Below are 112845 nucleotides of genomic sequence, written 5' to 3'. Positions count from 1 at the left end.
CCATTCCAGCCTGGTGAACCGACCCTGTCCGCCACCGGCAGTGGCTTGCCATGCCCTTGAATCCGGCACACCCCGTGCCATCCCCTTTCCTGTCTTTGCCGAGTACGCCCATGCATCGCCTGTTCACTTTGTGGTTATGGATCAACGCCGTCCTCAGCGGAATCGCCGTGGCGGCCCCGCTGTCCGTGATGGTGTTTACCGACCTGCAACTGATCGTCCCCCGGGACGTCAGCGGCACCCTGTTCGGCGGGGCCATGGGCTTTCAGCTGTACCTCGGCATCTGGCTCCTCTGCGCCCTCGGCCTGGGCCTGGCCCTGCTCACGCGCATGCCCGGCGCCCGCCTGGCCTGGATCGTCGCCGGCCTGGTGCCGCTGCTGCTGGGCGCCTGGTGGCGGATCAATTACCCGGACGATGCCGACGGCAACCTGATCTTCAGCCCGCAAGCCTGGGAGCTGGACTACGCCATGGCGATCGGCTGCGGCCTGGTCTTCAGCGGTCTGTACTGGTATCGACGCGGGCGCCTCAAGCCCCGCCCGGTCGCCACTAGTGCGGATGTGCTGCTGCCCCGGACCGTCGGCGCGCTGATCCTCGCCGGCGTGTTCCTCCTCCCGCCGCTGAACTTCATCAAGCAGCAGGCCCTGCCCAACTGTGCGTTCAACAAGGCCGGGCAACAGCTGACGGTGTGCCTGGGCGATGACCCGAACGAACAGGTGATTGTCGACTGAAAGAGGGCTGTGGCCCCGGCTCGAACAGCCCGGCGAGCAGCGCATGTCGCTGCGCCGGAAACCGGGCCCGGGCCGCCGGCAAATTGCATTGCATCGCCTACCGTCGCAGGATGTCTGCCCTGACCCACAACCGCTCAAAGGACGTGCTCATGACAATTCGTGCTGTGGTTTTCGATTTTGGTGGCGTGCTGTTCGACTGGAATCCGCACCATCTGTACCGCCAACTGATCCCTGACGATACCCGCCGCCAATGGTTCCTCGACACCATTTGCACCCAGGCCTGGAATACCCGGCAGGACGCCGGGCGAACGCTGGCCGAAGCGACCCGCAGCCTGGTGGCCGAACACCCGGAACATGCGCCCCTGATCGAGGCCTATTACGGGCGCTGGCCGGAAATGCTCCGCGGCCAGCTGGATGACGGCGTGGCCTTGCTGGAAGACCTGCACCTGGCGCAGATGCCGCTGTTCGGGCTGACCAACTGGTCCCGGGAAACCTTCCCCTATGCCTGGGACAACTATCCGTTCCTGCAGCGTTTTCGCGACATCGTGGTGTCCGGGCAGGAGCGGCAGATCAAGCCTGACGCAGAGATCTACCACACCACCCTGCAACGCATCCGCGCGCACCTGCCGGAGGTGGCGCCCCAGGAGCTGGTGTTCATCGACGATCACGCGCCGAATATCGTCGCCGCCAAGGCCCTGGGCTGGAATGCGATTCACCATCAGTCCGCGGCTGAGACCCGGCGGCAGTTGCAGGCGTTGGGGTTGGGGCTGTCGGTTTGAACTGAGGCGGGCGCGCCAGCCCGTCAGGTTGTCGGCTGGTACCGCGCGCGATAGCGCCCCGGGCTTTCGCCGGTCCATTTCTTGAACGCGCGGTGGAAGGCGCTGGGCTCCTGGAAGCCGGTGCGCTCGGCGATTTCGCCGATGCTCGCGCGGCTCTGGCGCAGCAGTTCGACGGCCATGCCACGGCGCACTTCGTCCTTGATTTCCTGGTACGACACACCCTCGCGCTCCAGGCGCCGCCGCAGGGTGCTGGGGCTGACCTGCACCTCGCCGGCGAAGGCTTCCAGGGTCGGCCACTGGCTGTAATGACTGCGGCGCAAGCGTTGATAGACCTGGGTCGCCAGGCCGTGCTGGTTGCGAAAACGGATCACCAGCCACTGCGGCGCGCTGCGCAGAAAGACCTTGAGCGAGGCCAGGTCCTGGACCACCGGCAGGCGCAGGAAACGGCTGGCGAACTCGATTTCGGTGCGCTCGGCGCCGAAGGTCAGGTTCGGCCCCCAGAGCAAGGCATCGTCGCTCAGGGACAGGCGCGGATAACGGAAGTCGGCGCGGTCGATGGCAATGCGCCGCCCGCCGAGCCAGCACAGCAGGCTGATCATCAGCACCAGGAACGTCTCTTCGCCAAAACGCCCGGTGGCCTCATCGCGAGGCTGGCTGTCGAGGCTCAGCACCGCGCGCTTGCCGCGCACACTGAGGCTGCCGCGAAAGTCGCGCAGGAACAGGCCGAAGTTGGCCAGGCATTGGCGCAGGGCTTTTTCCAGGGTCGGCTCCTGGATCAGCCCCCGGCAGATCAGGGCGAAAGCGCCCGGCGGCAGGCCGTGGGAATCGAGCCGGAAAAACTCGTCCTGCAGCTCGCGGATCTGGATCAGCCACAGGGCCGCGAACGCGCTGGCCGGCACCCGCGCCTCGGGCTGGCCGAGCAAGGCCGGATCGATGCCCGCCTCGGCCAGCACTGCGGCCAGGCGCTCGGGTCGCTCACGCAAGGCGTGGACCATGACCTGCACGAAGTAGACCGCGACCGAATCCTTTTCCCGCATGGAATGACTGCTCTCTGTGGCTGTGAACATGGCAAAAAACGCCAGCGCGGCTGAGCGCTTTTGGCATAGGCCGGGGTCGGCGCGGGCACTAGACTCGCGCCTCGAAGGTTGCATTGCAAGACGCGTTCGCGCTGCTCTGCGACACGCCCGGACGAAGAAAGAGAAGCCAAGATGAATCTGCAGAATATCGGCGTGATCGGCGCCGGCACCATGGGTAACGGAATCGCTCAGGTCTGTGCCCAGGCCGGGTTCGAAGTGACCTTGCTGGACATCAGCGACAGCGCCCTGCAAAAGGCCCTGGCCACGGTGAGCAAGAACCTCGACCGGCTGATCGCCAAGGGCAGCCTGGACGAAGTACAGAAACAGGCGACGCTGGGGCGCATCCGCACCAGCACCGACTACGCCAGCCTGGTCGACGCGCACCTGGTGATCGAGGCGGCAACGGAAAACCTCGAGCTGAAACTGCGGGTGCTGCAACAGATCGCCGCCCAGGTGGCCAGCACCTGTGTGATCGCCTCCAACACCTCGTCGCTGTCGATCACCCAGCTCGCCGCCAGCGTCAGCGCGCCCGAGCGCTTTATCGGCCTGCACTTCTTCAACCCGGTGCCGGTGATGGGCCTGATCGAAGTGATTCGCGGCCTGCAGACCAGCGACGCGACCCACACCCTGGCCCTGGACATGGCCACGCGCCTGGGCAAGGTCGCGATCACCGCCGGCAACCGCCCGGGCTTCGTGGTCAACCGGATCCTGGTGCCGATGATCAACGAGGCGATCCTGGTGTTGCAGGAAGGCCTGGCCAGCGCCGAGGACATCGACGCCGGCATGCGCCTGGGCTGTAACCAGCCGATCGGCCCGCTGGCCCTGGCCGACCTGATCGGCCTGGACACCCTGCTGGCGATCCTTCAAGCCCTCTACGATGGCTTCAACGACAGCAAATACCGGCCCGCGCCGCTGCTCAAGGAAATGGTTGCCGCCGGTTACCTGGGGCGCAAGACCGAACGCGGCTTCCACCGCTATGGCTGAGCGTTGCTCGCGTTTTGCCGAAAGCCGCGACAAGGCCCTGGAGCTGTTCGCCAGCAAGGGCTTCGGCCAGGTCGGCATGCGCGAGCTGGCGAGCCATCTGGGGCTGACCCCGGGCTCGCTGTATCACCATTACCCGAGCAAGCAGCACCTGCTGCTGGACCTGATCGAAGAGTTCTACGACGAACTGCTCGATACCCTGGGGCGCATCGAACGGCGGCGCAAGGCGCCGGACGATCGCCTGCGCACCCTGATCCGCGCCCACCTGAAACTGCACCGGGAACTGCCCCGGCATTTCCGCCTGGTGGAGCGCGACAGCGGTTGCCTGAACCCGGACCAGCAGGAGCGCGTGCGCCAGCTGCGCGAGCAATATGAACGCCGCCTGCTGATGCTCCTCGGCCCGCTGCCGCGGCTCGGCGACGCGGTGCTGCTGGCCACCGGGCATGCCATCGCCAGCCTGCTCAACAATGCGCCCGGCTGGCTGGCCGAACAGCCGTTGGCCGAACACGAGCGCGAAACCCTGCTGGAACACCTGCTCAGCGGCGCCCTGGAACGGCTGTTGAACAGCTCGCCGCAGAGTGCCGTGGCCTGACGCCGGGCCGGGGGCGATCCTGCCCTTTTCCGCCCACTTCCGGGAGTCGAAGTGCGCAGCGCCGCTTGTATCTATTCTTCGTAAGCCGCGCCCTGCTGATTGCCAAACGCGCTATATCGCCGCGCCAGTTGCTTGTCCCGCCTGAATATATTTTTTCCCGATAACGGCTATTCAAAGTTATTCAGTGGCCCTTGCGTTTGCCCCGAGCCCGGCCTGCTTAACTGCAAAAGCTGCCGGATAGCGCAGTCTCTACAACCTCCCACGGAAGGCAACGCCATGAGTTCATCCTCGCAACATGTCATTCCGCCCTATGGAGTGGCGATTCAGAAAGCAATCTCCCTCGGCAACCTGCCGCAGATGAAGTCCCTGCTCAAACAGCGCGATAAATCCCAGAAAGAATCCAAGGATCTGAGCAGCGCTTACGAGCAGTTGGCACAGGAAGTCGCCCGTCTGGAACGGCGCTAAGGCCGTTTCCATTTTCTAATGCAATGGAGGCAATCATGTCCGGTTCCACTACGTCCCCTGTTGGCCTGTTTCCGCTCAGCTACCGGATCGGCAATCCGACCCCGGGCGCGCCGAGCCTTACCCTCGACCTTCTGGTCTACACCCCCGAGCAGACCGTGCGCGGTACCTCGGTGGTGACCCAGGCCACCAACCCGCCGCTGGACCTGCAGTCCGATGTGTGGGGGCAATACACCTACCTCACCGTCATGCCACCCAGCTCGAGCAAGATCCTGGTCACCGCCCAGGGTAACCAGGGCGGGCCGGGCTCGAACTCGATCGTCACCTTCAAGATTCAGCTGGTGGTGGACCACGACTGGAAGAACGGCATCGCCAACTACCAGTACTACAACGGCCAGCGCTGGGTATCGGTGGAGAACGCACCGGCCCACCTCGTCGAGTCGGTACCCTCCTACGCCTTGTCAGCCCTGCCAATACCACTGGAACCCGGCCCGGTCCTGCTGCCGTATCCACCGATCACCCCGCTGTATGCCGCGCCGATCCATGGCGCCATCGCCAGCGGCGACTTGACCCAGATGAAGAGCCTGGCCAGCCTGGCCCAGCAGCAACTGGACCAGTTGCCCCAGCTGCGCAGCGCGCTGGATGCGGCCAAGGACGAGATCGGCCGGCTCGAGCGGCGCTGACCACGGCGTGCCAACCCACCGACTTCCCTGAACAAGAACAAGGAGTTGCACCATGCAAACTGGACTGTTCCATACCCGTATCCAAGCCACCACGGGGCTGTTGGGTGCCCCGGTTCTGACCCTCGACCTGTTGGTCAACACCGTGCAGAAAAAAGTCAGCGGCGTGGCCCGCGTGTTCAAGAGCACTTACCCGCCGGTGAACTTCTTCGCCGACGTGTGGGGCGACTATTCCAAGGCACAGCTGCACCCGTCGACCGAAGGCCACATCATCCTGAGCCTGACCGGCAACCCCAGCGGCCCGACCAGCCAGATCGCCGCGACCTTCCACCTGCACGGGATTCTCGGGCTCGACTGGGCCAGCGGTTTCGCCAGCTACAAATACTGCTACCAGGGCAACTGGCAGGACGTGCAGCACGCCACGGTCAGCCAGGCGTCGATCCCGCACCCCGAGCCTGTGCCCCATCACCCCGTGCCGCTGTATGCGGTGGCGGTGCAGCAGGCGCAAAGCAGCGGTGACCTGGCGCAGCTCAAGGCGGTCGTCCGCCAGGGCGAGCAGCAACTGGCCAGCAGCGATGCGCTGCGCAGCGCCTTGCAGCAGCTGAACGCCGAGATCGCCCGCCTCGAAGCTCGCTGAGCAGTGGCGTCCGGGCCTGGCCTTCCTTCCTCGGAGCCAGGCCCGGTCTTCCATTGCAAACCATGTGTCCGCTCGGGCCGGCACCGCCAGGGACGGCGCGGACATCCACCAGGTTCGTGCCGCGCGCCTGTGTGCGCCCAAAGGACTGTCCATGTCAGCCAATCGCCCCGCCCGCTACCTCAGCGAAACCGACCTCAAGCGTTACGTACCGGTGCATGTGGTCTGGGAAATCACCCTCGCCTGCGACCTCAAGTGCCTGCATTGCGGCTCGCGCGCCGGCCATCGACGCCCCAACGAACTGAACACCCAGGAATGCCTCGACGTGATTGACGCCCTCGCCGCCCTCGGCACGCGGGAGGTCACCCTGATCGGCGGCGAAGCCTATTTGCGCAAGGACTGGACCCGCCTGATCCGGGCCATCCACGACCATGGCATCTACTGCGCGATCCAGACCGGCGGGCGCAACCTCACCCCGGCGAAAATGCAGGCCGCGGTGGAGGCCGGGCTCAACGGCGTGGGGGTTTCGCTGGACGGCCTGGCGCCCTTGCATGACGCCGTGCGCAACGTCCCGGGCTCCTTCGACAAGGCCGTGGACACCCTGCGCCGGGCCAAGCAGGCCGGGCTCGCGGTCAGCGTCAACACGCAGATCGGCGCGGCCACCCTGCCCGACTTGCCGGAGCTGATGAACCTGATCATCGAGCTGGGCGCCACCCATTGGCAGATCCAGCTGACGGTGGCCATGGGCAACGCGGTGGATCACCCGGAACTCTTGCTGCAACCCTATCAACTGCTGGAAGTCATGCCGCTGCTCGCGCGCCTCTACCGCGAAGGCCAGGAACGCGGCCTGCTGATGAACGTGGGCAACAACATCGGTTACTACGGCCCATACGAGCATATGTGGCGCGGTTTCGGTGACGAGCGCGTGCACTGGAGCGGCTGCGCCGCCGGGCAAACGGTGCTGGCCCTGGAAGCCGACGGCACGGTGAAGGGTTGCCCGTCACTGGCGACGGTGGGGTTCTCCGGCGGCAATGTGCGCGACATGAACCTGCACGACATCTGGCACTACAGCGAAGGCATGCATTTTGGCCGCCTGCGCTCGGTCGACGACCTCTGGGGCTATTGCCGCACCTGCTACTACAACGACGTGTGCCGCGGCGGCTGCACCTGGACCTCGCACTCGCTGCTGGGCAAGCCGGGCAACAATCCGTACTGCCACTACCGCGCCCTGGACCTGCAGAAAAAGGGCCTGCGCGAACGCATCGTCAAACTCGAGGACGCCGCCAAGGCCTCGTTCGCGGTCGGGCGCTTCGACCTGATCACCGAACGCATCGACACCGGCGAGACGGTCAGCAGCGTCAGCGACAGCGGCCAGGTGATCAAGCTGGCGTGGATCAACCAGGGGCAGAAATCCCCCGAGGAAGGACGCCTGCCCACCCGGTTGGCCCTGTGCCGCAGCTGTTGGCAATACATCCATAGCCACGAAACCACCTGCCCGCACTGCTCGGCCGATGTGGCCAGCGCCGAGGCCGACTACCTGGCCGACCGTGCCCGGCAGCAGGCGATCATGGATCGCCTGACCGGCCTGCTGGGGATGCCCCAGACCCGACTGGTATAGCGCCACCCCAGGCTCGCCGCCGACTCGGCGGCGGGCCTGACAGGGAGTGCACCAAGGGTGATAACCCGTCACCGCCCCAATGAGAAAACCGTCTAAGAACAAGCCCACTGCCACCCAGGTTTAGGCTTTGCTAGTGGAGGTCTCAATCCATCGGTTTTTTTGCCAGCGGGCCGGCTTATCCGACGCGCCCGCTGCCCTGCCATCCGGGAGTCACCAGCATGAAAATCAATCCCTACCTGATCTTCAACGGCGATTGCGCAGCCGCCTTCAAGTTCTACGCCCAGAGCCTGCAAGGCACCCTCGAAGTGATGATGACCTTCGGTGAAAGCCCCGCCCGCGAGCATGTTCCCGCCGAGTATCACAACCTGATCATCCACACCCGCCTGCTGGTGGGCGACCAGGCCATCATGGGCTCGGACAGCACGCCCGATCGGCCTTACGCGGGGATCCACGGCTGCTCGATATCGCTGAATGTCGACAGCATCGCCGAGGCCGAGCGGGTGTTCGCCGCGCTGGCGGACCAGGGCACTGTGCAGATGCCGTTGGAGGCCACCTTCTGGGCGGTGCGTTTCGGCATGCTGGTCGACCGCTTCGGCGCCTCGTGGATGATCAACTGCGAAAAGGACCAGTGACAGGCGCTGGTGGTTAAGCCCAAGGTGCCGTGGCGATCCGCGGCACTTCAGGCTTCGCCCTTGGCCTCCATCACCTGCAGCGCCCCCAGGCGCTGACGTATGCCTTCGCTGGCCATCGGCCCGGCCTGGACCGTGCAGTGCTCCAGCGGCACCGGGCGGCCATCGACCAGGTCAGCCATCATCGGCCGCACCGGCCGGCCGGTGGCGCGCTCGACGATCTGCACGCTTTCCCCTTCCGGCGCGTAATGGCGATTGCCCCAGGCAACGAACGCCATCAGCACCACACGGAAGTCCTCGCCCCGGGCCGTCGGCACATACTGGTAGCGCAGCGGCCGCTGGCTGTAGGCCTGGCGCTCGAGCAAGCCGGCCTCGACCAGCGAATTCAAGCGCCGGGTGAGCATGTTGGGGGCGATCTCCAGGCTGCGGGAAAACTCCTCGAAACGCCGCAGGCCATGCAGGGCGTCGCGCATGATCAGGATGCTCCACCACTCGCCCACCCGCTCCAGACTGCGGGCAATCGGGCATTCGTCGTGAAGGAGGGTCTTGCGTTGCATGGCGGTTCCTCGGAGTTCGCAGTTGCGTATTTGTGGTTCGGGCATGTTACTTTCATGATGATAGTGACGTCCATAGAGCGACACACCCCACTCGAGATGAAGGAGCTGAAGGTCATGAATAAACGCATTGTCGTCACTGGCATGGGCGCATTGACCCCGCTGGGCTGCGGCGTCGAACAGGTCTGGCAACGCCTGCTGGCCGGGCAATCGGGTATCCGCCGGCTACCGGAAGAACTGATCGGCGACCTGCCGATCAGCATCGGCGGCCAGGTTCCGGACCGCATCCAGGACCCGCAGGCCGGCTTCGATCCGGACGCGCTGCTGGCGCCCAAGGAACAGCGCAAGATGGACCGCTTCATCCTGTTCGCCCTCGCCGCCGCCCAGGAGGCGCTGACCCAGGCCGGCTGGGCACCGCAGACCGCCGAAGCCCAGGAACGTACCGCCACCATCATCGCTTCGGGCGTGGGCGGTTTCCCGGCCATCGCCGACGCCGTGCGCACCACCGACAGCAAGGGGCCGCGGCGTCTTTCGCCGTTCACCATTCCGTCCTTCCTCAGCAATATGGCCGCCGGCCATGTGTCGATCCAGCATGGCCTGAAGGGGCCGCTGGGCACGCCGGTGACGGCCTGCGCCGCGGGTGTCCAGGCCATCGGCGACGCCGCGCGGATGATTCGTGCCGGGGAGATCGACATCGCGGTCTGCGGGGGCACGGAAGCCACGATTCACCGGGTCAGCCTGGCCGGTTTCGCTGCCGCGCGCGCCCTGTCGAGCGATTTCAACGACACTCCGGAACGTGCTTCGCGGCCCTTCGACCAGGCCCGTGACGGCTTTGTGATGGGCGAAGGCGCCGGCCTGCTGGTGATCGAGGAGCTGGAACACGCCCTGGCCCGCGGCGCCACGCCGATCGCCGAACTGGTGGGCTACGGCACCAGCGCCGACGCCTATCACATGACCGCCGGGCCAGAAGATGGCGACGGCGCCCGCCGCGCGATGCAACAGGCGTTGCGTCAGGCCGGCGTCGAGCCATCCCAGGTCCAGCACCTGAACGCCCACGCCACCTCGACCCCGGTGGGCGACAAAGGCGAACTGGCGGCGATCAAGAGTGTGTTTGGCAACAGCAGCGAGCTGGCCATCGCCTCGACCAAATCGGCCACCGGCCACCTGCTGGGCGCTGCCGGCGGGATCGAAGCGATCTTCACCATCCTGGCGCTGCGCGACCAGATCGCCCCCGCCACCCTCAACCTGGAAAACCCGGATGCCGGCGCGCAAGGCCTCAACCTGATTCGTGGCCAGGCGCAGCCGCTGGCGATGGAATACGCCTTGTCCAATGGCTTCGGCTTTGGCGGGGTGAATGCCAGCGTGCTGTTCCGGCGCTGGGGGTAAGGCCGGGATTGTTCGCCGGGCATAACGTGGTTTCAGTGTGGCTTCGCTGGAACCTCGATGTGCCCGGCCAGCCTTGTGCAACGGGGTATTTTCAGTCGGCTGTCGACACGTCCGGCACCTTCGCCAGGTTGCCGTGCATGTCGTCCGATCTCAAAGGTAGGGAGGATGGGCGGCTGCGAGCCACCCTCGAACTGACCAAACTGTAATGACGCTGAATTTATAGCGGCTGGATCGGGCTTTCCCTAGGACGATCGTGCCAACACCCCCCTTGCCTGGCCCACACCCTCCACATGAATGAGTAGCTTGGGCGCAGATTCCGGGGCACGCAGTCACCAGGCTCCGCAATCCGAGCGAAGAAGAACAAGAAGACTTCAGCTCTTGTTTTTTTTCATGACTTTTTAGTTTGTGAGGGAAAACGAACCATGGCGATATTCGACTACAAGGGCCAAGACGGCCGCGTGCTCATTTCAGATGCCTGGAACCTTGCCACCTACACCAGCGGTGTAGCGACGGTAGGGGCGCTCTACAACCTGCCCGGGGCAGTCCTGGGCGAAGGCAACACCTTTGTCCTGCCCAAGGGCTGGCGCGAGATCAGCGCCAGCGACCTGGGCATCGACGGCAGCCACCTCGACCTGACCGGCAGCTTCAAGGGCGAGAACGTATCCGGCTCCCAGGCCAAGGTATTCGGCCAATACGACGAGAGCGGCAAGCTGGTCAAAATGGGCTTTTCGATTGCCGGCACCAACTCGCCGATGGACCTGCTGGGCTACCCGGCGATGATCGACAACTCCTATATCCACGGCTACGACTATCTGCTCGACTCGATCAAGAACTACGCCACTCACCATAACCTGACAGGCAAGGATGTACTGGTCACCGGCTACAGCCAGGGCGGCTCCGTGACCAACAGCATGTACCTGGGCAGGGACACCCTGGCCGACGGCTTTTTCAAGGATTCGGACTACTTCGGCATGGCCTCACCAAAGGCCAGCAACAGTGACGGCATCTTCAACTTCGGCTTCGAAAACGACATCGTGCATCGGCTGATCGGCGAACAGACCGACCTGAGCGGCGCCATTCTCGCGGCCCTCAAAGGCAGTGACGCCAGCTACACCTCGACCACCGACAACATCGTGCTGTTCGACACGGTCTACGCCCTGCCCACTTGGCCCAACGGCCCCTTCTCCGTGGTCAATCCCAACGGCTGGGTGGCGCACCTCGAAGGCATCTTCATCAACCCTATCCAGCGCATCGGCCAGTCGACGTTCTACGACTACATCGAGCGCGACAGCACCATCATCATCAGCAACCTCGACCCGGTCAGCCGCAGCTTTACCTGGGTCAGCGACAAATACTCCGCCACCTCCAACCACTTCGGCACTCCGGCCTTTCTCCTCGGCACGGACAGCGCGGACAAGTTGCAGGACGGCCGCAACGACGACTTCCTGGACGGCTTCGCCGGTAACGACAGCTTCAAGGTCAGCACCGGCACCGACATCGTCGCGGGCGGGGTGGGCGACGACAAAGTCTTCCTGCAGGGTACGGTCTCCAGCTACGAAGCCGTGCGCCTGAGCGATGGCAGCCTGTTTCTCAACGACACCGGCGGGCGTTACGGCCTCAAGGAGCTGCACGACGTCGAACATGTCGAGTTCGAAGGCCTCCTTGGCCAGGCCTTGACCCCGGCCTATACCGTGACCAGCAGCAAGCTCAACTTCGAAGGCCTGTTCGGATCGGACAAGAGCTACGCCAAGGCCACCGAAGGCACGCAGTTGGCCGACCTCCTGAAGGGGACCGCCGGCCGCGACCTGATCTTCGGCCAGGGCGGTGACGATCTTATTGAAGGCGGCGCGGGCCATGATCTGCTGCACGGTGGCAGTGGCAACGACACCCTGCTCGGCGGCAGTGGCAACGACGCCCTCTATGGTGGCGCCCACAATGACATCCTGGTCGGCGGCCTGGGCAACGACACCCTCAGTGGTGGCGTGGGCAGCGATCTGTTTGTCTTCGACCAGGGCGGGTTCGGCCATGACCTGATCAGCGATTTCAACGTTCACCAGAACGGCTTCGATCAGTTGGTGTTCTCCAAATCCCTGTTCGCCTCCGCGGCTGCGGTCATCAGCGCCACCAGCCAGCAAGGCAGCGACAGCCTGATCGTGGCGGGAGACAGCAGCATCACCCTGGTAGGGTTCAACGCCGCGCAACTCAGTGCGGATATGATCAGCCTGGTCTGATGCTCGATGGGCACACCCTCCATTCGTGTGAGGGTGTTGCTCCAGCCGGCTTTGGCCACTTCAGAAACACAAAGGGTCCACCTTGGGGTGGGCCCTTTTTTTGATCGTCCATTCTTCATTGAGGGCACTTGAGCCATTGGCAAGCTCACCCCACACACATCTAACGAAGGCTCTGCTCTTGAGCCTGTATCGATCTGTTCCACCAGGCCGCTCCGGATACTCTGGATGGTTTGTTGCGGGCAGAAAAAACCCGGCTCGATGGCCGGGTTTCTGTTCAGTCAATCCTGCACTCGCAATACCGATCAGCAACCGCGAGCACTATGTCCTCAGGCGCATCACGAGCTCGCCATCAAGCACCTCGCCCGTCTCTAGAAACCCCTCGGAGGCATAAAGATTGCGCGCCCCAATATTCTCCGGCGCGACGCCCAGGGTGATGTCAGGACCTCCCGACAAGCCTCTCAGGTATGCCACCAGCGCACGCAGAGCTGCGCGTCCATACCCTAAACCTTGGTGGTGACGGTCAATCATCAGGCGATAGAGCCAGCGACCGTTATCGTCCGGGGCGAGGGCATGCATAAGGAAGCCGACCATTTCTCCAGAATGAACGGCGCGCACCGCCAAGGGTTCACACCAAGGACATTCGGCAGCTTCTTCCAATGATTCGGCGTTGCTGGCAATAAAGTCGATCTGTTCGTCACGCACTTGCAGAGCGCAACATTCTGCTTCTTCATCGCGAGTGGATATCGGAGCAAGAAGCACAGCGGGGTAAAGCGTACGCATTGGGTTTTCTCCGCGGGGCAGTGATCGCCCCTCCAGCATTTCGTGGATGGTTCAGTAGCGAAAACATCGTTGGAATCTGGGTCATAGGGCACCTCCTTTTTTCTCGCGGATGGAAACCGATTGGCTGATCCGGCCAAGCGGCGGCGAAATTCTAGAAAACCTCACTTTAACGACGCAAGCGATAGCCATGTTTTGAAAAGAGGTCCTGGTCACCTGAAGCACAAACCCATGCAAACCCAGGATCCCTGGACGAAAGTTGATGAGCGCTCCGAGCAGAGCGAGCCGGCCGCTGCTTTCGCATGATTAAGGGTTAGTATCTCCGCTGGAAACTTCAGCAACGAAGGTTCGGCCCGATTCAGCCGATCAGCGTTCAACCTGTCATGGAAAACGGGAAGTGCTATGAACCAACATAAATTGCCCCTGCTTCTACTAGCAGTACTCGCGGCGGGCACGGGCGGCTGCAAACAAGAGGTGGCGGCTGCCTATAACGGGCCGTTCGGCCTACAGATGGGCATGACCGCCGAGCAGGCCCGGGCAGTCACCGAGGTTCTGGGCAGCAACGATCGGCGCAACCTCATGCTGGTCGAGCACCCGCCGAGGCCGATTGCCGGGTTTGATCAGTTATCACTCAAGTTTGGTAAAGAAGCCGGGCTGTGCGAAATCTACACAGCGGTCGAGATGCCGGAGAATGCGCAGGACTCGGCCATTCGCGCCCGCTTCGAAGAATTGACTCGTCTACTCACCCAGCGCTATGGCGCGCCCTCGGTAGCCATCGACCAGGCAGTGGATGACGAGCGAGAGCAAGTCCTGGTGTCCCAGTGGCTGGCCTCCCAAGGGGCGAGTCTGGAAGGTGCGCAGGAAGCCGTGCTGACCGTCGGCAGACGCGATGTCGACCCCATCAGTATCAGCCTGTCCATTTCCGGCCCCGGTTCCGAACAGTGCCAGCAGGAGCAACGTCAGGGGCCGACCGACGCTTCTTGAATGGCGTCCAGGTATCACCAGGCACGCTGGCTTTTAAAGCGCTGATTGGTCTCAGTTTAAGGCAACGAGGTGTCTACGAAACCCGGGGCGATTCAATCATGTCCCCTCGCTGCGGCTGGTCGACCCGCACAAATCCCGCCGCTTCATAGGTCTGTTCATAGAGGCTCGGCCCGGCCGGGTCTTCCCACCATCGGCTTGCCTGGAGAAAAGCATGCCTACAACCACGACCCCTTCTCAACGGAATGAGTTCGCCAACCTTGGCGCTCGTCTGATTCGCTTCGGCCAGGCGCTACAGGAAGGCTCGACAACCGTAGGTAAGCTCACCTCCCTGGCAGCAGCATGCGGTATCAGCTTCAAGCTGAAAGCTACTGCGGAACAGGGAGAGCCCCAGAATGGCTAGAACACTCCTTCGGGTCCGAAGTAAGGGTGTGGCCTTCTACCTGAACTCTGAAACCTCCCCCCCCATACCGGGCATCGAAATCGCTACCGCCTATTCAAGACGGAAAATTACGGCCGCGAAAAATCGGGCTGGATTCAAGTGGGTTCGATTGCTGGTAGGGAGTTGATGGCGATTCAGGGAGAGATAGCCTTGCTCGAAGCTTGTGAGGCGCTATTCAGCAGCAAGAAACCTCACCGCTATGGTGCGATACGCGGCAAGCCGGGCAAGTGGGAGGGAGAGGCATTCCCTTATCGGATGGACATGGCTATCAGCGGCTCAGAAGGAGTTCGCCACAGCCCGCCGGAAAGTCGACGGATAGCCAGGACAACGGACTGGGCGAACGACTCAACGATATCCGTGCGCAATGCCGGCAACCATCAGAGCTTTCCAAAATGCCCACGCCCGAAATCTGAATTGGCGCTCGTCCCGGCCAGCACATTCGCCCCTTTACAAGTGCGCTGGGCCGGTCGAGCGGCGCAACTCTACAAACTGTCGAGACATCTGTCTCGAACACAATTCTGAATAAACCTGAAAGCCTGCCGCCACCTGCGACACGCTAGCCCTATCCGGTCAGAGGCAATAAATAAATCGAGAACTGATCAAGATCAGCGAATTTCAACGCCGCCGTTGGGGAGATAACGGAACCCCACCCTGCCCCCAGGCGATCCGCAACTACATCCGGAACGGACAACTCCCAGGCGAGCAGATAGGCAAGCTCTGGTACGTTGACTGGGCTGCATTCACCAAGTCAGCCGGTAACGATCTCGTCGCGATGGTATTGAAAGGAGCTGCATGATGGCACCAAGGCCCCGCAAAACTGCGAACAAGAGCCTTCCGCAGAATCTGTACTTCGATGCGCGGCGCGGGACATATCGCTACCGGCGGCCGACCGACGGGAAACTCTTCCCGTTCGGCTCCGATCGCCTGAAAGCAATCGACGCAGCGAAGCAGCTGAACCTAGAGTTCATGCGTGGTGCAGATCTGATCGGCGCCGTGATGGGTAACTCATCCGAGTCTTTCGCCGGGTTCCTCGACACCTATGAACGTGATGTCCTGCCTCCGCGGGAACTGGCCAAAGGCACATTGGGCCTGTACGCCGTCCACTTCCGCCGCTTTCGGAAGCACTTCGAAGGCAAGGCCGTGGACCAGATCACGATCCGCATGATCGCAGAAATGCTGGATGCCCTTACCCCGCGCACCGCCAACCAATGCCGGGCGCTGCTGATCGACATATTCAACCATGCGGCGGCCAAGGGCCTATGCCCGGATAACCCGGCGGCCAGCACCATCAGCCGCATCGAGAAGAAGCAGCGCAAGCGACATACCATCGAAGGCCTTAAGACGATCCGGGAGAAGTCGCCAACCTGGCTGCAGAACGCGATCGACCTCGCCCTGATCACGGCTCAGCGCCGGACGGACATCCTCAATATGCGGTTCGACGGGGTTCGGGAGGGGTTTCTGTACGTAGTGCAGCAGAAGACGGCCAAGGCCAGTGACGCGGCATGGATCCGGTTTAAGGTGACCGGTGAGCTCCAGGCTGTGATCAGCCGGTGCCGGGATGATATCGCTTCCCCCTACTTGGTTCACCGCCGGCCGGATCGCCTGAAACAGAAGCAGGCGCAGATGAAAGAGCATTGGACGCAGGTGGAGGAGCGATATTTGACGCGAGCCTTCAAAGAGGCCCGGGAACTGGCGGGTTGCTACAAAGGTTGGAAAGAAGAGGAGATGCCAGGCTTCCACGAAGTGCGAGCGCTATCACTGCACCTGTACCAGAAGGCCGGGAAAGATGGGCAGAAGATCGCGGGTCACGCGAGTGAGGCAATGACCAAAAACTACCAGCGCGACCACGCCGAGATCATCTGGTCCGAGGCGATTCCCGACCTGAATATCAGCGAAATCACCGGGTAGTTTTGCGCTAGTTTTGCGCGGGTATTGCGCAGGCACAAAAAAGCCGATCATATGATCGGCTTAAGTGTCTGATTTTACTCAGGAATATGGTCGGGACGGAGTGATTCGAACACTCGACCCCTAGCACCCCATGCTAGTGCGCTACCGGACTGCGCTACGCCCCGACTAGGCGTGTTACTGGGTTTGCTTCTTAACGAAGCGCTCAAGAATATATCGCAAGCTTTTGAAATTTGGAAGTATTTTAAAAGCTGAAAATCACTTCTTGAGTACCACCAGAACGTCCTCCAGTTCGGAGATCATCTGACGGATCAATTGCTTGTACTGTGTGGTGTCGTCTTTGGCTTCATCACCGGAAAGGCGCAGGCGTGCTCCACCGATGGTGAACCCCTGATCATAAAGCAACGCGCGGATCTGCCGGATCATCAGCACATCCTGGCGCTGATAATACCGGCGATTTCCGCGGCGCTTGACGGGGTTGAGTTGAGGAAACTCCTGCTCCCAATAACGCAGCACATGCGGTTTGACCGCACAGAGCTCACTGACTTCTCCAATGGTGAAGTAGCGCTTGCCCGGAATGACCGGGAGCTCGTCGTTATGACTTGGTTCCAGCATAAGCCTCAACTCGGGCCTTCAACTTCTGCCCTGGACGAAAGGTGACCACACGGCGTGCCGTGATCGGGATTTCTTCACCCGTCTTCGGGTTGCGGCCAGGTCGCTGGCGTTTATCCCGAAGGTCGAAGTTACCGAAACCGGACAATTTGACCTGTTCGTTATCTTCGAGAGCGTGCCTGATTTCCTCAAAAAACAGCTCGACCAATTCCTTGGCCTCACGTTTATTCAGGCCCAGCTCTTCGTAGAGACGTTCGGCCATTTCAGCTTTCGTCAGAGCCCCCATACGTCACTTCCTTAACGTGGCGTTCAACCTGTGTTCGAGCGAGGTGAGGATATTTTGCGTCGTGGAGTTCACCTCATCGTCATTAAGAGTGCGCGATGGATGCTGCCAGGTCAAGCCAACTGCAAGGCTTTTTCTATGAGGATCAATGCCTTTACCTTGGTACACGTCAAACAACCTGAGGTCTGTCAGCCATTCGCCTGCATTCTCACGGATTACATCCAACACCGCACTGGCGGCAACATCGCGATCAGCCAGCAGGGCCAAGTCACGACGTACTTCAGGAAAACGCGACAACTCACGGAATTCCGGCATTTTTCCCGAGGCTACTTCGGCCAGAACCAGCTCGAAAACGAAGACCGGACGGTCGAGACCGAGGGTTTTCGACAATTCAGGATGGATAGCGCCGATATAGCCAACCAGACGACCTTCACGTTCGATGCGCGCGGTTTGCCCCGGGTGTAGCGCAGGATGCTTGCCAGGCACGAAAGCGAACGCATCAAGTGCGCCGGCAAAGCCCAGCACTGCTTCCACGTCGGCCTTGACGTCAAAGAAGTCCACGACATCGCGACCTTGTGCCCAGCCTTCCGGCAGACGAGTGCCGCACACCACACCGGCCAGCATCGGCTCTTGCTTCAAGCCTTCCAGTTGACCGACGAAACGCAGGCCACTCTCGAACAGACGGACACGGTCCTGCTGACGGTTCAGGTTGTGCTGAAGCGCCTTGACCAGTCCCGGCCACAGCGACGAACGCATGGCAGCCATGTCGTTGGAAATCGGATTGGCCAGCAACAGCGGCTCGACACCTGGATTAAACAACTCGAACTGTTTCGGATCGATGAAGCTGTAAGTAATAGCTTCCTGATAACCGCGGGCCACCAGCAAACGACGCAGCTCAGGCAGATCGCTACGAGCTTCGGCCTTGGCTTGTGGAGCCAGACGCGCTTGTGGGTAGCGAACTGGCAGGCGGTTGTAGCCGTATAGACGAGCCAGCTCTTCGATCAGATCGACTTCCAGGCTGATGTCGAAGCGATGGCTTGGCACTTCAACGCGCCACTGCCCTGCTCCATCAGCGGAAATCTTCAGGCTCAGGGCACCGAGCAGACGCTCGACCTCCGGCGCCTCGATTTCCATGCCCAGCATCTGGGTGATGCGCTCGGCACGCAGGGTGATCGGAGCGATCGACGGCAGGTGCTGCTCGCTGACCGCTTCGATAATCGGGCCGGCTTCGCCACCGGTGATCTCCAGCAGCAGGCCAGTGGCACGCTCCATGGCTTCACGGGCCAGTTGCCAGTCCACACCACGCTCGTAGCGATGCGAGGCGTCGGTGTGCAAGCCATAGGAACGAGCTTTACCAGCGACAGCGATCTGGTCGAAGAAAGCACTTTCCAGGAAAACATCGCGGGTGGTAGCAGCTACGCCACTGTGTTCGCCACCCATGACGCCGGCAATCGCCAGAGCCCGGGTATGGTCAGCGATAACCAGGGTATCGCTGCGCAAGGTCACTTCCTGGCCGTCGAGCAAGACCAGCTTCTCACCCTCTTCTGCCATCCGTACACGGATGCCACCGTTGATTTCGGCAAGATCGAAAGCATGCAGCGGCTGCCCCAATTCGAGCATTACGTAGTTGGTGATGTCCACAGCCGCATCGATGCTGCGTACGTCAGCGCGACGCAGACGCTCGACCATCCACAGTGGGGTCGGCCTGGACAGGTCGACATTGCGGACGACCCGGCCCAGATAACGCGGGCAAGCCGCGGGCGCCAGCACTTCAACCGGACGCACTTCGTCGTGCGCAGGCGCGACGGATAGCACCACTGGACGGGTCACTGGTGCGGCATAAAGCGCGCCAACTTCACGGGCAAGCCCCGCCAGCGACAGGCAGTCACCGCGGTTAGGAGTCAGGTCGACTTCAATGCTGGCATCATCCAGCTCCAGGTACTCACGAAAATCCTTGCCTACCGGCGCATCGGCCGGCAATTCCATCAGACCGTCATTGCCCTCTCCCACCTGCAGTTCTGTCTGGGAGCACAGCATGCCGTTCGACTCGACACCGCGCAGCTTGGCCTTCTTGATCTTGAAGTCGCCAGGCAGCTCTGCGCCGATCATGGCGAAAGGGATCTTCAGGCCCGGACGCACGTTTGGCGCACCACACACGACCTGGAAGGTTTCCGCGCCATTGCTGACCTGGCAAACACGCAGCTTGTCGGCATCAGGGTGTTGTTCGGTGCTCAGCACCTCGCCCACCACCACGCCACTGAAAACACCGGCGGCCGGCGTCACGCTATCGACCTCAAGACCGGCCATCGACAGACGAGCAACCAGCTCGTCGCGACTTACCTGCGGGCTTACCCAGCCGCGCAGCCATTGTTCACTGAATTTCATCCTGCTCTCCTGAAAGATTCGTTACGGGCGTGCGACCTAGCGAAATTGCGCGAGGAACCGCAAGTCGTTGTCGAAGAACAGGCGCAAGTCATTCACGCCGTAACGCAGCATGGCCAGACGCTCGGCGCCCATACCGAAGGCAAAGCCCTGGAACTCTTCCGGATCGATCCCGGACATGCGCAGCACGTTCGGGTGAACCATGCCACAGCCCATGACTTCCAGCCAACCGGTCTGCTTGCAGACACGGCAACCTTTACCGCTGCACATCACACATTCCATGTCGACTTCGGCGGACGGCTCGGTGAACGGGAAGTACGAAGGACGGAAACGCACCGCCAGTTCTTTTTCGAAGAACACCCGCAGGAACTCTTCGATGGTCCCCTTGAGGTCAGCGAAATTGATGTCGCGATCGATCAGCAGGCCTTCGACCTGGTGGAACATCGGCGAGTGGGTGATATCGGAGTCGCTACGGTACACACGGCCTGGGCAGACGATGCGGATCGGCGGCTGCTGCGATTCCATGGTGCGGACCTGTACCGGCGAGGTATGGGTGCGCAACAGCATGTTCGCATTGAAATAGAAGGTGTCATGCATCGAACGGGCCGGGTGGTGGCCTGGGATGTTGAGCGCCTCGAAGTTGTGATAGTCGTCTTCGACCTCAGGGCCTTCGGCGATGCCGTAGCCGATATGGGTGAAGAACTGTTCAATACGTTCCAGAGTCCGGGTCACAGGATGCAGACCGCCGGAGACCTGGCCACGGCCAGGCAGGGTCACATCGATGGACTCGGCGGACAGTTTGGCAGCCAGTTCGGCTTCTTCAAACAAAGCCTTACGCGTATTGAGAGCCTCTGTAACACGCTCCTTGGCAACGTTGATCAGGGCGCCGACCTGCGGACGCTCCTCTGCCGGCAAATTCCCCAGGGTCTTCATCACCTGAGTCAATTCACCCTTCTTGCCAAGGTACTGAACCCGGATTTGCTCCAGGGCATTGATATCTTCAGCGCTTTGCACAGCCTCTAGTGCTTGAGAGACCAGCGCATCCAGGTTTTCCATGTACAGACTCCAGATACAAAATAGGGGAAGAGCTTGTAGGCTCTTCCCCTATTTATGACGTTTAACACCTGGGCCCACAGAGGTGAGCCCGGGTGACTGTCGGGGGTACTTAAGCCAGAGTGGCTTTAGCTTTCTCGACAATCGCAGCAAACGCCGCTTTTTCGTTCACTGCCAGATCAGCCAGAACCTTACGGTCGATCTCGATGGACGCTTTTTTCAGGCCGGCGATGAAACGGCTGTAGGACAGACCGTTGATACGAGCACCAGCGTTGATACGAGCGATCCACAGAGCGCGGAACTGACGTTTTTTCTGACGACGGTCACGGTAGGCGTATTGGCCTGCCTTGATTACCGCTTGCTTGGCAACACGGAATACGCGGGAGCGCGCGCCGTAGTAGCCTTTAGCAAGTTTCAGAATTTTTTTGTGACGTTTACGGGCAATGACGCCACGCTTTACACGAGCCATGAGTTACTTCCTCTATTCTTGATCCAAAAATTAACGAAGGCGCAGCATGCGCTCGACTTTTGCCACGTCAGACGGATGCAGCAAGCTGCTACCGCGCAGTTGACGCTTACGCTTGGTCGACATTTTGGTCAGGATGTGGCTCTTGAAAGCGTGCTTGTGCTTGATACCGTTAGCAGTTTTCAGAAACCGCTTAGCAGCACCACTTTTGGTTTTCATCTTTGGCATGTTCGGATACTCCGCATTCAGTTGATAAACATAATCAGAAGGCCTGCCGTGCCCTGTTGATTACTTCTTCTTTTTCGGGGCGATGACCATGATCAGCTGGCGTCCTTCCATCTTAGGATGCTGTTCGACCGAACCGTACTCTTGCAGGTCAGCTTCAACCCGCTTGAGGAGTTCCATCCCCAGCTCCTGGTGGGCCATCTCACGGCCGCGGAATCGCAAGGATACCTTGGCCCTGTCCCCGTCACTCAGGAAACGTACCAGGTTGCGCAGTTTTACCTGGTAATCCCCTTCCTCCGTCCCTGGACGAAACTTGATTTCTTTTACCTGAATCTGCTTCTGGTTCTTCTTCGCCGCAGCAATCTGCTTCTTCTTCTCGAAGATCGACTTGCCGTAGTCCATCACACGGCAAACCGGTGGGACTGCGTCGGCGGAGATTTCCACCAGATCAAGCTTGGCTTCTTCAGCAATACGAAGCGCTTCATCAATCGAGACGATGCCAATCTGCTCGCCGTCAGCGCCAATTAACCGAACCTCGCGTGCCGAGATATTCTCGTTGATCGGGGCTTTCGGTGCAGCTCGTTTATCTTGTCTCATTTCACGCTTAATAATAATTACTCCGAATCTGGGCGACCACGCCGGGAAACCGCTTGTGCAAGGAACTCCGAGAATTGAGCGACGGGCATCGAGCCCAGGTCAGCACCTTCACGGGTACGCACAGCGACAGTCTGCGTCTCGACTTCCCGATCTCCAATAACCAAGAGATAGGGAACCTTGAGCAAAGTATGCTCGCGGATTTTAAAGCCGATCTTTTCATTTCTCAAGTCGGACTTGGCACGAAATCCGCTTTGGTTGAGGGTTTTTTCCACTTCGAGGGCAAAATCTGCCTGTTTATCAGTGATATTCATCACCACGGCCTGGGTCGGAGCCAGCCACGCAGGGAATGCGCCTTCGTAATGTTCGATCAGAATCCCGACGAAACGCTCGAAGGAACCGAGGATCGCCCGGTGCAACATCACCGGATGTCTACGGCTGTTATCTTCGGAAACGTATTCAGCGCCCAGACGGATCGGCAGGTTGAAATCGAGCTGCAAGGTACCACACTGCCAGACACGCCCCAGGCAGTCTTTCAGCGAGAATTCGATTTTCGGGCCGTAGAATGCACCTTCCCCTGGCTGCAGGTCGTATGGCAAGCCGGCGCTATCAAGCGCAGCGGCCAAGGCATTTTCAGCGCGATCCCACAGCTCGTCGGAGCCCACACGCTTTTCAGGGCGGGTGGAAAGCTTCATTTCGATGTCCTTGAAGCCGAAGTCGGCATAGACATCCATGGTCAGCTTGATGAATGCCGCGGATTCGGCCTGCATCTGCTCTTCGGTACAGAAGATGTGCGCGTCGTCCTGAGTGAAGGCACGCACACGCATGATGCCGTGCAACGCACCGGACGGCTCGTTACGGTGGCAGGCACCAAACTCAGCCAGACGCATCGGCAGCTCGCGGTAGCTCTTCAGGCCCTGGTTGAACACCTGCACGTGGCACGGGCAGTTCATCGGCTTGATGGCGTAGTCGCGGCTTTCCGACTCGGTAGTGAACATGTTTTCGGCGTAGTTGGCCCAGTGTCCGGATTTCTCCCACAGGCTGCGATCGACCACCTGCGGAGTCTTGATCTCCAGGTAGCCATTGTCGCGCTGAACCTTGCGCATGTACTGCTCGAGCACCTGGTACAGGGTCCAGCCGTTCGGATGCCAGAACACCATGCCCGGCGCTTCTTCCTGGGTATGGAACAGGCCCAGGCGCTTGCCGATCTTGCGATGGTCGCGCTTCTCGGCTTCCTCGATACGCTGGATGTAGGCCGCCAGTTGCTTCTTGTCCGCCCAGGCAGTGCCGTAGACACGCTGCAACTGCTCGTTCTTGGCATCGCCACGCCAGTAGGCGCCGGACAGCTTGGTCAGCTTGAAGGACTTGAGGAAGCGAGTATTCGGCACGTGCGGACCGCGGCACATGTCGACGTATTCTTCGTGGTAGTACAGGCCCATGGCCTGTTCGTTCGGCATGTCCTCGACCAGGCGCAGCTTGTAGTCTTCACCGCGAGCCTTGAACACTTCGATCACTTCGGCGCGCGGAGTGACTTTCTTGATGACGTCGTAATCTTTCTCGATCAGCTGCTGCATGCGCTGTTCGATTGCCGCCAGGTCGTCCGGGGTGAAAGGACGCTCGTAGGCGATATCGTAATAGAAGCCTTCATCGATCACCGGACCGATAACCATCTTCGCGGTCGGATACAGCTGCTTGACCGCGTGGCCAACCAGGTGAGCGCAAGAGTGGCGAATGATCTCCAGCCCCTCTTCATCCTTTGGCGTGATGATTTGCAGGGTCGCGTCGCTGTCGATCAGATCGCAGGCGTCGACCAGTTTGCCATTGACCTTGCCGGCCACGGTGGCCTTGGCCAGACCTGCACCAATGGATGCGGCGACCTCGGCTACGGAAACCGGATGATCGAATGAACGTTGACTGCCGTCGGGAAGAGTAATAGTGGGCATGGCGCCTCCTCTCCTAGTGGTGACCCCTACCAAAGGTCACGTGGGTTGGGATGAGCCAGTACGCGGTTCGATCCAGGCCGTTCGTGACGAACGCCTGCCTCACAGTGGCAGGAGCCTTGCGGCCAACCGGTAAAACGAACCAGAGTGACTGGAGTTCAAATCAGAAAAATAGAGGCATAGACCGCGGTGGGATTGAAACTCGCCCAGAGCCTGAAAACACCCAAGCCGGGCATGCTAGCACAGATGAACGGTCATCGCGCCGTACTTCCCACCGGGACAGCGTAGCAGCGCTTTCTAAGCTACAAAGTGAACTTGATGTGTACCCAAGGTCTCAAATACACCGAGAATCGCCATTCTTGTACCAACCCCAGGAGAGCTCGACTCATGCGCCTCACCCAACTATTCGCCCTTGCCGCCCCTTTCGCCCTGCTGCTGCCACTGAGCGCGCAAGCCGCCTGGCCAGCCGGGGTACGCGCCGAATACATGAAGGATTGCACGGCTGCCGCCAGCCAGAGCGTTGATGTGAAAAGTGCGGAAAAGCACTGCGCCTGTGGTGCGGACAAGCTCAATGAGAAATTCACTACCGACGAAATCAAACAACTCATGAGCAAGCAGACTCAACCGGATCCGGCGCTGAGAACCAAGGCACTGGAGGCTATTGCCGCTTGCCGGGTGGTGAAATAAGTCTTTAAAGCGCGAGAGAGGGCCTTGAATCAGGTTCGATGCGATCTGAAAACCGACCTTTTTTCACAATTTACGCAGCTTTTACGGCTTTTTTTATCACCGAATATTTTCGCTGAAAGCCCCTTAAACCGGGGCCTTCAGCCGATCGGAGCAACAAAACGGACTCAAGCACCTGGGAATCGGCACGTCCAGGGGGCTCCCAAGTCGAACATTTCGACTATGATAGCCCGGTGTGCCCAGTTGGCCTGAGCAGCACAGTACTACTGAAAATATATGTTTCTTGGAGATACACCATGTCTAATCGCCAAACCGGCACCGTAAAATGGTTCAACGATGAAAAAGGCTTCGGCTTCATCACTCCTCAAGGTGGCGGTGACGACCTGTTCGTACACTTCAAAGCTATTGAAAGCGACGGTTTCAAAAGCCTGAAAGAAGGCCAGACCGTTTCCTTCGTGGCTGAGAAAGGCCAAAAGGGTATGCAAGCTGCACAAGTTCGTCCTGAGTAATTTCTCAGCGAGCTAAAAAAACCCCGTCCATGTGACGGGGTTTTTTATGCACGGTGCAAAAGCGCCGACAAGATCAGCCGCAGTTGACCCGAGTGATCACCAGGTTGTTATCGGTGTTGAGGTTCAGCCGATCGGAACGGTATTCCAGGGTGATCATGTCATTCGGCTTGAGAATACGGGCGTTCTGCGCACCTGCGCGAGTGCGTGCCTGCTCCAGCAGCTCAGGCGAAGCTTTTTTGCCGATGGCGAATTCGGCCGCCTTAGCCTCACAGCGGCTATGGCCGCTCTCGGTCGCTACCGGATCCTTATCCGGCGAAGAAGTGCTGCACCCTGTCAAAACGACTGCAGCCAACAAGGTACCGAATGACGCGAGCTTCCAAGGCATGAAGCCTCCTTTTCAAAAATAAGCAGAGATAGTGCGACAACCACTCTGACTATTGGTTTCACAAACGGACTGGCCAATGGCCTCTTGGCCAAGACAGCGGGCAAGTCTGCATCAGGTACGACCACGTTTTCATGCAGCAATCGTGACCGGATATGAACAGACTCAGTAAATATCGATGTAATCGAACGGTGGCTTCGGCCAGTTCTGTTTCAATGCGTTAAGAATCTGCGTCACCCAGACCTCATCGCTAGCCGCTACAAGGCCGACATAACCGGAGCCGGCGGCCCAGGTTTCCAGCCTGAACAGCAGGCCGTCGATTTCCGCACCACCGACCACGCCCGACGAGATATAGGCAATCCCCGTCTTGGTCACTCGCAGCTGGGTATGCACATCGTCACTGGCCGACGCCAGCAACTGGCGCACCGCCTCGAAGGTCAAGGCATCAGGGTTGTTCAAATCGATCTGCACACGGGCACCCTTTGAAAACAGACAATGACCAAGTGTCGCACAGCCCTCCCCTCATGCCTAAGTCGGAGTGCGAAAAGCCCGCCAAGGTGTTTAACTCTACAAGACCGGAAGCCCTCGACAAGCGCCTGTCCGGCCCGCCCATTTCCGAGCTTGCGAGACATCCATGGCCACCGTGACGATCGACGCCGACATCAAAGCCAAATGGCCCGAAGGCCATTGTTCCTACAGCCCCGGCAGCCCCGAAGAGCTGGCAATCATCGGCATCGACCTACTGATCAGGGAGCTGGGCACTGAAGCGGCCCAGACGTTCATCGAGCAGATATTCGAGAAGTATCCCGGCGAGCACTCGGGCACGCCGGATACAGGGAAGGCGTAACGCCCGACAGGCTGGCACCTGCCGGAAATATCACTTACTTCAGGCGAGCCAGGCGCTCGGTCAGCAGATCGAAGAAGCCCTGGGCATCGCCATTCTCCACCCAGAACACGTTCTTCTCCTGCTTCAGGCCGTCGTACCAATCAACGATGGTCTGGCCGAAGGTTGGGCCCTCACGGCTGTCGATCACCATGTTGGCCTGGCGCCCGCTGAACAGCTCGGGCTTGAGCAGGTAGGCAACGACGGTCGCGTCATGCACCGGGCCACCCGGAATGCCGTAGTGCTCCATGTCACCCTTGACGTATTCGTTGAGGATATCGCCCACCACCTTACTGGCATTGTTGTTCAAGGCCGCGATCTTCTGCAGGCGCGCATCGCTGGTCAGTACCTTGTGGGTGACGTCCAGCGGCAGGTAAGTCAGCTTCACACCGCTCTTGAGCACCACCTCGGCAGCCTGCGGATCGGCGAACAGGTTGAACTCGGCCACCGGGGTGATGTTGCCGCCATTGAAATGCGCCCCGCCCATGACCACCACTTCCTTGATGCCTTGAGTGATATCCGGTGCCTGGATCAGCGCCAGCGCCAGGTTGGTCTGCGGCCCCAGCATGGCAATGGTGATGCTGTGGGGCTTGGCGGCGCGCAGGGTGTCGATCAGGTAATTGATCGCACTGCCCTCAGCCAGGCCTTTTTTCGGCTCATGCACCGCGACCCCGGAAATGCCTTCCTTGCCATGAATGTTCTCGGCATAGATCGGCGTGCGCAGCAGCGGCTTCGGCGCACCAGCGTACACCGGCACCTCTTCGCGCCCCGCCCACTCACGGGCCAGGCGCGCATTACGCGAAGTCTTGTCCAGGCGCACGTTGCCGGCCACCGTGGTCAGCGCGCGGATCTGCAGCTCTTCCGGCGACGCCAGGGCGAACAGCAACGCAACCACATCATCGGCACCCGGATCGGTATCGATGATCAGATCGATTTTTTCTGCCGCATGGGCGCTGGTAGCAGTGAACAGGGACACGAGCAGAACACTCCGGATCAGGTGCTTCAGTAGCTGAGCATAGCGGTGCATGGCGCACTCCTTTGCGTGGTTGAACAGAGAGAGGCAACGCTCAGAACGTCACCCCGGCAATCAAAGCAATGTTGCAATAAGGCTGACACTCGCCCGTCCGGACGATGGCCCGCGCCTGGCGGCTGAGCACCTTGAACTCATCGTGGCCCAACAGCTTGCGCGCGCCCAGCGCCCCTTCGGTGCTCAGCGCCTCAAGCGCCTGCAAGACCGGGGACTGTCGATCCAGAATCTCCTGCGCCAGTACATGGCCCTCCACCTGCATCTCGCAAAGCACTACCTGCAAGGTGCTGAGGAAGTCCGGAATGCCCTGGGTCAGGGCCAGGTCGATCAATTCGACGCCCGGTGGCACAGGCAGGCCGGCATCGCCGATGACCACGATATCGCCGTGCCCCAGGGAGGCGATCAGTCGCGACAGGGCGACATTGAGCAAGGGTGTCTTTTTCATGCGGGAGAGAACGCCTGTACGTCGGACAACGTGGGAATGGAAGGTTGCGCACCTGGACGAGTCACCGACAGCGCCGCCGCGACCTGGCCGAAACGAATCGCCTCGGCCTCGCTCTTGCCGGCAGCCAGGGCTGCGGCAAAACCACCGACGAAGGTGTCGCCGGCAGCCGTGGTATCGACCGCCTTGACCTTGGGTGCAGGGAAATGCTCGAAACTCGTGCCATTGGCGAACAGCGAACCCTGGGACCCGAGCGTGATGATGACCTTGCCGGCCCCGGCAGCGATCAGGCGGGCGGCCGCGGCTTCGGCGCTCGCCAGGGAATCCACTGGCAAGCCGCTGAGGGCCGCGGCCTCGCTTTCGTTGGGAATCAGATAGTCGATGGACGCGTACCAGTCCGCCGGCAACGGGCCACTGGCCGGTGCGGGGTTGAGGATCACTGTCTTGCCCATTTCACGGCCGCGCTTGAGGCTATGCCCCACCGTGGGCAGCGGCACTTCGAGCTGACAGATGATCACGTCGGCCGCCTGCAGAACCTTGTCGAAGCCGCTGACGACCTCTGGCGTGAGCTGACCGTTGCCACCGGCCACGATCACAATTGCGTTCTGGCTGCTGTCGTCCACCACGATCAAGGCGACGCCACTGGAGCCGGGGACAGCGGTGACGGCCTGGCAATCGATCTGTTCGGCGAGCAACGCCGAACGCAATTGCTCGCCGTAGGCATCATCACCGACGCAACCGATCATCGACACCTGGGCGCCCAGACGGGACGCCGCCACTGCCTGGTTCGCCCCCTTGCCACCGGAAACCGTGGCGAACGACTGGCCGATCAGGGTTTCACCGGCACGCGGCAGCCGCTCGGCCCGGGTGACCAGGTCCATGTTGAGGCTACCTACTACCACTACTTTTGCTGGCATACATCGATACTCACAATTCGATTCAACGGTACTCGGCGAATGCGCCGACCACGGGCGCCGTCGACTCGCGCAGGACAATGCTTGGCGTGACGATCCGCTGGTCGGTCGGCAATCCAGGCGCAGCGATACGACGCAGCAACAGCTCCGCCGCCTGCTCGCCCAGTTGCAGGATCGACTGGCCGACCGTGGTCAGCGCCGGATACACATAACGGCTCATCTGGATGTCGTCGAAGCCAATCACCGACAGCTCGCTCGGCACCCGGATATTGCGCTCCGCCGCCGCGCGCAGCACACCGATGCCCATCATGTCGTTGCCGGCGAAGATCGCGCTGGGCGGGTTGCGCTCCAGCAACTGGGCCGCCGCGTGATAACCGCCGGTGCTGGTGAAGTCGCTCTGCAGGATACGCTCCGCAGGCACCTCCACGCCGGCTTCGCGCAACGCCCGCTGGAACCCCGCCAGACGCAGCTGCGCCACGCTGGTGTAGTCCGGACCGCCGATGCAGGCGATATCACGATGGCCCAACTCGAGCAGATGACGGGTCGCCAGGTACGCGCCGTATTCGTGGTCGATCCGCACCAGGTCCGCATCCACCCCTTCCAGCCCCCGGTCGACGATCACCATCGGTGTGCGCACAGCCGCCAGCCCCTTGGCCAGCCCACCGTCGCCACCTGCCGAGGTCACAATCAGGCCGTCGATGCGTTTTTCCAACAGCACCCGCAGGTAGCTGCGCTGTTTTTCCGGGTCATCGTCGGAGTTGCAGAGAATCACGCAGTAGCCGTTGCGCTCGCAATAATCCTCGATCCCCCGGGCCAGTTCGGCGAAATACGGGTTGAGGCTGTTAGGCACCAACAGGCCGATGGTCGCCGTGGTCTTGGCCTTCAGCGAGCGCGCCACGGCGCTGGGCACGTAGTCGAGCTGCTGGATCGCCGCCTCGACCTTGATCCGCACCTCCTCGCTGACCGGGCGTGTCTTGTTCAACACGTGGGAAACCGTGGTGTAGGAGATCCCCGCGAGGGCCGCCACATCTTTGATCGTTGCCATGACTCAGCTCCGCCGGCTTGCGCGCTGGCTGCGATAAGTATCCAGCACCACCGCAATCACGATGACCGCGCCGGTGATGATACGTTTGGTCGGCTCGGTCGCGCCGATCTGCGCCAGCCCCGCGGCCAGCACCGAGATAATCAACACCCCGAAAAAGGTGCTGATCACCGATCCGCGTCCGCCCATCAGGCTGGTACCGCCGATCACCACGGCCGCGATCACTTGCAGCTCCAGACCGGAGCCGGCATTCGGGTCCGCCGCCTCCAGGCGGGAAATCTGGAACAGCGCGGCGATGCCCGCCAGCAGTCCCATCAGGCTGAACACCAGGATCTTGTAGGGCTTGGGATTGATGCCGGCCAGGCGCACCGCTTCCTCGTTGGTGCCGATGCCGATCAGGTAACGGCCGAACACCGTGCGCGTCAACACCGCCTGGGCGATGAAGATGATCAGCAAGGCGATGATGAAGGACGGCGAGATGCCAAAGGCGATCGGGTTCGACAACCAGGCGAAGGCATCACCGATATAGGCAGTGCGCGAGCCGGTCATCTGGTAAGCCACGCCGCGGGCCATTTCCAGCACGCCGAGGGAGACGATGAACGAAGGAATACGCCAGGCCACGGTGATCGAGCCGGTGATAGTCCCGGCCAATGCCGCGCAGCCCATGCCCAGCAGTGCCGCCGGGATGACACTCCAGCCCCAGCCGAGAATCGCCACGCTGACGGTGGAGGCCGCCAGGGCCAGCACCGAGCCCACGGACAGGTCGATACCGCCGATGATCAGGACAAAGGTCATGCCCACCGCCAGCACCATCAGGTCCGGGATCTGGTTGGCCAGGGTGCTGAAAGTGTCGTAGGAAAGAAAGTGGCTGCTCAGCGTCGAGAACAGCGCAATCATGGCCAGCAAGGCACCGGCCAGCCCCAGGTAGGTACCCAGGCCGTAGTAGTTGCCGCCACGTTTGCCGGCCGAAGATGCAGTTTTCATGGGAGGTCCCTAGGCGCCGCTTCGTTGAGCAACGCATCACGTTTTTGATAGCCGGCGAAAGCGGCGGCAAGCAGTTCATCCTGGGTCCAGCTGTCGCGCTCGAAGGTATCGATCAGGCGCCCGGCGGACAGCACGCCAATGCGATCGCAGATCAGCATCAGCTCCCGCAAGTCACTGGAAACCACCACCAGCGCCTTGCCCTGGCGAGTCAGTTCGCCGAGCAGGCCGTAGATGTCGAACTTGGCGCCGACATCGATGCCGCGGGTCGGCTCGTCGAACAGCAGCACCGCGCAATCGCGCTCCAGCCAGCGACCGATGACCACCTTCTGCTGATTGCCGCCGGACAGTTCGGACACCCGTTGCGCCGGCCCCGAACTGCGGATGCGCATGGCATCGATCTGCCGCTGCGCCAGCGCCGATTCGTCACGGCCATTGACCAGGCCGCCACGGGAGATTTCCGGCATGTTGCCCAGGGCGATATTGGCGCTGATGGATTGCGTCAGCAGCAGGCCTTCACCCTTGCGATCCTCGGTGATCAGGGCAATGCCGTGGGCCACCGCGTCGACCGGCGAACGGATATTCGCCACCTGCGCCGGAGAACCCAGGGCAACCGTGCCGCTGTCAGCCTTGTCAGCACCGAAGATCAGGCGCAACAGCTCGGTGCGCCCGGCCCCGATCAACCCGGAGATACCGAAGATCTCGCCGCTGCGCACCTCGAAAGACACGTCCAGCACCTTGTCGGAACGACTCAGGCCGCTGACCGTCAGGGCCGGCGCACCAATCTTGCGCGGACCGAGATCGATGTGCTCGCCCAGCTCGCGCCCCACCATCAGGTTGACCAGTTGCTCGCTGTTGTAATTGGCCATCGGCTCGACGCAAACCAGGCAACCGTCACGCAGCACCGCAATGCGCTGGGCGACCCGGGCCAGTTCTTCCAGGCGATGGGAGATGTAGATGATGGCTACGCCACGGGCCTGTAGACGGGTGATCTGCTCGAAGAGCAACTCGACTTCGCGGGCCGTGAGCATCGCGGTCGGCTCGTCGAGGATCAGCACATGGCAGTCGCCGATCAGGTTGCGCGCGATCTCCACCATCTGCTGGTGGCCGATCCCCAGTTCGCCGACCAGGGTATCGGGATCGATCGCTTCCAGGCCGACCTGAGCCATGGCTTCGATCGCCGCCTTGCGCAACTGTTTGCGATTGATCCAGCCGCCAAGGCTGGGCAGGTTATCGAGGAACAGGTTCTCGGCCACCGACAGCGTCGGCAACAGGTTGAGCTCCTGCATGACCATGCGGATGCCCAGCTCCTCGGCCTGGGTGCGACTGCCGGGACGGTAAGCCTGACCGTTGAAGCGCATCTCACCGGTGGTCGGGGTCACCAGGCCACCGATGATTTTCGACAGGGTGCTTTTGCCTGCGCCGTTTTCCCCGGTCAGCGCCAGCACCTCCCCGCGCATCAGCGTCAGGTCGATGCCGGTCAATACCGGTTGCGCGTAGGTCTTGCCGATACCGCTGACCGAAAGGACAGCGTTCACAGCGGAAACTGACATAAGAAACTCTCCATGCGCCCGCCTGTTCAGGCGGGCGCCGTTGCGCCGCCAGAACGATTACTGGGTGACCAGCTCAACCGGAGTTTCGATCACGCCATTGGCGCCGCCGTCCACCTTCTCGCCCTTGAGAATCTTCAGGGCTGTCTCGATACCGAAGACTGCCTGCTTGGCGGCGAATTGGTCGGCGGTCGCCAGCACGCGACCGTCCTTGAGCATCGGCTTGATGGCATTGATGTTGTCGTAGCCGACCACCTTGACCTTGCCGGCCTTGCCCGCCGCACGCACCGCCGAAACAGCACCGACGGCCATGCTGTCGTTACCGGCCAGCAGCGCCTTGAGGTTCGGGTATTCGCTGAGCATGGCGGCGGCGACACGGTTGCCGGCGTCGATTTCCCAGTCACCGGATTGCAGCGAGACCACCTTGATCTGCGCGGCCTCCATTGCATCCTTGAAGCCTGCGGTGCGCTGCTGGGCGTTGGTGGTGGTCGACACGCCTTCGATGATGCCGACTTCGTCACCGGCCTTCAGGTCCTTGGCCAGGTACTCGCCCACCAGGCGCGCGCCCTTGCGGTTGTCGGGGCCGACAAAAGGCACGCTGATGTTTTTGCTCTTGAGTACCGCCGGGTCCAGCTGGTTGTCGATGTTGATCACGGTGATACCGGCGTCCACCGCCTTCTTGATCACCGGCACCATGGCCTTGGAATCCGCCGGGGCGATCACCAGCGCGTTGACCTTGGAAACGATCATCTGCTCGACGATACGGATCTGGTTGGCGGTGTCGGTTTCATCCTTGATGCCGTTGGAGACCAGGTCGAAATCGGCGGCATGGTCTTTTTGATACGCCTTGGCGCCGTCTTCCATAGTGAGGAAGAATTCGTTGGCCAGGGATTTCATGACCAGGGCGACCTTGGGTTTTTCCGGGGTCTCGGCGAATGCCGAAGAGAGAGGAAGCGTAGCGGATGCGGCAGCCAGAACAGCGACAGCGAGAAGACGTCCAGCGAATGGCAGCTTCATGGGTTCACTCCGATCTTATGATTATTGTGAGCAACGCTTGCGCTGGAGTACGCTCGACGACCTTCAGGCCCCGATGAACGCGGCTTGAAGCGAACCTGAGGCGGGTGTGACTCTTATTCGCCCAGGGCCTGCGCAAACGTTTGCGTAGAACGAACTATGCGAACCCTGCCGGGATTTGTCAACGGGAAAGCCAGCGCCCATGAGTACCGCGGAACGCCAGGACAGGCGCCCCGCCAAAACAACACGCAATCATGCGGTGGTGCTGACCAGCCCGCCCGCGCCCGACGAAGAGTCCTTGCTCAACTCCTTGACCAGGTTCCCCACCACTTCCTGCAACGCACCGCTGGTATCGGCGAGCTGGCCTTGAATCGCCATCACCACAGTCGCCTTGGCTTCCGGGGTCGGGTAGCTCGCCGCCTGGGCGGCGGCCAACTGCTGCTGTTGCTCCTGCAATTGCGCCTGCAGTTCTTTCATGCGCTTGAGCAGCATTTTTACCACCAGACTCTGATTGTCCCCTTCGGACTCTTGAGTCTCGGCCTTCTCGGCTTCGGCACCGGACGCCACCCGCAGCTTGCCGTCTTCGTCCAGCCCCAGGGCTTGTGCAGCGTTATCGGCGGCGCCCTGGCTCAGAGCATCGATAGTGGCCGGCGATTTACCGTTGATGGTGATGGCCCCGGCAGCAGGGAAACCGACAGAAATAGACATGTGAGCTCCATAAAGAAACGATCCTTGAAGGGCATCGGCTGCAAGGACCAGCTCTTTAATTCAGGGTTTTCCTCATGCCAATCAGAACTGTCGGACAACCGAACGCGAATCTTCCGACTATTCGGAAAACCGGACAGCAAAACGTCCCGTGCATCCGGTAAATAAAAATAAATTGATATAAATCATTAAGTTAAAAGAGTTTTGCGACCACAGTCCGGCTGGTACAGATCCTGCTCTTCCTTTTCGCCCGCGGCATTCAGATCTGTCTCGGGTGTATCTAGATGAACCTGCACCAGCACCGTCTCACTACTAGAGAGAAAATAATGAAATCTGCTTTCAACACCCTTGTTCCGGGCGCCTTGGCCCTCCTCTTGCTCCTTCCGACTGCATTGCAGGCCAAGGAAGTCGAAACCCAACAGAAGCTGGCCAACGTGGTCGTGCTCGCTACCGGCGGCACCATTGCCGGCGCCGGCGCCAGTGCCGCCAACAGCGCCACCTATCAGGCCGCCAAAGTCGGCATCGAGCAGTTGATCGCCGGGATCCCCGAGCTGAGCCAGGTCGCCAATGTGCGCGGCGAACAGGTCATGCAGATCGCCTCTGAAAGCATCACCAACGAAAACCTGCTGCAACTGGGCCGTCGTGTCGCCGAGCTGGCCGACAGCAAGGACGTCGATGGCATCGTCATCACCCACGGCACCGACACCCTGGAAGAAACCGCTTACTTCCTGAACCTGGTGGAAAAGACCGACAAGCCCATCGTAGTGGTCGGCTCCATGCGTCCAGGCACCGCCATGTCCGCCGACGGCATGCTCAACCTGTACAACGCCGTCGCCGTGGCCGGTAGCAAGGAAGCCCATGGCAAGGGCGTGCTGGTCACCATGAACGACGAGATCCAGTCGGGTCGCGACGTCAGTAAAATGATCAATATCAAGACCGAAGCCTTCAAGAGCCCATGGGGCCCGCTGGGCATGGTGGTGGAAGGCAAGTCCTACTGGTTCCGCCTGCCGGCCAAGCGTCACACCTCGGGTTCGGAATTCGATATCAAGACCATCAAGAGCCTGCCTGACGTAGAAATCGCCTATGGCTATGGCAACGTCAGTGACACCGCCTACAAGGCCCTGGCCCAGTCCGGCGCCAAAGCCATCATCCACGCCGGTACCGGCAATGGCTCGGTGTCTTCCCGCGTAGTGCCTGCCCTGCAAGAGCTGCGCAAGAATGGCGTGCAAATCATTCGTTCGTCCCACGTCAATGCCGGCGGCTTCGTACTGCGCAACGCGGAACAGCCTGACGACAAATACGACTGGGTCGTGGCCAACGACCTGAACCCGCAGAAAGCCCGCATCCTGGCCATGGTCGCCCTGACCAAGACCCAGGACAGCAAGGAACTGCAGCGGATGTTCTGGGAATACTGATTGACCCGCCCGACCTGCTCAGGTCGGGCACTGCCCTACCCCACACTCGCCCGCCCCGGGCGAGTGCTCCGCCCCAGCTGGCCGGCTCTCTTCCTTTCCCGCCGATAAAAAACTCAATCGTTTTGCAGTAATCCGCGAATATCGCTGTCAGAAGAACTTCTTGAATTTTAAGCGGTTGCGAAATTTCCTACAGTAAAATACTGTACGCGCATACAGCTTAATAAGGAATGTTCCGTGCCCGCCGCAGCAACTACCCCACCAAGCTCTTATGAACGCCTCGGTTTGCGCGTTCAGAAAATCATCAATTCGCCCAACGCGCAAAAAGCCAAAGCCGCCCTGATCTTCCGTCAGCCCGACGAGGTGGTCGACGAGTGGGAGCGCCTGCTCGAAGAAATCGCCGAAAACGACAACGTCACCCTCGCCTATCGCGATGACGGCGGTGTGCAGATTTTCTGGGTCGTGCCGAAGGAAGACTGAGTCGATGAGTGTCCGCTGTTTTGCTGTACTGCTGTTTTGTGTTGCCCTGAATGCCCACGCCGATGCACCCCGCACCTTCAACGAAGCGAAGAAAATCGCCTGGAAGCTGTACGCCCCGCAATCCACCGAGTTCTACTGCGGCTGCAAGTACAGCGGCAATCGGGTCAACCTCGCCGCCTGCGGTTACGTACCACGCAAGAATGCCAACCGCGCCGCGCGCATCGAGTGGGAACACATAGTTCCTGCCTGGCAGATCGGCCATCAACGCCAATGCTGGCAGCAAGGCGGGCGCAAGAACTGCACCCGCCACGACCCGATCTATCAACGCGCCGAAGCCGACCTGCACAACCTGGTGCCGAGCATCGGCGAGGTCAACGGCGACCGTAACAACTTCAGCTTCGGGTGGCTGCCGGCGCAGTCCGGCCAGTACGGCTCATGCCTGACCCAGGTCGACTTCAAGGCCAAGAAGGTCATGCCGCGCCCGTCCATTCGCGGCATGATCGCCCGGACCTACTTTTATATGAGCAAGCAGTACAACCTGCGCCTGTCGAAACAGGATCGCCAGTTGTACGAAGCCTGGAACAAGACCTATCCGGTACAACCCTGGGAGCGCCAGCGCAATCAGAGCGTGGCCTGTGTGATGGGGCGCGGCAACGAGTTCGTCGGCCCGGTCAACCTGAAGGCCTGCGGCTGATTCCGTCCGGATTACCGATAAACACCTGGGGCATGGACAGCCCCTTCAAGATGACTGAGCGCCGACCAGGCCGGTCGCTCAACGTCGCTGCGACGACCTGACCTGGCACTCAGAAGAACGGCTTACTGCGCGACGCGGTGCTCAATCACTTGCGGTTCGATATTGCGCTTCTTGGCCTTGGTCAGCTTTTCGACCAGCTCGGTTTTCTTGGCTTCGGCTTCGGCCTGGGAATCGAACGGGCCGATCAGCACCCGATCCTTGCCCTCTTCGACGACGACATAGGAAACGATCCCGTGCTCGATCAGCCAGCCAGCCAGATCGCTCGTCGCCTGAGGCAGGGTGCCGGCGACCAGCACATCCCATTGCGGTTTCGTGGCGGCCTGCGGCGGCTGTGCCTGGACGACCGGCGCCACCTTCTTGTCGACCTCGACCTTCTTGCCCTCACCGCATCCCGCCAATGCCAGGACCGCCATCATCATCGCTACTGTGCGCACAACCTACCCCTTGAAAGTCTGAGGCGGCGATTTTAGCACCCCAATCCCCTGCGCAAACGCCACAAAATCAGCGCAAAACAAGGAGAATGATATTTATCGCCTCTGTATAGTTGCAGCTCGGGAATTAATACCGCGTCTGCGCGTCAGAAAGAGGCACCCACACAGTGGTACTTCGCAGTAATCTATACGCACTACTACCGACATCTGCACTGTCTGAATCAGGTGCCCTACAAAGCAATCAAGGAGAAGATCATGCTGATACTCACCCGCAAAGTCGGTGAAAGCATAAATATCGGTGACGACATCACGATCACCATTCTGGGCGTGAGCGGCCAGCAAGTCCGGATTGGCATCAATGCCCCGAAAGACGTCGCAGTCCATCGCGAAGAAATCTACCAACGGATCCAAGCCGGCCTCACCGCCCCGGACAAACGCGAAACACCTTGAGCGTCATGAGCGGCCAGCCCTTTGTCTCATCACAATGGCTGGCGCAGCGTCGTCGTTGATTGATTCCCCCGCAGCACACTCCCCTCTTCAAATGGCAGCGGCGCAGTTCAGGCCGCCAGCGCCAGCCCTGGCAAAGTGCGTTACCCAAGCCCTCCACCGATAGCGCTCCATCCCGGCAATCTGTCGATACGACTCGGCCGGGAGAAAGCCCTCCCTCGTTTTTGTATAAATACTCAGTAGCGTGGCAACGAGCAGGAGGAGTAATTTCAAGACCTACCGCCTCCGCGAGCCTGCCGAGGCTCCCCCTTGCCACCGGCAGACGCTTTACGAACAAGGAGCGGTCAATGCAAGAGTTCGCTTACCTTCTGATCACCAACGACCTGAATGCAATGCGCACCATTGCCGCCTGCTCGACGGAGGGGCTCTACGAAGTCAAACGCGGAATATTCACCTTCCGCTCCCAGGCCAACGTCGACTACCTGCACCGTGCGCTGGCCATCGTCAGCGACGAGTTCGGCATCATTCCTGTGCAGCAGGCCGAGTTCAAAACCAACCGGGCCACCATCAGCAAGGCTTTCAGCCAACTCTGCTAGCGCGCGGCGCTCGGTGATGCACAACAACCCACATCGAGCCAAAGCACACTCGACTCGCTGCTCCTTCCTCACCTCATGGCTGGCTGAACATGACCCCACGCGCCATGCCGCTGGCCGCCACCACCAGCAGCACGATCAACAGCGCCTGCAGATGGCTGATGCGCGCAAACAGCGTGGCGCGGCCGGTATCGATCGAGGTGCCGCGCCCCAGGGCGATTCGCCATTTGATCAACGTCACCATCGGCAATATTTCGAGCAACAGGATGATGATGAACAAGGTCATCTTGATGTGAAACAGCGGCTGGTGCAGGTAGTAATCCGTACCTTTTTCGTAGCCGGCAAAAGCCCGCAGTAAACCGGTGATCAACAACACCGCGGCAGCCAGCCCCCAGCCGTTATCGGCCAGCAGAGCCCGGCGCACGTCCGCCCCCTCGGTGACCACGCGACGCAACGCCGTACCACGATTGAGCACCGCCGCAAAGGCGACAGCAAAGGCCAACAGGTGTACAGCCGCGAGAAACCAGTGCATGAGCATCGCTCCACTCTCCATTGACGGATGACAAAAAACAGCCTGTGAGTATTAGTTCATAACCCGCAGCTTTGCCCTGCTCTACGTACAACAAAAAGGCGCCCGTCATGGGGCGCCTTTGTACCGCTTCCTCCACCGTTCACGCACGCCGCTGAATCGCCACCTTGGCCCAAAGGGTAAAGGCGACATCCGGGGTCCAGCCGGCATTCGAGGTGTGCTCCTGGAAGCACAGATACAGATTGCCCTGGTAGGTCACACCGTCATCTTTGCGATAGTGATGATTCAGTTGCCATTCCGGATATTGCGGGTCAGGTACCCCGCCGGCAGTCTTGATACTCAGGTTAGTGCTCGGCAGCGACTGATTACCCTGGGTATCCGTGGCGCTGACAAAGTAGCTGTACAGCGTATCGGTTTTCAGACCTTCGTCCTTCAGGGTCAGCGAGGCCGTCTGGGCCACCGGCTTGCCATCGCGGAACAGGGTGTAGAACTCGATCGGACGAACACCGTGGGCAGCACTCCAGCTCAAGGTCACGCTGTTCTCCGTCTGTGCAGGAGAAACCAGGTTGCCCGGCGCCGAAGGTCGCTCCTCGCCGCTGCCGCCATGGATCAGCGGCGCATAACGATCACGGAACTCCCAGTTGTAACGGACGCCGTACCTGTTGATGCCGTTATCCCAGTTGACCGACCAGGTCATCAGCCCCTTGATCGACAAGCCGGCACGATCCAGACGCTTGAAGGCGTTGCTCACCGCCGCGGGGTCAATGACATACCCGCTCGCCGCTGCGTCGACGTTGGCCGGCAGACCGATCACGAACTTGTCGGCAGGGATGGCGATATAGCCACGCGTACCGGTGACCAGGCTCTCGGTCAGATAAAACAGAAAGTCTTCCTTCAGCGCGTCGTCATTCTGGGCTATCCAGACTCCCTTCCCGCCGTTGGCTTCCTGGACCCACAGACCGTCGCCGCCCTGGTTGTAGTACTGCGGCGCGATGAAATCGTAGTAGCCATCCAGCGCCTGGATGTAACCGACATACTTGCCGCCGGTGACGAGGTAGGGAAACTCTGGCGCCATGCTGATGATGAAATGCTTGCCCTCACCTGCGTAGTGATCCTTCACCAGCTTGAGCGCCGCCGGCAGCACAGTCTTGTTGTCGGCAAAATCGATGGCGCTCTGTTCCAGGTCGATGTCCAGCCCGTCGAAACCATAGACTTCCACCAGACGGATGATTTCGTTGGCCAGCGCTTGCTCATTGCCCTTGTGCAACTCGATATGAGCATCCGCACCGCCAAGGGAAATCAACACCGCCCGCCCCTGGCTGTTGAGCACGCCAACCTGGCGCCGGAACTCCTCATCCGACAGGTTGTAGGGCTTGAAGGTGGGAATGCCGTTGCCTTTCATGAAGGCCACGGCCACCACGTTGTATTCCTTGGGTACATCCACCAGGTCGAGATTGGCGAACTGCCCCTGCTGGTAACCGTCACTGGGGCCTGCCGGCCAGTTGTGCCAGAAACCCATGAGAATCTTCTTGCCAGCGATCGACGGCATCAACGATGCCGAATCATTCAGCTGAGTCTTTACCGATGCAAAGTTGATCTTGTTCACGTTCTAATCCTTCAGAACCATTTAAAGAGAGTGACAACTTCTGCTGTTATTTGAAGTCGACGTCGAATGCCTGATAGAACGCATTGCCGGTGTTGGCGACAATCCACGCCAGCACAATCACGTGATGGCCTCTCTTGCTCCTGGGCAGGGTCACTTGATGTTCGACCTTGGCTTTCATTTCATCGCCATGCTGGTCATACGGAACTTGTGTGTAGAAGTCCTTGAAGAAAGCCTGCGGCTCCAGTTGTGCACGGCTGATACGCTGTTTCGGATCCCAGCCATCCTTGGTGATGAACCAGCTGTAACCGCGGGTCACATGAGGAGCGGTGTACTCCCACTTGACCTGGAACACCTGCCCCGGGTCGACGTTGAGCAACGGCCAGGAGAACGCACGGCCAAGCTTCTTCGACATTTCTTCATTGGTGAAGTTGAGGCAGTCACGCTCGTCGGTCTTGCCGCCGCTGAGGATATGCCCATCAGCCGGTGGCACAACGCTGGCGACATCGCTCTCGTATGGTTTCTGGAAGGGTCCACCCACCAGGTCCGGGAAGTTTTTGCCACCTTCCATCTCGTTGACCTGCCAGGTGCCGAGCAGCCCCAGCTCGACGGCGACAGCGCCACGACTGGAGGGGGACACGACACGCCCGTGTTTCAGTTGAACTAATGGTTTATTCATGATGCTTCACTCCATTGATCAAATAAAACTCCTTCTTGAGGAGAACTTTTAAGCTAGTCCAAATCAGTGTTTTGTCTACTGACTCCCACACACAGAGCTCCGAGCCAATTGTCGCACCTCAACAAAGGCGGGACATCAGAAAATAATTACAGCGCAAACCTACAGAGAGAAAGGCAAATAACTTACACAATTAAATAAGAGAACAACTAGCTTTGTGTTAACTAACCGTTCAGGACAAGCAATGAATATCCCCAAGAAAGCATAAACCCGACAAAAGCCGGGTTCATGATCTGCTTACTGGATAATGCTCAGAAAGGAATTACAGGCAGGTCGCCAATGCTGCCAGTCTACGCTTGGCAACCCAATTGTCCTGGGTCGCGTAATAACTGACAGTGGTACCCGAAGCCTGCCCCCGAATATCGGCAAAGGACTCCGCCGAACGGGTATAGACCGTGTATCCACCCACCTTGGCAGACTCCAGATAGGCCGACGCATCCACACCGAACACAGCTTCGTCCTGCCAGGCAAACTGCACACACTGCGCCACGACCTGCTCCGCCTTGGCCGACGAGAGCACCTTGTAGGGGCTCTTCGAACGCGCCTCATTCATCACCGAGCCGGCACACCCCGCCAGCAACGCCGCGATCATTACCGCCATCAACACCCGCATCATGCTACCTCGCCGTGAAAACGCGACTGTACCACTCACATGGCAAGCGATTGGCACTCGGCCGCGAGAAAACTGCTCGCCAATCATTTCGCCCACTGGCTGCAAAAGCAAAAGCCCGCACAAGGCGGGCTTCTTCATGAATCGATAACACCTCGGTTAAAGGCGGCGTAAAAACGAACTCACAATACTTTTGGTGGCGGCCGTTGCATCCAGCTCGCTGGCAGCCCCATAGGCATGCCAGGCGACGGCCGCAATTTCATTCAAGGGACGGGCATCCCCGGCATTGGTCACGGCCACCTCGAACACGTGATGCCGCACATTGCCGGCTTCGAACTCCAGGATGTAAAGAGGCTCACTGGCATCCAACCCTGTCTCTTCCCGCAACTCACGTAGCGCGGCAGCGGCGAGAGACTCCCCAGGCTCGACCTTGCCACCCGGTAAAGACCATTTGGAGCGATCCTTGCGAACAAAAAGAATGTGCCCTCCGTGTGCACAAATAACCGTCGCTCTGCTCTTCATACCTGCACCCTACCCGACCACGCCCTGCCCGCATTGCACAGGGAACGTACATACAGACCGCAATCGACTTAAAAGTGTCACAAAAATGTCATGAAATACGTAAGCATTAAGGATGCCAAGAAGACAACGGCATTGCCTGGAGGGAGCAAGCATGTCGGCGACTCGAAGAACGGCAAAGCCTACCCATACAAACAGAGATATTTACCTCAAGTAAAAACTGCATGCATCTCTATAGGTATCAGTGCATTCCAGGATCGTGGATGAGGAGAAGTCTCGGGACTCTTTCCATGACAACGAGTTCCCAATCCACATGACCTGTTTGTAATTGCTGCCGAGATCAAGATGCATATTCAAATATCTACCCCCGGAGGTCACGTAGATACAGTTATTTATAAAGCCAACTTTATCGACATCTTGGTGAGTCAGTACAAAATAGCTTTTCTCGAAGTTGGTAACGGCTTCCATGACACCATCCACCAACACACCTACCCATTCAGCGCCCTCACTTTTAGCTGGCGCGCTAAAAACCCCCATCTTGCCCTTGATATCTCGTGGCGAAGGACATGATTCCTGGTCACCTGACCAGTCAGGGATATTGAAGTAATTGCTACCGGGCGCGGCATGCACGAATGTAAACAGCTGTGAACACAGCAACATCCAACCCAACAATCTCAACACGTTCCATTCCCTCATAAATATCAGAGGGAAAGTTCTATCAGCTAGGACAATTTTAGAATGTAGGACGATTCCTAAAGTATTAGATTCTTCTCTTAAGACCAGCGGTCTCCACGCCGACGCACTTGACCGTGGTGGTCAGCAGAACAGGGATGCCGCACATACGTATGACCACATTCCAGCCGGTGAGCACCCTGCTCTTCATGAGATTCATGCCTGAGGAGCATTGCTGTACGAACAGCAGAAATTCCCACAGGAATATATCCAGCCCCTGATGGCCATGCCGACGAGAAGATGACAGGACACTATCAGGAGAGGCGCACCAAAAAAGAGATCGCGTACCTGGAGACGGGTGCCGATTTGGCCTTTTGAGTGGGAGGGTTTTGCAAAGGCTTTGAAAACCGCAGGCAACAAAAAAGGGCCCACCTTTCGGTGAGCCCTTTCAGACCGCCCAGCAGAGCGGATTTTGTTTGGTAGGCGCGATTGGACTCGAACCAACGACCCCCACCATGTCAAGGTGACCACGAAATTAACGCAACATACTGATATATAAAGAAAAATAACTGATTTAGGCAAAGCAAAAAGTCCGCATATTAGCCTATAAGAATCAATAACTTAGAGTTGTATATTCCTACAGTACTCCCCCTCCCCCGGCGTCCTGCCGACCGAACACAATCCCCTCATTCAACACGACACCACCACGACTGAGCATAAAAGGGCGGATTCAACCGGTCGTAGCAACACCTTTGATCGAGGTGTTTATGGGGCGACCTGCAGGTTGGATGCAAAAGTTGACGGGACGAGGAGCGATGCGTTCGCCAGGTGCGCCGTCGCTTCGTAACGAAATCGAGCGGCTGTTTTGGGGGCAGATCGCAACCGGGATCACAAGCGAAAAGGCAGCGCAGGCCGTTGGCGTTTCATCAGCAGTAGGCACACGCTGGTTTCGTCATCGGGGCGGGATGCCGTTGTTTATGTCTAACCACATATCTGGAAGGTATTTATCATTCGCAGAGCGAGAAGAGATTGGGCTACTTCGGGCGCAAAGTGTTGGCGTACGCGAGATTGCCCGTCGCCTTGGGCGAAGCCCGTCGACAGTTTCACGGGAGCTGACACGCAACGCTGCAACTCGCTGCGGTCGGCTTGAGTATCGAGCTTCAGTCGCGCAATGGAAGGCAGAACTGGTGGCCAAGAGGCCGAAGCCAGCGAAACTGGTGACGAACCCGCTACTGCATCACTACGTGCAAGATCGTCTGGAGGGTAAGGTTCATGACGCTGATGGCCGTGAGATTGCTGGGCCTCGACAAGCTCCCTTCAAAGGCCGAAATAAGCCACATCGCAGTGACCGTAGATGGGTTAATGGCTGGTCGCCCGAACAGATTGCCAACCGGCTCCAGATCGATTTTCCGGACGATGAATCCATGCGTATCTCTCATGAAGCCATATACCAGGCGCTCTACATTCAGGGTCGAGGGGCTCTCAAGCGCGAATTGGTGAGCTGCCTGCGCACAGGACGAGCATTGCGCGTGCCGAGAGCCAGGGCACGGGCCAAAGCGTGGGCACACGTCAGCGAGGATGTCATGATCTCCAGTCGCCCTGCTGAGGTGGAAGACCGGGCTGTGCCGGGGCATTGGGAAGGCGACCTGATCATCGGTCTGAATCGTTCTGCGATTGGAACGCTGGTCGAACGTTCAACTCGATTCACCATGCTCGTCCATTTGCCTCGCGAAGAAGGTTATGGGCTAATTCCCCGAACGAAGAACGGCCCAGCACTGGCTGGTTACGGAGCAGTTAGTATGGCCAACGCGCTGAAGAAGACGTTGGCTGATCTTCCCGTCGAACTGTGGCGATCTTTGACTTGGGATCGTGGAAAAGAGCTATCGGATCACGCTCGATTTACAATCGAATCGGGAGTAAAGGTCTTCTTCGCTGACCCTCATAGCCCATGGCAGCGCGGCACGAACGAGAATACGAACGGTCTTCTGCGTCAATACTTCCCGAAAGGTACCGACCTGTCTCGCTGGAGTGCTCAAGAGATGCAAGCCGTAGCTCATGCGCTAAACACAAGACCCCGAAAAACACTCGGCTGGAAAACACCCGCTGAAGCTCTGAATGAGTATCTAAAATCTGTTCAACAATCCGGTGTTGCTACGACCGGTTGAATCCGCCAAGGCATCGCCGATCTGCTCGATCCCATTCAAGTTCATCCCTCTCTGGGCCATCCCGGTGATTTTCACATCATGAAGCCGCGGGAGAATGTCAGGCCCAGGGCCTGGATTGAAAACCCAAGCACTGAAAGCCGCTCGGCCCAGTTCCTCGTTCTGACATTCATAGATGTGGATGTCGCCACGGATCGGTGGCGTTCGCCTCAGCTCTTCCTTGGTAAGCGCCACTCCCAAGAACCGGCGCGGGGTAATCAGGAAGTACATAGCAGCCTCTACACTGTATAAAACCACAGCATATTATCCGCGGCGCCACGACCATCAATCGGGTGCTGACGAGTGGCCTGCCCGTTGGTCTACGTTGAAAGAAGTGGGCCATCACTTCGGAGGCGAGCATGTGCGGACGTATCGCTCAGTACCACGGCATCCACGACTTTGTTGCGGTGCTCAGCATGCCCGGGGCCCTGGTCAACACCGTCGGCAATCAACCGCTGGGGAGGTACAACGTGCCACCGACGACAAATGTCGCCCTGCTCCACATGGAAAACGGCGCGCTGCATGCTGACCTGCTCAGGTGGTCTTGGAAGCCGCATTGGGCAACCAATCGGGCCGAACCCAACGCCCGCTCCGAAAAGGTCGCGCACAACCCCTATTACCGGGCTGCCTGGCCAAATAGAGCGATCACGCCGATAGACGGATGGTTTGAATGGCTGGCAGATGAAGGCGGAAAACAGCCCTACTACATCCGGCGCCGTGATGGTTTGCCCAGCCTATGCGCGTCGATTGGCCATTGGCCGCATTCTGACGAGCTACCCCGGGAGCACGACGGCTTTGTGATCATCACCGCCGACTCCGCCGGTGGCATGGTCGATATTCACGACCGGCGGCCAGTGGTCCTGGCAACTGAGCTGGCCCGGGAATGGCTGGATCCGGCGACACCCAAGGAGCGGGCCGAGCTGATGCTGATGCACCAGGGCGAACCGTCCGAAGCGTTAGAGTGGTTCAAGGTCGACCGCGCCGCGGGCAACACGAAGAACCAAGGGGCTCACTTGATCGACACTATCGGCGAGATTCATGGCGGGGCGTTCGTGAATAACGGCTGAGCCTCAGCGAGTAAGCGCTCTCACATACGCCAGGCACGCCTGCAGGGCGATCAGCCCCCGGTCGCCGTCGTCGGTGATGCCGACAATTCGTTGAGCATGCGCCGGGTCAAGTCGGGCTCGCGAGGCTCCATGAACCAGGCCGCCGGTGGCGGCGGTGGCAGGCACTGCGCAGCCGGAGGCATTGTCCTGGGCATCGAGGAGGACTGACAGGCGCAGGTCAGCAGTAGCAAGGCGGTCACGCAAGCGAGCTTGGTCTTTCTGAGCATTTGTCAGCTCCTGGTAGTGGGATTTGTCGGCGATGGCCAGGCGCTGCTCGAGCGCAAGGCGTTTACCTTGCTCTGCCTGCTGCTGGGCTGTAGCTGCGCCGCTGATCGCGGTCAGGTCGTCTTGATGCAGCCTCGCCTGTTCCTCCAGCTGCTTACCATAGCGCCAGTCCTGGATTCTCCAGACCCCGCCCGCGCTGGCGGAGATCAGCAGGACGACCAGCACCAACAAGCCGATCAGTTTTTGCACCGCCGTCATCACGGCACGTCCCTGAAGAAGACGTGTTGCCCGATGCGTACCGTCTGCTTGGCCTTCGCCACCCAGACCGGGGCCTTGGGCATAGTGGTCGCGTAGTAGTGCGTGGCGCCGCCGGTGGGATCAGGCACCGCGCCGTCGATCACCTTGCCAGCGGCGATCCGCGCCTGAGCCAGTTCACGGAACGGGATCTCTTTCACCCCGATCAGGAACTGATAGTTCGGATCGGTCTTGTTCCAGCAGCTGAACTGGTACGGCTTCTGGCATACACCGGCGTAGCCCTCCCCCCACCACGAATTGGGCTTTCCGTCATTCACACGGTTGCGGATCGCCCAGGTCACGGCGATCTGGCCGGCCGTTCCTTCGCCGCGGCCCCCCCCCACAACGTGCGGGCGAGGATGTCGCGGTCTTTATCGGTTGCAGTCATCACTTTTCTCCAGACGAAAAAAAGCCCGCTTTTTAGCGGGCTGAATAAAGAACAATATTTACAAATCTTCTTCCACATTATGAAGCTTAGTGAAATTAACTAACCACTTGGATTTGCGATGAGCGAACTGAGGTTTTTTTATGCGCATAATTTATGATTGGCTTCTCCACTAAATACCAAGAAATAGAAGTTATCAAAAGGGTACCTAAAAATATTGTACCGACCAAAAATGGAATAGGGTAGGCTAGCCCCCCATAAAAACCTAAGATCGGATCATGACCTCCATACATAACCGTTTGAATCAACGGATAGTGCCAAAGATAAAAACCATATGAAACAGTCCCAAGCCATACTAATGGCTTAAAGCTCAAAACCCTTACAAGCATGGAGTTCTGATCCGACACAACTTTTGCGATAACCATTGCGGACGCTACTGCAACGATACCGAAGCCATACCTACTAAGCGAGAAGTCGGTAATCTCCTGACTGAATAGAACAACCAGAAGAAACGCCAGCGCAGGAACCCACAAGAGACCTACTCGACGCAGCGCATCGGTAGACACTAGAGCCAACAAAGCCCCTACCAACAAGGCGTCAGCATGCGTATCAAACCCATTATATATTCTAGATAAGTGCGCATTACCGAGAAAGAGGTACGTTCTCCAAGCTACAATACTCAAGATCAATGAGAAAATGAAGAGTGGAAGCTTTCGAGGTGAGCACCATATAAGCAAGGATAGCAGCAACGGCCATAACAGATAGAACTGCTCTTCGATTGCTAGCGACCAAGTGTGACCTGTCAGAACGGCGTCGTACCACTCAAACGCCCGATACCAATTCATCACATACAACAGCGACGGAATAGTCTCAAGCGTCAAATTATATTTATTGTAAACAGCACAATAAGCCGCAACAGCAATCAACAAGAGAATCAAGGCAGGATACAAACGTCTAGCACGGCGAATATAAAATCCTACAAAATCGATAGCGCCAGATTTATTTTTTTCTCTACATAAAATACTTGTAATCAAGTAGCCACTTAATACAAAGAAAACCTCAACACCGATGTATCCCCCCTTCATTAAGGTGCCACCGGTATGGTGAAAAAATACCGCAATGACAGATAACGCCCTAAGCCCATCCAACCCTAAAATTCTTTTTGCTTCACTTTCACTTTTTTGGCCAGCAAGCATATCCCATACGCCTGAAATCATTGATTAGTAGCAAATTGTATATAATGTACTTCAAGAAGGACACACGAAACCGTCTAACGATACGGGCCTTTCGGCAGAGCAAGGGTGTCGGCAGCAGAATTTTTCCCTCAATCAACCAAGACCTTGGGCATTTTACGAATGGCTGTAGCGGCTTAACATCAGATGGTTTCGACGGAGCTGAAAACGGGTGCAGCCACAATTTCTGGGATGGGAGACTCAACCGGCCAGGCCGGCGAGTCATACCAGCCTTCCCTGGTCGTGACTTTGCCCAGGGCGAACTTATAGGCCTTCCACGCTTTCAAGCTGAGCGTCAACGCCGCGTGCTCAGCCTCGTCTTCCGGCGTAGCCTCGCCGGCCTCGATGCCATAACCCAGCGTTTCAACCCGGTCGGCGATGCGGTCGATCTGCGCCGCGGCCGTTGAGTTGCGGCTGGCAAGCTCTGTCTTGGCCAGTAGCAGCCGTTCAGCTGCGGCCTGAGCCTCCTTTTCCGCCCGGGTGATCAGTCTCGTCCAGTCGATAACTCCAGCCCGCGACGGCCATGGCTCTTGCTCGACCGGCGAATCGTTACCGGCCAAAGGTTGGGGTAAGGCCACTGCACCATCGGGCACATTGACGAGCGGAACCGGAAAAGCCTGGGCCTGGCTGTAGTTAATGGGTAGCGGCAAAAATATGGTCAGGTCCAGCTCGCCGTTGAGCCTTTCGACCTGCCCTGCAAACCATGCAGAGCTGATCGCTGCCGCTGGTAACGTGTCGCCCTCTGCGAGTGGCGAAAAATCGAAGACCTCACCATTCAACACCAGGGAATCACCGTTCCGCACGACACTCAGCGTGTTGTCGCTCCGGATTGGGCGCAATTCAATTCACATAAGAACCATCTCCCAATTGCAAAAATGTTAAACGACAAACCAGAAGTGATCGTTGATGCGGCTGGAGATGCAAGGTACAGGCTGAACGTATTGCCATTGGTAGCCTCTGCAAGCGGGCACCAAGCGGCCCTCCCCGCTACGGATGCATCGCGCATTTGAACAAAGAGCAAAGGGATTCCGGCGAACATAGCCGGCATGTTGCCGACAATGGGGCCTGCATATCGATTCGCAGCTACTGCGCTCCAGCCAAAGGTACCGCTCACATTTTGCATTGTGATCATGTGCCCAGAGGCGAACTTTACCCATGACCCGGCACTGCTTGATCCGGCCTCGAAAATTGCGCCGGTCGGAAGGCCGCCGGATTGAGAGACCGTGCCTAGAATCGCTGAGGCCACAAGTTTTTGAGCAGTACCAGTGTTATTTCCAGTACCCCCACTGGCTATCGGCAAAATCTCATAGTTACCGGTCGTACCGAGCACTGCCGTTTTCGCGCCATAGGTGTTCAAGGGTTACGCGGCACGCACCCTGGAAGAGATCAAGTTCAAGCTTGAACGGTACCGGCAGGATCTCGGCGAGCGACTGATCGGGCAGATGGATGTGCTGGCCATGACCGAATACCTGGACCAGTTCAGCAACAACGCCTACACGAAGCACCGCGGTCTGTGGGTGCAGATCTTCGCCTTCGCCGTGGCCAAGGGCCTGGCCGAACGCAACTGCGCCGAGCTGACGCTGGTGAAGAAGGAAGCGGAGAAGAAGCGCCAGCGGCACACGCCTGAAGGCCTGAAGATGATCATCGACGCGGTGACCACGCCGCCGTGGCTCAAGCGCGCGATTCGTCTGGCACTGGCTAGCCTTCAGCGCCGCGAGGATATCGTGACCTGGCTGAAGTCGGCGGCCGACATGGAGAAGAACACGCTGACAGTATCGCCCGGGAAAACCCAGGGCTACGACAACCCGGTGCACCTGAAGATCACCATGGGTGCATCGCTGCGTGAGGTTGTCGGGGAATGCCTGCGCTCGCCGCTGGTGTCGCCGTATCTGATCCACTACCAGCCGAAAGCTAGGCGCCGGGAACAGATCGATGCCAAGGACCACTGGACGTCGGTGACACCGGACTACCTGACCAAGGAGTTCAGCAAGGCCCGGGATGCAGCGCATGCCTATGACAACGTGCCGTCCGGTGAGCGCCCCACTTTTCACGAGATCCGCGCTTTAGGGGCGTGGCTGTACGAGCAGCAGAATTTCCCGCAGGAGTACATCCAGGCACTGCTGGGGCATGCGGACGAGAAGATGACGAAGCACTACCAGGAGGGGCACGGCGACAAGACGATCGAGTATGTTGAGGTGAGCGCCGAATTGACGTTCTGAGGTGGGAGTTTTGCAAACCGCAGGCAACAAAAAAGGGCCCACCTTTCAGTGAGCCCTTTCAGACCGCCCAGCAGAGCGGATTTTGTTTGGTAGGCGCGATTGGACTCGAACCAACGACCCCCACCATGTCAAGGTGGTGCTCTAACCAACTGAGCTACGTGCCTGCTGTGAGGCGGCATTCTACGGAATTCCGGAGGGGTGTCAATACCTTTTTTGCAGCTAACCCTCTGAATATGCGAATTTTTATTTTTTGAGTCTGCCAAGAAGATTTTTCGATGGCTGGTAGGCGTTTTTCAACTCAGGTAGGATCCACGCAATCGTCAAGAATATTAAACAGAGGTTGCAGGATGGCGAACACTCCTTACCCACAGTCGTATTACGCGGCGTCAGCCAACGCTGCTCCAGCCCGCCCGCTGCTGCAAGACGATGTGGAAACCGATGTCTGCGTGATCGGTGCCGGCTACACCGGCCTCTCCAGCGCCCTGTTCCTGCTTGAGAACGGTTTTAAAGTCACCGCCCTGGAAGCGGCCAGGGTTGGCTTCGGCGCTTCCGGGCGTAACGGTGGGCAGATCGTCAACAGCTATAGCCGCGACATTGATGTGATTGAACGCAGTGTCGGCCCCAAGCAGGCTCAATTGCTTGGCCAGATGGCCTTCGAAGGCGGCAGGATCATTCGTGAGCGGGTCGCCAAGTATCAAATCCAGTGCGACTTGAAGGATGGCGGAGTGTTCGCCGCCATCACCAGCAAGCAGATGGGCCACCTGGAGTCGCAAAAGCGCCTGTGGGAGCGCTACGGCCACCCCCAGTTGGAATTGCTGGATCAGCGTCGCATTCGCGAAGTCGTCGCCTGTGACCTGTATCAGGGCGGCATGCTCGACATGAGCGGCGGGCATATCCATCCACTCAATCTTGCACTGGGTGAAGCAGCAGCCGTGGAGTCCCTGGGCGGTGTTATCTACGAGCAATCCCCTGCAGTGCGCATCGAACGCGGCGCCAATCCGGTGATACATACCCCACAAGGCAAAGTCAGGGCCAAGTTCGTCATAGTCGCGGGCAACGCCTACCTGGGCAACCTGGTGCCGGAACTGGCCTCCAAATCGATGCCATGCGGCACCCAGGTCATCACCACCGAACCATTGGGCGATGAGCTGGCAAAAAGTCTTCTCCCTCAGGACTACTGCGTCGAGGACTGCAACTATCTGCTGGATTACTACCGCCTTTCTGCCGACAAGCGCCTTATCTTTGGCGGCGGCGTGGTGTACGGCGCTCGCGACCCGGCAAATATCGAAGCCATCATCCGACCGAAGATGCTCAAGGCCTTCCCGCAACTCAAGGATGTGAAGATCGACTACGCCTGGACCGGCAACTTCCTGCTGACCCTGTCGCGCCTGCCGCAAGTCGGACGCCTGGGCGACAACATCTACTACTCCCAGGGCTGCAGCGGCCATGGCGTCACCTACACCCACTTGGCGGGCAAGGTACTGGCAGAGGCCCTGCGCGGCCAGGCAGAGCGTTTTGACGCCTTTGCCGAGCTGCCGCACTACCCCTTCCCTGGCGGCCAGCTGTTGCGCACTCCATTCACTGCAATGGGCGCCTGGTATTACAGCCTGCGGGACAAGCTGGGATTCTGATAACCCTGCCCCTCTCCCCAAAAAAACCGCCCATAAGGCGGTTTTTTTTTGAGCTTTGCAGAGGGGAAATATCGACTGCCTGAGCGGCACAGAAAAAGCGGATTCCGAAAACAAAAAACCCCGGTCTTTCGACCAGGGTCTTTGCTATCGATCCGAAGAGCCTGTGGCTTCTTCGTCACCTGAGGGGGTTCAGTGTTCCCTCAAGTAGATATGGCGCAGCGGACGGGACTCGAACCCGCGACCCCCGGCGTGACAGGCCGGTATTCTAACCGACTGAACTACCGCTGCGTATCGCTTGGACTTGCGTCCATGTGAACCGTTTAAATCATCTGACTGGAAAGCTTCGAGGCTTTTCAATCTCAGAGCAGGAATCCCTGATCTGGAAAATATGGCGCAGCGGACGGGACTCGAACCCGCGACCCCCGGCGTGACAGGCCGGTATTCTAACCGACTGAACTACCGCTGCGCGTCGGTTGGATGCTTCCGTGGAAGCCTCCGCCTTTCTTTCGAAAGACACTCAAGAAGTGGTGGGTGATGACGGGATCGAACCGCCGACCCTCTGCTTGTAAGGCAGATGCTCTCCCGGCTGAGCTAATCACCCTTTGCTTCGTTGAGGCCGCGAAATTTACGCAGATACCGATGCTAAGTCAATACCCTGCTTGAAGTTTTTCTGAAAAAGACAAAATCACGACAATGCCTGCAAAAGGGATCAACAACGCCAGCGACCTCAAGCCGCGCTCGCTACGCCCTTCACATGCCATCAATCGCGATAAATCATTTTCTTGCTCATGCCGCCGTCGACCACGAACTCCTGGCCAGTGACAAAACCGGAGTTCTTCGACAACAGCCACGCCACCATCGCCGCCACATCTTCGACCGTCCCTACCCTGCCTGCCGGATGCTGGGCATGATCGGCATCGCTCAAAGGTTCGGCCCGACGCGCCGCCGGATCCCGCGCATCGATCCAGCCAGGACTGACCGCATTGACCCGAATCTCCGGCCCCAGACTCATGGCTAATGCATGGGTCAAGGCCAGCAGGCCGCCCTTGCTCGCTGCATAGGCCTCAGTGTCGGGTTCCGATTGCCGGGCACGGGTAGATGCCAGGTTGACGATGGCTCCGCCATGAGCGCGCAAATACGGCGCACAATGCTTGGCCAGGAGCATCGGACCGCTGAGGTTCACCGCCAGCACCCGATTCCAGTAAGCCAGGTCGAGGCTTTCCAGGGTGATGTTGCGTGGATCGGCGACCGCCGCATTGCACACCAGCGCATCGAGGCGCCCGAACTGCCCCAGCACTTCGGCGACCCCCAGGGCGACCTGCGCTTCATCCGCCACATCCATGCCGATGAACCAGGCGCTGTCACCCAGGACCTTGGCCACCTGGGAGCCGCGCACGCGGTCCAGATCGGTCAACACCACCTGCCAGCCCTCGCTGATCAGCCAGGCGGCGATGCCCAGGCCGATACCGCGTGCCGCGCCAGTCACCAGCGCGACGCGGCCGTTGGCAATGCTCTGCTGTTCGGACAACTCGATCACAAGGCTGCCAAGCCGCGCGCCAGATCGGCTTGCAGGTCCACCACATCCTCAAGGCCGACAGCGATACGAATCAGGCTGTCACGAATGCCCGCCGCTTCACGCTCTTGCGGCGCCAGACGACCGTGAGAGGTGGTGCTCGGGTGAGTGATGGTGGTCTTGCTATCGCCCAGGTTGGCGGTAATGGAGATCAGGCGAGTGGCGTCGATAAAACGCCAGGCCCCTTCCTTGCCACCCTTGACCTCGAAGCTCACCACCGCACCGAAACCACGCTGCTGACGCTTGGCCAGCTCGTATTGCGGATGACTTGGCAGACCGGCGTAGTGCACTTTCTCGATGCCGTCCTGCTGCTCCAGCCATTCGGCCAGGGCCTGGGCGTTGGCACAATGGGCGCGCATACGCAGGTTGAGGGTTTCGAGGCCCTTGAGGAAGATCCAGGCGTTGAACGGACTCAGGGTCGGCCCCGCGGTACGCAGGAAACCCACCACTTCTTTCATTTGTTCGCTGCGGCCAGCCACCACACCGCCCATGCAACGACCCTGGCCGTCGATGAACTTGGTTGCCGAGTGCACCACCACGTCCGCGCCCAGCTTCAGCGGCTGCTGCAGTGCCGGGGTGCAGAAACAGTTGTCGACCACCAGCATCGCGCCCTTGGCGTGAGCCACTTCGGACAGCGCAGCGATATCCACCAGCTCGGCGAGCGGGTTGGACGGCGACTCAACGAACAGCAACTTGGTATTGGCCTTGATTGCCGCATCCCAGCCGGACAAGTCCGCCAGGGGCACGTAATCGACCTCGATACCGAAGCGTTTGAAATACTTTTCGAACAGGCTGATGGTCGAACCAAACACACTGCGCGAAACCAATACATGATCGCCCGCGCTGCACAAACTCATGACCACCGAGAGAATGGCCGCCATGCCGGTGGCCGTGGCCACGGCCTGCTCGGCGCCCTCCAGGGCGGCGATGCGCTCTTCGAACGCTCGCACGGTCGGGTTGGTGTAGCGGGAATAGACATTGCCCGGCACCTCGCCGGCAAACCGCGCGGCCGCATCGGCGGCCGTACGGAACACGTAGCTGGAGGTGAAGAACATCGGATCACCGTGCTCCCCTTCCGGGGTACGGTGTTGGCCGGCGCGCACGGCCAGGGTATCGAAAGCTACGCCATCAAGGTCGCTGTCCAGCCGACCGGCATCCCAATCCTGACTCATGCCGCCTACTCCTTATGTCTTTAGTGCTCTAAATCAGTTGTTGTACAGATCGATGATCGCACTGACCGCCTGGGTCTTGGCCTTGGAGGCATCGTTACGTGCGTTTTCGATCTTGTTCAGGTAGGCCTCGTCGACGTCGCCGGTGACATACTTGCCATCGAACACCGCGCAGTCGAAGCTCTCGATCTTGATCTTGCCGCCACCGACCGCTTCGATCAGGTCAGGCAGATCCTGATAGATCAGCCAGTCGGCGCCGATCAGATCGGCCACATCCTGAGTCGAACGATTGTGTGCGATCAGCTCGTGAGCACTCGGCATGTCGATGCCGTATACGTTCGGGAAACGCACGGCAGGCGCCGCGGAGCAGAAGTAGACGTTCTTCGCACCGGCTTCACGGGCCATCTGGATGATCTGCTTGCAGGTGGTGCCGCGCACGATCGAGTCATCCACCAGCATCACGTTCTTGCCACGGAATTCCAGCTCGATGGCATTGAGTTTCTGGCGCACGGATTTTTTCCGCGCGGCCTGGCCCGGCATGATGAAGGTCCGGCCGATGTAGCGGTTCTTCACGAAGCCTTCGCGAAACTTGACGCCCAGGTGGTTCGCCAGCTCCAGCGCTGCGGTGCGGCTGGTATCCGGAATCGGGATGACCACGTCGATATCGTGATCCGGACGCTCGCGCAGGATCTTCTCGGCCAGCTTCTCACCCATGCGCAGGCGTGCCTTGTACACCGACACACCGTCGATGATCGAGTCCGGACGCGCCAGGTAGACGTGCTCGAAGATGCATGGAGTCAGTTTCGGATTGGTCGCGCACTGGCGGGTGTGCAGCTTGCCGTCTTCAGTGATGTAGACCGCTTCGCCCGGCGCCAGGTCGCGGATCAGGGTGAAACCCAGCACATCCAGGGACACGCTTTCGGAGGCGATCATGTACTCGACGCCTTCGTCGGTGTGACGCTGACCGAAAACGATCGGGCGAATACCGTGAGGGTCGCGGAAACCGACGATGCCATAACCGGTGACCATGGCCACTACCGCATAACCGCCAACACAACGGTTGTGCACGTCGGTCACGGCGGCGAACACGTCTTCTTCGGTCGGTTGCAGCTTGCCGCGCTGGGCCAGCTCGTGAGCGAAGACGTTGAGCAGGACTTCCGAATCGGAATTGGTGTTGACGTGGCGCAAGTCAGATTCGTAGATCTCCTTGGCCAGCTGTTCAACGTTGGTCAGGTTACCGTTATGCGCCAAAGTAATGCCGTAAGGCGAGTTGACGTAAAACGGTTGAGCTTCGGCCGAAGTCGAGCTGCCAGCGGTCGGATAACGCACATGGCCAATACCCATGTGACCGACCAGGCGCTGCATGTGCCGTTGATGGAAAACGTCACGGACCAGGCCGTTGTCCTTGCGCAGGAATAACCGGCCATCATGGCTGGTCACGATACCGGCAGCGTCCTGGCCGCGGTGCTGGAGGACGGTTAGCGCGTCATACAGCGCCTGATTGACGTTCGACTTACCGACGATACCGACGATGCCACACATGCGACGCAACCCCTACTTAATGAAACTGAACTGAACACATCTTACTGAGGCGTTTTGGCCGGTAAGAGTTGTTCCTTGAACGGTATTTCAGCGGGTACGCTGATACCGCTGGCCAGCCACTGACTGCTCCACCCCAATATGAGGTTTTTTGACCAGTCTGCAACCAATAGAAATTGTGGCACCAGTCGCGACTGCTGCCACCAGGAATCCTGTTGTACCGGCCCCAGGCTCAATAGCCCGACTGCCACGACCACCAGCAACGCGCCACGCGCCGCGCCGAAGGCCATGCCCAGGAATCGATCGGTCCCGGATAGCCCGGTGACGCGAACCAATTCGCCGATAAGATAATTGATCATTGCGCCCACGATTAAAGTGGCGACAAACATGATGGCACAGCCCGCGATCACGCGAGCAGAGGGAGTCTCGATGTATCCGCCGAGGTATTCGGACAGAGAGCCACCAAACATCCAGGCAACGACTCCTGCGACGATCCAGGTAAGCAGCGACAGCGCTTCTTTGACGAAGCCGCGGCTCAAACTGATCAAAGCGGAGATGGCGATGATTGCAACGATCGCCCAGTCAACCCAGGTAAATGGCACAGTGCAGCCTACAGACGGATAAGGCGGCGCATTTTAACAGAGCGCATGGCCGTCGGTAAGCTGCGATTCACTGTGCTTTGCAAATCAAGGCGATAGCCTTAACCGCGTTCAGGCTGGAAGCGCACGACAAAACCCTTGAGGTTCTGCTGACGGCTCAGCAAATCGCGCAGGCGGTCTGCCTCGGCCCGCTCGATCAACGGACCGACGAATACCCGGTTCTTGCCATCGGCGGAACGGATATAGGCGTTGTAACCCTGGCTGCGCAAGGTTTTCTGGAGGTTTTCAGCACTTTCCCGACTGGACAGGCTGGCCAGTTGCACCGACCAACTGACCGACAGGCCATTCGCATCGACACGGCTTGGGGTCGCATCGGGCTTGGCTGGCGCCGCGGCAATCGGCTGGGCCGGAGCCGGCTTGGGCGCGGGTGCAGGCGGCGGAGCCACTGGCTTGCTCGCAGCGACTGGTGGCGCCACCGGAATCGGGGCTGGAGCTGCAACAGGGGCACTTGGAGCAATCGGCATCGAAGGCGCGGCCTGCTGGGCCACCTCTTCATCGGTGGGTACCGGCTCTTGTGGCAACGCCTGTGGCTCGGGCACCGCCACAGGCTCGACCTGGATCTGGGTTACCGCGGGGGCCTGAGGTACTGCCGGCGCTTCGACATTGACATGCCGCTGCTCATCTTCGCGGGAAAACAGCATCGGCAGGAAAATCACCGCCAACGCCACCAGAACCAGAGCCCCAACCATTCGCTGCTTGTAGACGTTATCCAGCATAGCCATGTGCAGCTTCCTCCGTGGAGCGCCGGGCGAGCCACTCGAGCGCCTCGGCAACACAATAAAAAGATCCGAACAGCAGAATCTCGTCTTCGGCCGTAGCCTGCGCACACTGCCCTTCCAAAGCAGCGGCGACACTCTCGTAAGACGTTACCGAAGCCCCAAGGTTCTCCAGTGCCGCCTGCAAGTCCGCAACGGGACGCGCGCGGGCAGAATCCAGCGGCGCCACCGCCCAATGCTCGACACAGGCATCCAGACGGGCAACCACGCCTTCCAGATCCTTGTCCGCCAACAGGCCGAATACCGCCAGGCGCTTGCCCGCCACGGGGCGGCGCATCAGGCGTTCAGCCAGATATTCCGCGGCATGGGGGTTGTGCCCGACATCCAGCAACAGGTTCAGGCGCTTGCCCTGCCATTCGAGCTGACGGCGATCCAGGCGCCCGACCACTCGCGCCTGCCGCAAGGCTTCGGCGATGCGCCCGGCCTGCCAAGGCAGCCCCAGCAGCAAATAGGCCTGCAAGGCCAGCGCAGCGTTCTCCATGGGCAGATCGAGCAGCGGCAGATCCCGCAACTCGACGGCATTGCCCTGCGCATCGAGACCACGCCACTGCCAGTTCGCCTCGGTAATCCCCAGGTCGAAATCACGACCGCGCAGGAAGAACGGGCAGCTCAGCTCACGCGCCTTATCCAGCAGGGGTTGAGGGGGATTCAGGTCACCACAGAGCGCAGGCGCGCCCTGGCGGAAAATGCCGGCCTTCTCGAAGGCCACGGATTCACGGGTGTCGCCCAGGTAATCGGCATGGTCGACGCCGATACTGGTGACCAGCGCCAGATCGGCATCCACCAGGTTGACCGCATCCAGGCGCCCGCCCAGGCCGACTTCCAGCACCACCGCATCGAGACCGGCGCGCTGGAACAGCCAGAAGGCCGCCAAAGTGCCCATCTCGAAATAGGTCAGGGAAATTTCACCGCGCCCGGCCTCGACCGCGACAAAGGCCTCGCACAGCGAGGCATCGCTGGCTTCGACGCCATCGATCTGCACGCGCTCGTTGTAGCGCAACAGATGGGGAGAATTGTAGACACCGACCTTCAGCCCCTGGGCTCGCAGCAAGGACGCCACGAACGCACAGGTAGAACCCTTGCCGTTGGTACCGGTCACCGTGATGACCCGAGGCGCCAGCCTGCCCAATCCCATGCGGGACGCTACTTCTTGCGAGCGCTCCAGCCCCATATCGATGGCTGACGGATGCAACTGCTCAAGGTAGGCAAGCCAGTCGCCAAGGGTACGTTCGGTCATATGTTTGCAGGCACCGGTGGCACCACGATCGCTTCGACGGGCGCAGCCACGAACTCAGGCGTCGGCAAGCCCATCAGCTGAGCCAGCAGGTTGCCCAGGCGCGGACGCAGTTCCTGGCGCGGGATGATCATGTCGATGGCGCCATGCTCCAACAGGAACTCGCTGCGCTGGAAACCTTCCGGCAGTTTTTCCCGCACGGTCTGCTCGATCACGCGTGGACCGGCGAAACCGACCAGGGCCTTGGGCTCGGCGACAATCACGTCGCCCAGCATCGCCAGACTGGCGGAAACGCCACCGTAGACCGGGTCGGTCAGCACGGAAATGAATGGCAACCCTTCTTCACGCAGACGCGCCAGCACCGCGGAGGTCTTGGCCATTTGCATCAGGGAGATCAGCGCTTCCTGCATCCGAGCACCGCCGGAAGCGGAGAAGCAGACCATCGGGCAACGCTTTTCCAGCGCGTAGTTGGCAGCACGCACAAAACGCTCGCCGACGATGGCGCCCATGGAACCGCCCATGAAGGAGAATTCGAACGCCGATACCACCACCGGCATCCCCAGCAGGGTACCGCTCATGGAAATCAGCGCGTCCTTTTCACCGGTCTGCTTCTGGGCCGCGGTCAGGCGATCCTTGTACTTCTTGCCGTCGCGGAATTTCAGACGGTCTACCGGCTCCAGGTCGGCACCCAGTTCGGCACGGCCTTCAGCGTCGAGGAAAATGTCGATGCGGGCGCGAGCGCCGATGCGCATGTGATGGTTGCACTTGGGGCAAACGTCCAGGGTCTTTTCCAGCTCCGGACGATACAGCACCGCCTCGCAGGATGGGCACTTGTGCCACAGACCTTCAGGCACCGAGCTTTTCTTCACCTCGGAACGCATGATCGAAGGGATCAGTTTGTCTACTAACCAGTTGCTCATGCTTTCTTTCTCCAGTACCGGCGACCCGAACGCTCTGGTTCGCGGCCCCGCGTATGCCCTTGAGCTAAATTCATGTGTGCGGCGATGATCTGTTCGCTACCGCGGTCAGCGCGAGCTTGACCTGCCTGTACCGAACGGCTCCTCAGCCATCCCGGCAACCCCCGGATAGAGCGGTTGCCACTTCGATTTCGGCCCGCCCAGCGACGGTGCCGGCCTGTTTTGTACAGTGGTGTTATGGACGGCGGCAGACTGCCAGCCGTCACATCGACTAACAGCTGCCGCGAACGGCCTGCATAAATGCGCGAATTTTTGCGTGATCCTTGATGCCCTTGCTCTGCTCCACCCCACCGCTGACATCCACCGCGTAGGGGCGAACCTGTGCTATCGCCTGGCCGACATTCTCGGCAGTCAAGCCACCGGCCAGGATGATCGGCTTGCTCAAGCCTTGCGGCACCAGTGACCAGTCGAAGGCTTCGCCGGTTCCACCGGGCACGCCCTCGACATAGGTATCGAGCAGAATGCCGCTGGCCCGCGCATATGCTGCGCAACTGCCAGCAATATCGTCGCCGGCCTTGACTCGCAGCGCCTTGATGTAGGGCCGGTGATAGCCCTCGCAGTCCGCCGGCGCTTCATCGCCATGAAACTGCAACAGGTCCAGCGGTACTGCATCGAGGATCTCGCCCAGCTCGCAGCGGCTGGCATTGACGAACAGGCCCACGGTGGTCACGAACGGCGGCAGCGCGGCAATGATTGCCCGCGCCTGCTGGACGCTTACCGCCCGCGGGCTCTTGGCGTAGAACACCAGCCCGATGGCATCGGCCCCGGCCTCGACCGCCGCCAGCGCATCCTCAATGCGGGTAATCCCACAAATTTTGCTGCGAACGGCTGACATGTCGTTTAAACCTCAGGGCAAATCCGGGGAAAGTCCCGGATGGTAGCAAATGCTTTTCCGGGCGTCAGCCGTCAAGTTCCGAGAAGCCGGTGAGGAAATGTGGCCCGATGTATCGCTCGGGCAACTCGAACTCATCGTGGTACTCGACCTGCACCAGATACAGCCCGAAAGGATGCGCCGTCACCCCGCCCGTGCGGCGAATCCGGCTCTCCAGCACTTCCCTGGCCCACTCGACCGGACGCTCGCCCGCGCCGATGGTCATCAGCACCCCGGCGATATTGCGCACCATGTGATGCAGGAACGCGCTGGCGCGGATATCCAGGACAATCATCTTGCCGTGCCGGGTGACCCGCAGATGGTGGATTTCCTTGATCGGCGACTTGGCCTGGCACTGCCCGGCGCGGAATGCGCTGAAATCATGGGTGCCCACCAGATGCTGGGCAGCCTCGGCCATCCGCTCGACATCCAGCGGGCGGTGGTTCCAGGTGATCTCCTCGTTCAGGTGCGCCGGACGGATCTGGTCGTTGTAGATCACGTAGCGATAGCGGCGGGCAATCGCCTTGAACCGCGCATGAAAATGCGCCGGCATGACCTTGGCCCAGCTCACACTGATGTCGTGGGGCAGGTTGATATTGGCCCCCATCACCCACGCCTTCATCGAACGCTCGGCCTGGGTATCGAAGTGCACCACTTGCCCGCAGGCGTGCACGCCGGCGTCGGTACGCCCGGCGCAAGACAGCAGCACCGGCGAATCCGCCACCCGGGACAGCGCCTTTTCGAGGGTTTCCTGGACACTCGGGACACCGGAAGCCTGACGCTGCCAGCCGCGATAACGCGAGCCCTTGTATTCGACACCCAACGCGATTCTGAAAAAGCCTGCGGCCGCCATTTCGGCGGCCGCGTTATCTATATTTGCCAAGAACTTACAGCCTGCTGATATGCGCAAAGGCGGCCATTATAAGGCGCGCGCAGACAGACGCCATGCGCGGCCCGCTTTTAGTTGAGGTTTGCCGATTATGCGCCGGCGGGCGTAAACAGGATTGCGTGAAAACCGGGACCAACGCTATATAGACAAATATATAGCGATAAGCATAAATCCACTCGACCGGGACCTGACCAATGACCGCCATCAACAAGGAGGCCGTGGGCCTCGCCTATACCCTGCAGGGCATGCTTCACGCCAAGCACAAGACCTGGGAAGCCATCACCCAGATAGCCGCACGCATCCGGCCAGGCATGCTCGAGTCCCAGGCTCGCGCGCTGGGGCTGGAGGTGCTTGCAGAGCTGGGCATGGACAGGATCTGGCATCCGGCGCTGGTGCGTTTTGGCGCAAACACCCTGAAGACCTTCAAGCAACGCTCCGAAGGCGATCCGGTACTGGGTGACAATGACATCTTCTTTATCGACCTGGGGGTGGTCTGGGACCGCCACGAAGGCGATTGCGGCGCGACCTTCGTCACCGGCAACGATCCCGAGATGCAAGCCTGCGCCGCGGCAGCCCAAACCCTGTTCGAACAGGTCCGCGATCACTGGAGCGAGCACAAGGTGGCCGGCCCCGCCCTGTATCGCTATGCCGAAGAACAGGCGAGCGCCATGGGCTGGGTGCTGAATCTGGAGATCAAGGGCCACCGGGTCAGCGACTTCCCCCATGCCATTTATCGAGCGGGCGACCTGGGCAACTTCGAGGCATGCCCCAATGTCGGCCTGTGGATTCTGGAAATCCAGATCGCCCACCCTGCCCGGCCGTTCGGCGCCTTCTACGAAGACCTGTTGGCCTGACAGCACAAGCACTGTCATTGACCCGGAAACAAAAACGGCAGCATCGATGGCTGCCGTTTTTTTGCTGCTACCGCTGACTCAGACCAGACGCGCGAGCATTTCCTTGGCTTCGCTTTTCTGACCGTCGTTACCTTCGCTGATGACTTCGCCGAGAATGTCCCGCGCGCCATCGTTATCGCCCATGTCGATGTAGGCCTGGGCCAGATCGAGCTTGGTCGCCACTTCGTCGGCGCCGGAAAGGAAATCGAAATCCCCTTCGTCAGCACTGCCCGCGGCGTCTTCCGCGGTAAAGGTCGGCTCGGCCAATTCCGGCTGCTCAAGGCTTTGCGACAAGCGATCCAGCTCGGCGTTGACATCGTCCAGCTCGGACGCGAAAGCATCCTTGGCAGCGGGCTGGGCATCCATCTCGTCCGCCAGGGACAAGTCGAAGTCCGCAGGCAGTTCAAGATCGTCGAGCGCAGCTTCAGTCACCGTCGGCACTTCGGCAGCCGGCAGATCCTTCAGGTCGTCATCCAGGCTGAGAAGGAAATCCTCATCGGCTTGCGCCGCAGCAGGCAGGTCCTCACCCAGATCCAGGTCGAAATCCGACAGGTCGTCCAGGCTTTCCTTGGCTTCGGTTTGCTGCTGCAGCACCGACTCGAAACTCAGGTCGTCATCCAGCGGGAAGTCGTCCAGCTCGGGCTCAGCTTGAGTCGAAGCAGCAGGAGCAGCCGGTGCCGCTGGAGAGGCCGCCTCCAGATCGTCCAGGCTCAGATCGAAATCGGTATCCAGGTCGTCGACAGCTGCTGCCGGCGCAGGCTCCTGTGGCTCGTCGAGCAACAGTTCCTTGACGTATTGAGCATCCAGCGCCGCCGCTGCAGCAGCCGCGCCGAGACCTGCAGCCGCCACCGCAGCCATTGCCGGGAAACGGCTTTTCAGTTGCTCGACTTCAGCGTGGTTCTTGCCATTGGCCACCAGCTGACGTTCCTGGGCCACAAAAGCGCTGCGATCGCCCTGATGGCCATAGACTTCCATCAGCTTCAAACGCAACTCGCTACGCTGTGGCTCCAGCTTGACGGCCTCCTCCAGGATCGCCGCCGCCTGGTTCAGGCGACCGCCATCGATATGGGACTGGGCCTGATCCAGCACATCGACCGGATGCTCGACCGCAGCAGCCACCGGCGCCGCGGTCACCATAGGCGCCACGACTGGAGCTGGAGCTGGAGCTGGAGCTGGAGCCAGCTTGACGCTCGGCGGTGGAACTTCAAGGCCTTCGAAGCTGCTTTCCGGCAGATCCAGGTCCTTGGACAGCTCAGCCTCTTCGGACAGGGCACGCGCCATGCGCAGGTGTTTTTCTGCTTCCAGCTGAGCCTTGCGGCGACGAGCCAGCAACAGCAGCAACAACAGCACCAATATTGCCCCGCCACCCGCCAGCCCCAAGAGGATCGGGTTGGTCAGCAAGTCATTGAATTTGCCTTCATCGGACGCCGGCGCTTGCGCCTGGGCCGGTACCGCTTCAGCCGGGGCCTCGCCCGCTGCTGCCGCAGGATCGGTCACTGGCGCTGCCGGGGTCGCAGGCTGCTCGGCCAGTTGCGCCGGCATGGCCGCGGTCGGTTGTGCTGGCGCCACGGCACCCGCCCCTTCCGCCTGCAATTTGGCCAACTGGTCGTTCTTCAGTTCGATCAGGCGTTGCAGCTTGTCCAGCTGGCTCTGCAGATCCGTCATGCGGCTTTTCAGCTCGGCGTTATCGCGACGGGCCGCATCGAGGCTTTCCTGAGTCACCGCCAGCTTGTTGCTCAGCGCCTGGCTATCGCCAGCCGCACCCTTGCCCCGCGCCTTGCCCGACTCGGCAGACACCAGGCTCAGATTATCCTTGACCGCGCCTTGTGCAGGCGCCTTGTCCGCACCGGCGCGCCGGGTGCCGTCCAGTTGCTGCTGAGCGCCGCGTGGTGCCAGGCGACGCCCCTGACGCCACGCCGTATTCTGCGCGGCGACCTCGGCGATCGCTTGTGGCTGCGGCAGGCTGGTGCTCTGCACGGCATCGGGCAGGCGCAATACCTGCCCGGTTTTCAGCCGGTTGATGTTGCCGTCGATAAAGGCATCCGGATTCAGCGCCTGGATGGCCAGCATGGTTTGCTGGACCGAACCGCCATTACGGGCCTTGGCTGCGATTTCCCAGAGGGTGTCGCGGGCCGAGGTGGTGTATTGGGCAGGCTTGTTGGCACCGGTGACCGGCGCGGCAACCGCTGGAGCCTGCGCCGCGGATTGCGCGGCCGCCTCAGCGGTTTGCGGGGAAAACTTGGACGGATCGAGCAGGACGCTGTAGTCGCGCAGCAGACGGCCATTGGGCCACATCACCTGCACCAGGAACTTGACCATCGGCTCGGAGAGCGGCTGGCTCGAAGTGACCCGCAGCACGCTCTTGCCGTTGGCATTGAGCACCGGGGTAAAGCTCAGGTCATTGAGAAAGGCCTGGCGATCGACGCCCGCCTTGGCAAAATCTTCAGGCGAGGCCAGGCTCGGCACCACCTCGGCGGCGGTGAGATCCTTGACGTCCAGCAACTCGATTTCTGCGACCAGTGGCTGGTTCAGAGTCGACTTCAGGGTCAGCTCCCCGAGCCCAAGCGCCTGCGCCATACCGGAGGACAGCGCCGACGCGGCCGCTATTGCTAACACCAGTTTGCGAACTTGAACCATAGCCTCATCCTTTGTTTGAACATTCCTCGGCCAGCGAGAAGGTGTTGTAGCGCTGCCGTAAGGCATTGCGTGCGGCCTGAAGGGCCGCTTCGCGCGATTATGTCTGCATGCCTTGGAAGAGCGCGACGACAGCTCACCTCCAGCAACCAGCCAAGCATAGCGCCCAGCTAGAATCATTCTGCAAATTGTTGCCAAGTATCTTTTACAGAAGGTCTTTTATCAACAACTCAGCCAGCTGCACCGCGTTGAGCGCAGCCCCTTTGCGTACGTTATCTGACGTCAGCCAGAGATTAAGTTCCGCCGGGTCGTCGATCCCCCCGCGCACCCGACCAACGTAGACCACATCCTGCCCGACCGCATCGCCCACCGCGGTCGGGTAGTCGCCCGCCTCGACCAGCTCGATGCCGGGCGCCGCTTCAAGCACGGCATTGACCGCTTCCAGGTCGATCGCCGTGGCTGACTGCAGAGTCACGCTATAGCTATCGCCAAAAAACACCGGGGCTTGAACACAAGTGACAGAAATCTTTAATAAAGGCTGCGCCAGCACCTCGCGCAACTCTCGGACCAGACGTTTTTCCAACAAGGTGTGACCGTGCTCGTCGGGCGTGCCGACCTGCGCCAACAGGTTGAACGCCATCTGCCGGTCGAAGAATCGCGGCTCCAATGGACGGGCATTGAGCAATTCGGCCGTCTGCCGCGCCAGCTCGGTTACCGCTTCACGGCCCTGGGTGGACACCGCCAGGCTGGCGGTCAGGTTGACCCGCTGGATCTCGAACAATGCCTGCAAGGGCGCCAGGACTACCGCCAGCGACGTGGCCGCGGCGCTGGGGCTGCTCAGTTGAACGGGCTTCTTCAGGCCAGCCAGCACGCGCTCGTTGGCTTCCGGCACCAGATTCGGCGCCTGGGCCGAAGGCAATGCGCCCGACAGGTCGATCACCGCGCAATTGGCCGCCGTGGCCCGCGGGGCGAAGCTCAGGGTCACCGCCGGGCCGGCAGCGAAAAACGCCAGCTGTACCTTGCTGAAATCGAACTCGTCGACCTCGCGCACCCGCACATTTTTTCCACGAAACGGCACCGAATGCCCCGCCGACTCACTGCTGGCCAGCAGGTGCAGGTTGGCGATCGGAAAATCGCGCTCTTCGAGAATCTGGACGAGGGTTTCGCCGACAGTACCGGTGGCACCGATCACGGCGATATCAAAGGACTGGTTCATGGTGCTACCTCTGGCGAAACGGGGGGAGCGGCACTTTACCCGGCGCTTGGGGGCGAGGCAATTTATCAGACCTGACACATCAGACTTTTCGCAAACATGCTCATAGCCAGTAATCAGCAGCGGCTCCGACATAAAAAAGCCCGCGCCTCTTGCAAGGAGCGGGCTCTTTCAACGCATCAGAGGATCAACGCTCGAGCAGGATCCGCAGCATGCGGCGCAGCGGTTCGGCGGCACCCCACAGCAGCTGGTCGCCGACGGTGAACGCGCCGAGGAACTGCGAGCCCATGTTCAGCTTGCGCAGACGGCCCACCGGGATGTTCAGGGTGCCGGTGACCTTGGTCGGGCTCAGCTCCTGCATACTGATATCGCGCTGGTTCGGTACCAGCTTGACCCAAGGATTGTGCTGGCTGATCAACCCTTCGATATCGGCGATCGGCACGTCCTTGTTCAGCTTGATGGTCAGCGCCTGGCTGTGGCAGCGCATGGCGCCGATGCGCACGCAGATGCCGTCGACCGGGATCGGGCTCTTGAAGCGACCGAGGATCTTGTTGGTCTCGGCCTGGGCCTTCCACTCTTCGCGGCTCTGGCCGTTCGGCAGTTCCTTGTCGATCCACGGGATCAGGCTGCCGGCCAGCGGTACGCCGAAGTTCTCGGTCGGGTAGGCATCGCTGCGCATGGCTTCGGCGACCTTGCGGTCGATGTCGAGGATGGCGCTGGCCGGGTTGGCCAGGTCATCCGCCACGGCGGCGTGGGTCGCGCCCATCTGCTTGATCAATTCACGCATGTTCTGCGCGCCGGCACCGGACGCCGCCTGGTAGGTCATGGCGCTCATCCACTCCACCAGACCGGCTTCGAACAGGCCGCCCAGGCCCATCAGCATCAGGCTGACGGTGCAGTTGCCGCCGATATAGTTCTTGGTACCGGAGTCCAGCTGCTGGTCGATGACCTTGCGGTTCACCGGGTCGAGGATGATCACCGCGTCATCCTGCATGCGCAGGCTGGAAGCAGCATCGATCCAGTAGCCCTGCCAGCCGGCTTCGCGCAGCTTGGGGAAGACTTCGCTGGTGTAGTCGCCGCCCTGGCAGGTCAGAATCACGTCGAGGGTCTTCAGCTCTTCAATGCTGTAAGCGTCCTTGAGCGGAGCAATGTCCTTGCCCACGGACGGGCCTTGGCCACCGACATTGGAAGTGGTGAAAAACACCGGCTCGATAAGATCGAAGTCCTGCTCTTCCAGCATCCGCTGCATGAGCACGGAACCGACCATACCGCGCCAACCGATCAGACCTACACGTTTCATCGCAACTACACCTATACAAAAGTGGGCCACCGTCTGAGCGGTGGGCCCGAAAGATTACAGATTCCGCAGCGCGGCGACTACTGCATCGCCCATTTCCTGCGTACCTACCTTGGTGCAACCGGCCGACCAGATGTCGCCAGTGCGCAATCCCTGGTCCAGTACCAGGCTCACGGCCTGCTCGATGGCATCCGCCGCATCGTTCAGGTTGAAGCTGTAACGCAGCATCATCGACACCGACAGAATGGTCGCCAGCGGGTTGGCGATGCCCTGCCCGGCGATGTCCGGCGCCGAACCGTGGCATGGCTCGTACATGCCCTTGTTGTTGGCATCCAGCGACGCCGACGGCAGCATGCCGATGGAACCGGTGAGCATCGACGCTTCGTCGGAAAGAATGTCGCCGAACATGTTGTCGGTGACGATCACGTCGAACTGCTTCGGTGCACGCACCAGTTGCATGGCGGCGTTGTCGACGTACATGTGGCTCAGCTCGACATCCGGGTAATCCTTGGCCACCTGCTCGACCACTTCGCGCCACAGCTGGCTGGACGCCAGGACGTTGGCCTTGTCCACCGAGCAGAGCTTCTTGCCGCGCACACGGGCCATGTCGAAGCCGACACGGGCGATGCGGCGGATTTCACTCTCGCTGTACGGCAGGGTGTCGTAGGACTGACGCTCGCCGTTGTCCAGTTCGCGGGTGCCGCGTGGCGCGCCGAAGTAGATACCGCCGGTCAGCTCGCGGACGATAAGGATGTCCAGGCCGGAGACGATTTCCGGCTTGAGGCTGGAAGCGTCGGCCAGTTGCGGATAAAGGATTGCCGGACGCAGGTTGCCGAACAGGCCCAACTGCGCGCGAATCTTCAGCAGGCCGCGCTCAGGGCGGATATCACGCTCGATCTTGTCCCATTTCGGACCGCCCACGGCGCCCAGCAGGACCGCGTCGGCTGCCCGCGCACGATCCAGGGTCTCGTCGGCCAGCGGCACGCCGTGCTTGTCGATGGCCGCGCCACCGATCACGTCGTGGCTCAGCTCGAAGCCCAGGCTGTACTTGGCGTTGGCCAGCTCCAGCACCTTGACCGCCTCGGCCATGATTTCCGGGCCGATACCGTCACCTGGGAGAATCAGAATCTGCTTGCTCATGCTTTCCTCATTTGCTCTGTCGGTGTGCTGGTCGGCACGCCCGGAAAAATACTGTTGCCTGGCCCGCGGCGTCCGCTCACTCGTAGAGAACGAAGCGCTGGCCCGAATATCAAACCCGCCATGGCTTTTTTGGCGGTTCCGGCGAGTAAAAAGCTCGCTCCTACAGGTTGTGTGTCCTTTCCTGCCGGAGCGAGCTTGCTCGCGATCACTGCGTCACTTTAACGCCGATCAGGCGTCGCGAAACAACCACGGCTGGCTGGCCCGATGCTTGGCCTCGAAAGCGGCAATCGCGTCGCCATCCTGCAAGGTCAGGCCGATATCGTCCAGGCCGTTGAGCAGGCAATGCTTGCGGAACGCATCGATCTCGAATTTCAACACCTTGCCATCGGGACGGGTCACGGTCTGGGCCTGCAGATCGATCTGCAGCTGGTAGCCCGGCTCGGCCTCGACCTGCTGGAACAGTTCATCGACTTCAGCGTCGCTGAGGATGATCGGCAGCAAGCCGTTCTTGAAGCTGTTGTTGAAGAAGATGTCGGCGTAGCTCGGCGCGATGATGCTGCGAAAACCATATTCTTCCAACGCCCAAGGGGCGTGCTCACGGCTGGAGCCGCAACCGAAGTTTTCCCGGGCCAGCAACACGCTGGCGCCCTGGTAACGCTCGGCGTTGAGCACGAAATCCTTGTTCAGCGGACGCTTGGAGTTGTCCTGGTACGGCTGGCCGACATCCAGGTAACGCCACTCGTCGAACAGGTTCGGGCCGAAACCGGTGCGCTTGATCGACTTGAGGAACTGCTTGGGAATGATCTGATCGGTGTCGACGTTGGCACGATCCAAAGGCGCGACAAGACCGGTGTGCTGGGTGAAAGCTTTCATGCTGCGCTCCTTAGATCAATTCACGGACGTCGACGAAACGACCGTTGACGGCGGCGGCCGCGGCCATGGCTGGGCTGACCAGGTGAGTACGCCCACCGGCGCCCTGCCGACCTTCGAAGTTGCGGTTCGAGGTCGAGGCGCAATGCTCGCCGGACTCCAAACGGTCCGGGTTCATCGCCAGGCACATCGAGCAGCCCGGCTCGCGCCATTCGAAGCCAGCTTCGAGGAAGATCTTGTCCAGGCCTTCCGACTCCGCCTGGGCCTTCACCAGACCCGAACCCGGGACCACGATGGCCTGCTTGATGGTCGAGGCCACCTTGCGGCCCTTGGCGATGACGGCCGCGGCACGCAGGTCTTCGATCCGCGAGTTGGTGCAGGAACCGATGAATACCCGGTCCAGCTGAATGTCAGTAATCGCCTGGTTGGCGGTCAAGCCCATGTATTTCAAGGCACGGACGATGGAGTCGCGCTTGACCAGGTCCATTTCCTTGGCCGGGTCCGGCACGTTCTGATCGACGGCCAGCACCATCTCGGGCGAAGTGCCCCAGCTGACTTGCGGCTTGATCTGCGCGGCATCCAGCTCGACCACGGTGTCGAACTTGGCGTCGGCGTCGGACACCAGGTCTTTCCAGGCCTCGACGGCGAGGTCCCATTCCGCGCCCTTGGGGGCGAACGGACGACCCTTGACGTATTCCACGGTCTTTTCGTCCGCCGCCACCAGGCCCACGCGGGCGCCGGCTTCGATGGACATGTTGCAGATGGTCATGCGGCCTTCGACGGACAGGTCGCGAATCGCGCTGCCGGCGAACTCGATGGCATGGCCGTTACCGCCGGCCGTGCCGATCTTGCCGATCACGGCCAGGACGATGTCCTTGGCGGTCACGCCAAATGGCAACTTGCCCTCGACCCGCACCAGCATGTTTTTCATTTTCTTGGCGACCAGGCACTGGGTGGCGAGCACGTGCTCGACCTCGGAGGTGCCGATACCGTGGGCCAGGGCGCCAAAGGCACCGTGGGTCGAGGTGTGGGAGTCGCCGCAGACCACGGTCATGCCGGGCAAGGTCGCGCCCTGCTCCGGGCCGATGACGTGAACGATGCCCTGGCGCACGTCGTTCATCTTGAATTCGACGATGCCGTATTCGTCACAGTTGTCGTCGAGGGTCTGAACCTGCAAACGCGAGACCTGGTCGGCGATGGCGCTGATGCCGCCCTTGCGCTCCGGCGTGGTCGGTACGTTGTGGTCCGGGGTCGCGATGTTGGCATCGATGCGCCAAGGCTTGCGCCCGGCCAGACGCAGGCCTTCGAAGGCTTGCGGCGAAGTCACTTCGTGGATGATGTGACGATCGATATAGATCAGCGCCGAGCCATCGTCGCGCTGCTTGACCAAATGCGAATCCCAGAGCTTGTCGTAGAGCGTTTTGCCGGCCATCAGACGGTTCCTCATCATTTTCTATGCCGCGGGTCTCTGACACCGGTCAATAACCCCTTGGCTTGTGAGGCTGATGCTATGGCGTTACATTAAATAACTCAAATTCATATTTTTTATACTTTGGATAACCAACTGGAATGCGACCATGGACCTGGCCAACCTCAATGCCTTTATCGCGATTGCCGAAACCGGCAGCTTCTCCGGAGCCGGCGAACGCCTGCACCTGACCCAGCCAGCCATCAGCAAGCGCATCGCCGGCCTTGAGCAACAACTCAATGTGCGGCTGTTCGATCGCCTGGGCCGCGAAGTGGGCCTGACCGAGGCCGGACGCGCCCTGCTGCCGCGGGCCTATCAGATCCTCAACGTACTGGACGACACCCGCCGGGCGCTGACTAACCTGACCGGCGAAGTCACCGGTCGCCTGACCCTGGCGACCAGCCACCATATCGGCCTGCACCGCCTGCCGCCCCTGCTGCGCGCCTTTACCCGGCGTTACCCGGAAGTGGCCCTGGACATCCAGTTTCTCGACTCGGAAGTGGCCTACGAAGAGATCCTCCACGGTCGCGCCGAACTGGCGGTGATCACCCTGGCCCCCGAGCCCCATGCGCTGGTCAAGGCCACGCCGGTGTGGAACGACCCGCTGGACTTCGTCGCCGCCCCCGAGCATCCGCTGGTGAGCAACGGCACGGTCAGCCTGGCCGATGTTGCCCTGCATCCGGCGGTATTTCCCGGTGGCAACACCTTTACCCACCATATTGTCCAGCGCCTGTTCGAGGCCCAGGGCCTGACCCCGAACATCGCCATGAGCACTAACTACCTGGAAACCATCAAGATGATGGTGTCCATCGGCCTGGCCTGGAGCGTCTTGCCCCGCACCATGCTCGATGAGCAGGTGGCGCGCATTCCTTTACCGGGCATACAGCTCACTCGCCAGCTAGGCTATATCCTGCATACCGAACGGACGCTGTCGAATGCTGCGCGGGCTTTCATGGCCTTACTGGATGCACAAGTCGATTGGCCAGGGACCAAGGCGTAAGCGTCCCGGCATGACTTATGCCACCTCCTTGATTGCCTGAACCCGCGCCTAACGCTCTTATCAGCCCAAGGCCCGCTGCTCATGCCCAAACCCGCTGACCGTCTACCGCCCATGCCGCGCATTCACGCGCTCGACCCCAAGCAGTCGGAGCAAAGCTGGGAGAGCGCCCCGCAACTGCTCGCCGCACTCAATGGCGCACGACTGGGCGCCTGGTACTGGGACATCGAAAGCGGGCAAATCAGCTGGTCGCGGGGCACCCAGGCGCTGTTTGGCTTCGATCCGCGCCAGCCGCTGCCCAAAGACCTGGAATACCTCGACCTGCTGCCCGAGGAAGATCGCGCCAAAACCATTCGCGCCTTCCATTCGGTACTGGCCGGCGCGCCGCTGGAGCAGGCGATGCATCACCGCATCCGCTGGCCCGACGGCAGCCTGCACTGGCTGGAAATCAATGGCAGCGTGCTGCCGGACAAGCACGGCAAGCCGCGGATGATCGGGGTGATTCGCGAAATCACCCACCAACGCCAGCGGGAACAGGCCCTCAGCAGCTCGGAAAAACGCTTTGCCACGCTGTTTCACCTGTGCCCGAACATGGTGCTGCTGACCCGCCTGGAAGATGGCCTGATCAGCGAGGCCAACCAGTACTTCGAAATCCTCTTCGGCTGGCCGCTGCAGCACGTCATCGGCCGCACCACCCTCGAACTGGGCCTGTGGGTCGACCCGGAACAACGCGCGCAAATGGTCAAGGCGGTGCAGAAGCGCGGCCAGGCCGCCACCCTCGAGGTGCAACTGCGCGCCAGCAACGGGCAGATTCACGATGGCATCCTCAGCGCCCAGAAAGTCGAGCTGGAAGGCCAGGCCTACCTGCTCAGCACCTTCCTCGACACCAGCGAACGCAAGCGCGCCGAACAGGCCCTCAAGGACAGCCAGGAGCGCCTCGACCTGGCGCTGGACTCGGCCCAGCTCGGCACCTGGGACTGGCACATTCCCAGCGGCATGCTCTACGGCTCGGCCCGCGCCGCACAGCTGCATGGCCTGGAACCGATGCCGTTCCACGAGTCGTTCGATGCGTTTTTCGAGGGCGTGCCCGACGAAGAGCGCAACAGCATGCGCGATGCCTACCGCAGCCTGCGCGAAGGCCCGGCCGGCAATTATCAGTTGACCTACCGCGTACAGCTGGCCGATGGCTCGTCACGCTTTCTGGAAAGCCGTGCCCGCCTCTACCGCGATGAGCAAGGCAACCCGCTGCGCATGGCCGGGACCTTGCTGGACATCACCGAACAGGTCGAGCGCGAGCAACGCCTGGTGACATCCGAGGAGAAGTTCGCCAGCCTGTTCCAGGTCAGCCCAGACCCGATCTGCGTCACGCTCCAGGAAACCGGGCAGTTCATCGAAATCAACTCCAGCTTCACCCAGACCTTCGGCTGGACCGTCGACGAAGTGCTCAACCGCAGCGCCGACGAAATCGGTCTCTGGGACGATTCCGCGCAGCGCCTGCAACGGGTCGAGCAGGTGATCCGCGAACAGGCGCTGAACAACGTCGCGGTGCTGGTCCGGCACAAGGACGGGCAACCCCTGACCTGCATCATTTCCAGCCGGCAGATCACCGTCGACAAACAACCCTGCATTGTCACCACGCTGCGCGACATCACCCAGCAACAACGCTCCGAGGCCGCGCTCAAGGCCAGCGAAGAGAAGTTCGCCAAGGCGTTCCACTCCAGCCCCGACGCCATCACCATCACCGAGCGCGACACCGGGCGCTACCTGGAGGTCAACGACGGCTTCTGCCGGCTGACCGGTTACCGCGCCGAGGAAGTGATCGGCCGCACCGTGTATCAGGTCGGCATCTGGGCCGAGGAAAAACAGCGTTCGATCCTGCTTGCCGAGCTACAGCTCAAAGGTCGGGTCAATCACCTGGAAATGCTCGGCCGCAACAAGCGCGGAGAGATCCTGACGGTCGAGGTCTCGGTCGAGCCCATCACCCTCAACGAAACCGCCTGCCTGCTGCTCACCGCGCGGGATGTCAGCCTGCTGAAAAATGCCCAGGCGCAGATTCGCCACCTGGCCTACCACGACCCGCTGACCAACCTGCCCAACCGCGCGCTACTGATGGATCGCCTGAGCCAGCAGATCGCCCTGCTCAAGCGCCACAACCTGCGCGGCGCCCTGCTGTTTCTCGACCTGGACCATTTCAAGCACATCAACGACTCCCTCGGCCATCCGGTGGGCGACACCGTGCTGAAGATCGTCACCGCTCGGCTCGAGGCCAGCGTGCGCATGGAAGACACGGTGGCGCGCCTGGGCGGCGACGAGTTCGTGGTCCTGCTCAGCGGCCTGGAGGGCAGCCGCAGCGAAGTCAGCGAGCAGGTACGGGAGCTGGCCGATACCCTGCGCGAACTGCTGTCCGAGCCGATGTTCCTCGACGGCCAGCGCCTGCAGGTGACCCCGAGCATAGGCGTGGCCCTGATTCCCGACCACGGCTCGACCCCCACCGACCTGCTCAAGCGCGCCGATATCGCGCTGTACCGGGCCAAGGACTCCGGGCGCAACACCACCCAGATGTTCCACAACACCATGCAGAAAGCCGCCAGCGAGCGCCTGCGCATGGAAACCGACCTGCGCCTGGCGCTGTCCCGGGGCGAGTTCAGCCTGCACTTCCAGCCCCAGGTCGACGCCCGCGACAACCGCATCGTCGGCGCCGAAGCCCTGGTGCGCTGGCACCACCCCGAACTGGGGGCGCAATCGCCCGCCGAGTTCATCAAGGTCCTGGAAGACAGCGGCCTGATCCTCGAGGTCGGCACCTGGATTCTCGACGAAGCCTGCCAGGCCTTCAGCCAGCTGATCGCCGAAGGCCTGGTGGACCCGCTCGATTTCAGCCTGTGCGTGAACATCAGCCCGCGGCAGTTCCGCCAGAACGACTTCGTCGAGCGCATAGAGCGCAGCCTGAGCCAATACCAACTGCCGTCTTCGCTGCTGAAGCTGGAAATCACCGAAGGCATCGTGATCCAGAACCTGGAAGACACCATCAGCAAGATGCGGCGCCTGAAAAAACTCGGCGTGAGTTTCGCCATGGACGACTTCGGCACCGGTTATTCGTCGCTGACCTACCTCAAGCGCTTGCCGGTGGATGCGCTGAAGATCGACCAGTCCTTCGTCCGCGATGCGACCCACGACCCCAACGACGCGGAGATCGTTCGCGCCATCGTCGCCATGGCCCGCAGCCTGGACTTGAATGTGATCGCCGAAGGCGTGGAAACCGCGGAGCAGCTCGAGTTCCTGCAAGGCCTGGGCTGCCATCTGTATCAGGGTTACCTGCACAGCCGACCGCTGCCGCTGGAGGGCTTGAAAGCCCTGCTGGCCTGAACGGACGACGACACAATCACCAGCCTGACAGATCAACGGGACAGCAATTGCCAGTGTCTGGCGCAACCTGTAGGGTCGCGTTTTTTGTGACGCCCCACGAGATCGATCATGCAGGATGCAACCCTCCCCCGCCCGGCTTTGCTGGGCATTGACCTTGGCACCACCAACAGCCTGATCGCCGTATGGCAGGACGGCCGCGCCCAGCTGATCCCCAACGCCCTCGGCGATGTCCTCACCCCGTCGGTGGTCAGCCTCGATGAAGACGACAGCATCCTGGTGGGCAAAGCCGCGCGAGCCCGCCTGACGACCCACCCGGAACGCACGGTGGCCGCCTTCAAGCGCTTCATGGGCAGCGACAAGCGCCTCGAACTGGGTGGCCGGCCGTTCAGCCCGGAAGAACTCTCGGCGCTGGTGATCGGCTCGCTCAAACAGGATGCCGAAGCCTTTCTCGGCCATCCGGTGCAGGAAGCGGTGATTTCGGTGCCGGCCTACTTCAGCGACGAACAACGCAAGCGCACTCTATTCGCCGCCGAACTGGCGGGCCTGACGGTGTCGCGGCTGATCAACGAACCGACCGCGGCCGCCATGGCCTACGGGCTGCATGAACAGAAGTTCGAACGCACGCTGATCTTCGACCTGGGCGGCGGCACCTTCGATGTCACGGTGCTGGAATACGCACTGCCGCTGATTGAAGTGCACGCCTCCACGGGCGACAACTTCCTGGGCGGCGAAGACTTTACCGAGGCCTTGTTGCAGGCCTGCCTCAAGGACTGGCAACTCACCCCGGCGCAGATCGACGCGCAGGGCATGGCCAGCCTGGGTGACGCCCTGGAGCAGCTCAAGTGCAAACTCGCCGACGGCACTCAGTCACTCAGTTGGCGTCATGGGGACCGGTCATATGAATGGACCCTGGACGAAGCGCTGGCGCTGAAGATCTGGGAGCCGCTGCTGGCCCGCTTGCGAGCACCCATCGAGCAGGCCCTGCGCGACGCCCGCCTCAAGCCCCGCGACCTCGACAGCCTGGTGCTGGTGGGCGGCGCCACCCGGATGCCGACGGTGCAGCAAATGGTCGCCACACTCTTTGGGCGCCTGCCTTACCGCCACCTCGATCCGGATACGATTGTCGCGCTGGGCGCCGCCACCCAGGCCGCCTGCAAGGCCCGGGACGGGGCCATCGAAGAACTGATCCTGACCGACGTCTGCCCCTACACCCTGGGGATTTCGACCAGTCGCGGCGAACAGGTCAGTGGAGCCTTTTCGCCGATCATCGAACGCAATACGGTGATCCCGACGTCACGGGTGCAGCAGTTCTACACCACGCACCCGCACCAGGCGTTTATCCGCATTGCGGTGTATCAGGGCGAGCGGCCCTGGGTGCGGGACAATATTTTCATTGATTCCTTCGACGTGCCCCTGACGCCCAGCGAACAGATCCAGTCCCTGGACGTACGTTTCAGCTATGACATCAATGGCCTGCTCGAAGTCGACGTCACCCTGCTGGCCAGCGGCGAACGCCATAGCCACAGCATCGACCGCAGCCCCACCGGGCTCGATGCGCAATCCCGGCAGGCCAGCCATGAGCGACTGACCGCGCTGAAAATCCACCCTCGCGACGCCCTGCCCAACCGTACCCTGCTGGCCCGCCTGGAGCGGGCGTGGATGCAAAGCCTGGGCGACGAGCGCGAGCGCATCGCCGACTGGCTGGACACCTTCACCGCCGTGCTCGGTGGCCAGCAACCGGCGGAGATTGCCAGCCATCGAACCCAGCTGAACAAGGCGCTGGATCAACTACGTCTCTAGCCGTCGAGCCGCCGCAAGCAGGCCTGCAAACCGCCAGGCAGTGCGTCTTCACCAGCGCTGTCCGGCGGTACGCCATAGCGGTTGGGCAGTTTGTCGCCAGGGAAGGCAAACAGGGTCAGCGCCAGGAATGGAAAGAACACCGACAGACCGCCCAGCACCAGCAAGGTCGGGATGCCACGGCCTATGTCATGCAGACGACGCAGAATCGCCCCGAGCAAAAACACAGTGCCCAGCAACGACACAACGATCGCGGACAGCGATGTGCCGCTGAATAACGCGGCCAGCGGCGTGACCAGCAAGGCGCCCAGTACCTGCCAGAAGAACGCTCCACGCCCCAGCCGTGTGCCCAGACGCCAGAAAGCCGTGGCCGGCGTCGGACGGCTGTCGCCCTTGGCCAGCAACAGACGCTCGCTCCAGGACAGCAGCGCGCTGAAGGTAAACCGCAGGCCAAGCCCGTGCTCCGGGTTGTCTTTGGCCCGCTGCATGCGCAGCAGCACTTTCTGCCGAGGTACACCGGCACTGCCATAACGCACCAGCCCCTTGAGCACATCGAGCGCCAGGTAAAAGGCCTCGCTGTCGATCCCTTCGTCTTCGGCCAGCGTCTGATGCGGCGGCCGTGGCGGCTCGCCCTTGATCAAGCCGTGGCGAAAGCCGTCGAACCAGTCCTGGGGGTTGGTGATTTCGGTAATCCGGTCGAGCAGGTATCGACGCTGCTGCGCATCGATCACCGGGTCGTGATACAGCACGCCACTCAAGAGCATGCGCCCGAGCAAATCGTCCGCGAAGGCCGGCAGGTCACCGCGCAGGCATGCAAACAGGCGCTCATTGCTCAACAACCGCGCACTGTCGAGCGCTTCCTGGACGCCAAGCAACTGCCGGTCGAGCAAGGCATGCAGCGGATCGTCCAATTGCAGCCAGCCGAGCAAAGCGCTCAGGTCGCCCTGTTCGCGCTGCAACTGGGCAAGCTGCGGCTGCAGCCGGCTGAGCGGATGGGACGGATTGAGCGCCAGACGCGCCAGACACTGCGAGTCGATCAATTGCCACCAGCGTTCCGGCTGCTCCAGCAATGCCATCAGGAACAGCGTATGGGCGTACCAGTGCCAGAGCGCCTCGCCCGTCCCTGGTGGCGGCAACACGACGCCGCGCTGGCTCAGTTGCAGCAGCAGGTTCAGTTCCGACAGATCGCTTGCCGCATCGGTATCGCTCAATTCGAAAGACTCGGCGATACGCTCCAGGGCGGCATGACCGTAAGGGCGCAATCGGCGCAGCCACAAACGGCAGATCTGGTGCGGCTCACCGGTTGTCAGCGCATCGGCCAGTTGCACCGAAGCAGCCCCCTCATCGATGAAGGTCTTCATCGCCAACGGAATCGGCGCCTGGTTCAACCAGCGCAAGTGCTGCCCGGCCTGGTCCTTGAACCCGCTCAGCACCAGGGCTTCGAGGGCATCCAGCGGCTGCGGCTCATCCAGCACCTGTTGCAACAGCTCTGCTGCGCCACGGTGCAAGGCCCAGGCATGCCGGTACAGGCGCAACAACCGGGTATCGGCATTCTGGCCAAGCAACTGCGCCAGCAAGGGCAACTCGTCACCGCTCATCCGCCAATCGATAAAGGCCTGCGCCAACCCCTGCAGCTCGAGCCGGCCAACACCGAGCCAGCGGATCAGCGTCTCGGGACGTTGTGAAGGGCTGCCATATTCCTGGGTGACGTGGGCGAGATCGGTGGACCAGTCGCTGAAGTTCTCCAGACGATCAAAGGCCTGAATCAGCAGCGGCAAAAAGTCCGGCTGACGTTTGGCGCACAGCGCCAGCAATTGGCTCTCGGCCTTGGGATGACGATGCTCCTGCCAAAGCCGGACCCAGCAAGGCAATGCCTGATCGTCCAGCCCCAGCAGGCTGTTCTGGCACGCCAACAGGTAAAGCCAGTCCACATCATCCGGCGCTTCGCGCTGCTGCTCGATGCACAACTGCAGCAGCCCCTGGCCACCGATGCCAGCCTGGGTGAATTGCACCAGCAGGCGCTTGATGAACACTGCATCGTTCGGTAACGGCAGGCAGGTGTGTTGGCTGGCGAAGCCTTCGTACTCGTGGAGCGGTCGCCGGTCGAAGATGAAGTCGAGGCTGCGCGCGAACCACAGGCTTTCGGTCTGCGCCGGTTCCGACCAGTTCCCCATCAGCGCCGTATCGAATGGGTCCGGGGCCTTGATCCGGTTCAGATAGTCCTCGACATGGCGGGCCTGATCGAAACCCAGTTCCAGCAACTGATGCTCCCAGCCCATGCGCCGGGCCAGCAGGCCCGCGCAACGGTAGGAAAGCGGCCCGGCGTTGGCCGTCCGCTGGAACAACTCCCAGCGCAAGTCATCGAGCAGGCCGAGCGGCAGTTGATCCAGCGCCTTGATAAAAGCCTGCCAGGCATCGGGATCGAAGCGGCGAGCCGGATCATTCAGCAGCGCATCAAAATCGAGGATGGCTTGCGCAGGCGCAGGCTCGCTCTCCTGCGACGCCTCAAGCTCCTGCTCGTTGTCACGCACCAGCCGCAGAGCACTTTCGTAGGCCTGGCGCAGCGCCTGGAACCCTTCCGGATCGGTCTCCGGGTGATGCTCCGGCAGACGGGCCCGATAGGCATTGCGAATCAGCGTTTCATCGGTGGTAGGGTCGATGCCCAGCTTTATCCAGCAACTCATGACCAGTCGAACTCCTCTAGCGACGCCGGACGCTGCGGCAAGTCGAGATCCAGGTGCCAAGGCAAGTCCGCCAGACAATCCGCCATGTTTTCAGCGAGCCCGCGGGCAATCATCTGGCTGAGGGGGTTCTCCCCCTGTCGATCCAGCTCGTAAGCCAGTTCGTCATCGCTATTGCCCTGGCAACCCCAGAACGCGCGGCCAACGAGGAATCCATTGAAATAAGCGAACCAACTGCCGTAGTGGTATTGCGCCCTGACCGCCAGCCGGCCGTGCAACCACAGGCTCTCGGCCAGATCGATCCACTGGTTGCGCACACCGCAACGCAAGAGAAACCCCATGCGCCCGTAATCCCAGGCCAGGATCCCACCCGGGCCACAAGCACCAAAGGTACGGCTGGCGAACTGGTGCAGGATGCGTTCACGGGGTTCGAGCGTCTCGAGCAAGGCCTGCCATTCGCTCGGCAGACAACGCTGCCAGGCGCGATACGCGTCGTCGAGGTGGGTGGCATGACCGTTGTCAGTCATCCTTTCCAGCATGCCCAGCAACTGCCGTCGGTCACTGATGCCCCAACTGCCTTGCAGGTCGATGGAGTCCGAGCCGGGGTAGAACGCGGGGTTGTCGTATCCGGCGCGAGGGTTGAGCGCAACCATCGGCGCAGAGAGGCTCCACAGCCAGCGCTGCTGTATCTCGTCCATGAAAAAGGCTCCAGGCCGACCGGTGAGGAATGGGGGTCGGCAAAACTGCGGCGGATTGTAGAGAAAGCGCCACTACGCGGCAAAGGCGAACGACGATTTTCCCGGGCATAAAAAAGGCCCCGACTGGTCGGGGCCTTTTTCAGCGACTCAGCGCTTGATCACACGCCGGTGTGGCGGCGCAGGGATCAATGCTGCAGGGCTGGCTTCTGCGTCCCGTTGATCGGGATGCGCTTGGCTTTCGCTTCTTCCGGGATCACCCGCAACAGGTCGATGCTCAACAGACCGTTGCTCAGGCCGGCGGCCTTGATCTCGATGTGATCGGCCAGGCGGAAGGACAGCTTGAACGCACGCTGGGCGATGCCCTGGTGCAGGAAGGTGACGCCTTCGTTCGCGTCACGCTTGCCGCCACTGATGGTCAGCACGCCCTTCTCGACTTGCAGCTCCAGGTCTTCTTCCTGGAAACCGGCGGCGGCCACGACGATGCGGTACTGGTCGTCACCGTGCTTTTCGACGTTGTAGGGCGGATAGGTGCTGCCTGGCTCATTGCGCAGGGCGGTTTCGAACAGGTCGTTGAAACGGTCGAAACCCACCGAGGAACGGAACAGTGGCGCGAGGGAAAATGCAGTACTCATGGTTCAAATCTCCTGAAAACAATCAGCAAGTTTTTTTGTCTCCGCGACCCGAATTCGGCATCGCGTAACCCTTAGATAGGGACCGCCGATTGCATTTCAAGAGACTTTTTGCAGATTTTTTTCAGGCCGCCTCGGCCACTGGCAAGCCGAGCAAACGCGAGACTTGATCCGGCTCGGTTTCACGGCGCAGGACGGTAAACAGCTCCACCGCCTCGGGATAATTGCGGGTCAGCATCGCCAGCCATTGCTTCAGGCGACCCGGCGATTGGCGAGCGGTCATCTGTGCCTTGGCTTGCAACCAGAAGTCCTGGATCAGCGGCATCAGCTCGGCCCAGGTCATCTCAACGACTTCCTCGCCGGCACGTGCGGCGGCGATCTGTTTGGCCAGGTCCGGACGCGACACCAGGCCACGACCGAGCATGATGTCTTCGACGCCGCTGATTTCCCGGCAGCGGCGCCAGTCTTCGACGCTCCAGATATCGCCGTTGGCGAACACCGGCACCTTGACCACGTCCTGCACCCGTGGAATCCACTCCCAGTGCGCCGGCGGCTTGTAGCCGTCGACCTTGGTCCGCGCATGCACCACGATATGTTCCGCGCCACCTTCGGCCAACGCCGTGGCGCATACCAGCGAGCCATCCGGGCTGTCGAAGCCGAGGCGCATCTTGGCGGTCACCGGGATATGCGCCGGCACGGCACGCCGCACATGCTCGACGATCTGGTTGAGCAGCTCCGGCTCCTTGAGCAGCACCGCCCCGCCCCGGGATTTGTTGACGGTCTTGGCCGGGCAGCCGAAGTTCAGGTCGATGACTTCGGAACCGAGCTCACAGGCCAGGGCGGCGTTTTCCGCCAGGCACACCGGATCGGAACCCAGCAGTTGCACCCGCAGCGGCACGCCGGACGCGGTCCGCGCGCCATTCAACAACTCGGGGCCGAACTTGTGGAAATAGGCCGGCGTAAGCAACTGGTCGTTGACCCGGATGAACTCGGTCACGCACCAGTCGATACCACCGACCCGGGTCAGCACATCCCGCAGGATGTCATCGACCAACCCCTCCATGGGCGCCAAAGCAATTTGCATGAATCACACTCAACGTAAAACGCGATAAAAAACGTGCGGCAGTTTACTGGGTTTCGCCGGGGAGCAGGTATTTCAACGGGTGGATGGTCACCGGCGGCGATGAAGCCATGCCGAAAGCTCAGCTCGCGCCTTGCAACGCCGGCCCATAACCTTCAAGAAATTCCGCCGGCATGCGCTTGGGCTTGCCGCTGGACAGCTCGATGCAGACAAAGGTGGTCTGGGCCCGCAGCAAGGTGGTGCCGTCGCTCGGACGCACCAGCTGGAAGCGCCGCGACATCTTCAGGCGCTGGTCCCAATCGACGATCCAGGTCGCCAGTTGCAGCTCGTCGCCTTCATAGGCCGCCGCCAGGTAGTCGATCTCGTGGCGTACCACCGCCATGGCCCGATCCAGGCGGCGGTACTCGCTCAGGTCCAGGCCCAGGCGCTGGGAATGACGCCAGGCGCAACGCTCGAGCCAGGCGACATACACCGCGTTGTTGGCATGCCCCAAGCCGTCGATGTCTTCGGCACCCACCTGCAGATCGATGATAAATGGCGTTGCCAGATCCCAGCCCATTCCCCACTCCCGGTCAGATTATTCGACCGGGGCAGTGTAACGGATTGCTCAGGCGGATTGGCGCGCTTGCAGGCTGCGGCCGGCCAACAGCGTCAGCACGCCCTCGATCACACGTGGGTCGGCCAATACGCGCTGATGCCCGCCCTCCTTCAGACGCAACAAGCGGCTGTCGAACCAGGCCTCGTGGATCAGATCGGATTCCTTGACCGGGACAAAGTTGTCGTCTTCGGCATGCACGATCAACCCGGGCATATCCAACTGGTAGTGCGCGACATCCATGGCCGCGGCGCGCATGCCGACATCCTGCTCCACCTGGCGGATAAAGGCCGAGCGCGCCTTGGGCGGCAGGCGCACATAACGGGCGAAGCCGCGCAACACACCGAGTATCCGCGCCGGGGCGGCGATACTGACCAGGGTCTCGGTACGCAAGCCCAGTTGCACCGCCAGCATAGCGCTGGCGCCCCCCATGGAATGGCCGATGACCGCGCGCAGCGGCGGCAACTCCGCGGCGGCTTCGAGCATGGCCCGGGCAAACAGCATCACATTGGCCTCGTGACCGGGAGAACGTCCGTGAGCGGGACCATCCAGCGCCACGACGCTGTAACCGGCGCCCACCAGTGCATCGATCAGGCTGGCGAACTGCGTCGGGCGCCCTTCCCAGCCATGCATCAGCAGCACCGCCGGCCCCTGACCCCAACGCAATGCCGAGAGCCCGAACCGCAGGGTGATGCGCTCCGAACGCGTCAGCAGCGGCAGCTCCCAGTCGCGCGGCAGCCGCTCGCGCGGCGTCATGAATGCCAGCCGCATCTTGCTGGCGACCAGCTTTGGTGCAACCCAGCCCAAGGTGCCATTAACGCCACGAACCCAACTTAACGTGCTCATCGCTCCTCTCCTCAGGCCAGCGCCTCAGGTCATAGCACCGCCGACTTGGCAGCGCGCAGTAAACGGTCCGACAGCTCACCGGCTCCCAGCGCCCGGGCCAGGGACAAGCCACCCACCATCAGGGCCAGGTCGGCCAGGGCCTTGTCGATGTCTTCAGGCGTGGTCGCCAACTGAGCCAGCATCAGCTCGATGTGTTCATTCAGGACTCTGCGGAAATCATCCGGCAGGCGCCCCATCTCACCGACCGATGCGGGGATCGGGCAAGCCTGCTCGGTGGAATCGCGGTGTTTGCGCGACAGGTAGAACGCCGCCACCAGCGCTCGCCGCTCTTCGCCGGTCAACGACGCATCCATATCGGCGATCAGGCCCCGGCGCTGGGCCAGCAATTGACTGAACGCTTCCAGCATCAGCGCGTCCTTGCTTTCGAAATGCGCGTAGAAGCCACCGACCGTCAGGCCCGCGGCGCCCATCACTTCGCCCACGCTCGGCTCGGCCGGGCCACGTTGCACCAGCGCGGAGCTGGCGGCCTGGAGAATGCGTTCGCGGGTTTGAGCTTTTTTATCGTTCATCGTTGCCTCCGAATATTACGATCAAAATATTATTCTCATAATAAATTTTCGCAAGTCGTTAGTGTGACCGCCGGTCAGAAGAACAGTGTGGGGAGAAAGGGAGAATTGGCCAAACGCCAGACAAACAAAAGGGCCATTCAATAATTGAATGACCCTTATAAATCCCGCAGAGCGGGTAATCGTGGCGTCCCCTAGGGGACTCGAACCCCTGTTACCGCCGTGAAAGGGCGGTGTCCTAGGCCACTAGACGAAGGGGACACAAACCCTTCTATACAACTGATCAGTGCTGAGATCTGATCGATTCAAGGCCGGTGTGGCCAAACCTTGAACTGTAAATTGGTGGAGCTAGACGGGATCGAACCGTCGACCTCTTGCATGCCATGCAAGCGCTCTCCCAGCTGAGCTATAGCCCCGGATTTTTCGCCTCGCGGCGGAGCGACATCTTGCAACATCGCTTCTGTAAAACTGGCGTCCCCTAGGGGACTCGAACCCCTGTTACCGCCGTGAAAGGGCGGTGTCCTAGGCCACTAGACGAAGGGGACGCAAACCCTTCTAACAACTGATCAGTGCTGAGAACTGATCGATTCAAGGCCGGTGTGGCCAAACCTTGAACTGTAAATTGGTGGAGCTAGACGGGATCGAACCGTCGACCTCTTGCATGCCATGCAAGCGCTCTCCCAGCTGAGCTATAGCCCCTCATCGTTGATGTCATCGCTGAGGACGGGGCGAATCTTAAGGGCGTATCGGAAGGCTGTCAAATTTTTTTTCAGCTTTTTTTAAAAAAATTTGCCGGCATAACAATCACTTACCGCCCTCCCCCGTAAATCCGGGGCTTTTGCGGACCGTTGTGCCCTCCACCAACGACCGCAATTTCACTTCTTGCACAGTTTCGCGGGAGCCAGCGTGCCGGCTCCCGCGAATCAGAGTGCTGAATCAGGCGATCGCGCCCAGCAGTTTTTCCCACTCTTTGTTTTCTTTCTTCGACACGCCACCCAGCAGGTCGATGGCCTGGCGCAGGCGGAAACGGGTCAGGTCCGGCCCCAGGATTTCCATGGCATCGAGCACCGAGACCGAGCTGGCCTGACCGGTGATCGCGGCGAACATCAGCGGCATGGCATCACGCAGCTTCAGCTCCAGGGATTCGACCACGGCCTGGATGGTCGCGGTGATGCTGTCCTTTTCCCACTGACGCAGGCTTTCCAGCTTCCACAGGATCAGTTGCATCAGCTGCCGTACCTGGTCGCCCGACAGTTTCTTCGACTCGAACAGCTTGGCATCCGGGGTCACGCCACCGGCGAAGAAGAACCCGGCCAGCGGTGCGATCTGGCTGAAGGTTTCCACCCGGCCTTGCACGTGCGGCGCGATCTTCATCAGGTATTCAGGGTTCAGCGCCCAGGTCTGCACGCGGCTGGCGAACTCTTCCACCGGCAGGTCGCGCAGCCACTGGCCATTGAGCCACGACAGCTTCTCGATATCGAAGATCGGCCCGCCCAGGGAGACGCGCGACAGGTCGAAGTTGTCGACCATTTCCTGCAGCGAGAACTTCTCGCGCTCGTCCGGCATCGACCAGCCCATGCGGCCCAGGTAGTTGAGCATGGCTTCCGGCATGAAGCCCATGCGCTCGTAGAAGGTCACCGAGGTCGGGTTCTTGCGCTTGGACAGCTTGCTCTTGTCCGGGTTGCGCAGCAGCGGCATGTAGCACAGCTGCGGCTGTTCCCAGCCGAAATACTCGTAGAGCAGAATCAGCTTCGGCGCCGAAGGCAGCCATTCTTCGCCACGCAACACGTGGGTGATGCCCATCAGGTGGTCGTCGACCACGTTGGCCAGGAAGTAGGTTGGCAGGCCATCGGTCTTCATCAGCACCTGCATGTCCATGCGATCCCACGGGATCTCGACATCGCCACGCAGCATGTCCGGCACCACGCAGACGCCTTCGCTCGGCACCTTCATGCGGATCACGTGCGGTTCGCCGGCGGCCAGGCGGCGGGCGACCTCTTCCTTGGACAGCAGCAGCGCGCGGCCGTCGTAGCGTGGCGTCTCGCCACGGGCCATCTGCTCGGCGCGCATCTGGTCCAGCTCTTCGGCGGTGCAGAAGCACGGGAAGGCATGGCCCATGTCGACCAGCTGCTGGGTGTACTTCTGGTAGATCTCGCTACGCTCGCTCTGCCGGTAAGGGCCGTGCGGGCCGCCCACGTCCGGGCCTTCGCTCCAGTTGATGCCCAACCAGCGCAAGGCGTCGAAAATCTGCTGCTCGGACTCGCGGGTCGAACGCAGTTGATCGGTGTCTTCGATGCGCAGGATGAACTCACCGCCGTGCTGCTTGGCGAAGCAGTAGTTGAACAAGGCGATGTAAGCGGTACCTACGTGGGGATCCCCGGTAGGCGATGGCGCGATGCGCGTGCGGACGGTGGTCATGGCATGTCTCGGAAAGAATATGAAAAGCGAAGATCAAACAAGAGGCGAATGGTAACAGGCGATGCCGGCCCCGCTCCAGTGAGCAGGGCATTTAAGCCAGGGTCGGGGCTAATCGAAACGAATCTGTAGCCGCTGCCGCAGGCTGCGATAGGTCCGCAGGACCTCCAGCGATTTCAAGAACGCCACGGCCGTAAGGGCCGATCGCAGCCTGCGGCAGCGGCTACAGGCAGCAATTGCAGATCAGACCGTCAGCAAACGCTCGCGCAGCTTGCCGATTTCGTCGCGCATCTGCGCCGCGGCTTCGAATTCCAGGTCGCGGGCCAGTTGGTACATCTTCTCTTCGAGCTGGCGAATGCGCTTGGTGATCTCGCTGGGCGAACGCAGTTCGTTTTCGTAGCGGGCATTTTCCTCGGCGGCCTTGGCCATGCCCTTGCGCTTCTTGCTGCGCGAACCGGGCACGGTGGCGCCTTCCATGATGTCGGCGACGTCCTTGAACACGCCTTTGGGGGTGATGCCATTGGCCAGGTTGAAGGCGATCTGCTTGTCGCGACGGCGCTCGGTCTCGCCGATCGCCCGCTCCATGGAGCCGGTGATGCGGTCGGCGTAGAGAATCGCCCGGCCGTTGAGGTTACGCGCGGCACGACCGATGGTCTGGATCAACGAGCGCTCGGAACGCAGGAAACCTTCCTTGTCCGCATCGAGAATCGCCACCAGCGACACTTCCGGCATGTCCAGGCCTTCGCGCAGCAGGTTGATCCCCACCAGCACATCGAAGGTGCCCAGGCGCAGGTCGCGAATGATCTCGACCCGCTCCACGGTGTCGATGTCCGAGTGCAGATAACGCACCCGCACACCGTGATCGGCGAGGTAATCGGTCAGGTCCTCGGCCATGCGCTTGGTCAGGGTGGTCACCAGGACCCGCTCTTCCACGGCCACGCGCTTGGTGATTTCCGACAGCAGGTCATCGACCTGGGTCAGCGCCGGACGCACTTCCACCTGCGGGTCGACCAGGCCGGTGGGGCGAACCACCTGCTCGACCACCCGGCCGGCATGTTCGGCTTCATAGTTGCCCGGCGTGGCCGAGACGAAAATGGTCTGCGGGCTGACCCCCTCCCATTCGTCGAAGCGCATCGGCCGGTTGTCCAGCGCCGAGGGCAGGCGGAAGCCGTACTCCACCAGGGTTTCCTTGCGCGAACGGTCGCCTTTGTACATGGCGCCGACCTGCGGCACGCTGACGTGGGACTCGTCGATCACCAGCAAGGCGTCCGCCGGCAGGTAGTCGTACAGGGTCGGTGGCGCCGCCCCGGCCGGCCGTCCGGACAGGTAGCGCGAGTAGTTTTCGATACCGTTGCAGTAACCCAGCTCGAGGATCATCTCCAGGTCGAAACGGGTGCGCTGCTCCAGGCGCTGGGCTTCCACCAGCTTGTTGTTGCTGCGCAGGTATTCCAGGCGCTCCTGCAACTCGACCTTGATCCCCTCGATGGCATCCAGCAGGGTTTCCCGCGGCGTCACGTAGTGGCTCTTGGGATAGAAGGTGAAACGCGGCAGCTTGCGGATCACCTCGCCGGTCAGCGGGTCGAAGGCGGAGATGCTTTCCACCTCGTCATCGAACAGCTCGATGCGGATCGCTTCCAGGTCGGATTCCGCCGGGTAGATATCGATCACATCACCACGCACGCGGAAGGTGGCGCGGGCAAAATCCATGTCGTTGCGGGTGTATTGCAGGTCGGCCAGGCGGCGCAGCAAGGCGCGCTGGTCGAGCTTGTCGCCGCGATCGACGTGCAACACCATCTTCAGATAGGTTTCCGGGCTGCCCAGGCCATAGATGCAGGACACCGTGGTGACGATGATCGCGTCCTTGCGCTCCAGCAGCGCCTTGGTCGCCGACAGACGCATCTGCTCGATATGGTCGTTGATCGAGGCGTCCTTCTCGATAAAGGTGTCGGAGGACGGCACATAGGCTTCCGGCTGGTAGTAGTCGTAGTAGGAAACGAAGTACTCCACCGCGTTGTTCGGGAAGAATGCCTTGAACTCGCCGTACAGCTGCGCGGCCAGGGTCTTGTTCGGCGCCAGCACCAGGGTCGGGCGCTGCACCTGGGCGATCACGTTGGCGATGCTGAAGGTCTTGCCCGAGCCGGTCACACCGAGCAGCGTCTGGTGCGCCAACCCGGCCTCGATGCCCTCGACCATCAGGCGGATGGCTTCCGGCTGATCGCCGGCGGGCTGGAAGCGGGTGACTAGCTGGAATTCAGACATAACGTACCTCTGGGTTCACTCCAGCACGACGCCGCCGCACAGGAACGAGAAAAAGACCGCAAACGACGAGTGTCGCAGGGAAAATACTGGATTGTGCTGGATGTGGAGGCAAATTCCACAGCTTTCAAGGTAAAGCTCCCAAGCCCCTCTACGACTTTGACGTTGCAATAAGACTAACGGTCGAAAAATAAACCGAAAAACTTGCCGGAAAAGCCCTTTCAGCTGTCGCCGCGCACAGTGATGGCCTCTATACTAGCTCCCCGTTTGTGCACCGCTCTAGTGCATTCGGCTGGAGCGCGACACGTCCCTCCACACTCCATTCAGAGCCGCCGTAATAATGAGCCTGTTCTCCGCTGTCGAAATGGCACCACGCGATCCTATCCTGGGCCTCAACGAAGCATTCAACGCCGATACCCGTACCAACAAGGTCAACCTGGGGGTCGGTGTTTACTGCAACGAGGAGGGGCGAATTCCACTCCTGCGCGCCGTTGTCGAAGCCGAGACGATCCGCGCCGCTCAACATGCTTCCCGTGGCTACCTGCCGATCGACGGTATCGCCGCCTACGACCAGGCCGTGCAGAAACTGCTGTTCGGCAACGATTCGCCACTGCTGGCCGCCGGTCGCGTGGTTACCACCCAGGCCGTCGGCGGTACCGGCGCACTGAAGATCGGTGCCGACTTCCTCAAGCAGCTGCTGCCTGACGCAGTCGTGGCCATCAGCGATCCAAGCTGGGAAAACCACCGCGCGCTGTTCGAAACCGCCGGCTTCCCGGTGCAGAACTACCGCTACTACGACGCCGCCACCCACGACGTGAACCGCGTCGGCCTGCTGGAAGACCTGAATGCCCTGCCAGCCCAGTCGATCGTGGTCCTGCACGCCTGCTGCCACAACCCGACCGGCGTCGACCTGAGCCCGGAAGACTGGAAAAACGTGCTGCAGGTGATCAAGACGAAAAACCTCGTGCCGTTCCTCGACATGGCCTACCAGGGCTTCGGTGACGGCATCGCCGAAGACGCCGCCGCCGTGCGCCTGTTCGCCGAATCGGGCCTGACCTTCTTCGTCTCCAGCTCGTTCTCCAAGTCGTTCTCGCTGTATGGCGAGCGCGTTGGCGCCCTGTCGATCGTCAGTGAGTCGAAAGAAGAAAGCGCGCGCGTGCTGTCGCAAGTCAAACGCGTAATCCGCACCAACTACTCCAACCCGCCGACCCACGGTGCAAGCATCGTCGCCGCGGTGCTCAACAGCCCGGAACTGCGCGCCCAGTGGGAAGCCGAACTGGCCGAAATGCGCCTGCGCATCCGCGGCATGCGCCTGCAGATGGTCGACCTGCTGGCCAAGGGCGCGCCACAGCGCGACTTCAGCTTCGTCGCCCGTCAGCGCGGCATGTTCTCCTACTCCGGCCTGACCGTCGATCAAGTGACGCGCCTGCGCAACGAGTTCGGCATCTATGCCCTGGACACCGGCCGCATCTGTGTGGCCGCGCTGAACCAGAGCAACATCGACGTCGTGACCAAGGCCATCATCCAGGTGATCTGAGCCACGTGCGGTGAATGAAAAGGGGGAAGCTTTCAGGCTTCCCCCTTTTTTGTGAGCCGCCCTCGCCGGCCCGATGCCCACTAGACTGAATCCAGCTTTCCTTCTTCCCCATCGCTTCCCTATCGAGAATCCCCATGAGACACGACGACCTGCGAGCCGACCGCGACGAACTGGACCACTTCCCCCGCCCGCAGAAACGCGAAAAGAACCTGGTCCTGCAAATTGCCCTGGGGGTATTTCTAGGCGGCCTGGCGCTGTGGCTGGTGCAACTGGCCGCCACATCGCTGGCCGCGAAGTTCATGCTGGGCACCTTTACCTTCGGCGGTTAAGAGCGCTCAACCGGCCAGTTCAACGCTGCGCTGGCTGGCGGCATCATCGAACGCCACATACAGCGACTCGGCGACCTGGCCCTTGATGGCCTTGGCGCTTTCCAGCCCCAGGACAAAACCCTCGGCCTTGCCACCTGCACGGCTCAATTCAGCGGCCGATCCGGCCTGGGTAATGGCGTCCCACAGTTTCATGGCCTGGGGACCGACGCCTTTGGGCAGGCTGATTTGCTCGATGCTCATAGGGCCTCCTCAGACAGAGGCGACAGGGTAAGCACTACGGCGGGTAAAAACTTGAACAGGGTCATGAGCGTTACCTTTTCGGCGAGAAGCCGGGAGCGCGTGAAACCACTGCCGGGGCGCCATGGTAGACCTGCGCCGCGGTTCCGGTAACCGTCAATGGGCAAATAGCCGCGGATTGGCGTCGTGACCAGGACCAAACAAGCCCACCCAAGCCAAATTTTGTTTTTGGATGCTTGACTTCTCCTTTTTAATCAGTAAGATACGCCGCATTCCGCGATAGCTCAGTTGGTAGAGCAAGTGACTGTTAATCACTGGGTCCCTGGTTCGAGTCCAGGTCGTGGAGCCATATTCCTACACTGATTAGCCAGCAATACTTCCAGGAGCGCCCTGCTCCTACGGCGAATCAGCTCAGCGTCCCCCTCCCCCAAGATCGATTCACCGCATGCCAGATCGGCATGCGGATAGGCGTTTGCGCTGCGCCCGATTCCGGCCTGTCTCCGATTGCCTGACGCCAGCGCCTGAAGTAGGCTGTGCCCCTTCTCACGCCAGCCGTCACGACTCATGTTTTTTCCCGCACAGTCCCATCACAGTTTTCTCTCGATGAGCCCATCGCAGACCTTCGCGATGTCGCAATCCGACTGCGCGATCAATCGACGCCGCCGCAGCGTGCTGTTCGCCTTCACCTTCTCCCCTCACGCCTGACGCCACCGTTGCGTCCGAACCCGGCGCGGAGCTGATGCCGCAGCGGCCCTTGCCCGCCGCGTACCGATCCATCCGCCGCTTTGCACCGCAGACTCCCGGCCCGGCCTACGCCTGCGTAAGTCGAACCGGAACCCTGCCCGAACCAAAGCGCCGCGCCACCGCAAACCGTCTTTGAGCGCCCGACTCGTCGGGCGCAGGTGTCTTCCATGAACAAAACCCTGTTGGCCGCGCTGATCCTCGGCATCTCGATTGTCGGCCTGAGCATCGGCTCCACCGTGCCGGTCATTGCCTTGCGCCTGTACCAGGCCGGCGCCTCGAACACCCAGATCGGCATCATGTCGGCCCTTCCCGCCGCCGGCATGATGCTGTCGGCGTTCCTGGTGAACGGCCTGTGCCAGAGACTCAGCCGCCGGCAGATCTACCTGCTGTGTTTCAGCCTGTGCGCCCTCAGCATCGGCGCCCTGGAAATCCCCGGGATCAGCCTCACCGGCCTGGGGCTGGCGCGGATCGTCATGGGCTTCGGCGCCGGGCTGATCATCATCCTGGGGGAAACCTGGGTCAACGAGATGGCCACGGACACCGTGCGCGGGCGGGTGATCGCGGTCTACACCACCTGCTTCACGGTGTTCCAAATGATTGGCCCGGGCCTGGTGGCCCTGCTCGGCACCGAAGGTCCAGCAGTGATCGCCAGCGTCAGCGCGGGTTACCTGCTGGCCATTGCGGTGATCTGGCTGACCCTGCCACGCCAGCGCCCTGTCGCCGCCCACGCCGAGAACAAGAGTTTCTCGGTACTGGGCTTTATCCGAGTGGCGCCGGCGCTGTGCGTGGGCATCCTGTTCTTCGCCTTCTTCGATACGGTGGTTCTCTCGCTGTTTCCGGTCTACGCCGCGACTCACGGCTACGCCATCAAACTCGCGGCGCTGATGGTCAGCATCATTCTGCTGGGGGATGCGGCGTTCCAGTTTCCCCTGGGCTGGCTGTCGGACAAGGCCGGACGCGCTGCCATCTACCTGGGCTGCGGCGTGGTGTCGCTGGTGATCGGCCTGGGGCTGCCATTGCTGATGAACTACCCGGCGCTGCTCTGGCCGAGCCTGGTGATACTCGGCGCGGCGGCCGGCGGGGTGTATACCCTGGCGATCATCCTGATCGGCCAGGAATTCAGCGGCCCCGACCTGGTCACGGCCAACGCCAGCGCGGGGTTGTTGTGGGGTATCGGCAGCCTGCTGGGGCCGCTGCTCAGCGGCGCCGCCATGAGCGGCAGCGCCCACGGCCTGCCCTTGGCGCTATCAGCGGCCGCCGCCGTGGTGGTGCTGTTCGCCTTGTCGCTGGTCCGGCAAGGGCTGCCGGACCGGGTCGCGGAGTAACCGGCCACCAGGCCTGGACTGATTGCGTCCAGCCTGGCGACTCGATCAACCGGCCCTAGACCTTGCTGGCTTGGGCCGCGCCCGAGGCATGGGCCGAGGACTGATGAGCAGCCGCAGAGTGCTCGCCATGGGAGGTATCCAGCACCGGGATCTCATTACCCTCGGCATCGTGCAGCTTGCCGCCGCTGAAATAATCGCCTTCACGCAGCGCCGCCAGGTCCTGGTAACGCAGGGTGCGCTCGGACGCCACGGCGAACACCGACTGCTGATCCGAGTTGCCCAGGGTGAAGTGGTTGAACGTCAGGTTCAGCGCGATGGCCATGATCGCCGACGAGCTGATGCCGGAATGGAAGATGGTGGCGAACCAGCTTGGGAAATGATCGTAGAAATTCGGCGCAGCGATGGGAATCATGCCGAAGCCAATCGAGGTGGCGACGATGATCAGGTTGACGTTGTTGCGGTAGTCGACCTTGGACAGGGTCCGGATACCGCTGGCCGCCACGGTGCCGAACAGCACGATACCGGCACCGCCAAGCACCGAGGTCGGCACCGCGGCGATCACCCGCCCCATGAACGGCAGCAGGCCGAGGATCACCAGGAACACCCCGCCGGTGGCCACCACATAACGGCTCTTGATCCCGGTCACCGCCACCAGCCCGACATTCTGGGCGAAGGCGCTCTGGGTAAAGGAACCGAAGATCGGCGCGATCATGCTCGACAGCATATCGGCGCGCAGGCCATTGCCCAGACGCTTGGAGTCAACCTTGGTGTCGATGATCTCACCCACCGCGAGGATGTCGGCCGAGGTCTCCACCAGGGTCACCATGACCACGATGCACATCGACAGGATGGCGGCGAAATGGAAGGTCGGCATGCCGAAATGAAACGGCGTCGGGAAGCCGAACATCGGCCCCTGGGTGACCATGGAGAAATCGGCCATGCCCAGGAACACCGCGATGATCGTCCCCACCACCATGGCCAGCAGGATCGACAGCCGCGAGATGGTCGCGCTGCCGATCTTGCTCAGCAGCAACACCAACACCAGGGTGATCGCCGCCAGGCCGATATTGGCCATGCTGCCGAAGTTTTCCGCATGGCTGTTGCCACCCATGGCCCAGCGCGCGGCCACCGGCATCAGGGTCAGGCCGATGGTGGTGATCACGATGCCCGTGACCAGCGGCGGAAAGAACTTGGTGATGCGTGAAAACACCGGAGTGATCAGCAGACCGATCAGCGAGGCGGCGATCACCGCCCCGAGAATCGACTGGAAGCCCCCTTCGCCACCGCTGCTGACAATCGCCACCATGGTCGCCACGCCCGAGAAGGACACGCCCTGGACCAGCGGCAACTGACAACCGAAAAACGGCAGGCCGAGGGTCTGCAGGAGTGTCGCCAGGCCGCCGGCAAACAACGACGCCGCGATCAGCAGACCGATGTCCGCCGGGGCCAGGCCAGCAGCCTGGCCGACGATCAAAGGCACCGCAACGATACCGCCGTACATGGTCAGAACATGTTGCAGGCCGTAAGCCATATTCGCGCCAAGACCGAGGTTTTCATCTTCAGGCCGTTGCGGTGAAACAGAGGGCGTTTTCATGGTTGGGGGGTTCCCTGGTTTTTGTTATGGGGCACACTGTATTCAACAGTAGAGACAAATGTCTATAGAGTTGTATACACTTTATTCGACACAGCCCAACCTCATAAAACCGCGATACCCGATAACCCGCCCCCGCCTTTCACCTGCCGAACACTGCGCCAGACACCCTGATAGAATCCCCCGCCTCCAAAGGGCGCCTACCCAGGCAACGCCCTTCGTCTACGCATGGAAGCGCTTGAATGAATCATCTCCGCAATAGCTTCAGCCTCGCCTATGGCAGCTTCCGCACGGTCGTGGCCTTACAGGGTTTTGTCCTGGCCATGTACAGCGCCAGCTTCACCGACAGCCTATGGCAAGGGTTCTGGGCTGGCCTGGGGACCTTTGCCCTGTTCGTCGCCGGCGGCGCGATATTCGGCTTTCTGCCCATGGCGCTGGTGTTTACCCCGCTGTACGCCCTGCTCTGCGCCAAGGGCCTGGCCAATTGGCTCAGCAGCCTGCTGCTGGGATTGACGATTGCCGGAGTGCTCTGCCTTCACCCAGCCTTGCGTTTGCTGATGCCGCTCTGGCTGCTGGACAGTGCATTGATTGCGCTGCTGACTCACTGGACGTATCGCCGGCAGCTGAAGGATGGTGATGAGCAGATGCCTTTATGGCGCTGACCCTGAGCTGCCCGGGGGCCTTGCTCAGCAAAAGACTGCTCAGCCTGGAAGGAATCGCCACATGAACAGATGCCTCTCGATCCTGATCAGCCCTGCATTGTTGATACTGGCGTCCAGCGCCCAGGCCGCGCCGGTCTGCGGCGATTTCCTGGTACAAATCGGCAACAAACCCACCTATATCGAGTTCCTCGAATGTCACGCCGAACCCGAGTTGCAAACCAAGCCGCTGCGCGCCACCTATCGCCTGGCAGGGCGTGATGCCCAGGCTGCCGAACGCTACCTGGGCGAGCAGTTCCGGATGCCGCCCCTGCGGCGCTCCTGTTGTGTCTGGGATGCGCCGCCTGGCTTCTACCGCGACCCGCGCAACCAGTTGGGCTACAGCGTATTCATGGGGTCGGCGGAAACCTTCGTCGATCGCCGCGAAGCCTGGGGGGATATCGACTATTTCTATCTGACTATCGACCTCGACACCGAGGAACCCTGAAGCCCGGACCGATCAGGCCGGTTGCGGCAGCGCGAGCAATTCGCCAAGGACCTCTCGCAGCCGCGGATGTTGCGGAACCCGAATGGCGAACTCGTTCTGCAACAGGGCAATCAACTCGTCGGGGTCGGTGATCTGCCGCCGCTCGCTGTCCTGGCCCAGGCGATGCACGGCGTAGCTGCCGTTATTCAGGGTCCGGCGCAGGCCTTCACCCATCAGCGCGACTTTCAGCTGACCGAGAAACGGCGAGTTCTTGTGGGTCGAGACGAACCAGTTACCCATTTCGTAATCCACGGCTTCCTGCCGCTGCAGATCGAATACATACATCGCCCGCCACTCGCCGGCGACCTTGGCGCGCAGGGTGTAGCTGCCATCACGCTGGGTGATGCGATAGGGCTCGTGGGGCGTGGCCTGCTCGTCCTCGGTATCGAGCAGCAGCGGCGCGGTGGGCACCATGCCGCCAAAGCCGACATCCGAAACATAACGCACGCCGTCCAGGGTCAGCAGCACCAGGCGGTGAGCGCGCGCGGACCAGGCATCTTCCGGCCCGCCCATCACCACCCGCCCGGTAATGCCGCGCGCCTCGTAGCCCAGGTGCTGCAACAGCACCTGGTACATCTGGTTGAGTTCGTAGCAGTAACCGCCACGGCCCTCATGCAGGACCTTGTGCTCCACCGAAGCCAGGTCGATCGGCACCGGCACGCGCAACAGGGTCGACAGGCTTTCAAAAGCGAAGGTGCTGGTGTGGCGCAACTGCAGCTCGCGCAAGGTCGCCAGGGTCGGTGGCGGTGCACTGTCATAGCCGAGCCGTTGCAGGTAAAGCGCGAAGTTCATCAGGTGGGGCTGACTCATGGGGTTGTCCTTATGCATGAGGTGTCGCATATCGGCGCTATGTATAAGCCATTAATGCCCCGAACCGACAATTGATTTGGCCAATATCCCTGCTCGAAACAGCCCATTAATGGACCTTGCCAAGGCTTGGGCGTGTGCCTGTAATAGGCGGCCGAAGCCCCCTGCATCACTGCCGGAAAAACCTGTCATGGAAACACTGGAAGGCCCGCGAATCCTCCTGCGACCGCTGCAACTCTCCGACGCCGACGCCCTGGTCAAGGCCGCCGAGGATGGCCAGTTGTGGAACCTGCCGTTCACCGTGGTGCCGTCCAGCGAGACTGTGAACGATTACTTGCAGATTGCCCTCGGCGGCCGCGATGCTGGCACAGTCCAGCCCTTCGCCACCGTCCTCAAGGCCAGCAACGAGGTGATCGGCTGCACCCGCTTCTGGAAGATCGACCGCAAGAACCGCAAGCTGGAAATCGGCAGCACCTGGATCGCCACGCGCTGGCAGAAAACCTTCGTCAACACCGAAGCCAAGTACCTGATGCTGCGCCATGCCTTCGAGGTGCTCGGCTGTGTGCGAGTGCAATTCACCACCGACGAAATCAATGAGAAATCGCGCAACGCCATCCTGCGCCTGGGAGCCAAGCAGGAAGGCATCGTGCGTCATGAACGGATCATGCCCGATGGCCGCAAGCGCAACTCGGTGCGCTTCAGCATCATCGACGATGAGTGGCCACAAGTGAGGAAACAGCTCGAACGCAAGCTGGGCTACCCGGATCAGGACCAAGCCTGACTGTCAGCGTTCCGAGCGCGCCAACGGCTGGTTGACGCTCTCGATCGCCACCTGATTGCGCCCGGATTTCTTGGCCTGATACAGCGCGGCATCGGCGTGTTCGAGGAACGCCTCGATGCTGTCGCGCCCGCTCGGCACGAAGCAGTAGCACCCCAGGCTGAGAGTGACCCGGCCAAAGGGCGAGCCGGTGTGCGGGATGTGTTTTTCCATGACGCTGCGACGAATCTGCTCGGCCATGGCGAGGGCGCCCGGCATCTCGGTGTCAGGCAACAGCACCACGAATTCCTCCCCGCCATAACGCACCACCAGGTCGGCCTTGCGCTGACAGCAATCCCTCAGCACCTGAGCCACCTCGGCCAGGCACTGGTCTCCGGCGACATGGCCGTAGGTGTCGTTGTAGCGCTTGAAAAAATCGATATCGAGCATGATCAGGCTCAGCGGGCTCGCCTGCCGCCCTCCACGCCCGAACTCGGTCTCCAGCGCCCGCTCGAGCAGCCGGCGATTGGCCAGGCCGGTCAGGCTGTCATGGGTCGCGATCACCTCCAGCGCCGCCTGCGCGGCCCGCAGGTCCGCCTCGATGCGTTCGCCGTTGCGCAGCTGATGCACGAACACCCAGCCGAACAGGCCGATGCCCAGCACCACCAGGGCGACAATGGCGCTGGACTGGTAGGCGCTGGCATACCAGTCCTTGAGGACCGCATCCTTCGAGCTGGCCGCGCCTACCACCAGCGGGTAGGCCTCCAGCTGCCGATAGCCATAGAGCCGCATCTTTTTGTCGACCAGCGAACGAATCATCGCAGTGCCCGAGGGCGCCTCGGGCAAGTACTTGCTGAAAATCTCCCCGCGCGCCAGGGACGCACCGATCTGCCGCTCCTCCAGCGGGCGCCGCGCCAGCAAGGTGCCATCGGACAGGGCGAGGAACATGGTGCCGCTGTCATCGATATCGAAGCTTTTGAAGAACTGGTCGAAATAGGCCAGCCTGATGCCGGCCAGCAATACGCCCTCGAAATTGCCCTGCCTGTCGTTCAGCCGCCGTGTCAGCGGAATGATCCACTCACCGTTTTCCCGGCTGCGGATCGCCGGCCCGACATGAGCCAGCAAGGAAGTGTTCTGCTGATGAAAGCGGAAGTAGTCCCGATTGGCCACGCCTTCGCCGCGGGGCAAGCGATCGAACGAGGTGACCACCCATTGCCCCGTCCGGTCGAACAGGAACAGCCCATGCATCTGTTTGAGCGCCTGCGCCCTCTGCGCAAAGATCTTCTGCAGGAAAGGCTTCTGCGCCGGGCCATAACCGTCCTTCTGAATCCAGTCGGCCAGGCTGGCCAGCACCAGGTCGGCCTCGATGAAGGTGTCCTCGGCCTGTTGCGCCATGGCCCGGGTCAGGTTCGACGAGGCGACCTGCGCCCGCGCCATATCGTAGTGATAGGACTGCGCCAGCTGCAGATAAAGCAGGCCGCACAGGCACAGGCAAACCATCGAAATGAATACCACCGCGGCCTTGAGCAGCGGCAGCCGCTTCAAGGTTCGATCGGAAGAATGGTGAGGATCGTGAATCGGGATAGGCAAAGCATCATCCTGGCAAGGTAAGGCATGCGATGCAGCCGGGCTGGCCAATCCTAAGAGGTAATAGCGGACAATTCAGGGTGGCACCGTCTGAAAATGTAGAGCATTTTTCTGATGCCCATCAGGGATATATAAAAAACACCTCGTCACAATACAAGCATCGTCATCCAGCAGAGGGTCATGAATCGCTGGTCACCGTCCGCCAAGGTAAAGTACCTTCAGAGACTACACTTACCCTCACATCACGATAGGAAATCGGAATGAGTAAGGTCGATGAACTCGCCGCAAGGCTGAAACAAAAACAGGACAGCTGGGCCAAGGAAGACATCTCGGCAGACAAGGCTATCGAGCTGTGGCCTGCACAGGTCTATGAGATGTACCACCAGGTCGAGACCTGGCTGACACCCTTGTCAGAGGTCGGCCTGAATATCCGGCGCGTCCCCACTCGTGTGTTCGAGAGCCACTCCTCTGGCGCCACCTTCAACTATGCCATCGATCAACTGCTGATCGAGGGCAACCATAAAAGCATCCTCCTCGACCCCATCGCCCGCTTCACCACCGGTGGCGCCGGGCGTGTCGAAATCCATGGCAAAGGCCCGGAGCGCTACATGCTGCGCAGCGGTAGCGAGCATGGCGAGGGGCACTGGCTGATCCAGACGGTTCCAGGTCCCGGTAAAACCAGGCCGGACCCGCTCGAACTCAATGAAGACACCCTGCTGTCGGTGATCCAGGAAGGTCTGGATCTCTGACCTTCGCTCAAGCGACTGCCCCTTCGGGCAGTCGCGCCGCTGAGGCCGACGGCTAGACCCGCCGCGCCGCACAATAGGCCACGATCACCCGGGACAACGCAGCCACTATGCCCTGATCGGCATCTTTGGCCGTGAACAACCGAAACTCCGCATCGGGCAATGCCGGCAAGCCATGCTCGGCCCCTAACACCGCAAGCCCCTGCCCCACCTGACTCGTCGCTATCGGCGCCACCGCAAACCCGGACAGGGCGGCCGTGCGCAACGCCGCGTTGCTGGGGCAAAGCATTGCCGTACGCTGGGCGATTCCCGCTTGCGCCAGACGCTGCAGGGCCACCGCCCGATAAGGGCATGGCTCGGGAAACAGCGCCAGCGGCAAGGGTGTCGGCAAGCGCCCGACCAGGTACGCGGAACTGGCCCATACCAGCGGTTCCTGCCACAGCAGCAGGCCCGACTCACGGGTTTCACACAGCGAACCGATGACCACCTCAAGACCGCCCTGCTGCATGCGCTCCAGCAGCGTGCCGGGAATATTCACTTGTACATCGATTTCCATGCCCGGGTACTGCGCCGCGAACTCCTGCAAAAGGCGCAGCAGGCGGGGCTCGACAAAGTCCTCGGACATGCCTATCCGCACCCGGCCGTGAAACGGCGAACGCGTCAGCTCGGCCCAGGCATCGCGGTTCAAGGCGAGGATGGCGCGGGCATAGGCCATCAGGCGCTCGCCATCGGCGGTCAAATGCTGGGAACGCGTGGTACGGGTCAGCAACGGCTTGCCAACCTGCTCTTCCAGGCGCCGCAGATGCCCGCTGACCGCCGACTGCGTCAGGTGCAGCCGCTCAGCGGCACGGCTGAAGCCTTCCTCGTCCACCACCGTCACAAAAGTCTTGAGCAACAGAACATCGAACATATAGAGATACGTGATCAATCAGCCATTTATTTACGATTTATATTCCGCCAAGCGCTATGTTGCAATGCCGGCATTCCTCCTCCGAGATGCCGTCATGACCCGCCTGTTGCATATCCAATGCTCCCCCCGCAAAGAGCGCTCCGCCTCGCAACAAATCGCCCGCGGTTTTATCGACCGCTACCAGACCCACCATCCCCACACCGAAGTCAGCACCCTGGACCTGTGGAGCCTGGACCTGCCGGAATTCGACCAGCACGCCATGGACGCCAAATACGCCGGCCTGCAAGGCATAGCCCTGTCCCCCGACCAGCAAGACGCCTGGAGTACCCTCGAAACCCTCGCCGCCCACCTGCACAACGCCGACCTGCTGGTACTTTCCGTACCCCTGTGGAACTACAGCATTCCCTACAAGCTCAAGCACTTCATCGACCTGGTCACGCAGAAAGACATCCTCTTCAGCTTCACCGCCGAACACGGCCTGCGCGGCCTGCTGCACAACAAAACCGCGGTCGTCGCCTACGCCCGCGGCCTCGACTTCTCGCCGCAATCCGACACACCAGCAGAGCGCTTCGACTTCCAGAAGCCCTACGTCGAGGCCTGGCTGAAGTTCGTCGGAGTCACCCAGGTGCACGCGTTGATCGTGGAAAAGACCATCCTGGGATATGAGGTGGATCAGGCGGCGCGGCAAGAGGCTGGGAATCGCGCCAGGGAGTTGGCAGATTGCTTCAAGTGATTCAAATGCAGCGAAAATTCGCCTAACCAAGCAGCTATCGGACCAAACAAAAAAGCGGGCGATCTTAAGGCTGCCCGCTTTTTATTACCCTGCTGCTATTCATACAACCGACCGGAACATAAGAAACGAAGACCATTCATCCTCCTGATACACGCGCCCTCCCAACCCCGGAACGCCATTCCTGATAAACTTCCCCTCCTTCGCCTCACCCATCCAGATTGCCCAATGCTCTTATCTCCTGCTCCAACTGCTTCGCCAGTCCTTTCTCGCCGCTTCTCTGTGGCGCCGATGATGGATTGGACTGACCGCCATTGCCGCTTCTTCCTGCGCCTGCTGTCCAAGCACGCCCTGCTCTACACCGAGATGGTCACCACCGGTGCGTTGCTCAATGGCGATCATGAGCGTTTTCTGCGTCATGACGAGTCCGAGCATCCCCTGGCGTTGCAGTTGGGTGGCAGTACGCCGGCGGATCTGGCGGCTTGTGCGCGGATGGCGCAGGAGCATGGTTACGACGAGGTGAACCTCAACGTCGGCTGCCCGAGCGATCGGGTGCAGAACAATATGATCGGTGCCTGTCTGATGGGGCATCCGGGGTTGGTGGCCGATTGCGTGAAGGCGATGCGCGATGCGGTGAGCATTCCGGTGACGGTCAAGCATCGGATCGGCATCAATGGCCGCGACAGTTATGAAGAGTTGTGCGACTTCGTCGGCCAGGTGCGCGAGGCCGGCTGCACCAGCTTTACCGTGCATGCGCGGATCGCGATTCTTGAAGGACTATCGCCGAAGGAAAACCGTGACATTCCTCCGCTGCGTTATGACGTGGCGGCACGACTGAAGGCGGACTTCCCCGAGCTGGAGATCATCCTCAACGGCGGCATCAAGACCCTGGAAGCCTGCCATGAGCACTTGCAGACTTTCGACGGGGTGATGCTGGGCCGCGAGGCTTATCACAATCCTTACCTGCTGGCGGAGGTGGATCAACAGTTGTTCGCCAGCACGGCGCCGGTGATTTCCCGGGCCGAAGCGCTGGCACAGTTGCGGCCCTATATCGCCAGGCACCTGGCCACAGGTGGCGCCATGCACCACATCACTCGCCATGTACTGGGGCTGGGCACCGGTTTTCCGGGGGCGCGCAAGTTCCGCCAACTGCTCTCGGTGGACATCCACAAGGCCAAGGATCCGCTGGCGCTGCTGGATCAGGCGGGGCAGTTGCTCGAAGGTCGCTAACGGTCGCGCGGGTTGAACCTGACGGGTGTTTTGGCATCGTAGTAAACGGATAGCGCCCCAGCATTCAAACACCTGTTTTTCAGGTTGTTGCCCTTGGGGCTTGTTTAGGCCTCCGCTTACCTCTTCACGCCCTTGAGCGGCTGTCAGCGCTCGGGTAATGTCAACAGACCCACAGGACAGAGCACACTCATGACTTCCAAGCTGGAACAACTCAAGCAGTTCACCACCGTGGTTGCCGACACCGGCGACTTCGACGCTATCGCCCGGGTCAAACCGGTAGACGCCACCACCAACCCTTCCCTGTTGCTCAAGGCCGCGGCCATTCCGGGTTACGCCGAGCTGCTGAATGCCTGCGTCAGCGACGTCAAGGGCGATGTCGGCCTGGCCAGCGACCGCTTTGGCGTCGCGGTGGGTAAAGAAATCCTCAAACTGATCCCGGGCCGTATTTCCACCGAAGTGGATGCACGCCTGTCGTTCGACACCGACGCCATGCTCAAGCGTGCCCATCGCCTGATCGAGCTGTACGACAAGGCTGGCATCGGCCGTGATCGTGTACTGATCAAGATCGCCTCCACCTGGGAAGGCATCCGCGCTGCCGAGCAACTGGAACGCGAAGGCATCCAGACTAACCTGACCCTGCTGTTCTCCTTCGCCCAGGCGATTGCCTGCGCCGAGGCCGGCGTGTTCCTGATCTCGCCGTTCGTGGGCCGTATCTACGACTGGTACAAAAAGGCCAGCGGCAACGACTACACCGGCGCCGACGATCCGGGCGTGCAATCGGTGACCCGCATCTACAACTACTACAAGGCCAATGACTACAAGACCGTGGTCATGGGTGCAAGCTTCCGTAACCTGAACCAGATCGAGCAACTGGCCGGCTGCGACCGACTGACCATCAGCCCCGACCTGATCGAGAAGCTGGCCGCCGATACCGGCAAGCTGGAGCGCAAACTGATGCCGGGCCATGCTGGCGAAGCCCGCCAGAGCCTGAACGAAGCGCAGTTCCGCTGGGCCTCCAATGAAGACGCGATGGCTACCGAGAAACTGGCCGAAGGTATTCGTCAGTTCGCCCGCGACCAGGAAAAACTCGAGGCACTGCTGGCCGCCAAGCTCTGATCGAGCGAGCGCCAACGCAAAAGGGCGAACCCTCGTGGGTTCGCCCTTTTTTATGCGCTGCCGCTTTTATCGGATCAGTTACGTTCCAGGGCATTCACCAGATCGTGGAACGCCTCGCGGTTGGAGTCGTTCAAGCCCATGAGGATCTTGTGCGCTTCCAGCACCTTGAGCCGCACCACCTCTTCCGACTGGTCCTGGGATGGCAGGTCGGTCAGGCATTCCGGGCATGGGATCGGACGGTCAACGATGTTGAACACCTGATCGAAGCCCATGGACTGCAGCAGCCGAGTGATGTCTTCGTGGGTGGTGACGACGGTCGGCAACAGGCCGACCTTTTGCCGCGACAGGATCGACAGCTTGGCCAGCAGGCCCAGGGTGGTGCTGTCGATGCTACGGGTTTCGGTCAGGTCGATCACGATCGCCGAGAAATTCAGCGCCGTGAAGATCCGCTCAATAGTCGCATCCAGCGCCGAACACAGGGTCAGGCGCACTTCACCGATAAACTTCAGGACAAAGGTGCCGTCCTGCTCGGCGAACTGGATTCTACCGGTACTCATTAAAGATTCCTGCTCAACACCAACAGGGCGATATCATCCGGCATCTCCCCTAGCGTGGCCAATCCAAAAACTTGCCGCAGACCATCCAGGCTGCCGCCTGCCGTTCTCACCCGTTCAGGTAAGGCGGCCTCTTTCTCTTTGAGTGTGGGTTCCGGCAAAAGGTCCAGAATGCCATCAGACATCAGCGTCAAGCTGAAGCTCGGAGGCAGTTCCAGAATGTGATCTTCATAGGTGGCTTCATTGAACAAGCCTACCGGCAGACCGCGCCCTTCCAGGTAACGCACACTGTCTGGCGTGTACAACACAGGCAATGGCAGGTGTCCGCCAATGCTATAGGTCAACAAGCCCGTCTCCTCGTCGATGACGCCACCGACCATTGTCACGTGTTTGCCCAGCTTACAGCTGATCAGACCACGGTTGATATGGCCAAGAACTTCCGACGGCTTGAATTCCGGCAAAGTGCCATTGCGCTTGGACTCGAACAGCAAGCGCGTGGTCATGAACTTGAGCAGCACCGTGACAAAGGCCGATGACGCGCCATGTCCGGAAACATCCGCCAGGTAAAAGGCTACGCGGCGCTCGTCGACACGAAAGTAATCGACGAAATCACCGGACAGGTACAACGACGGGATGATCTGGTGCGCGAACTTGAACTCATCGATGGTCCAGGGGCTCACCGGCAGCATGTTCATCTGCACCTGGCGCCCGGCGTTCTGATCTTCCTGCAACAGGCTCAGGCTGGCTTCGAGCTCACGGTTGGCGGCTTCCAGCTTCTCCCGGTAGCGCTGGTTTTCCAGCAGCAGGCGCGCACGATCCAGTGCCCGGCGCACCGAGTGCTCCAGCACCGCGAGGTCTTCCAGCGGCTTGATCAGATAGTCCGCTGCGCCCAGGCGCAGGGCCTCGACGGCATCGTTCATCACACCGGCACCGGAAACCACGATGACCGGGGTTTGCGGCTCGATGTCGGTTACCTGACGGATTAGTTCGAGGCCGCCCATCTGCGGCATGCGCAGATCGCAGATCACCAAGTCGGGCTTTTCCTGCTCGAACACCTGAAGTCCCTGCTGGCCGTTACTGGCCTGCAGGACGCTGAAGCCACTGTCTTCCAAATAGGCCGCGAGGCTCGCGCGCACTACTTCGTCGTCATCGATTATCAGCAGCGTGGCACTGGTTTTTGGCATGTGGGCAAACGGCGCCAGAATTAGGTTGGCGTAGGTGGCTGGGCACGAGGCCTGGACACACACTACTGGATTCGCTTTCTAGCCACTCTGGAAACGGAGCCAGGGCCCGTAGCCCTGCACGCTCGACCATCAGAGGTGCCCTTCTAAGGCGCAGACGGTACTCCCATCCGCGGGGCGTTTCAAGCTCATGCCGATGGTCGCTGGACGTCTTTACACCTCAAATCACCGGGAGTTATAAGAACAGACAAATCCGCAACTTAAACGCAGGATGGAGCCTATGAGCCCAAACGATCGTGACTACAGTGAAAAGCGCGATTACATCCGCATGCGGGTGGATGCAGAGGTCACGCTGATCCATCAGGGCCAGGTGATTTCAGCCGTCTGTATCGACCTTTCCAGCAGTGGCATGCAGGTCCGGGCACCACGCTCATTCAAGGTTGGCGACCAGCTCAGCGTGCGTATCGATTCCGACCATGCTGCCCTCAGGGGACTGGAAGCGGACACCGAAGTGGTCTGGGTCACCGAACTGGAAGGCAACGGCCAGAAACTTGGCCTTACAATCCTGAAGATGAACTGATTCTGAAACCCATGAAAAAAGGCGGCCTCGAGGCCGCCTTTTTCATGACTGGGTCAAAGCTTAAAAATCGTCTTCGACCTTGCCGTCCTTGACCTTGAATTCGCGGTTCTGCAGGTAGGCATTGCGAATGAAGGTGTACTTGTCGCCACTGATCAGCTTCTCGCTCGACAGCAGGCTGGCGCGGGTGTCGACGACCTCCAGGGCAAACACGCTGTTACGTACCGGCACGTCGTTCACATAACGGTAACCGTCGGTAAAGCTGTCCACATACTTGGCCGGCGCGTCGCGCAGGGTGCTCGGACCGAAGAACGGCAGCATCACGTAAGGACCGCTGCCGACCCCCCAGTAACCCAGGGTCTGGCCGAAGTCTTCATCGTTACGCTGCAAACCCATCTTGGTGCTCACATCGAAAAAGCCCGCTACGCCGATGGTGGTGTTCATCAACAGCCGCGCAGTGTCGACGGCAGCGGCATGGGGCTTGGCCTGCAGGATATCGTTGGCCAGGTTGCCGACATCACCGATGTTACGGAAGAAGTTGTGAATGCCGTCTTCGAGAAATTGCGGCGTTACGGCCTGATAACCTTTTGCCAAGGGTTTCAGCGCATAGGTATCGATGGTGTCGTTGAAGGTGAAGATCGGACGGTTGATGCTTTCCCACGGATCGTCTTCCGCAGCGTGGGCCAAAACCGGCACCAGCAGCATGCCGGCACACATAAGCTGAGCGAGACGATTGCTCCAGCGCATAGCAGAAACTCCTTGGATTGTACTGTCGCGGGCGCTATGCCCTGGCGGTAAGCGCGCTAGTATAAGTCGGATATATCCATTTATGCAGCACTGGCGCAGCGCTTAGCCCTCTCCCCCCTCGTTTGCATGGCCTGTTCACGAGGCTGTCACCCAACGGTCATCTGCCGTCGATACGCTTGCAAGGTATTTCAGGGACGTCACGATGCCTCACGCCGAAGCCTTGCCTGTATCCGCCCCCACCTTGACCGCCGTGCTCTTTGGCCTCAGCGGTTGCCTGGTGGATTTCGGCGCGCGGATGCGCCTGCACAGCGCCGATCACCCGGTCCTGGAACAGGCCCACGCCACCCACGGCGCCCTGGACATCCTGCACAGCCTGCAACAACAAGGCGTACCTTGCGCCTGGCTCGACGAATTGCCCGACAGTCTCAGCCAGCGCCTGGCGAGTTCACTACCCGACTGGGTCATCGCCTCCCCCAACACAGGCTCCCGCTGGCCTGCTCCCGATGCCTGCTGGCAGGCGCTGATGGCCCTGAATGCCAGCCGGCTGGACGGCTGCGTGCTGGTCAGCGGCGAACCGCGCCTGCTGCAATCGGGCCTCAACGCCGGCCTGTGGACCATCGGCCTGGCGTCCTGCGGTTCGCTCTGTGGCATGAGCCCGGCGCAATGGCAGGCGCTGAGTCAGCAGGAACGCGAGCTCAAGCGTGGCAAGGCGACCCTGCATCTATTCAGCCTCGGCGTGCACTCGGTGATCGACCATCTGGGAGAGCTGCCGACCTGCCTCGCCGACATCGGCCAGCGTCGCCTGAAGGGTGAAAAACCCTGACTTGATCAAGATCATGCACATTGCCCGCGAGTGGATTACGCTAAGGTTCAGACATGGACCTTTAGCGAATCGGCGCGGTCCATGGCTGTGCCTATCAATGAAGGGAGAACGCCATGCCTGCCCGCGAACTGCAAGAACAGCTCAATACCCTGCGCGAGCAATTGGAGCAGAACCCACCGCTTTCGGAAGCAGAACGCGCCAATCTGCAGGAATTGATGCAACAGATCGAGCTCGAGCTCAAACTGGAAAACGCCACCCAGGACACCAGCCTGGCCGACGGGGTCAACCTCGCCGTCGAACGCTTCGAGCTTGAGCACCCCGCCATTGCCGGCACCTTGCGCAACATCGTGCAAACCCTCGGCAACATGGGGATTTAACCCCCTTACAAACAAAAAAAGCCCCGCTACCAGAGCGGGGCTTTTTCATTACTGGCGAACCAGTCGGAAGTTGGCGAAACTCGCGGTTTCGGTGCTGCGATACGGGTTGATGTCCAGGCCGCCACGACGCACATAACGCGCATACACCGTGAGCTTCTCCGGCTGCAGCAAACGCTGCAGGTCGAGGAAAATCCGCTCCACGCATTGCTCATGGAAGTCCGAGTGCTGGCGGAAGCTCACCAGGTAGGCCAGCAGGCTGGCGTGATCCAGCGCCGGGCCACGGTACTCCACCACCACGCTGCCCCAGTCCGGCTGGCTGGTGACCGGGCAATTGGATTTGAGCAGATGACTGTGCACGCTCTCCTCGACAATCCGCGACCTGTCGCACTGCAGCAGCTCCGGACGTGGATGTTCATAGCTGCTGACGTTGATATCCAGCTCGTCGATGCAGGTCCCCGGCAAGGCCACCACACCTTCTGCCTCCACTTCGCCCAGGCTGCGGATCCGCACGCCCACCGGCTTGCCGGCTGCCGCCGAGAGGTCGGCACGCAAGGTTTCTTCCAGGCTCTGGCGATCCGCGAAAGGGGTCTGGTTCAGCGAGTTGAGGTACAGCTTGAACGACTTCGACTCGATGATGTTCGGTGAGTCCGCCGGAATGCTGAACTCGGCGATGGCCACCACCGGCTTGCCGGAAGGCAGCAGCCAGGACAGCTCGAAGCAGTTCCAGAAGTCCACGCCTTTATAAGGCAGGGTGTCGGCGCTCAGGCCCAGCTCGGCCCATTTCGCCGCCCGCGGGATCGGGAACAGCAAGGACGGTGTGTAGGTGGAGACGTATTCACTGGACTTGCCCAGCGGCGAATGTTCGGCTGCGGGATGCATGGCGGAAACCTGACTGAAGAATCAGGCGATTCTATCAGTCTTTGCCTCCGCCTTTGAGCCCCAGGCGCTTACTGGCTGACGGTCAGCTTGCCGACCATGCCCGCCTGATAGTGCCCCGGGATATTGCAGGCGAACTCCAGGCTGCCGGCCTTGCTGAAGGTCCAGGTCAGCTCAGCGGTCTTGCCCGGCTCCACCAGCACGCTGTTCGGATCGTCGTGCTTCATGCCGGGCATCGCGCCATGCCCCATGGCGGCGTGATCCATGGCCCCGGCGGGCATACTCTTCATCGCGGTAGGTGTCAGCATGCCGCTCTGCTGCATCTTCAGCATTTCCTGCTGGTGCTCGGCATGCATGGCCGCGGTACCGAGATTGAGCTCATGCAGCAACTGGCCCTTGTTGATCAAGACGAAACGCACGGTCTCGCCAGCCTTGATGTCCAGGCTCTTGGGGGTGTAGGACATGTCGTTCATGACCACTTCCACCGTACGCGTGGCCTTGGCCGCCGAGGCCGCCTGACCGAAATCGTAGGTCTGCGCCGGCGATGCCCAGGCCGGTGCACCCAATGCCAGCAAACACGCGGCCAGCGTCAACGAACGAGGTAAAACACTCTTGGGTAAAAACATAGTCGTACTCCAATAAGATGAGGTTCAGCGTGTGTGAAACTCTAAGGCCGCACCGCTGCCAGCTGGCTGACTACTAAATTACAACTTTGTCAGCTTGTGCCATGCGGCCGTTGCCCACGGTATAAAGCCCGCGTTCCATTTGCCATGAGTCGCCCATGAAATTGCTGATCGTCGAAGACCAACCGAAAACCGGCCACTACCTGCGCCAGGGCCTGAGCGAGGCCGGCTTCAATGCCGAGCTGGTGGCCGATGGCACCACCGGCCAACACTTGGCGCTGACCGGCGACTATTCCCTGTTGATTCTCGACGTGATGCTGCCGGGCCGCGATGGCTGGCAGATCCTGCAAGCCGTGCGCGGCGCCGGGCTGGAGATACCGGTACTGTTCCTGACCGCGCGCGATGCGGTGGAAGACCGGGTTCACGGCCTGGAGCTGGGCGCCGACGATTACCTGGTCAAGCCTTTCGCCTTCTCCGAACTCCTGGCCCGGGTTCGCAGCCTGCTGCGCCGCGGCAGCTCCACGCCCCAGGAAACCACCCTGCAACTGGCGGACCTGCGCCTGGACCTGATTCGCCGACGGGTCGAACGCAACGGCCAACGCATCGACCTCACCGCCAAGGAGTTCTCGCTGCTGGAAATGCTCCTGCGACGCCAGGGCGAAGTATTGCCCAAGACGTTGATCGCCTCTCAGGTCTGGGACATGAACTTCGACAGCGACACCAATGTCATCGAAGTGGCGATCCGCCGCCTGCGCCTGAAGATCGATGACGATTACCCCAACAAGCTGATCCACACCGTGCGCGGCATGGGCTACGTGCTCGAAGAGCGCCAGGCCTGATGCGCCGCTTGACCCTGAGTGGGCGCCTGGCCCTGTTGTTCGCCGGCTGCACCGCAGTGGTTTCGTTGCTCGCCGGGGTGCTGTTCAGCCGCGCCAGCGAGGCGCACTTCATCGAACTCGACCAGCAACTGCTGGAAGGCAAGCTGATCGCCATGCGCAGTGCGCTGCAGGGCGCCGCCGACCCGCAACGCTTTGCCGAACGCAAGGCGCAGTTGCAGGATGAACTCAGCCATCAACCGGACCTGACGCTGCGGGTCACAGGCGCGGATGGCGCCGTCTGGTTCGACAGCGCCAAGGGGTTGCCGGCCACTGCGGCCCAGCCGACCGGACTGCACAGTCTGCAACACGACGGTACCGCCTACCGCATCTACAGTGCAGCCCTGGAGCCCGGCCAGGCCGGCTCGCCAGAGCTGACCCTGATGCTCGATATCACCCACCACCAGCACTTCCTGCAACGCATGCAGCACCTGATCTGGCTGACCGTCGGCCTTTCGGCACTGGCCACTGCGCTGCTCGGGGCCTGGGCGGCGCGCAGCGGCCTGCGTCCGTTACGGCGGATGAGCGAGGTCGCCGCGGGTGTTTCAGCCAGCTCGCTGACCCAGCGCTTGCCGGAGCAGCAGATGCCCGGCGAACTGGCCGAACTGGCCCAGGCCTTCAATGCCATGCTCGGGCGCCTGGACGACTCCTTCCAGCGTCTCTCCGCGTTCTCGGCGGACATCGCCCATGAACTGCGCACCCCACTGTCGAACCTGCTGACCCACACCCAGGTCACCCTCACCCGCCCACGGGCGCTGGAAGACTATCGCGAAGCGCTGCACAGCAACCTCGAAGAGTTGCAGTGGATGGCCCAACTGGTCAACGACATGCTCTACCTGGCCAAGGCCGACCATGGCCTGCTGACGCCAAAGCGCGAAGCCCTGGAGCTGGGTGACGAAACCGACATGCTGCTGGAGTTCTATTCGCCGCTGGCCGAAGACGCCGGCATCGCCCTGGGGCGCGAAGGCAGTGCGAAGATCCAGGGCGACCGCAGCATGTTGCGTCGCGCCCTTTCCAACCTGCTGGACAACGCCCTGCGCTTCACCCCGGCTGGCGGTGAAGTGCGGGTGCGGCTTGGCGAGACCGCCAAGGCTTCATACCTGCGGGTGGAAAACACCGGCGAAGGTATTCCGCCTGAACGCTTGCCACGGCTGTTCGACCGCTTCTACCGCGCCGACCCGGCGCGCCATGAAGGCAGCAGTGAACATGCAGGCTTGGGGCTGGCCATCACTCAATCGATCATCCGCGCCCATGGCGGGCAGATTCGTTGCGAATCGGCGCAGGGCCGGACGAGTTTTGTAATTGAGTTGCCGAGGCAGGACTAGCGCAGGGGTTGCGAGCAAGCTCCCCGGAGGAGTGAGCTTGCTCGCGATAGCGGGCTTGGGCCTTAGGAGTAACGCAACGCCGTCGCCGGCTCGACTTTCGCCGCGCGCCAGGCTGGATACAGGGTCGCCAGGAAGCTCAGGACAAAACCCGCGGTGCAGATCAGGGCCACGTCGCCGCCCTGCAGCTCGGAAGGCAGGTTGCTGACGAAGTACACGTCGGAACTGAAGATGTGCTGGCCGCTGACCCGTTCCAGCCAACCCACCAGCGCACTGACGTTCAACGCCGCGATCACCCCCAGCACGCCACCGATCAAGGTGCCGACGATGCCGATCACCGTGCCCTGGACCATGAAGATCGCCATGATCTGCCGTGGCGTGGCGCCGATGGTGCGCAGGATCGCGATGTCCGCGCCCTTGTCGTTCACCACCATGATCAGCGTGGCGATGATGTTGAACGCGGCCACGGCGACGATCATCAGCAGCAACAGGCCGATCATGGTCTTTTCCATCTTCATCGCGCTGAACAGGCTGCCCTGGGTGTGGGTCCAGTCATCGGCCTTGAAGCCAGCGCCCAGGCTGGCCGCGATGTCGCTGGAAACCTTGGGCGCGGCGTACAGGTCCTTGACCGCCAGGCGCACGCTCTGCACCTGGTTCGGCTGCCAATGCTGCATCTCGGCGGCATCGGCCACATGGATCAAGCCCATGGAACCG

The 112845-nt window shown here is 60.9% G+C and carries 112 protein-coding genes, 10 tRNA genes and 2 pseudogenes (1 of these 124 cut by a window edge); 46 read left to right on the top strand and 78 right to left on the bottom strand.

The window, feature by feature from the left end; translation table 11 throughout:
- Positions 1-110: 110 nt before the first annotated feature.
- Together DK261_RS30020 and DK261_RS30015 are read left to right on the top strand one after the other, a co-directional pair.
- On the top strand, positions 111-725 hold the full coding sequence (locus DK261_RS30020; RefSeq protein WP_110177251.1) for a hypothetical protein: 615 nt from the start codon (positions 111-113) through the stop codon (positions 723-725).
- Positions 726-874: 149 nt separating this feature from the next.
- Positions 875-1504, top strand: a complete 630-nt coding sequence (locus DK261_RS30015) for an HAD family phosphatase (RefSeq protein WP_053268616.1) — start codon at positions 875-877, stop codon at positions 1502-1504.
- Between the two features lie 23 nt (positions 1505-1527).
- On the opposite strand, the gene DK261_RS30010 is transcribed toward DK261_RS30015, so the two are convergent.
- Positions 1528-2541: an AraC family transcriptional regulator gene (locus DK261_RS30010; RefSeq protein ID WP_028682099.1), complete on the bottom strand. Its 1014-nt coding sequence runs from the start codon at positions 2539-2541 to the stop codon at positions 1528-1530.
- A gap of 171 nt (positions 2542-2712) precedes the next feature.
- Between DK261_RS30010 and DK261_RS30005 the strand changes: the two genes are divergently transcribed.
- The 7 genes from DK261_RS30005 (at position 2713) to DK261_RS29975 (ending at position 8179) form a co-directional block, all read left to right on the top strand.
- Complete coding sequence (locus DK261_RS30005) at positions 2713-3564, top strand: 3-hydroxybutyryl-CoA dehydrogenase (protein ID WP_009048145.1); 852 nt, start codon at positions 2713-2715, stop codon at positions 3562-3564.
- The gene (locus tag DK261_RS30000) at positions 3557-4153 is read left to right on the top strand and encodes a TetR/AcrR family transcriptional regulator (protein WP_041988438.1); all 597 of its coding nucleotides are present in this window, start codon (positions 3557-3559) and stop codon (positions 4151-4153) included. The genes DK261_RS30005 and DK261_RS30000 overlap by 8 nt, the downstream gene beginning before the upstream one ends.
- A 276-nt stretch (positions 4154-4429) precedes the next feature.
- Positions 4430-4618 (top strand): DUF1843 domain-containing protein, encoded by a 189-nt coding sequence (locus DK261_RS29995; protein ID WP_009048143.1) that lies wholly within the window; start codon positions 4430-4432, stop codon positions 4616-4618.
- Positions 4619-4653: 35 nt separating this feature from the next.
- A complete protein-coding gene (locus DK261_RS29990; RefSeq protein WP_016704870.1) occupies positions 4654-5298 on the top strand; it encodes a DUF1842 domain-containing protein in 645 nt (214 codons plus the stop codon).
- A 52-nt stretch (positions 5299-5350) separates the two neighbouring features.
- On the top strand, positions 5351-5932 hold the full coding sequence (locus tag DK261_RS29985; protein ID WP_009048141.1) for a DUF1842 domain-containing protein: 582 nt from the start codon (positions 5351-5353) through the stop codon (positions 5930-5932).
- Between the two features lie 151 nt (positions 5933-6083).
- Complete coding sequence (locus DK261_RS29980; protein ID WP_009048140.1) at positions 6084-7547, top strand: GDL motif peptide-associated radical SAM/SPASM maturase; 1464 nt, start codon at positions 6084-6086, stop codon at positions 7545-7547.
- A 218-nt stretch (positions 7548-7765) separates the two neighbouring features.
- Positions 7766-8179 carry a VOC family protein gene (locus tag DK261_RS29975; protein WP_009048139.1) on the top strand — a complete coding sequence of 138 codons (414 nt, stop codon included), beginning with the start codon at positions 7766-7768 and terminating at the stop codon, positions 8177-8179.
- 47 nt (positions 8180-8226) lie between these two features.
- Here the strand turns inward: DK261_RS29975 and DK261_RS29970 are convergent, their stop codons facing one another.
- Positions 8227-8733, bottom strand: a complete 507-nt coding sequence (locus DK261_RS29970; RefSeq protein WP_009048138.1) for a helix-turn-helix domain-containing protein — start codon at positions 8731-8733, stop codon at positions 8227-8229.
- A gap of 114 nt (positions 8734-8847) precedes the next feature.
- Between DK261_RS29970 and fabF the strand changes: the two genes are divergently transcribed.
- Together fabF and DK261_RS29960 are read left to right on the top strand one after the other, a co-directional pair.
- Complete coding sequence (fabF, locus tag DK261_RS29965) at positions 8848-10116, top strand: beta-ketoacyl-ACP synthase II (protein ID WP_110177511.1); 1269 nt, start codon at positions 8848-8850, stop codon at positions 10114-10116.
- A gap of 422 nt (positions 10117-10538) precedes the next feature.
- On the top strand, positions 10539-12347 hold the full coding sequence (locus tag DK261_RS29960) for a calcium-binding protein (RefSeq protein WP_110177249.1): 1809 nt from the start codon (positions 10539-10541) through the stop codon (positions 12345-12347).
- A 318-nt stretch (positions 12348-12665) separates the two neighbouring features.
- On the opposite strand, the gene DK261_RS29955 is transcribed toward DK261_RS29960, so the two are convergent.
- Positions 12666-13127: an N-acetyltransferase gene (locus DK261_RS29955; protein ID WP_256597616.1), complete on the bottom strand. Its 462-nt coding sequence runs from the start codon at positions 13125-13127 to the stop codon at positions 12666-12668.
- Positions 13128-13526: 399 nt separating this feature from the next.
- Here DK261_RS29955 and DK261_RS29950 point away from each other — a divergent pair, with 399 nt between their 5' ends.
- Positions 13527-14108 (top strand): hypothetical protein, encoded by a 582-nt coding sequence (locus tag DK261_RS29950; protein ID WP_028682104.1) that lies wholly within the window; start codon positions 13527-13529, stop codon positions 14106-14108.
- Between the two features lie 94 nt (positions 14109-14202).
- On the opposite strand, the pseudogene DK261_RS34005 reads toward DK261_RS29950, so the two are convergent.
- Positions 14203-14319: pseudogene (locus tag DK261_RS34005) on the bottom strand (phage tail protein); the annotation flags it as partial.
- A gap of 811 nt (positions 14320-15130) precedes the next feature.
- Between DK261_RS34005 and DK261_RS33715 the strand changes: the two are divergent.
- Together DK261_RS33715 and DK261_RS29930 are read left to right on the top strand one after the other, a co-directional pair.
- Positions 15131-15343: a hypothetical protein gene (locus DK261_RS33715; RefSeq protein WP_101284103.1), complete on the top strand. Its 213-nt coding sequence runs from the start codon at positions 15131-15133 to the stop codon at positions 15341-15343.
- Positions 15343-16455: a phage integrase Arm DNA-binding domain-containing protein gene (locus DK261_RS29930; protein WP_110177247.1), complete on the top strand. Its 1113-nt coding sequence runs from the start codon at positions 15343-15345 to the stop codon at positions 16453-16455. Before DK261_RS33715 ends, DK261_RS29930 begins: the two co-directional genes overlap by 1 nt.
- A gap of 87 nt (positions 16456-16542) precedes the next feature.
- Here DK261_RS29930 and DK261_RS29925 read toward each other — a convergent pair.
- From DK261_RS29925 to thrS, 9 genes are all read right to left on the bottom strand, one after another.
- Positions 16543-16619, bottom strand: a tRNA-Pro gene (locus tag DK261_RS29925).
- A 91-nt stretch (positions 16620-16710) separates the two neighbouring features.
- Positions 16711-17067 carry a MerR family transcriptional regulator gene (locus tag DK261_RS29920; RefSeq protein ID WP_007920509.1) on the bottom strand — a complete coding sequence of 119 codons (357 nt, stop codon included), beginning with the start codon at positions 17065-17067 and terminating at the stop codon, positions 16711-16713.
- A complete protein-coding gene (gene ihfA, locus DK261_RS29915) occupies positions 17048-17350 on the bottom strand; it encodes an integration host factor subunit alpha (RefSeq protein ID WP_002553164.1) in 303 nt (100 codons plus the stop codon). The genes DK261_RS29920 and ihfA overlap by 20 nt, the downstream gene beginning before the upstream one ends.
- A 3-nt stretch (positions 17351-17353) precedes the next feature.
- Complete coding sequence (pheT, locus tag DK261_RS29910) at positions 17354-19732, bottom strand: phenylalanine--tRNA ligase subunit beta (RefSeq protein WP_038631302.1); 2379 nt, start codon at positions 19730-19732, stop codon at positions 17354-17356.
- Between the two features lie 36 nt (positions 19733-19768).
- Positions 19769-20785 (bottom strand): phenylalanine--tRNA ligase subunit alpha, encoded by a 1017-nt coding sequence (gene pheS, locus DK261_RS29905; protein ID WP_007920512.1) that lies wholly within the window; start codon positions 20783-20785, stop codon positions 19769-19771.
- Between the two features lie 109 nt (positions 20786-20894).
- Complete coding sequence (rplT, locus tag DK261_RS29900; RefSeq protein WP_007905879.1) at positions 20895-21251, bottom strand: 50S ribosomal protein L20; 357 nt, start codon at positions 21249-21251, stop codon at positions 20895-20897.
- 30 nt (positions 21252-21281) lie between these two features.
- Positions 21282-21476, bottom strand: coding sequence for a 50S ribosomal protein L35 (gene rpmI, locus DK261_RS29895; RefSeq protein WP_002553160.1), 195 nt, complete (start codon positions 21474-21476; stop codon positions 21282-21284).
- 60 nt (positions 21477-21536) lie between these two features.
- Positions 21537-22088: a translation initiation factor IF-3 gene (gene infC / locus DK261_RS29890; RefSeq protein WP_169914426.1), complete on the bottom strand. Its 552-nt coding sequence runs from the start codon at positions 22086-22088 to the stop codon at positions 21537-21539.
- Positions 22088-24010 carry a threonine--tRNA ligase gene (gene thrS, locus DK261_RS29885; RefSeq protein ID WP_009048132.1) on the bottom strand — a complete coding sequence of 641 codons (1923 nt, stop codon included), beginning with the start codon at positions 24008-24010 and terminating at the stop codon, positions 22088-22090. The genes infC and thrS overlap by 1 nt, the downstream gene beginning before the upstream one ends.
- 384 nt (positions 24011-24394) lie before the next feature.
- Between thrS and DK261_RS29880 the strand changes: the two genes are divergently transcribed.
- Positions 24395-24694 carry a hypothetical protein gene (locus tag DK261_RS29880; protein ID WP_009048131.1) on the top strand — a complete coding sequence of 100 codons (300 nt, stop codon included), beginning with the start codon at positions 24395-24397 and terminating at the stop codon, positions 24692-24694.
- Between the two features lie 293 nt (positions 24695-24987).
- Positions 24988-25200 (top strand): cold-shock protein, encoded by a 213-nt coding sequence (locus DK261_RS29875; RefSeq protein WP_003179963.1) that lies wholly within the window; start codon positions 24988-24990, stop codon positions 25198-25200.
- Positions 25201-25273: 73 nt separating this feature from the next.
- Here the strand turns inward: DK261_RS29875 and DK261_RS29870 are convergent, their stop codons facing one another.
- On the bottom strand, positions 25274-25585 hold the full coding sequence (locus tag DK261_RS29870; RefSeq protein WP_009048130.1) for an I78 family peptidase inhibitor: 312 nt from the start codon (positions 25583-25585) through the stop codon (positions 25274-25276).
- Between the two features lie 162 nt (positions 25586-25747).
- Positions 25748-26053 (bottom strand): hypothetical protein, encoded by a 306-nt coding sequence (locus tag DK261_RS29865; RefSeq protein ID WP_009048129.1) that lies wholly within the window; start codon positions 26051-26053, stop codon positions 25748-25750.
- Positions 26054-26216: 163 nt separating this feature from the next.
- Between DK261_RS29865 and DK261_RS29860 the strand changes: the two genes are divergently transcribed.
- Positions 26217-26429: a hypothetical protein gene (locus DK261_RS29860; RefSeq protein WP_009043057.1), complete on the top strand. Its 213-nt coding sequence runs from the start codon at positions 26217-26219 to the stop codon at positions 26427-26429.
- A 34-nt stretch (positions 26430-26463) separates the two neighbouring features.
- On the opposite strand, the gene DK261_RS29855 is transcribed toward DK261_RS29860, so the two are convergent.
- The 8 genes from DK261_RS29855 to DK261_RS29820 all read right to left on the bottom strand — a co-directional run bounded on the left by DK261_RS29855 (position 26464) and on the right by DK261_RS29820 (position 34143).
- The gene (locus DK261_RS29855) at positions 26464-27492 is read right to left on the bottom strand and encodes a nucleoside hydrolase (protein WP_110177246.1); all 1029 of its coding nucleotides are present in this window, start codon (positions 27490-27492) and stop codon (positions 26464-26466) included.
- 40 nt (positions 27493-27532) lie between these two features.
- Entirely contained in the window at positions 27533-27937 is a 405-nt protein-coding gene (rbsD, locus tag DK261_RS29850; RefSeq protein ID WP_009048127.1) for a D-ribose pyranase, read from the bottom strand.
- Positions 27934-28851 (bottom strand): ribokinase, encoded by a 918-nt coding sequence (rbsK, locus tag DK261_RS29845; RefSeq protein WP_009048126.1) that lies wholly within the window; start codon positions 28849-28851, stop codon positions 27934-27936. The genes rbsD and rbsK overlap by 4 nt, the downstream gene beginning before the upstream one ends.
- A gap of 22 nt (positions 28852-28873) precedes the next feature.
- Positions 28874-29893, bottom strand: a complete 1020-nt coding sequence (locus tag DK261_RS29840; RefSeq protein ID WP_009048125.1) for a LacI family DNA-binding transcriptional regulator — start codon at positions 29891-29893, stop codon at positions 28874-28876.
- Positions 29894-29896: 3 nt separating this feature from the next.
- Positions 29897-30874 carry an ABC transporter permease gene (locus DK261_RS29835; protein ID WP_007920531.1) on the bottom strand — a complete coding sequence of 326 codons (978 nt, stop codon included), beginning with the start codon at positions 30872-30874 and terminating at the stop codon, positions 29897-29899.
- Entirely contained in the window at positions 30871-32424 is a 1554-nt protein-coding gene (locus DK261_RS29830; RefSeq protein ID WP_023968635.1) for a sugar ABC transporter ATP-binding protein, read from the bottom strand. The genes DK261_RS29835 and DK261_RS29830 overlap by 4 nt, the downstream gene beginning before the upstream one ends.
- 57 nt (positions 32425-32481) lie before the next feature.
- Positions 32482-33438, bottom strand: a complete 957-nt coding sequence (locus DK261_RS29825; protein ID WP_009043052.1) for a sugar ABC transporter substrate-binding protein — start codon at positions 33436-33438, stop codon at positions 32482-32484.
- Between the two features lie 249 nt (positions 33439-33687).
- Positions 33688-34143: a hypothetical protein gene (locus DK261_RS29820; RefSeq protein ID WP_009048122.1), complete on the bottom strand. Its 456-nt coding sequence runs from the start codon at positions 34141-34143 to the stop codon at positions 33688-33690.
- A 323-nt stretch (positions 34144-34466) separates the two neighbouring features.
- Here DK261_RS29820 and DK261_RS29815 point away from each other — a divergent pair, with 323 nt between their 5' ends.
- From DK261_RS29815 to DK261_RS29805, 3 genes are all read left to right on the top strand, one after another.
- Positions 34467-35555, top strand: a complete 1089-nt coding sequence (locus tag DK261_RS29815) for an asparaginase (protein ID WP_009048121.1) — start codon at positions 34467-34469, stop codon at positions 35553-35555.
- Positions 35556-35789: 234 nt separating this feature from the next.
- Positions 35790-36032 carry a DUF1654 domain-containing protein gene (locus DK261_RS29810; protein ID WP_009048120.1) on the top strand — a complete coding sequence of 81 codons (243 nt, stop codon included), beginning with the start codon at positions 35790-35792 and terminating at the stop codon, positions 36030-36032.
- 4 nt (positions 36033-36036) lie between these two features.
- On the top strand, positions 36037-36726 hold the full coding sequence (locus DK261_RS29805; protein WP_009048119.1) for an endonuclease: 690 nt from the start codon (positions 36037-36039) through the stop codon (positions 36724-36726).
- Positions 36727-36848: 122 nt separating this feature from the next.
- Here the strand turns inward: DK261_RS29805 and DK261_RS29800 are convergent, their stop codons facing one another.
- The gene (locus tag DK261_RS29800; RefSeq protein WP_009048118.1) at positions 36849-37205 is read right to left on the bottom strand and encodes an SPOR domain-containing protein; all 357 of its coding nucleotides are present in this window, start codon (positions 37203-37205) and stop codon (positions 36849-36851) included.
- A 267-nt stretch (positions 37206-37472) separates the two neighbouring features.
- Between DK261_RS29800 and csrA the strand changes: the two genes are divergently transcribed.
- Positions 37473-37667 carry a carbon storage regulator CsrA gene (gene csrA / locus DK261_RS29795; protein WP_007920550.1) on the top strand — a complete coding sequence of 65 codons (195 nt, stop codon included), beginning with the start codon at positions 37473-37475 and terminating at the stop codon, positions 37665-37667.
- 344 nt (positions 37668-38011) lie between these two features.
- The gene (locus DK261_RS29790) at positions 38012-38260 is read left to right on the top strand and encodes a hypothetical protein (RefSeq protein ID WP_009048117.1); all 249 of its coding nucleotides are present in this window, start codon (positions 38012-38014) and stop codon (positions 38258-38260) included.
- A 73-nt stretch (positions 38261-38333) separates the two neighbouring features.
- Here the strand turns inward: DK261_RS29790 and DK261_RS29785 are convergent, their stop codons facing one another.
- The 6 genes from DK261_RS29785 to DK261_RS29760 form a co-directional block, all read right to left on the bottom strand.
- Positions 38334-38795 carry a DUF2214 family protein gene (locus DK261_RS29785; protein ID WP_009048116.1) on the bottom strand — a complete coding sequence of 154 codons (462 nt, stop codon included), beginning with the start codon at positions 38793-38795 and terminating at the stop codon, positions 38334-38336.
- A 133-nt stretch (positions 38796-38928) separates the two neighbouring features.
- A complete protein-coding gene (locus DK261_RS29780; protein WP_016704902.1) occupies positions 38929-40392 on the bottom strand; it encodes a carbohydrate-binding protein in 1464 nt (487 codons plus the stop codon).
- Between the two features lie 46 nt (positions 40393-40438).
- Entirely contained in the window at positions 40439-41068 is a 630-nt protein-coding gene (locus tag DK261_RS29775; protein WP_009048114.1) for a lytic polysaccharide monooxygenase auxiliary activity family 9 protein, read from the bottom strand.
- Between the two features lie 319 nt (positions 41069-41387).
- Complete coding sequence (locus DK261_RS29770) at positions 41388-41738, bottom strand: hypothetical protein (protein WP_009048113.1); 351 nt, start codon at positions 41736-41738, stop codon at positions 41388-41390.
- 156 nt (positions 41739-41894) lie between these two features.
- Complete coding sequence (locus DK261_RS29765; protein ID WP_009048112.1) at positions 41895-42257, bottom strand: NUDIX hydrolase; 363 nt, start codon at positions 42255-42257, stop codon at positions 41895-41897.
- 201 nt (positions 42258-42458) lie between these two features.
- The gene (locus DK261_RS29760; RefSeq protein ID WP_174248195.1) at positions 42459-42935 is read right to left on the bottom strand and encodes a DUF3757 domain-containing protein; all 477 of its coding nucleotides are present in this window, start codon (positions 42933-42935) and stop codon (positions 42459-42461) included.
- A 779-nt stretch (positions 42936-43714) separates the two neighbouring features.
- On the opposite strand from DK261_RS29760, the gene DK261_RS29745 reads away from it, so the two are divergent.
- Positions 43715-45091 (top strand): IS30 family transposase, encoded by a 1377-nt coding sequence (locus tag DK261_RS29745; protein WP_080710635.1) that lies wholly within the window; start codon positions 43715-43717, stop codon positions 45089-45091.
- Here DK261_RS29745 and DK261_RS33710 read toward each other — a convergent pair.
- On the bottom strand, positions 45050-45358 hold the full coding sequence (locus DK261_RS33710) for a hypothetical protein (protein WP_051673123.1): 309 nt from the start codon (positions 45356-45358) through the stop codon (positions 45050-45052). The genes DK261_RS29745 and DK261_RS33710 overlap by 42 nt on opposite strands.
- A gap of 128 nt (positions 45359-45486) precedes the next feature.
- On the opposite strand from DK261_RS33710, the gene DK261_RS29735 reads away from it, so the two are divergent.
- Positions 45487-46194, top strand: coding sequence for an SOS response-associated peptidase (locus DK261_RS29735; protein WP_038631292.1), 708 nt, complete (start codon positions 45487-45489; stop codon positions 46192-46194).
- Between the two features lie 3 nt (positions 46195-46197).
- On the opposite strand, the gene DK261_RS29730 is transcribed toward DK261_RS29735, so the two are convergent.
- The 4 genes and pseudogenes from DK261_RS29730 to DK261_RS29715 all read right to left on the bottom strand — a co-directional run bounded on the left by DK261_RS29730 (position 46198) and on the right by DK261_RS29715 (position 48872).
- Positions 46198-46716 (bottom strand): lysis system i-spanin subunit Rz, encoded by a 519-nt coding sequence (locus DK261_RS29730; protein WP_038631290.1) that lies wholly within the window; start codon positions 46714-46716, stop codon positions 46198-46200.
- Positions 46716-47140: pseudogene (locus DK261_RS29725) on the bottom strand (cell wall hydrolase). Before DK261_RS29725 ends, DK261_RS29730 begins: the two are co-directional and overlap by 1 nt.
- Before the next feature lie 95 nt (positions 47141-47235).
- Positions 47236-48333 carry an acyltransferase gene (locus DK261_RS29720; protein ID WP_158286950.1) on the bottom strand — a complete coding sequence of 366 codons (1098 nt, stop codon included), beginning with the start codon at positions 48331-48333 and terminating at the stop codon, positions 47236-47238.
- Positions 48334-48512: 179 nt separating this feature from the next.
- Complete coding sequence (locus tag DK261_RS29715; protein ID WP_038636499.1) at positions 48513-48872, bottom strand: hypothetical protein; 360 nt, start codon at positions 48870-48872, stop codon at positions 48513-48515.
- A gap of 846 nt (positions 48873-49718) precedes the next feature.
- On the opposite strand from DK261_RS29715, the gene DK261_RS29700 reads away from it, so the two are divergent.
- On the top strand, positions 49719-50588 hold the full coding sequence (locus DK261_RS29700; protein WP_232539759.1) for a tyrosine-type recombinase/integrase: 870 nt from the start codon (positions 49719-49721) through the stop codon (positions 50586-50588).
- A gap of 87 nt (positions 50589-50675) precedes the next feature.
- On the opposite strand, the gene DK261_RS29695 is transcribed toward DK261_RS29700, so the two are convergent.
- Positions 50676-50752 (bottom strand) — tRNA-Val (locus DK261_RS29695).
- A 183-nt stretch (positions 50753-50935) separates the two neighbouring features.
- Here DK261_RS29695 and DK261_RS29690 point away from each other — a divergent pair.
- Positions 50936-52219, top strand: coding sequence for an FAD-binding oxidoreductase (locus tag DK261_RS29690; RefSeq protein ID WP_038631288.1), 1284 nt, complete (start codon positions 50936-50938; stop codon positions 52217-52219).
- Between the two features lie 211 nt (positions 52220-52430).
- On the opposite strand, the gene DK261_RS29685 is transcribed toward DK261_RS29690, so the two are convergent.
- The 12 genes from DK261_RS29685 to truA all read right to left on the bottom strand — a co-directional run bounded on the left by DK261_RS29685 (position 52431) and on the right by truA (position 61870).
- Positions 52431-52507 (bottom strand) — tRNA-Asp (locus tag DK261_RS29685).
- A 101-nt stretch (positions 52508-52608) separates the two neighbouring features.
- Positions 52609-52685: transfer RNA gene (locus DK261_RS29680), tRNA-Asp, on the bottom strand.
- Positions 52686-52744: 59 nt separating this feature from the next.
- A tRNA-Val gene (locus tag DK261_RS29675) sits at positions 52745-52820 on the bottom strand.
- A 159-nt stretch (positions 52821-52979) separates the two neighbouring features.
- Complete coding sequence (locus DK261_RS29670) at positions 52980-53747, bottom strand: SDR family oxidoreductase (RefSeq protein WP_219733791.1); 768 nt, start codon at positions 53745-53747, stop codon at positions 52980-52982.
- Between the two features lie 5 nt (positions 53748-53752).
- Positions 53753-54964, bottom strand: a complete 1212-nt coding sequence (locus DK261_RS29665) for an O-succinylhomoserine sulfhydrylase (RefSeq protein WP_009048109.1) — start codon at positions 54962-54964, stop codon at positions 53753-53755.
- 33 nt (positions 54965-54997) lie between these two features.
- The gene (gene purF, locus DK261_RS29660) at positions 54998-56503 is read right to left on the bottom strand and encodes an amidophosphoribosyltransferase (RefSeq protein ID WP_009048108.1); all 1506 of its coding nucleotides are present in this window, start codon (positions 56501-56503) and stop codon (positions 54998-55000) included.
- 41 nt (positions 56504-56544) lie between these two features.
- Positions 56545-57102 carry a CvpA family protein gene (locus DK261_RS29655; protein WP_009048107.1) on the bottom strand — a complete coding sequence of 186 codons (558 nt, stop codon included), beginning with the start codon at positions 57100-57102 and terminating at the stop codon, positions 56545-56547.
- 98 nt (positions 57103-57200) lie between these two features.
- Positions 57201-57881, bottom strand: coding sequence for an SPOR domain-containing protein (locus DK261_RS29650; protein ID WP_038631284.1), 681 nt, complete (start codon positions 57879-57881; stop codon positions 57201-57203).
- Positions 57865-59172 carry a bifunctional tetrahydrofolate synthase/dihydrofolate synthase gene (gene folC / locus DK261_RS29645; RefSeq protein WP_038631282.1) on the bottom strand — a complete coding sequence of 436 codons (1308 nt, stop codon included), beginning with the start codon at positions 59170-59172 and terminating at the stop codon, positions 57865-57867. The genes DK261_RS29650 and folC overlap by 17 nt, the downstream gene beginning before the upstream one ends.
- Positions 59169-60089: an acetyl-CoA carboxylase, carboxyltransferase subunit beta gene (gene accD, locus DK261_RS29640; protein WP_007921980.1), complete on the bottom strand. Its 921-nt coding sequence runs from the start codon at positions 60087-60089 to the stop codon at positions 59169-59171. The genes folC and accD overlap by 4 nt, the downstream gene beginning before the upstream one ends.
- A 268-nt stretch (positions 60090-60357) precedes the next feature.
- Positions 60358-60981, bottom strand: a complete 624-nt coding sequence (locus DK261_RS29635; RefSeq protein ID WP_023968620.1) for a phosphoribosylanthranilate isomerase — start codon at positions 60979-60981, stop codon at positions 60358-60360.
- A 64-nt stretch (positions 60982-61045) separates the two neighbouring features.
- Positions 61046-61870, bottom strand: coding sequence for a tRNA pseudouridine(38-40) synthase TruA (gene truA / locus DK261_RS29630; RefSeq protein WP_016704910.1), 825 nt, complete (start codon positions 61868-61870; stop codon positions 61046-61048).
- Between the two features lie 230 nt (positions 61871-62100).
- Here truA and DK261_RS29625 point away from each other — a divergent pair, with 230 nt between their 5' ends.
- Entirely contained in the window at positions 62101-62760 is a 660-nt protein-coding gene (locus DK261_RS29625; protein ID WP_016704911.1) for a M24 family metallopeptidase, read from the top strand.
- Positions 62761-62838: 78 nt separating this feature from the next.
- Here the strand turns inward: DK261_RS29625 and DK261_RS29620 are convergent, their stop codons facing one another.
- From DK261_RS29620 to leuC, 6 genes are all read right to left on the bottom strand, one after another.
- On the bottom strand, positions 62839-65436 hold the full coding sequence (locus DK261_RS29620; RefSeq protein ID WP_110177245.1) for a FimV/HubP family polar landmark protein: 2598 nt from the start codon (positions 65434-65436) through the stop codon (positions 62839-62841).
- Between the two features lie 202 nt (positions 65437-65638).
- A complete protein-coding gene (locus DK261_RS29615) occupies positions 65639-66649 on the bottom strand; it encodes an aspartate-semialdehyde dehydrogenase (RefSeq protein WP_110177243.1) in 1011 nt (336 codons plus the stop codon).
- A gap of 184 nt (positions 66650-66833) precedes the next feature.
- On the bottom strand, positions 66834-67946 hold the full coding sequence (gene asd, locus DK261_RS29610; RefSeq protein ID WP_007921989.1) for an aspartate-semialdehyde dehydrogenase: 1113 nt from the start codon (positions 67944-67946) through the stop codon (positions 66834-66836).
- Positions 67947-68000: 54 nt separating this feature from the next.
- A complete protein-coding gene (leuB, locus tag DK261_RS29605) occupies positions 68001-69083 on the bottom strand; it encodes a 3-isopropylmalate dehydrogenase (RefSeq protein WP_009048099.1) in 1083 nt (360 codons plus the stop codon).
- Positions 69084-69311: 228 nt separating this feature from the next.
- Positions 69312-69956 (bottom strand): 3-isopropylmalate dehydratase small subunit, encoded by a 645-nt coding sequence (leuD, locus tag DK261_RS29600; RefSeq protein WP_009048098.1) that lies wholly within the window; start codon positions 69954-69956, stop codon positions 69312-69314.
- Between the two features lie 10 nt (positions 69957-69966).
- Entirely contained in the window at positions 69967-71385 is a 1419-nt protein-coding gene (gene leuC, locus DK261_RS29595; RefSeq protein ID WP_009043027.1) for a 3-isopropylmalate dehydratase large subunit, read from the bottom strand.
- A 145-nt stretch (positions 71386-71530) separates the two neighbouring features.
- Between leuC and DK261_RS29590 the strand changes: the two genes are divergently transcribed.
- The 3 genes from DK261_RS29590 (at position 71531) to DK261_RS29580 (ending at position 77581) form a co-directional block, all read left to right on the top strand.
- A complete protein-coding gene (locus DK261_RS29590; protein ID WP_009048097.1) occupies positions 71531-72421 on the top strand; it encodes a LysR family transcriptional regulator in 891 nt (296 codons plus the stop codon).
- Between the two features lie 81 nt (positions 72422-72502).
- On the top strand, positions 72503-75781 hold the full coding sequence (locus tag DK261_RS29585) for an EAL domain-containing protein (protein WP_110177242.1): 3279 nt from the start codon (positions 72503-72505) through the stop codon (positions 75779-75781).
- Between the two features lie 108 nt (positions 75782-75889).
- Positions 75890-77581 (top strand): molecular chaperone HscC, encoded by a 1692-nt coding sequence (locus DK261_RS29580; RefSeq protein WP_110177240.1) that lies wholly within the window; start codon positions 75890-75892, stop codon positions 77579-77581.
- On the opposite strand, the gene DK261_RS29575 is transcribed toward DK261_RS29580, so the two are convergent.
- From DK261_RS29575 to uvrB, 13 genes are all read right to left on the bottom strand, one after another.
- Positions 77578-80262 carry a DUF805 domain-containing protein gene (locus tag DK261_RS29575; RefSeq protein WP_110177239.1) on the bottom strand — a complete coding sequence of 895 codons (2685 nt, stop codon included), beginning with the start codon at positions 80260-80262 and terminating at the stop codon, positions 77578-77580. The two genes, DK261_RS29580 and DK261_RS29575, sit on opposite strands and share 4 nt — an antisense overlap.
- Complete coding sequence (locus tag DK261_RS29570) at positions 80259-80957, bottom strand: DUF1266 domain-containing protein (RefSeq protein ID WP_016704918.1); 699 nt, start codon at positions 80955-80957, stop codon at positions 80259-80261. The genes DK261_RS29575 and DK261_RS29570 overlap by 4 nt, the downstream gene beginning before the upstream one ends.
- A 185-nt stretch (positions 80958-81142) precedes the next feature.
- The gene (locus DK261_RS29565; RefSeq protein WP_007922004.1) at positions 81143-81589 is read right to left on the bottom strand and encodes an Hsp20 family protein; all 447 of its coding nucleotides are present in this window, start codon (positions 81587-81589) and stop codon (positions 81143-81145) included.
- Between the two features lie 121 nt (positions 81590-81710).
- On the bottom strand, positions 81711-82670 hold the full coding sequence (locus DK261_RS29560; RefSeq protein WP_009048092.1) for a tRNA-dihydrouridine synthase: 960 nt from the start codon (positions 82668-82670) through the stop codon (positions 81711-81713).
- A gap of 118 nt (positions 82671-82788) precedes the next feature.
- Positions 82789-83226 (bottom strand): thioesterase family protein, encoded by a 438-nt coding sequence (locus DK261_RS29555; protein WP_016704920.1) that lies wholly within the window; start codon positions 83224-83226, stop codon positions 82789-82791.
- Between the two features lie 48 nt (positions 83227-83274).
- The gene (locus DK261_RS29550) at positions 83275-84108 is read right to left on the bottom strand and encodes an alpha/beta fold hydrolase (protein ID WP_053268598.1); all 834 of its coding nucleotides are present in this window, start codon (positions 84106-84108) and stop codon (positions 83275-83277) included.
- A gap of 29 nt (positions 84109-84137) precedes the next feature.
- A complete protein-coding gene (locus tag DK261_RS29545) occupies positions 84138-84677 on the bottom strand; it encodes a TetR/AcrR family transcriptional regulator (protein WP_009048089.1) in 540 nt (179 codons plus the stop codon).
- A gap of 182 nt (positions 84678-84859) precedes the next feature.
- Positions 84860-84935: transfer RNA gene (locus DK261_RS29540), tRNA-Glu, on the bottom strand.
- Positions 84936-85014: 79 nt separating this feature from the next.
- Positions 85015-85090 (bottom strand) — tRNA-Ala (locus DK261_RS29535).
- Between the two features lie 53 nt (positions 85091-85143).
- Positions 85144-85219, bottom strand: a tRNA-Glu gene (locus tag DK261_RS29530).
- Between the two features lie 78 nt (positions 85220-85297).
- A tRNA-Ala gene (locus DK261_RS29525) sits at positions 85298-85373 on the bottom strand.
- A 237-nt stretch (positions 85374-85610) separates the two neighbouring features.
- Positions 85611-87092: a glutamate--tRNA ligase gene (gltX, locus tag DK261_RS29520; RefSeq protein WP_007922014.1), complete on the bottom strand. Its 1482-nt coding sequence runs from the start codon at positions 87090-87092 to the stop codon at positions 85611-85613.
- 240 nt (positions 87093-87332) lie between these two features.
- On the bottom strand, positions 87333-89348 hold the full coding sequence (gene uvrB / locus DK261_RS29515) for an excinuclease ABC subunit UvrB (protein ID WP_007923725.1): 2016 nt from the start codon (positions 89346-89348) through the stop codon (positions 87333-87335).
- A 337-nt stretch (positions 89349-89685) separates the two neighbouring features.
- Here uvrB and DK261_RS29510 point away from each other — a divergent pair, with 337 nt between their 5' ends.
- A complete protein-coding gene (locus DK261_RS29510) occupies positions 89686-90882 on the top strand; it encodes an amino acid aminotransferase (RefSeq protein ID WP_038631265.1) in 1197 nt (398 codons plus the stop codon).
- Positions 90883-91016: 134 nt separating this feature from the next.
- Positions 91017-91211, top strand: coding sequence for a hypothetical protein (locus DK261_RS29505; protein WP_009048087.1), 195 nt, complete (start codon positions 91017-91019; stop codon positions 91209-91211).
- A 6-nt stretch (positions 91212-91217) separates the two neighbouring features.
- On the opposite strand, the gene DK261_RS29500 is transcribed toward DK261_RS29505, so the two are convergent.
- On the bottom strand, positions 91218-91451 hold the full coding sequence (locus DK261_RS29500) for a hypothetical protein (RefSeq protein WP_101282066.1): 234 nt from the start codon (positions 91449-91451) through the stop codon (positions 91218-91220).
- Positions 91452-91721: 270 nt separating this feature from the next.
- Between DK261_RS29500 and DK261_RS29495 the strand changes: the two genes are divergently transcribed.
- Both DK261_RS29495 and DK261_RS29490 read left to right on the top strand, forming a co-directional pair.
- Positions 91722-91797: transfer RNA gene (locus tag DK261_RS29495), tRNA-Asn, on the top strand.
- Positions 91798-92359: 562 nt separating this feature from the next.
- Entirely contained in the window at positions 92360-93517 is a 1158-nt protein-coding gene (locus tag DK261_RS29490; RefSeq protein ID WP_053268594.1) for an MFS transporter, read from the top strand.
- A gap of 55 nt (positions 93518-93572) precedes the next feature.
- Here DK261_RS29490 and DK261_RS29485 read toward each other — a convergent pair whose 3' ends face one another.
- Positions 93573-95111: a nucleobase:cation symporter-2 family protein gene (locus DK261_RS29485; RefSeq protein ID WP_009048084.1), complete on the bottom strand. Its 1539-nt coding sequence runs from the start codon at positions 95109-95111 to the stop codon at positions 93573-93575.
- Positions 95112-95350: 239 nt separating this feature from the next.
- Here DK261_RS29485 and DK261_RS29480 point away from each other — a divergent pair, with 239 nt between their 5' ends.
- Together DK261_RS29480 and DK261_RS29475 are read left to right on the top strand one after the other, a co-directional pair.
- Positions 95351-95770, top strand: coding sequence for a hypothetical protein (locus DK261_RS29480; protein WP_009048083.1), 420 nt, complete (start codon positions 95351-95353; stop codon positions 95768-95770).
- A gap of 61 nt (positions 95771-95831) precedes the next feature.
- Positions 95832-96254 carry a DUF4952 domain-containing protein gene (locus DK261_RS29475; RefSeq protein WP_009048082.1) on the top strand — a complete coding sequence of 141 codons (423 nt, stop codon included), beginning with the start codon at positions 95832-95834 and terminating at the stop codon, positions 96252-96254.
- Between the two features lie 12 nt (positions 96255-96266).
- On the opposite strand, the gene DK261_RS29470 is transcribed toward DK261_RS29475, so the two are convergent.
- Positions 96267-97103 (bottom strand): arylamine N-acetyltransferase, encoded by an 837-nt coding sequence (locus DK261_RS29470; protein WP_101282064.1) that lies wholly within the window; start codon positions 97101-97103, stop codon positions 96267-96269.
- A gap of 187 nt (positions 97104-97290) precedes the next feature.
- Here DK261_RS29470 and DK261_RS29465 point away from each other — a divergent pair, with 187 nt between their 5' ends.
- Positions 97291-97881, top strand: a complete 591-nt coding sequence (locus DK261_RS29465; RefSeq protein ID WP_110177237.1) for a GNAT family N-acetyltransferase — start codon at positions 97291-97293, stop codon at positions 97879-97881.
- Between the two features lie 3 nt (positions 97882-97884).
- Here the strand turns inward: DK261_RS29465 and DK261_RS29460 are convergent, their stop codons facing one another.
- Positions 97885-99447 carry a sensor domain-containing diguanylate cyclase gene (locus tag DK261_RS29460; protein WP_110177236.1) on the bottom strand — a complete coding sequence of 521 codons (1563 nt, stop codon included), beginning with the start codon at positions 99445-99447 and terminating at the stop codon, positions 97885-97887.
- Positions 99448-99704: 257 nt separating this feature from the next.
- Between DK261_RS29460 and DK261_RS29455 the strand changes: the two genes are divergently transcribed.
- Complete coding sequence (locus tag DK261_RS29455) at positions 99705-100193, top strand: hypothetical protein (protein ID WP_038631255.1); 489 nt, start codon at positions 99705-99707, stop codon at positions 100191-100193.
- Positions 100194-100245: 52 nt separating this feature from the next.
- Here the strand turns inward: DK261_RS29455 and DK261_RS29450 are convergent, their stop codons facing one another.
- Complete coding sequence (locus DK261_RS29450) at positions 100246-101100, bottom strand: LysR substrate-binding domain-containing protein (RefSeq protein WP_110177234.1); 855 nt, start codon at positions 101098-101100, stop codon at positions 100246-100248.
- 94 nt (positions 101101-101194) lie between these two features.
- Here DK261_RS29450 and DK261_RS29445 point away from each other — a divergent pair, with 94 nt between their 5' ends.
- From DK261_RS29445 to tal, 3 genes are all read left to right on the top strand, one after another.
- Positions 101195-101833, top strand: a complete 639-nt coding sequence (locus DK261_RS29445; protein WP_028682984.1) for an FMN-dependent NADH-azoreductase — start codon at positions 101195-101197, stop codon at positions 101831-101833.
- Between the two features lie 225 nt (positions 101834-102058).
- Entirely contained in the window at positions 102059-103060 is a 1002-nt protein-coding gene (dusA, locus tag DK261_RS29440; protein WP_080768798.1) for a tRNA dihydrouridine(20/20a) synthase DusA, read from the top strand.
- A 189-nt stretch (positions 103061-103249) separates the two neighbouring features.
- On the top strand, positions 103250-104176 hold the full coding sequence (gene tal / locus DK261_RS29435) for a transaldolase (protein WP_028682986.1): 927 nt from the start codon (positions 103250-103252) through the stop codon (positions 104174-104176).
- A gap of 74 nt (positions 104177-104250) precedes the next feature.
- On the opposite strand, the gene rssC is transcribed toward tal, so the two are convergent.
- Together rssC and rssB are read right to left on the bottom strand one after the other, a co-directional pair.
- Entirely contained in the window at positions 104251-104733 is a 483-nt protein-coding gene (gene rssC, locus DK261_RS29430) for an anti-sigma factor antagonist RssC (protein ID WP_007926970.1), read from the bottom strand.
- A complete protein-coding gene (rssB, locus tag DK261_RS29425) occupies positions 104733-105914 on the bottom strand; it encodes a two-component system response regulator RssB (protein WP_007926968.1) in 1182 nt (393 codons plus the stop codon). Before rssB ends, rssC begins: the two co-directional genes overlap by 1 nt.
- A gap of 277 nt (positions 105915-106191) precedes the next feature.
- Here rssB and DK261_RS29415 point away from each other — a divergent pair, with 277 nt between their 5' ends.
- Positions 106192-106491 carry a PilZ domain-containing protein gene (locus tag DK261_RS29415; RefSeq protein WP_009047985.1) on the top strand — a complete coding sequence of 100 codons (300 nt, stop codon included), beginning with the start codon at positions 106192-106194 and terminating at the stop codon, positions 106489-106491.
- A 60-nt stretch (positions 106492-106551) separates the two neighbouring features.
- On the opposite strand, the gene DK261_RS29410 is transcribed toward DK261_RS29415, so the two are convergent.
- The gene (locus DK261_RS29410) at positions 106552-107235 is read right to left on the bottom strand and encodes a VacJ family lipoprotein (RefSeq protein ID WP_009047984.1); all 684 of its coding nucleotides are present in this window, start codon (positions 107233-107235) and stop codon (positions 106552-106554) included.
- 202 nt (positions 107236-107437) lie between these two features.
- Here DK261_RS29410 and DK261_RS29405 point away from each other — a divergent pair, with 202 nt between their 5' ends.
- Both DK261_RS29405 and DK261_RS29400 read left to right on the top strand, forming a co-directional pair.
- On the top strand, positions 107438-108058 hold the full coding sequence (locus DK261_RS29405) for a hypothetical protein (protein WP_009047983.1): 621 nt from the start codon (positions 107438-107440) through the stop codon (positions 108056-108058).
- Positions 108059-108171: 113 nt separating this feature from the next.
- Positions 108172-108435, top strand: coding sequence for a DUF4404 family protein (locus tag DK261_RS29400; RefSeq protein ID WP_007926964.1), 264 nt, complete (start codon positions 108172-108174; stop codon positions 108433-108435).
- A gap of 48 nt (positions 108436-108483) precedes the next feature.
- Here the strand turns inward: DK261_RS29400 and queF are convergent, their stop codons facing one another.
- Together queF and DK261_RS29390 are read right to left on the bottom strand one after the other, a co-directional pair.
- Entirely contained in the window at positions 108484-109314 is an 831-nt protein-coding gene (gene queF / locus DK261_RS29395; protein ID WP_016704931.1) for an NADPH-dependent 7-cyano-7-deazaguanine reductase QueF, read from the bottom strand.
- Positions 109315-109382: 68 nt separating this feature from the next.
- Complete coding sequence (locus DK261_RS29390) at positions 109383-109937, bottom strand: plastocyanin/azurin family copper-binding protein (protein ID WP_009047981.1); 555 nt, start codon at positions 109935-109937, stop codon at positions 109383-109385.
- A 155-nt stretch (positions 109938-110092) separates the two neighbouring features.
- Between DK261_RS29390 and DK261_RS29385 the strand changes: the two genes are divergently transcribed.
- Both DK261_RS29385 and DK261_RS29380 read left to right on the top strand, forming a co-directional pair.
- Positions 110093-110773, top strand: a complete 681-nt coding sequence (locus tag DK261_RS29385; protein ID WP_007926961.1) for a heavy metal response regulator transcription factor — start codon at positions 110093-110095, stop codon at positions 110771-110773.
- Positions 110773-112134 (top strand): heavy metal sensor histidine kinase, encoded by a 1362-nt coding sequence (locus DK261_RS29380; RefSeq protein WP_110177232.1) that lies wholly within the window; start codon positions 110773-110775, stop codon positions 112132-112134. The genes DK261_RS29385 and DK261_RS29380 overlap by 1 nt, the downstream gene beginning before the upstream one ends.
- Positions 112135-112196: 62 nt before the next feature.
- Here DK261_RS29380 and DK261_RS29375 read toward each other — a convergent pair whose 3' ends face one another.
- A protein-coding gene (locus DK261_RS29375) for a lipoprotein-releasing ABC transporter permease subunit (RefSeq protein ID WP_009047979.1) crosses the window boundary here: on the bottom strand, positions 112197-112845 show its 3' portion. It continues 596 nt past the right edge of the window; only the last 649 of its 1245 coding nucleotides appear in the window; its start codon lies off the right edge, out of view; its stop codon occupies positions 112197-112199.

The sequence above is a fragment of the Pseudomonas sp. RW409 genome, from assembly GCF_003184125.1.
Lineage (GTDB): Bacteria > Pseudomonadota > Gammaproteobacteria > Pseudomonadales > Pseudomonadaceae > Aquipseudomonas > Aquipseudomonas chlororaphis_I.
This window is presented reverse-complemented; position numbering and strand designations above follow the sequence as displayed.

Coding starts and splice junctions, on each gene's coding strand:
- DK261_RS30020 (WP_110177251.1), top strand. CDS start 111: ATGCATCGCCTGTTCACTTTGTGGTTATGGATCAACGCCGTCCTCAGC.
- DK261_RS30015 (WP_053268616.1), top strand. CDS start 875: ATGACAATTCGTGCTGTGGTTTTCGATTTTGGTGGCGTGCTGTTCGAC.
- DK261_RS30010 (WP_028682099.1), bottom strand. CDS start 2,541: ATGCGGGAAAAGGATTCGGTCGCGGTCTACTTCGTGCAGGTCATGGTC.
- DK261_RS30005 (WP_009048145.1), top strand. CDS start 2,713: ATGAATCTGCAGAATATCGGCGTGATCGGCGCCGGCACCATGGGTAAC.
- DK261_RS30000 (WP_041988438.1), top strand. CDS start 3,557: ATGGCTGAGCGTTGCTCGCGTTTTGCCGAAAGCCGCGACAAGGCCCTG.
- DK261_RS29995 (WP_009048143.1), top strand. CDS start 4,430: ATGAGTTCATCCTCGCAACATGTCATTCCGCCCTATGGAGTGGCGATT.
- DK261_RS29990 (WP_016704870.1), top strand. CDS start 4,654: ATGTCCGGTTCCACTACGTCCCCTGTTGGCCTGTTTCCGCTCAGCTAC.
- DK261_RS29985 (WP_009048141.1), top strand. CDS start 5,351: ATGCAAACTGGACTGTTCCATACCCGTATCCAAGCCACCACGGGGCTG.
- DK261_RS29980 (WP_009048140.1), top strand. CDS start 6,084: ATGTCAGCCAATCGCCCCGCCCGCTACCTCAGCGAAACCGACCTCAAG.
- DK261_RS29975 (WP_009048139.1), top strand. CDS start 7,766: ATGAAAATCAATCCCTACCTGATCTTCAACGGCGATTGCGCAGCCGCC.
- DK261_RS29970 (WP_009048138.1), bottom strand. CDS start 8,733: ATGCAACGCAAGACCCTCCTTCACGACGAATGCCCGATTGCCCGCAGT.
- fabF (WP_110177511.1), top strand. CDS start 8,848: ATGAATAAACGCATTGTCGTCACTGGCATGGGCGCATTGACCCCGCTG.
- DK261_RS29960 (WP_110177249.1), top strand. CDS start 10,539: ATGGCGATATTCGACTACAAGGGCCAAGACGGCCGCGTGCTCATTTCA.
- DK261_RS29955 (WP_256597616.1), bottom strand. CDS start 13,127: ATGCGTACGCTTTACCCCGCTGTGCTTCTTGCTCCGATATCCACTCGC.
- DK261_RS29950 (WP_028682104.1), top strand. CDS start 13,527: ATGAACCAACATAAATTGCCCCTGCTTCTACTAGCAGTACTCGCGGCG.
- DK261_RS29930 (WP_110177247.1), top strand. CDS start 15,343: ATGGCACCAAGGCCCCGCAAAACTGCGAACAAGAGCCTTCCGCAGAAT.
- DK261_RS29920 (WP_007920509.1), bottom strand. CDS start 17,067: ATGCTGGAACCAAGTCATAACGACGAGCTCCCGGTCATTCCGGGCAAG.
- ihfA (WP_002553164.1), bottom strand. CDS start 17,350: ATGGGGGCTCTGACGAAAGCTGAAATGGCCGAACGTCTCTACGAAGAG.
- pheT (WP_038631302.1), bottom strand. CDS start 19,732: ATGAAATTCAGTGAACAATGGCTGCGCGGCTGGGTAAGCCCGCAGGTA.
- pheS (WP_007920512.1), bottom strand. CDS start 20,785: ATGGAAAACCTGGATGCGCTGGTCTCTCAAGCACTAGAGGCTGTGCAA.
- rplT (WP_007905879.1), bottom strand. CDS start 21,251: ATGGCTCGTGTAAAGCGTGGCGTCATTGCCCGTAAACGTCACAAAAAA.
- rpmI (WP_002553160.1), bottom strand. CDS start 21,476: ATGCCAAAGATGAAAACCAAAAGTGGTGCTGCTAAGCGGTTTCTGAAA.
- thrS (WP_009048132.1), bottom strand. CDS start 24,010: ATGCCCACTATTACTCTTCCCGACGGCAGTCAACGTTCATTCGATCAT.
- DK261_RS29880 (WP_009048131.1), top strand. CDS start 24,395: ATGCGCCTCACCCAACTATTCGCCCTTGCCGCCCCTTTCGCCCTGCTG.
- DK261_RS29875 (WP_003179963.1), top strand. CDS start 24,988: ATGTCTAATCGCCAAACCGGCACCGTAAAATGGTTCAACGATGAAAAA.
- DK261_RS29870 (WP_009048130.1), bottom strand. CDS start 25,585: ATGCCTTGGAAGCTCGCGTCATTCGGTACCTTGTTGGCTGCAGTCGTT.
- DK261_RS29860 (WP_009043057.1), top strand. CDS start 26,217: ATGGCCACCGTGACGATCGACGCCGACATCAAAGCCAAATGGCCCGAA.
- DK261_RS29855 (WP_110177246.1), bottom strand. CDS start 27,492: ATGCACCGCTATGCTCAGCTACTGAAGCACCTGATCCGGAGTGTTCTG.
- rbsD (WP_009048127.1), bottom strand. CDS start 27,937: ATGAAAAAGACACCCTTGCTCAATGTCGCCCTGTCGCGACTGATCGCC.
- rbsK (WP_009048126.1), bottom strand. CDS start 28,851: ATGCCAGCAAAAGTAGTGGTAGTAGGTAGCCTCAACATGGACCTGGTC.
- DK261_RS29840 (WP_009048125.1), bottom strand. CDS start 29,893: ATGGCAACGATCAAAGATGTGGCGGCCCTCGCGGGGATCTCCTACACC.
- DK261_RS29835 (WP_007920531.1), bottom strand. CDS start 30,874: ATGAAAACTGCATCTTCGGCCGGCAAACGTGGCGGCAACTACTACGGC.
- DK261_RS29830 (WP_023968635.1), bottom strand. CDS start 32,424: ATGTCAGTTTCCGCTGTGAACGCTGTCCTTTCGGTCAGCGGTATCGGC.
- DK261_RS29825 (WP_009043052.1), bottom strand. CDS start 33,438: ATGAAGCTGCCATTCGCTGGACGTCTTCTCGCTGTCGCTGTTCTGGCT.
- DK261_RS29820 (WP_009048122.1), bottom strand. CDS start 34,143: ATGTCTATTTCTGTCGGTTTCCCTGCTGCCGGGGCCATCACCATCAAC.
- DK261_RS29815 (WP_009048121.1), top strand. CDS start 34,467: ATGAAATCTGCTTTCAACACCCTTGTTCCGGGCGCCTTGGCCCTCCTC.
- DK261_RS29805 (WP_009048119.1), top strand. CDS start 36,037: ATGAGTGTCCGCTGTTTTGCTGTACTGCTGTTTTGTGTTGCCCTGAAT.
- DK261_RS29800 (WP_009048118.1), bottom strand. CDS start 37,205: ATGATGATGGCGGTCCTGGCATTGGCGGGATGCGGTGAGGGCAAGAAG.
- csrA (WP_007920550.1), top strand. CDS start 37,473: ATGCTGATACTCACCCGCAAAGTCGGTGAAAGCATAAATATCGGTGAC.
- DK261_RS29790 (WP_009048117.1), top strand. CDS start 38,012: ATGCAAGAGTTCGCTTACCTTCTGATCACCAACGACCTGAATGCAATG.
- DK261_RS29785 (WP_009048116.1), bottom strand. CDS start 38,795: ATGCTCATGCACTGGTTTCTCGCGGCTGTACACCTGTTGGCCTTTGCT.
- DK261_RS29775 (WP_009048114.1), bottom strand. CDS start 41,068: ATGAATAAACCATTAGTTCAACTGAAACACGGGCGTGTCGTGTCCCCC.
- DK261_RS29770 (WP_009048113.1), bottom strand. CDS start 41,738: ATGCGGGTGTTGATGGCGGTAATGATCGCGGCGTTGCTGGCGGGGTGT.
- DK261_RS29765 (WP_009048112.1), bottom strand. CDS start 42,257: ATGAAGAGCAGAGCGACGGTTATTTGTGCACACGGAGGGCACATTCTT.
- DK261_RS29745 (WP_080710635.1), top strand. CDS start 43,715: ATGCAAAAGTTGACGGGACGAGGAGCGATGCGTTCGCCAGGTGCGCCG.
- DK261_RS33710 (WP_051673123.1), bottom strand. CDS start 45,358: ATGTACTTCCTGATTACCCCGCGCCGGTTCTTGGGAGTGGCGCTTACC.
- DK261_RS29735 (WP_038631292.1), top strand. CDS start 45,487: ATGTGCGGACGTATCGCTCAGTACCACGGCATCCACGACTTTGTTGCG.
- DK261_RS29730 (WP_038631290.1), bottom strand. CDS start 46,716: ATGACGGCGGTGCAAAAACTGATCGGCTTGTTGGTGCTGGTCGTCCTG.
- DK261_RS29720 (WP_158286950.1), bottom strand. CDS start 48,333: ATGCTTGCTGGCCAAAAAAGTGAAAGTGAAGCAAAAAGAATTTTAGGG.
- DK261_RS29690 (WP_038631288.1), top strand. CDS start 50,936: ATGGCGAACACTCCTTACCCACAGTCGTATTACGCGGCGTCAGCCAAC.
- DK261_RS29665 (WP_009048109.1), bottom strand. CDS start 54,964: ATGAGTCAGGATTGGGATGCCGGTCGGCTGGACAGCGACCTTGATGGC.
- purF (WP_009048108.1), bottom strand. CDS start 56,503: ATGTGTGGCATCGTCGGTATCGTCGGTAAGTCGAACGTCAATCAGGCG.
- DK261_RS29650 (WP_038631284.1), bottom strand. CDS start 57,881: ATGGCTATGCTGGATAACGTCTACAAGCAGCGAATGGTTGGGGCTCTG.
- folC (WP_038631282.1), bottom strand. CDS start 59,172: ATGACCGAACGTACCCTTGGCGACTGGCTTGCCTACCTTGAGCAGTTG.
- accD (WP_007921980.1), bottom strand. CDS start 60,089: ATGAGCAACTGGTTAGTAGACAAACTGATCCCTTCGATCATGCGTTCC.
- DK261_RS29635 (WP_023968620.1), bottom strand. CDS start 60,981: ATGTCAGCCGTTCGCAGCAAAATTTGTGGGATTACCCGCATTGAGGAT.
- truA (WP_016704910.1), bottom strand. CDS start 61,870: ATGGCGGCCGCAGGCTTTTTCAGAATCGCGTTGGGTGTCGAATACAAG.
- DK261_RS29625 (WP_016704911.1), top strand. CDS start 62,101: ATGACCGCCATCAACAAGGAGGCCGTGGGCCTCGCCTATACCCTGCAG.
- DK261_RS29620 (WP_110177245.1), bottom strand. CDS start 65,436: ATGGTTCAAGTTCGCAAACTGGTGTTAGCAATAGCGGCCGCGTCGGCG.
- DK261_RS29615 (WP_110177243.1), bottom strand. CDS start 66,649: ATGAACCAGTCCTTTGATATCGCCGTGATCGGTGCCACCGGTACTGTC.
- asd (WP_007921989.1), bottom strand. CDS start 67,946: ATGAAACGTGTAGGTCTGATCGGTTGGCGCGGTATGGTCGGTTCCGTG.
- leuB (WP_009048099.1), bottom strand. CDS start 69,083: ATGAGCAAGCAGATTCTGATTCTCCCAGGTGACGGTATCGGCCCGGAA.
- leuD (WP_009048098.1), bottom strand. CDS start 69,956: ATGAAAGCTTTCACCCAGCACACCGGTCTTGTCGCGCCTTTGGATCGT.
- leuC (WP_009043027.1), bottom strand. CDS start 71,385: ATGGCCGGCAAAACGCTCTACGACAAGCTCTGGGATTCGCATTTGGTC.
- DK261_RS29590 (WP_009048097.1), top strand. CDS start 71,531: ATGGACCTGGCCAACCTCAATGCCTTTATCGCGATTGCCGAAACCGGC.
- DK261_RS29585 (WP_110177242.1), top strand. CDS start 72,503: ATGCCCAAACCCGCTGACCGTCTACCGCCCATGCCGCGCATTCACGCG.
- DK261_RS29580 (WP_110177240.1), top strand. CDS start 75,890: ATGCAGGATGCAACCCTCCCCCGCCCGGCTTTGCTGGGCATTGACCTT.
- DK261_RS29575 (WP_110177239.1), bottom strand. CDS start 80,262: ATGAGTTGCTGGATAAAGCTGGGCATCGACCCTACCACCGATGAAACG.
- DK261_RS29570 (WP_016704918.1), bottom strand. CDS start 80,957: ATGGACGAGATACAGCAGCGCTGGCTGTGGAGCCTCTCTGCGCCGATG.
- DK261_RS29565 (WP_007922004.1), bottom strand. CDS start 81,589: ATGAGTACTGCATTTTCCCTCGCGCCACTGTTCCGTTCCTCGGTGGGT.
- DK261_RS29560 (WP_009048092.1), bottom strand. CDS start 82,670: ATGCAAATTGCTTTGGCGCCCATGGAGGGGTTGGTCGATGACATCCTG.
- DK261_RS29555 (WP_016704920.1), bottom strand. CDS start 83,226: ATGGGCTGGGATCTGGCAACGCCATTTATCATCGATCTGCAGGTGGGT.
- DK261_RS29550 (WP_053268598.1), bottom strand. CDS start 84,108: ATGAGCACGTTAAGTTGGGTTCGTGGCGTTAATGGCACCTTGGGCTGG.
- DK261_RS29545 (WP_009048089.1), bottom strand. CDS start 84,677: ATGAACGATAAAAAAGCTCAAACCCGCGAACGCATTCTCCAGGCCGCC.
- gltX (WP_007922014.1), bottom strand. CDS start 87,092: ATGACCACCGTCCGCACGCGCATCGCGCCATCGCCTACCGGGGATCCC.
- uvrB (WP_007923725.1), bottom strand. CDS start 89,348: ATGTCTGAATTCCAGCTAGTCACCCGCTTCCAGCCCGCCGGCGATCAG.
- DK261_RS29510 (WP_038631265.1), top strand. CDS start 89,686: ATGAGCCTGTTCTCCGCTGTCGAAATGGCACCACGCGATCCTATCCTG.
- DK261_RS29505 (WP_009048087.1), top strand. CDS start 91,017: ATGAGACACGACGACCTGCGAGCCGACCGCGACGAACTGGACCACTTC.
- DK261_RS29500 (WP_101282066.1), bottom strand. CDS start 91,451: ATGAGCATCGAGCAAATCAGCCTGCCCAAAGGCGTCGGTCCCCAGGCC.
- DK261_RS29490 (WP_053268594.1), top strand. CDS start 92,360: ATGAACAAAACCCTGTTGGCCGCGCTGATCCTCGGCATCTCGATTGTC.
- DK261_RS29485 (WP_009048084.1), bottom strand. CDS start 95,111: ATGAAAACGCCCTCTGTTTCACCGCAACGGCCTGAAGATGAAAACCTC.
- DK261_RS29480 (WP_009048083.1), top strand. CDS start 95,351: ATGAATCATCTCCGCAATAGCTTCAGCCTCGCCTATGGCAGCTTCCGC.
- DK261_RS29475 (WP_009048082.1), top strand. CDS start 95,832: ATGAACAGATGCCTCTCGATCCTGATCAGCCCTGCATTGTTGATACTG.
- DK261_RS29470 (WP_101282064.1), bottom strand. CDS start 97,103: ATGAGTCAGCCCCACCTGATGAACTTCGCGCTTTACCTGCAACGGCTC.
- DK261_RS29465 (WP_110177237.1), top strand. CDS start 97,291: ATGGAAACACTGGAAGGCCCGCGAATCCTCCTGCGACCGCTGCAACTC.
- DK261_RS29455 (WP_038631255.1), top strand. CDS start 99,705: ATGAGTAAGGTCGATGAACTCGCCGCAAGGCTGAAACAAAAACAGGAC.
- DK261_RS29450 (WP_110177234.1), bottom strand. CDS start 101,100: ATGTTCGATGTTCTGTTGCTCAAGACTTTTGTGACGGTGGTGGACGAG.
- DK261_RS29445 (WP_028682984.1), top strand. CDS start 101,195: ATGACCCGCCTGTTGCATATCCAATGCTCCCCCCGCAAAGAGCGCTCC.
- dusA (WP_080768798.1), top strand. CDS start 102,059: ATGCTCTTATCTCCTGCTCCAACTGCTTCGCCAGTCCTTTCTCGCCGC.
- tal (WP_028682986.1), top strand. CDS start 103,250: ATGACTTCCAAGCTGGAACAACTCAAGCAGTTCACCACCGTGGTTGCC.
- rssC (WP_007926970.1), bottom strand. CDS start 104,733: ATGAGTACCGGTAGAATCCAGTTCGCCGAGCAGGACGGCACCTTTGTC.
- rssB (WP_007926968.1), bottom strand. CDS start 105,914: ATGCCAAAAACCAGTGCCACGCTGCTGATAATCGATGACGACGAAGTA.
- DK261_RS29415 (WP_009047985.1), top strand. CDS start 106,192: ATGAGCCCAAACGATCGTGACTACAGTGAAAAGCGCGATTACATCCGC.
- DK261_RS29410 (WP_009047984.1), bottom strand. CDS start 107,235: ATGCGCTGGAGCAATCGTCTCGCTCAGCTTATGTGTGCCGGCATGCTG.
- DK261_RS29405 (WP_009047983.1), top strand. CDS start 107,438: ATGCCTCACGCCGAAGCCTTGCCTGTATCCGCCCCCACCTTGACCGCC.
- DK261_RS29400 (WP_007926964.1), top strand. CDS start 108,172: ATGCCTGCCCGCGAACTGCAAGAACAGCTCAATACCCTGCGCGAGCAA.
- queF (WP_016704931.1), bottom strand. CDS start 109,314: ATGCATCCCGCAGCCGAACATTCGCCGCTGGGCAAGTCCAGTGAATAC.
- DK261_RS29390 (WP_009047981.1), bottom strand. CDS start 109,937: ATGTTTTTACCCAAGAGTGTTTTACCTCGTTCGTTGACGCTGGCCGCG.
- DK261_RS29385 (WP_007926961.1), top strand. CDS start 110,093: ATGAAATTGCTGATCGTCGAAGACCAACCGAAAACCGGCCACTACCTG.
- DK261_RS29380 (WP_110177232.1), top strand. CDS start 110,773: ATGCGCCGCTTGACCCTGAGTGGGCGCCTGGCCCTGTTGTTCGCCGGC.